The sequence below is a fragment of the Pseudomonas sp. TE3728 genome, assembly GCF_056279145.1.
In genome coordinates this window covers 5,913,764-6,028,631 of record NZ_JBWBQT010000001.1, presented here as the reverse complement: position 1 = coordinate 6,028,631, position 114,868 = coordinate 5,913,764, and the positions used below count along the sequence as shown (strand labels likewise).

The 114,868-nt window shown below is 59.6% G+C and carries 116 protein-coding genes and 1 pseudogene (2 of these 117 cut by a window edge); 26 read left to right on the top strand and 91 right to left on the bottom strand.

Going from position 1 to position 114,868, the window contains the following annotated elements:
• The 5 genes and pseudogenes from pyk to ACZ89R_RS26605 all read left to right on the top strand — a co-directional run.
• Positions 1-912 carry the 3' portion of a pyruvate kinase gene (gene pyk, locus ACZ89R_RS26625; protein ID WP_429547592.1) on the top strand. Its footprint begins 504 nt before the window's first position, so only the last 912 of its 1,416 coding nucleotides appear in the window; its start codon lies beyond the left edge, outside the window; the stop codon is at positions 910-912.
• A gap of 145 nt (positions 913-1,057) precedes the next feature.
• Positions 1,058-1,972 (top strand): urea transporter, encoded by a 915-nt coding sequence (locus tag ACZ89R_RS26620; RefSeq protein ID WP_429547593.1) that lies wholly within the window; start codon positions 1,058-1,060, stop codon positions 1,970-1,972.
• 21 nt (positions 1,973-1,993) lie between these two features.
• Positions 1,994-2,819, top strand: a pseudogene (locus tag ACZ89R_RS26615) (ion transporter).
• Positions 2,820-3,001: 182 nt separating this feature from the next.
• Positions 3,002-4,000, top strand: a complete 999-nt coding sequence (locus tag ACZ89R_RS26610; RefSeq protein ID WP_429547594.1) for a sulfate ABC transporter substrate-binding protein — start codon at positions 3,002-3,004, stop codon at positions 3,998-4,000.
• Positions 4,001-4,326: 326 nt separating this feature from the next.
• Positions 4,327-5,532 (top strand): MFS transporter, encoded by a 1,206-nt coding sequence (locus tag ACZ89R_RS26605; RefSeq protein WP_429547595.1) that lies wholly within the window; start codon positions 4,327-4,329, stop codon positions 5,530-5,532.
• Positions 5,533-5,622: 90 nt separating this feature from the next.
• Here the strand turns inward: ACZ89R_RS26605 and ACZ89R_RS26600 are convergent, their stop codons facing one another.
• The 12 genes from ACZ89R_RS26600 to ccmA all read right to left on the bottom strand — a co-directional run bounded on the left by ACZ89R_RS26600 (position 5,623) and on the right by ccmA (position 14,020).
• Positions 5,623-6,027: a type II toxin-antitoxin system HicB family antitoxin gene (locus ACZ89R_RS26600; RefSeq protein ID WP_429547596.1), complete on the bottom strand. Its 405-nt coding sequence runs from the start codon at positions 6,025-6,027 to the stop codon at positions 5,623-5,625.
• Complete coding sequence (locus ACZ89R_RS26595; RefSeq protein ID WP_427626725.1) at positions 6,027-6,239, bottom strand: type II toxin-antitoxin system HicA family toxin; 213 nt, start codon at positions 6,237-6,239, stop codon at positions 6,027-6,029. The genes ACZ89R_RS26600 and ACZ89R_RS26595 overlap by 1 nt, the downstream gene beginning before the upstream one ends.
• A gap of 415 nt (positions 6,240-6,654) precedes the next feature.
• A complete protein-coding gene (locus ACZ89R_RS26590; RefSeq protein WP_123496081.1) occupies positions 6,655-7,059 on the bottom strand; it encodes a hypothetical protein in 405 nt (134 codons plus the stop codon).
• A 14-nt stretch (positions 7,060-7,073) separates the two neighbouring features.
• On the bottom strand, positions 7,074-8,276 hold the full coding sequence (gene ccmI, locus ACZ89R_RS26585; protein ID WP_429547597.1) for a c-type cytochrome biogenesis protein CcmI: 1,203 nt from the start codon (positions 8,274-8,276) through the stop codon (positions 7,074-7,076).
• Positions 8,269-8,742 (bottom strand): cytochrome c-type biogenesis protein, encoded by a 474-nt coding sequence (locus ACZ89R_RS26580; RefSeq protein ID WP_007894247.1) that lies wholly within the window; start codon positions 8,740-8,742, stop codon positions 8,269-8,271. Before ACZ89R_RS26580 ends, ccmI begins: the two co-directional genes overlap by 8 nt.
• Positions 8,739-9,275, bottom strand: coding sequence for a DsbE family thiol:disulfide interchange protein (locus ACZ89R_RS26575; RefSeq protein WP_429547598.1), 537 nt, complete (start codon positions 9,273-9,275; stop codon positions 8,739-8,741). Before ACZ89R_RS26575 ends, ACZ89R_RS26580 begins: the two co-directional genes overlap by 4 nt.
• On the bottom strand, positions 9,272-11,260 hold the full coding sequence (locus tag ACZ89R_RS26570; protein WP_429437795.1) for a heme lyase CcmF/NrfE family subunit: 1,989 nt from the start codon (positions 11,258-11,260) through the stop codon (positions 9,272-9,274). Before ACZ89R_RS26570 ends, ACZ89R_RS26575 begins: the two co-directional genes overlap by 4 nt.
• Before the next feature lie 3 nt (positions 11,261-11,263).
• Positions 11,264-11,719: a cytochrome c maturation protein CcmE gene (gene ccmE, locus ACZ89R_RS26565; protein ID WP_429547599.1), complete on the bottom strand. Its 456-nt coding sequence runs from the start codon at positions 11,717-11,719 to the stop codon at positions 11,264-11,266.
• Positions 11,716-11,892, bottom strand: a complete 177-nt coding sequence (ccmD, locus tag ACZ89R_RS26560; protein WP_007894243.1) for a heme exporter protein CcmD — start codon at positions 11,890-11,892, stop codon at positions 11,716-11,718. Before ccmD ends, ccmE begins: the two co-directional genes overlap by 4 nt.
• Positions 11,889-12,644 (bottom strand): heme ABC transporter permease, encoded by a 756-nt coding sequence (locus ACZ89R_RS26555; protein ID WP_429547600.1) that lies wholly within the window; start codon positions 12,642-12,644, stop codon positions 11,889-11,891. The genes ccmD and ACZ89R_RS26555 overlap by 4 nt, the downstream gene beginning before the upstream one ends.
• 75 nt (positions 12,645-12,719) lie before the next feature.
• A complete protein-coding gene (gene ccmB / locus ACZ89R_RS26550) occupies positions 12,720-13,388 on the bottom strand; it encodes a heme exporter protein CcmB (protein ID WP_429547601.1) in 669 nt (222 codons plus the stop codon).
• Positions 13,385-14,020 (bottom strand): cytochrome c biogenesis heme-transporting ATPase CcmA, encoded by a 636-nt coding sequence (ccmA, locus tag ACZ89R_RS26545; RefSeq protein WP_008072658.1) that lies wholly within the window; start codon positions 14,018-14,020, stop codon positions 13,385-13,387. Before ccmA ends, ccmB begins: the two co-directional genes overlap by 4 nt.
• A 196-nt stretch (positions 14,021-14,216) precedes the next feature.
• Between ccmA and fliK the strand changes: the two genes are divergently transcribed.
• Positions 14,217-15,791, top strand: coding sequence for a flagellar hook-length control protein FliK (fliK, locus tag ACZ89R_RS26540; protein WP_429547602.1), 1,575 nt, complete (start codon positions 14,217-14,219; stop codon positions 15,789-15,791).
• Positions 15,788-16,117, top strand: a complete 330-nt coding sequence (locus ACZ89R_RS26535) for an EscU/YscU/HrcU family type III secretion system export apparatus switch protein (RefSeq protein ID WP_429547603.1) — start codon at positions 15,788-15,790, stop codon at positions 16,115-16,117. Before fliK ends, ACZ89R_RS26535 begins: the two co-directional genes overlap by 4 nt.
• A 115-nt stretch (positions 16,118-16,232) precedes the next feature.
• On the opposite strand, the gene ACZ89R_RS26530 is transcribed toward ACZ89R_RS26535, so the two are convergent.
• The 65 genes from ACZ89R_RS26530 to ACZ89R_RS26210 all read right to left on the bottom strand — a co-directional run bounded on the left by ACZ89R_RS26530 (position 16,233) and on the right by ACZ89R_RS26210 (position 86,308).
• Entirely contained in the window at positions 16,233-16,625 is a 393-nt protein-coding gene (locus ACZ89R_RS26530) for a DUF2802 domain-containing protein (protein WP_429547604.1), read from the bottom strand.
• Positions 16,626-17,111, bottom strand: a complete 486-nt coding sequence (locus tag ACZ89R_RS26525; RefSeq protein ID WP_007894224.1) for a chemotaxis protein CheW — start codon at positions 17,109-17,111, stop codon at positions 16,626-16,628.
• A gap of 88 nt (positions 17,112-17,199) precedes the next feature.
• A complete protein-coding gene (locus tag ACZ89R_RS26520; RefSeq protein WP_429547605.1) occupies positions 17,200-18,075 on the bottom strand; it encodes a CheW domain-containing protein in 876 nt (291 codons plus the stop codon).
• Between the two features lie 117 nt (positions 18,076-18,192).
• A complete protein-coding gene (locus tag ACZ89R_RS26515) occupies positions 18,193-18,981 on the bottom strand; it encodes a ParA family protein (protein ID WP_030130563.1) in 789 nt (262 codons plus the stop codon).
• A gap of 43 nt (positions 18,982-19,024) precedes the next feature.
• Complete coding sequence (gene motD / locus ACZ89R_RS26510; RefSeq protein WP_429547606.1) at positions 19,025-19,918, bottom strand: flagellar motor protein MotD; 894 nt, start codon at positions 19,916-19,918, stop codon at positions 19,025-19,027.
• Between the two features lie 12 nt (positions 19,919-19,930).
• Positions 19,931-20,671: a flagellar motor protein gene (locus ACZ89R_RS26505; RefSeq protein ID WP_008072647.1), complete on the bottom strand. Its 741-nt coding sequence runs from the start codon at positions 20,669-20,671 to the stop codon at positions 19,931-19,933.
• Entirely contained in the window at positions 20,671-21,804 is a 1,134-nt protein-coding gene (locus ACZ89R_RS26500; protein ID WP_123496059.1) for a protein-glutamate methylesterase/protein-glutamine glutaminase, read from the bottom strand. The genes ACZ89R_RS26505 and ACZ89R_RS26500 overlap by 1 nt, the downstream gene beginning before the upstream one ends.
• 49 nt (positions 21,805-21,853) lie before the next feature.
• Positions 21,854-24,094 carry a chemotaxis protein CheA gene (locus tag ACZ89R_RS26495; RefSeq protein WP_218394192.1) on the bottom strand — a complete coding sequence of 747 codons (2,241 nt, stop codon included), beginning with the start codon at positions 24,092-24,094 and terminating at the stop codon, positions 21,854-21,856.
• A gap of 71 nt (positions 24,095-24,165) precedes the next feature.
• Entirely contained in the window at positions 24,166-24,954 is a 789-nt protein-coding gene (locus tag ACZ89R_RS26490; protein WP_008072644.1) for a protein phosphatase CheZ, read from the bottom strand.
• Positions 24,955-24,984: 30 nt separating this feature from the next.
• Positions 24,985-25,356: a chemotaxis response regulator CheY gene (locus ACZ89R_RS26485; RefSeq protein ID WP_008072643.1), complete on the bottom strand. Its 372-nt coding sequence runs from the start codon at positions 25,354-25,356 to the stop codon at positions 24,985-24,987.
• A gap of 168 nt (positions 25,357-25,524) precedes the next feature.
• A complete protein-coding gene (gene fliA / locus ACZ89R_RS26480) occupies positions 25,525-26,265 on the bottom strand; it encodes an RNA polymerase sigma factor FliA (protein WP_007894214.1) in 741 nt (246 codons plus the stop codon).
• Positions 26,262-27,092, bottom strand: a complete 831-nt coding sequence (gene fleN, locus ACZ89R_RS26475) for a flagellar synthesis regulator FleN (protein WP_003222917.1) — start codon at positions 27,090-27,092, stop codon at positions 26,262-26,264. The genes fliA and fleN overlap by 4 nt, the downstream gene beginning before the upstream one ends.
• 116 nt (positions 27,093-27,208) lie before the next feature.
• Positions 27,209-28,537, bottom strand: coding sequence for a flagellar biosynthesis protein FlhF (flhF, locus tag ACZ89R_RS26470; RefSeq protein WP_429547607.1), 1,329 nt, complete (start codon positions 28,535-28,537; stop codon positions 27,209-27,211).
• Positions 28,538-28,548: 11 nt separating this feature from the next.
• Positions 28,549-30,678 (bottom strand): flagellar biosynthesis protein FlhA, encoded by a 2,130-nt coding sequence (flhA, locus tag ACZ89R_RS26465; RefSeq protein ID WP_429547608.1) that lies wholly within the window; start codon positions 30,676-30,678, stop codon positions 28,549-28,551.
• A gap of 207 nt (positions 30,679-30,885) precedes the next feature.
• Positions 30,886-32,025 carry a flagellar biosynthesis protein FlhB gene (gene flhB, locus ACZ89R_RS26460; RefSeq protein ID WP_429547609.1) on the bottom strand — a complete coding sequence of 380 codons (1,140 nt, stop codon included), beginning with the start codon at positions 32,023-32,025 and terminating at the stop codon, positions 30,886-30,888.
• Positions 32,026-32,028: 3 nt separating this feature from the next.
• On the bottom strand, positions 32,029-32,811 hold the full coding sequence (gene fliR / locus ACZ89R_RS26455) for a flagellar biosynthetic protein FliR (protein ID WP_429437838.1): 783 nt from the start codon (positions 32,809-32,811) through the stop codon (positions 32,029-32,031).
• 3 nt (positions 32,812-32,814) lie between these two features.
• Entirely contained in the window at positions 32,815-33,084 is a 270-nt protein-coding gene (gene fliQ, locus ACZ89R_RS26450; RefSeq protein WP_007948918.1) for a flagellar biosynthesis protein FliQ, read from the bottom strand.
• Entirely contained in the window at positions 33,081-33,839 is a 759-nt protein-coding gene (gene fliP / locus ACZ89R_RS26445; RefSeq protein WP_030130550.1) for a flagellar type III secretion system pore protein FliP, read from the bottom strand. The genes fliQ and fliP overlap by 4 nt, the downstream gene beginning before the upstream one ends.
• Positions 33,839-34,300, bottom strand: a complete 462-nt coding sequence (fliO, locus tag ACZ89R_RS26440) for a flagellar biosynthetic protein FliO (RefSeq protein ID WP_429547610.1) — start codon at positions 34,298-34,300, stop codon at positions 33,839-33,841. Before fliO ends, fliP begins: the two co-directional genes overlap by 1 nt.
• On the bottom strand, positions 34,301-34,759 hold the full coding sequence (gene fliN, locus ACZ89R_RS26435) for a flagellar motor switch protein FliN (RefSeq protein WP_429547611.1): 459 nt from the start codon (positions 34,757-34,759) through the stop codon (positions 34,301-34,303).
• Between the two features lie 65 nt (positions 34,760-34,824).
• Positions 34,825-35,793: a flagellar motor switch protein FliM gene (gene fliM / locus ACZ89R_RS26430; protein WP_008072629.1), complete on the bottom strand. Its 969-nt coding sequence runs from the start codon at positions 35,791-35,793 to the stop codon at positions 34,825-34,827.
• 9 nt (positions 35,794-35,802) lie between these two features.
• Complete coding sequence (gene fliL / locus ACZ89R_RS26425) at positions 35,803-36,306, bottom strand: flagellar basal body-associated protein FliL (RefSeq protein ID WP_429547612.1); 504 nt, start codon at positions 36,304-36,306, stop codon at positions 35,803-35,805.
• 209 nt (positions 36,307-36,515) lie between these two features.
• A complete protein-coding gene (locus ACZ89R_RS26420) occupies positions 36,516-37,877 on the bottom strand; it encodes a flagellar hook-length control protein FliK (protein ID WP_429547613.1) in 1,362 nt (453 codons plus the stop codon).
• 83 nt (positions 37,878-37,960) lie between these two features.
• Positions 37,961-38,329, bottom strand: coding sequence for an Hpt domain-containing protein (locus ACZ89R_RS26415; RefSeq protein ID WP_007894201.1), 369 nt, complete (start codon positions 38,327-38,329; stop codon positions 37,961-37,963).
• 31 nt (positions 38,330-38,360) lie between these two features.
• A complete protein-coding gene (locus ACZ89R_RS26410; protein ID WP_218394186.1) occupies positions 38,361-40,064 on the bottom strand; it encodes an ATP-binding SpoIIE family protein phosphatase in 1,704 nt (567 codons plus the stop codon).
• 5 nt (positions 40,065-40,069) lie between these two features.
• A complete protein-coding gene (locus ACZ89R_RS26405) occupies positions 40,070-40,375 on the bottom strand; it encodes an STAS domain-containing protein (protein WP_052966709.1) in 306 nt (101 codons plus the stop codon).
• A 183-nt stretch (positions 40,376-40,558) separates the two neighbouring features.
• Complete coding sequence (gene fliJ / locus ACZ89R_RS26400; protein WP_063342911.1) at positions 40,559-41,008, bottom strand: flagellar export protein FliJ; 450 nt, start codon at positions 41,006-41,008, stop codon at positions 40,559-40,561.
• A gap of 6 nt (positions 41,009-41,014) precedes the next feature.
• Positions 41,015-42,373: a flagellar protein export ATPase FliI gene (gene fliI, locus ACZ89R_RS26395; RefSeq protein WP_123496036.1), complete on the bottom strand. Its 1,359-nt coding sequence runs from the start codon at positions 42,371-42,373 to the stop codon at positions 41,015-41,017.
• A complete protein-coding gene (gene fliH / locus ACZ89R_RS26390; RefSeq protein WP_429547614.1) occupies positions 42,363-43,172 on the bottom strand; it encodes a flagellar assembly protein FliH in 810 nt (269 codons plus the stop codon). Before fliH ends, fliI begins: the two co-directional genes overlap by 11 nt.
• A gap of 7 nt (positions 43,173-43,179) precedes the next feature.
• A complete protein-coding gene (gene fliG / locus ACZ89R_RS26385; protein WP_007894195.1) occupies positions 43,180-44,199 on the bottom strand; it encodes a flagellar motor switch protein FliG in 1,020 nt (339 codons plus the stop codon).
• A complete protein-coding gene (fliF, locus tag ACZ89R_RS26380) occupies positions 44,192-45,979 on the bottom strand; it encodes a flagellar basal-body MS-ring/collar protein FliF (RefSeq protein WP_123496032.1) in 1,788 nt (595 codons plus the stop codon). Before fliF ends, fliG begins: the two co-directional genes overlap by 8 nt.
• A 15-nt stretch (positions 45,980-45,994) precedes the next feature.
• Positions 45,995-46,324, bottom strand: coding sequence for a flagellar hook-basal body complex protein FliE (gene fliE / locus ACZ89R_RS26375; protein ID WP_008072611.1), 330 nt, complete (start codon positions 46,322-46,324; stop codon positions 45,995-45,997).
• Between the two features lie 182 nt (positions 46,325-46,506).
• Positions 46,507-47,892, bottom strand: coding sequence for a sigma-54-dependent response regulator transcription factor FleR (fleR, locus tag ACZ89R_RS26370; RefSeq protein ID WP_429547615.1), 1,386 nt, complete (start codon positions 47,890-47,892; stop codon positions 46,507-46,509).
• Positions 47,893-47,897: 5 nt separating this feature from the next.
• The gene (locus ACZ89R_RS26365) at positions 47,898-49,103 is read right to left on the bottom strand and encodes a sensor histidine kinase (protein WP_429547944.1); all 1,206 of its coding nucleotides are present in this window, start codon (positions 49,101-49,103) and stop codon (positions 47,898-47,900) included.
• A gap of 128 nt (positions 49,104-49,231) precedes the next feature.
• Positions 49,232-50,707, bottom strand: a complete 1,476-nt coding sequence (locus ACZ89R_RS26360; RefSeq protein WP_007894189.1) for a sigma-54 dependent transcriptional regulator — start codon at positions 50,705-50,707, stop codon at positions 49,232-49,234.
• Positions 50,708-50,879: 172 nt separating this feature from the next.
• Complete coding sequence (gene fliT, locus ACZ89R_RS26355; protein WP_429547616.1) at positions 50,880-51,176, bottom strand: flagellar protein FliT; 297 nt, start codon at positions 51,174-51,176, stop codon at positions 50,880-50,882.
• A gap of 10 nt (positions 51,177-51,186) precedes the next feature.
• Positions 51,187-51,582, bottom strand: a complete 396-nt coding sequence (gene fliS, locus ACZ89R_RS26350) for a flagellar export chaperone FliS (protein WP_123496026.1) — start codon at positions 51,580-51,582, stop codon at positions 51,187-51,189.
• Positions 51,583-51,708: 126 nt separating this feature from the next.
• The gene (fliD, locus tag ACZ89R_RS26345; protein WP_429547617.1) at positions 51,709-53,139 is read right to left on the bottom strand and encodes a flagellar filament capping protein FliD; all 1,431 of its coding nucleotides are present in this window, start codon (positions 53,137-53,139) and stop codon (positions 51,709-51,711) included.
• Between the two features lie 82 nt (positions 53,140-53,221).
• Positions 53,222-53,587, bottom strand: coding sequence for a flagellar protein FlaG (locus ACZ89R_RS26340; RefSeq protein ID WP_429547618.1), 366 nt, complete (start codon positions 53,585-53,587; stop codon positions 53,222-53,224).
• Positions 53,588-53,659: 72 nt separating this feature from the next.
• On the bottom strand, positions 53,660-54,511 hold the full coding sequence (locus ACZ89R_RS26335) for a flagellin domain-containing protein (protein ID WP_429547619.1): 852 nt from the start codon (positions 54,509-54,511) through the stop codon (positions 53,660-53,662).
• 255 nt (positions 54,512-54,766) lie between these two features.
• Positions 54,767-55,036, bottom strand: a complete 270-nt coding sequence (locus ACZ89R_RS26330) for a hypothetical protein (RefSeq protein ID WP_429547620.1) — start codon at positions 55,034-55,036, stop codon at positions 54,767-54,769.
• On the bottom strand, positions 55,033-56,325 hold the full coding sequence (locus ACZ89R_RS26325; protein WP_429547621.1) for a motility associated factor glycosyltransferase family protein: 1,293 nt from the start codon (positions 56,323-56,325) through the stop codon (positions 55,033-55,035). Before ACZ89R_RS26325 ends, ACZ89R_RS26330 begins: the two co-directional genes overlap by 4 nt.
• Before the next feature lie 83 nt (positions 56,326-56,408).
• Positions 56,409-57,335, bottom strand: coding sequence for a ketoacyl-ACP synthase III (locus tag ACZ89R_RS26320; protein WP_192345706.1), 927 nt, complete (start codon positions 57,333-57,335; stop codon positions 56,409-56,411).
• A 230-nt stretch (positions 57,336-57,565) separates the two neighbouring features.
• Positions 57,566-58,618 (bottom strand): pseudaminic acid synthase, encoded by a 1,053-nt coding sequence (gene pseI, locus ACZ89R_RS26315; RefSeq protein ID WP_429547622.1) that lies wholly within the window; start codon positions 58,616-58,618, stop codon positions 57,566-57,568.
• Positions 58,615-60,117: a UDP-2,4-diacetamido-2,4,6-trideoxy-beta-L-altropyranose hydrolase gene (gene pseG, locus ACZ89R_RS26310; protein WP_429547623.1), complete on the bottom strand. Its 1,503-nt coding sequence runs from the start codon at positions 60,115-60,117 to the stop codon at positions 58,615-58,617. Before pseG ends, pseI begins: the two co-directional genes overlap by 4 nt.
• Entirely contained in the window at positions 60,114-60,809 is a 696-nt protein-coding gene (pseF, locus tag ACZ89R_RS26305; RefSeq protein WP_429547624.1) for a pseudaminic acid cytidylyltransferase, read from the bottom strand. Before pseF ends, pseG begins: the two co-directional genes overlap by 4 nt.
• Before the next feature lie 6 nt (positions 60,810-60,815).
• The gene (gene pseC, locus ACZ89R_RS26300; protein ID WP_429547625.1) at positions 60,816-61,979 is read right to left on the bottom strand and encodes a UDP-4-amino-4,6-dideoxy-N-acetyl-beta-L-altrosamine transaminase; all 1,164 of its coding nucleotides are present in this window, start codon (positions 61,977-61,979) and stop codon (positions 60,816-60,818) included.
• Positions 61,976-62,977 (bottom strand): UDP-N-acetylglucosamine 4,6-dehydratase (inverting), encoded by a 1,002-nt coding sequence (gene pseB, locus ACZ89R_RS26295; RefSeq protein ID WP_429547626.1) that lies wholly within the window; start codon positions 62,975-62,977, stop codon positions 61,976-61,978. The genes pseC and pseB overlap by 4 nt, the downstream gene beginning before the upstream one ends.
• 30 nt (positions 62,978-63,007) lie before the next feature.
• On the bottom strand, positions 63,008-65,938 hold the full coding sequence (locus ACZ89R_RS26290) for a TIGR00180 family glycosyltransferase (RefSeq protein ID WP_429547627.1): 2,931 nt from the start codon (positions 65,936-65,938) through the stop codon (positions 63,008-63,010).
• 55 nt (positions 65,939-65,993) lie between these two features.
• Entirely contained in the window at positions 65,994-66,722 is a 729-nt protein-coding gene (locus ACZ89R_RS26285; protein WP_429547628.1) for a cephalosporin hydroxylase family protein, read from the bottom strand.
• A 28-nt stretch (positions 66,723-66,750) separates the two neighbouring features.
• Positions 66,751-67,416, bottom strand: coding sequence for an acetyltransferase (locus ACZ89R_RS26280; RefSeq protein ID WP_429547629.1), 666 nt, complete (start codon positions 67,414-67,416; stop codon positions 66,751-66,753).
• Positions 67,413-68,534 carry a DegT/DnrJ/EryC1/StrS family aminotransferase gene (locus ACZ89R_RS26275; protein ID WP_429547630.1) on the bottom strand — a complete coding sequence of 374 codons (1,122 nt, stop codon included), beginning with the start codon at positions 68,532-68,534 and terminating at the stop codon, positions 67,413-67,415. Before ACZ89R_RS26275 ends, ACZ89R_RS26280 begins: the two co-directional genes overlap by 4 nt.
• Positions 68,531-69,757 carry a methyltransferase domain-containing protein gene (locus ACZ89R_RS26270; RefSeq protein WP_429547631.1) on the bottom strand — a complete coding sequence of 409 codons (1,227 nt, stop codon included), beginning with the start codon at positions 69,755-69,757 and terminating at the stop codon, positions 68,531-68,533. Before ACZ89R_RS26270 ends, ACZ89R_RS26275 begins: the two co-directional genes overlap by 4 nt.
• Entirely contained in the window at positions 69,754-70,314 is a 561-nt protein-coding gene (locus ACZ89R_RS26265) for a dTDP-4-dehydrorhamnose 3,5-epimerase family protein (protein ID WP_429547632.1), read from the bottom strand. The genes ACZ89R_RS26270 and ACZ89R_RS26265 overlap by 4 nt, the downstream gene beginning before the upstream one ends.
• Complete coding sequence (gene rfbG / locus ACZ89R_RS26260; protein WP_429547633.1) at positions 70,311-71,393, bottom strand: CDP-glucose 4,6-dehydratase; 1,083 nt, start codon at positions 71,391-71,393, stop codon at positions 70,311-70,313. Before rfbG ends, ACZ89R_RS26265 begins: the two co-directional genes overlap by 4 nt.
• A complete protein-coding gene (rfbF, locus tag ACZ89R_RS26255; RefSeq protein WP_429547634.1) occupies positions 71,375-72,148 on the bottom strand; it encodes a glucose-1-phosphate cytidylyltransferase in 774 nt (257 codons plus the stop codon). Before rfbF ends, rfbG begins: the two co-directional genes overlap by 19 nt.
• A 253-nt stretch (positions 72,149-72,401) precedes the next feature.
• On the bottom strand, positions 72,402-75,974 hold the full coding sequence (locus ACZ89R_RS26250) for a glycosyltransferase (RefSeq protein WP_429547635.1): 3,573 nt from the start codon (positions 75,972-75,974) through the stop codon (positions 72,402-72,404).
• A gap of 93 nt (positions 75,975-76,067) precedes the next feature.
• Entirely contained in the window at positions 76,068-77,633 is a 1,566-nt protein-coding gene (locus ACZ89R_RS26245; RefSeq protein ID WP_429547636.1) for a flagellar hook-associated protein 3, read from the bottom strand.
• A 13-nt stretch (positions 77,634-77,646) separates the two neighbouring features.
• The gene (flgK, locus tag ACZ89R_RS26240; protein ID WP_429547637.1) at positions 77,647-79,707 is read right to left on the bottom strand and encodes a flagellar hook-associated protein FlgK; all 2,061 of its coding nucleotides are present in this window, start codon (positions 79,705-79,707) and stop codon (positions 77,647-77,649) included.
• Between the two features lie 23 nt (positions 79,708-79,730).
• Positions 79,731-81,029, bottom strand: coding sequence for a flagellar assembly peptidoglycan hydrolase FlgJ (flgJ, locus tag ACZ89R_RS26235; protein WP_429547638.1), 1,299 nt, complete (start codon positions 81,027-81,029; stop codon positions 79,731-79,733).
• Positions 81,030-81,040: 11 nt separating this feature from the next.
• Positions 81,041-82,150, bottom strand: a complete 1,110-nt coding sequence (locus ACZ89R_RS26230; protein ID WP_008072568.1) for a flagellar basal body P-ring protein FlgI — start codon at positions 82,148-82,150, stop codon at positions 81,041-81,043.
• An 18-nt stretch (positions 82,151-82,168) separates the two neighbouring features.
• Positions 82,169-82,864 carry a flagellar basal body L-ring protein FlgH gene (gene flgH, locus ACZ89R_RS26225; RefSeq protein ID WP_052966739.1) on the bottom strand — a complete coding sequence of 232 codons (696 nt, stop codon included), beginning with the start codon at positions 82,862-82,864 and terminating at the stop codon, positions 82,169-82,171.
• 52 nt (positions 82,865-82,916) lie between these two features.
• Entirely contained in the window at positions 82,917-83,702 is a 786-nt protein-coding gene (flgG, locus tag ACZ89R_RS26220; protein WP_008011001.1) for a flagellar basal-body rod protein FlgG, read from the bottom strand.
• Between the two features lie 45 nt (positions 83,703-83,747).
• Positions 83,748-84,488, bottom strand: coding sequence for a flagellar basal body rod protein FlgF (locus tag ACZ89R_RS26215; protein ID WP_008074885.1), 741 nt, complete (start codon positions 84,486-84,488; stop codon positions 83,748-83,750).
• Positions 84,489-84,748: 260 nt separating this feature from the next.
• Positions 84,749-86,308, bottom strand: a complete 1,560-nt coding sequence (locus ACZ89R_RS26210) for a sigma-54-dependent transcriptional regulator (protein ID WP_183680050.1) — start codon at positions 86,306-86,308, stop codon at positions 84,749-84,751.
• 281 nt (positions 86,309-86,589) lie between these two features.
• Here ACZ89R_RS26210 and phhA point away from each other — a divergent pair, with 281 nt between their 5' ends.
• The 6 genes from phhA to ACZ89R_RS26180 all read left to right on the top strand — a co-directional run bounded on the left by phhA (position 86,590) and on the right by ACZ89R_RS26180 (position 90,975).
• Positions 86,590-87,375, top strand: a complete 786-nt coding sequence (phhA, locus tag ACZ89R_RS26205; protein ID WP_429547639.1) for a phenylalanine 4-monooxygenase — start codon at positions 86,590-86,592, stop codon at positions 87,373-87,375.
• Positions 87,376-87,480: 105 nt separating this feature from the next.
• Complete coding sequence (locus ACZ89R_RS26200; protein ID WP_010457024.1) at positions 87,481-87,837, top strand: 4a-hydroxytetrahydrobiopterin dehydratase; 357 nt, start codon at positions 87,481-87,483, stop codon at positions 87,835-87,837.
• Complete coding sequence (locus tag ACZ89R_RS26195) at positions 87,837-89,033, top strand: amino acid aminotransferase (protein ID WP_429547640.1); 1,197 nt, start codon at positions 87,837-87,839, stop codon at positions 89,031-89,033. Before ACZ89R_RS26200 ends, ACZ89R_RS26195 begins: the two co-directional genes overlap by 1 nt.
• Positions 89,034-89,282: 249 nt before the next feature.
• Positions 89,283-89,414, top strand: a complete 132-nt coding sequence (locus ACZ89R_RS26190; protein ID WP_256348506.1) for a hypothetical protein — start codon at positions 89,283-89,285, stop codon at positions 89,412-89,414.
• A gap of 75 nt (positions 89,415-89,489) precedes the next feature.
• Complete coding sequence (locus ACZ89R_RS26185; RefSeq protein ID WP_008074891.1) at positions 89,490-89,672, top strand: hypothetical protein; 183 nt, start codon at positions 89,490-89,492, stop codon at positions 89,670-89,672.
• A 103-nt stretch (positions 89,673-89,775) separates the two neighbouring features.
• Complete coding sequence (locus tag ACZ89R_RS26180) at positions 89,776-90,975, top strand: MFS transporter (RefSeq protein ID WP_123495980.1); 1,200 nt, start codon at positions 89,776-89,778, stop codon at positions 90,973-90,975.
• Here ACZ89R_RS26180 and arfB read toward each other — a convergent pair.
• Both arfB and ACZ89R_RS26170 read right to left on the bottom strand, forming a co-directional pair.
• Positions 90,972-91,385, bottom strand: coding sequence for an alternative ribosome rescue aminoacyl-tRNA hydrolase ArfB (gene arfB / locus ACZ89R_RS26175; protein ID WP_008074893.1), 414 nt, complete (start codon positions 91,383-91,385; stop codon positions 90,972-90,974). The two genes, ACZ89R_RS26180 and arfB, sit on opposite strands and share 4 nt — an antisense overlap.
• A gap of 228 nt (positions 91,386-91,613) precedes the next feature.
• Complete coding sequence (locus ACZ89R_RS26170) at positions 91,614-93,035, bottom strand: amino acid permease (RefSeq protein ID WP_429547641.1); 1,422 nt, start codon at positions 93,033-93,035, stop codon at positions 91,614-91,616.
• 931 nt (positions 93,036-93,966) lie between these two features.
• Between ACZ89R_RS26170 and ACZ89R_RS26165 the strand changes: the two genes are divergently transcribed.
• Positions 93,967-94,104 (top strand): hypothetical protein, encoded by a 138-nt coding sequence (locus ACZ89R_RS26165; RefSeq protein ID WP_007938535.1) that lies wholly within the window; start codon positions 93,967-93,969, stop codon positions 94,102-94,104.
• 67 nt (positions 94,105-94,171) lie between these two features.
• A complete protein-coding gene (locus ACZ89R_RS26160) occupies positions 94,172-95,137 on the top strand; it encodes a M29 family metallopeptidase (protein ID WP_123495976.1) in 966 nt (321 codons plus the stop codon).
• A 233-nt stretch (positions 95,138-95,370) separates the two neighbouring features.
• On the opposite strand, the gene rluB is transcribed toward ACZ89R_RS26160, so the two are convergent.
• The 5 genes from rluB to ACZ89R_RS26135 all read right to left on the bottom strand — a co-directional run bounded on the left by rluB (position 95,371) and on the right by ACZ89R_RS26135 (position 100,248).
• Entirely contained in the window at positions 95,371-96,636 is a 1,266-nt protein-coding gene (gene rluB / locus ACZ89R_RS26155) for a 23S rRNA pseudouridine(2605) synthase RluB (protein WP_008074896.1), read from the bottom strand.
• A 300-nt stretch (positions 96,637-96,936) separates the two neighbouring features.
• Positions 96,937-97,911, bottom strand: coding sequence for an SMC-Scp complex subunit ScpB (gene scpB / locus ACZ89R_RS26150; protein WP_429547642.1), 975 nt, complete (start codon positions 97,909-97,911; stop codon positions 96,937-96,939).
• An 11-nt stretch (positions 97,912-97,922) separates the two neighbouring features.
• Entirely contained in the window at positions 97,923-98,681 is a 759-nt protein-coding gene (locus ACZ89R_RS26145; RefSeq protein WP_253548957.1) for a segregation and condensation protein A, read from the bottom strand.
• A gap of 60 nt (positions 98,682-98,741) precedes the next feature.
• On the bottom strand, positions 98,742-99,371 hold the full coding sequence (locus ACZ89R_RS26140; RefSeq protein ID WP_123495970.1) for an L-threonylcarbamoyladenylate synthase: 630 nt from the start codon (positions 99,369-99,371) through the stop codon (positions 98,742-98,744).
• A gap of 13 nt (positions 99,372-99,384) precedes the next feature.
• Entirely contained in the window at positions 99,385-100,248 is an 864-nt protein-coding gene (locus ACZ89R_RS26135; RefSeq protein WP_429547643.1) for a PHP domain-containing protein, read from the bottom strand.
• Between the two features lie 87 nt (positions 100,249-100,335).
• On the opposite strand from ACZ89R_RS26135, the gene ACZ89R_RS26130 reads away from it, so the two are divergent.
• The 6 genes from ACZ89R_RS26130 to ACZ89R_RS26105 all read left to right on the top strand — a co-directional run bounded on the left by ACZ89R_RS26130 (position 100,336) and on the right by ACZ89R_RS26105 (position 104,675).
• Positions 100,336-100,932, top strand: a complete 597-nt coding sequence (locus tag ACZ89R_RS26130; protein WP_123495966.1) for a septation protein A — start codon at positions 100,336-100,338, stop codon at positions 100,930-100,932.
• Between the two features lies 1 nt (position 100,933).
• Positions 100,934-101,233, top strand: coding sequence for a YciI family protein (locus ACZ89R_RS26125; RefSeq protein WP_008074905.1), 300 nt, complete (start codon positions 100,934-100,936; stop codon positions 101,231-101,233).
• A 110-nt stretch (positions 101,234-101,343) separates the two neighbouring features.
• The gene (locus ACZ89R_RS26120; protein WP_429377547.1) at positions 101,344-101,754 is read left to right on the top strand and encodes an SH3 domain-containing protein; all 411 of its coding nucleotides are present in this window, start codon (positions 101,344-101,346) and stop codon (positions 101,752-101,754) included.
• A 7-nt stretch (positions 101,755-101,761) separates the two neighbouring features.
• A complete protein-coding gene (locus ACZ89R_RS26115) occupies positions 101,762-102,439 on the top strand; it encodes a response regulator transcription factor (protein ID WP_008010984.1) in 678 nt (225 codons plus the stop codon).
• 271 nt (positions 102,440-102,710) lie between these two features.
• Entirely contained in the window at positions 102,711-103,160 is a 450-nt protein-coding gene (locus tag ACZ89R_RS26110) for a Spy/CpxP family protein refolding chaperone (RefSeq protein ID WP_429547644.1), read from the top strand.
• A gap of 174 nt (positions 103,161-103,334) precedes the next feature.
• Entirely contained in the window at positions 103,335-104,675 is a 1,341-nt protein-coding gene (locus ACZ89R_RS26105) for a sensor histidine kinase (protein ID WP_429547645.1), read from the top strand.
• 124 nt (positions 104,676-104,799) lie between these two features.
• Here ACZ89R_RS26105 and ACZ89R_RS26100 read toward each other — a convergent pair whose 3' ends face one another.
• On the bottom strand, positions 104,800-105,366 hold the full coding sequence (locus ACZ89R_RS26100; RefSeq protein WP_429547646.1) for an NAD(P)H nitroreductase: 567 nt from the start codon (positions 105,364-105,366) through the stop codon (positions 104,800-104,802).
• Positions 105,367-105,489: 123 nt separating this feature from the next.
• Between ACZ89R_RS26100 and ACZ89R_RS26095 the strand changes: the two genes are divergently transcribed.
• Positions 105,490-106,944 carry a TrkH family potassium uptake protein gene (locus ACZ89R_RS26095; RefSeq protein WP_429547647.1) on the top strand — a complete coding sequence of 485 codons (1,455 nt, stop codon included), beginning with the start codon at positions 105,490-105,492 and terminating at the stop codon, positions 106,942-106,944.
• Here the strand turns inward: ACZ89R_RS26095 and ACZ89R_RS26090 are convergent.
• A complete protein-coding gene (locus ACZ89R_RS26090; protein ID WP_429547648.1) occupies positions 106,901-107,962 on the bottom strand; it encodes an AraC family transcriptional regulator in 1,062 nt (353 codons plus the stop codon). The two genes, ACZ89R_RS26095 and ACZ89R_RS26090, sit on opposite strands and share 44 nt — an antisense overlap.
• 159 nt (positions 107,963-108,121) lie before the next feature.
• Between ACZ89R_RS26090 and ACZ89R_RS26085 the strand changes: the two genes are divergently transcribed.
• A complete protein-coding gene (locus ACZ89R_RS26085; protein WP_429547649.1) occupies positions 108,122-108,433 on the top strand; it encodes an Mpo1-like protein in 312 nt (103 codons plus the stop codon).
• Positions 108,434-108,524: 91 nt separating this feature from the next.
• Complete coding sequence (locus tag ACZ89R_RS26080) at positions 108,525-109,115, top strand: HD domain-containing protein (RefSeq protein WP_429547650.1); 591 nt, start codon at positions 108,525-108,527, stop codon at positions 109,113-109,115.
• A 96-nt stretch (positions 109,116-109,211) separates the two neighbouring features.
• Here ACZ89R_RS26080 and ACZ89R_RS26075 read toward each other — a convergent pair whose 3' ends face one another.
• Positions 109,212-110,027, bottom strand: a complete 816-nt coding sequence (locus ACZ89R_RS26075) for a UDP-2,3-diacylglucosamine diphosphatase (RefSeq protein WP_429547651.1) — start codon at positions 110,025-110,027, stop codon at positions 109,212-109,214.
• Positions 110,028-110,163: 136 nt separating this feature from the next.
• Here ACZ89R_RS26075 and ACZ89R_RS26070 point away from each other — a divergent pair, with 136 nt between their 5' ends.
• Positions 110,164-110,922, top strand: coding sequence for a helix-turn-helix transcriptional regulator (locus ACZ89R_RS26070; RefSeq protein ID WP_429547652.1), 759 nt, complete (start codon positions 110,164-110,166; stop codon positions 110,920-110,922).
• Between the two features lie 96 nt (positions 110,923-111,018).
• Complete coding sequence (locus ACZ89R_RS26065; protein ID WP_429547653.1) at positions 111,019-111,912, top strand: DMT family transporter; 894 nt, start codon at positions 111,019-111,021, stop codon at positions 111,910-111,912.
• On the opposite strand, the gene ACZ89R_RS26060 is transcribed toward ACZ89R_RS26065, so the two are convergent.
• The 4 genes from ACZ89R_RS26060 to recQ form a co-directional block, all read right to left on the bottom strand.
• The gene (locus ACZ89R_RS26060) at positions 111,906-112,193 is read right to left on the bottom strand and encodes an Rdx family protein (protein WP_192345668.1); all 288 of its coding nucleotides are present in this window, start codon (positions 112,191-112,193) and stop codon (positions 111,906-111,908) included. The genes ACZ89R_RS26065 and ACZ89R_RS26060 overlap by 7 nt on opposite strands.
• A gap of 150 nt (positions 112,194-112,343) precedes the next feature.
• The gene (locus ACZ89R_RS26055) at positions 112,344-114,179 is read right to left on the bottom strand and encodes a motility hub landmark protein FimV (RefSeq protein ID WP_429547654.1); all 1,836 of its coding nucleotides are present in this window, start codon (positions 114,177-114,179) and stop codon (positions 112,344-112,346) included.
• Positions 114,180-114,307: 128 nt separating this feature from the next.
• Positions 114,308-114,742, bottom strand: a complete 435-nt coding sequence (locus ACZ89R_RS26050) for a MarR family transcriptional regulator (protein WP_008074924.1) — start codon at positions 114,740-114,742, stop codon at positions 114,308-114,310.
• Between the two features lie 121 nt (positions 114,743-114,863).
• On the bottom strand, positions 114,864-114,868 hold the end of the coding sequence (gene recQ / locus ACZ89R_RS26045) for a DNA helicase RecQ (RefSeq protein ID WP_218394144.1). The gene runs 2,122 nt beyond the window's last position; only the last 5 of its 2,127 coding nucleotides appear in the window; its start codon lies off the right edge, out of view; the stop codon is at positions 114,864-114,866.

The following is a 114,868-nucleotide window of genomic DNA, read 5'->3' as shown; positions in this document are numbered from 1 at the left end:
AGCCCGCTGACCGCCAAGGATCGTCGCGACTTGAGCTTCGGTCTGGAGCTGGGGGTGGACTGGGTCGCGCTGTCGTTCGTGCAACGCCCGGAAGACATCCGCGAAGCCCGCGCACTGATCGGCGACAAGGCGTTTTTGATGGCGAAAATCGAGAAGCCATCGGCCGTGACTCAATTGCGGGAAATCGCCGAATTGAGCGATGCGATCATGGTCGCTCGCGGTGACCTGGGCGTGGAAGTGCCGGCCGAAAGCGTGCCGCAGATTCAGAAAAACATCATCAGCACCTGCCGCCAACTCGGTAAACCAGTGGTGGTGGCAACGCAGATGCTGGAGTCGATGCGCTTCTCCCCGGCCCCGACTCGCGCTGAAGTCACTGACGTCGCCAACGCGGTGGCCGAAGGCGCGGACGCGGTGATGCTGTCGGCGGAAACCGCGTCCGGCGAGTATCCGCTGGAAGCTGTGCAGATGATGAGCAAGATCATCCGTCAGGTGGAAAACGGCCCGGACTATCAGACCCAACTGGACGTGAGCCGACCGAAAGCCGAGGCCACGGTGTCCGACGCGATCAGCTGCGCGATCCGCCGCATCAGCAACGTGCTGCCGGTGGCGGTGCTGGTGAATTACAGCGAGTCCGGCACCTCAAGCCTGCGTGCAGCGCGGGAGCGGCCGACGGTGCCGATCCTCAACCTGACGCCGAATTTGCAAACCGCGCGGCGTTTGACGGTAGCGTGGGGCGTGCACTCGGTGGTCAATGATCGGCTGCGCCAGGTGGATGAAGTGTGCTCGACAGCGTTGGAGATTGCCCAGGCACAGGGGATGGCTCAGCGGGGGGATACGTTGTTGATCACGGCGGGAGTGCCGTTCGGACAGCCGGGGTCGACCAATTCGTTGCGCATTGAGACGTTGATTTAGCGCCTGTAACGGCCCCATCGCGAGCAGGCTCGCTCCCACAGTTGATTTGTGTGTTCACAAATTTGGCGACTGAACAGAGATTCAGTGTGGGAGCGAGCCTGCTCGCGATGCAGGCGACACGGTTCCTCTGACACACAGACCTAAAATGCCTGCCCACCACTTCAACACCCAATGCCCCGACTGGGCCACTGCCCTGCTCAATGGCTTCAGCCAGATCTTTCTCCAGCGCCATCCGCTGTGCGGTCTGCTGTGTCTGTTGGCGATTCTGTTCAGCGCTCCGGCCCTGCTCGGCGGTGCGTTGCTGGGAGGGGTTGCCGGGTTGCTCACCGCGCAACGTCGCGGTTACACCAAGGTTGATCGTCAGGCCGGGCTGTTCAGTTACAACGGTATTCTGCTCGGTCTGCTACTGAGCCTTTATTTCCCGTGGTCAGCGTTATTGCCGCCGCTGATCATTGCCGCTGGCGGCCTGAGTGCGATGCTCACCCAGCAATGGCTCAAGCATTCGCGCGCTCATGATTGCCTTCCCGCCTACACCGCGCCCTTCGTCGGGATAAGCTGGTTGCTGCTGTCGTTTGCCGCTCCCCAGCAACCCGCGCCGCTGATCGAAATGACCACATTCAACTTGCTCGCCGCGTCATTGAAAGGGCTCGGTCAGGTGCTGTTTCTTGATCATCCGCTGGCCGGTGCTCTGATTGCCATGGGTTTGCTGATCGCTGACCATCGTGCCTTCCTGTGGGCGCTGCTCGGCTCCGCTGCCGGCCTCGGTTTCGCCCTTCTGCATCACGAAACATCAACCGCGCTGCTGGGTTTGAGCGGCTACAACGCCGTGCTTGCCGCCCTCGCCTTCAGCCAAAATCGTCGCCAGCCTTGGCTGCCATTGTTGGGAATCCTGCTGGCGGTGTTGCTCACGCCGGGGTTCGTCGCACTGGGGCTGGCAACGCTGACGGCACCCTTCATCCTCGCCTGCTGGCTGATTCGCGCAGGCATTCGGGTGTTGCGTCAGGCCGCCATGGACAGCGCGCCTTGCGCTACCGGGGAGAATCGACCTAGGCTTCGCTGATTCTTGGTTCAGGCGTTTTCCATGGACAGCAATAAAAACTGGCGTGAAGACCTTTACGTCATCATTTTCCAATCCGATACCCCGGCCGGTCGCCGCTTCGACAGCATTCTGTTGTTGATCATCCTGGCGAGCCTGGTGATCGTGATTCTGGACAGTATCGACAGCGTTCATCAGAACTACGCCGACATACTGGCGTACATCGAATGGGGCTTCACCATCGTTTTCGCCATAGAATACGGTCTGCGCCTGTACTGCTCGCCCAAGCCGCTGCGCTATGCGTTCAGCTTCTATGGGCTGGTGGACTTGCTGGCGATCGTGCCCGGCATTCTTGCGCTGTATTACAGCGATGCGCAGTACCTGCTGATTATCCGGATCATTCGGATGCTGCGGATTTTCCGCGTGCTCAAGCTCAGCCCGTATCTGAAGCAAGCCAACTATTTGATGACGGCGTTGCGCGGCAGCAAGCAGAAGATCGTGGTGTTTCTGCTCAGCGTCAGCACCCTGGTGACAGTGTTCGGCACGCTGATGTACGTGATCGAAGGCCCGGAACACGGCTTCACCAGCATCCCCAAAGGCATCTATTGGGCCATCGTCACACTGACCACCGTGGGCTTTGGCGATATCCGTGCCCAGGACGCCATTGGGTCAGGTGGTTTCGTCGCTCGTGATGATCACCGGTTACTCTATCATCGCCGTGCCCACAGGGATCTTTACCGCGGAATTGGCCAACGCCATGCGCGGCGAACAATTGCAACACGATTGCCCGACCTGCCAAAAAAACAGCCACGAACACGGCGCCGCATTTTGCTCCCGTTGCGGCAATGCGCTGTTCAAGAAACTGGAATAAGCAAAGTGCTTTTTAATCTTTAAAGGACTATGCGAGCCCGGCTATAGTCGCTGCCTTTGATAACTGACAAATAACCTGTAGGAGCTGCCGCAGGCTGCGATCTTTTGATCTTGCTCTTGAAAATCAAGATCAAAAGATCGCAGCCTGCGGCAGCTCCTACATAACTGAACAAGGAATGCGCAGTGAAAAAACTCTTTGGCGCCTCACTTCTGGCCGCTGGCCTGGTCTTGGGCAGCGTGGCTCAGGCTGCACCGACCCTGCTTAATGTTTCCTACGACGTGATGCGAGATTTCTACAAGGACTACAACGCTGCCTTCCAGAAACACTGGCAAGCCGAGCACAACGAAAACATCACACTGCAGATGTCCTTCGGCGGTTCCAGCAAACAGGCGCGTTCAGTGATCGATGGCCTGCCGGCGGACGTCATCACCATGAACATGGCCACCGACATCAACGCCCTGGCGGACAACGGCAAACTGGTCCCGGACAACTGGGTCACGCGCCTGCCAAACAACAGCGCGCCATTCACCTCGGCCACCGTGTTTATCGTGCGCAAAGGCAACCCGAAAGCATTGAAAGACTGGCCCGACCTGCTCAAGGACGGTGTGCAAGTGATCGTCCCCAACCCGAAAACCTCGGGCAACGGCCGCTATACCTACCTCTCGGCCTGGGGCTATGTGCTAAAGAACGGCGGTGATGAGGGCAAGGCAAAGGACTTCGTTGGCAAGCTGTTCAAACAGGCACCGGTGCTGGATACCGGCGGCCGTGCGGCCACGACTACCTTCATGACCAACCAGATCGGCGACGTGCTGGTGACCTTCGAAAACGAAGCGGAAATGATTGCGCGTGAATTTGGTCGTGATCAGTTTGAAGTGATTTACCCAAGTGTTTCCGCTGAAGCGGAACCGCCGGTGTCCGTGGTCGACAAAGTGGTCGAGAAAAAAGGCACTCGCGCTGCTGCCGAGGAATATTTGAAGTACCTGTGGTCGCCGGAAGGTCAAGAAATTGCGGCGGCCAACTACCTGCGTCCGCGTGATCCGGCGGTATTGGCCAAGTACACCGATCGCTTCCCGAAGGTTGATTTCCTTTCGGTGGAGAAGACCTTTGGTGACTGGCGCACTGTGCAGAAGACCCACTTCAATGATGGTGGGGTTTTTGATCAGATTTACAGCGGTCAGTAATTCCTGAGCCCAATGAAAAGGCGACCTTCCCGGGTCGCCTTTTTTGTAGGAGCTGCCGAAGGCTGCGATCTTTTGACCTTGATCTGAAAATCAAAATCAAAAGATCGCAGCCTTCGGCAGCTCCTACGGGAGATTGGGTAATGCTGTTACATCAGAGGCGTTACGCCGTCCTTGCCCGCCGCAATCGAGCATGCAATCGGTTCAAATAAACGGCCTCTCTCAATCATTCTTCAGAGGCATGATTACTATCACCCTGTTCCCTCTTCCGCCGCTCCAGCCAGCCGATTAGCCTCTGCGCACTTCTTCTTGTTCAACGAGACCCGTTTATGAATCCAACGTCTCAGGTGTCCCTCGGTACCGCGACAATGACCCGAGGCATGGTGCTGCTCTTCGCCTTCTGCTGCGGCGCCATCGTGGCCAACATCTACTACGCCCAGCCGATCATCGGCCTGATCGCGCCGGACATCGGCCTGACCGACACCATGGCCAGCCTGATCGTTTCGCTGACGCAGATTGGTTATGCGCTGGGTCTGTTCTTCCTGGTGCCGTTGGGTGATCTGCTGGAAAACCGCCGCTTGATGATCATCACCACCGTGGTGGCGATTGCCAGTCTGTTGGGCGCGGCATTCACCGATCAGCCGAACGTGTTTCTGCTCATCTCGTTGCTGGTGGGGTTCAGCTCAGTGTCGGTACAGATCCTGATTCCACTGGCCGCCCATCTGGCGCCGGAAGAATCGCGCGGCCGCGTGGTCGGCGGCATCATGGGTGGTTTGCTGCTGGGGATTCTGCTGGTTCGACCAGTGTCCAGCGTAATAGCCGACCACTTCGGCTGGCGTGCGATGTTCATCATCGCTGCGGTATTGATGGCGGCCATCAGCATTGTGCTGGCCCTGACCATCCCCAAGCGCCAGCCTGATCACAACGCTTCTTATGGCCAGTTGTTGGGTTCGCTCTGGACGCTGTTGCGTCAGCAGCCGGTGTTGCGTCAGCGCGCATTTTACCAAGCCTGCATGTTCGCCACATTCAGCCTGTTCTGGACTGCGGTGCCGCTGGAGCTGTCGCGCAATCATGGCTTGTCGCAAACCCAGATCGCGATCTTCGCCCTGGTCGGCGCCATCGGCGCGATTGCCGCCCCCATCGCCGGTCGACTGGCGGATGCCGGCCATACCCGCATCGCCTCGCTGCTGGCCCTGCTGTTCGCCAGCCTGAGCTTCCTGCCCGCCTTCATCCACCCGGTCTACAGCGTTATCGGCCTGGCGGTGACGGGGGTGGTGCTGGATTTCTGCGTGCAAATGAACATGGTCCTCGGCCAGCGAGCGGTCTATACCCTCGACGCTAAAAGCCGCGGCCGTCTGAATGCGCTGTACATGACCAGCATCTTCATCGGCGGCGCGTTTGGTTCTTCGATGGCCAGCGCCGTGTATGAGCATGGCGGCTGGTTGTGGATCGTGATTGTGGGTAGTGCGTTTCCGCTGTTGGCGTTGTTGCGGTTTTTGAGCGTTTCGCAGAGGCGTTCGTTGGCAACGGCTTAGGACGCTAAAAGCTTCGCGGGCAAGCCTCGCCCCTACATTTAGGGGTAATGGTATGAGGCTTGCCCGCGAAGGCGATTCGGTTGATACCCCTCAATGCCGAACCAGCTTCTCCATCGCCGCATCCGCGAGAAAGGAGGAGCGGCTTTTGACATTGTGCTCTCGCACATAGCGGTCAATGCGCTGGATCACGTAGCCAGGCAGCGTCACGTTGACCTTCTCGGTCTTGCCCAGATACGGCGAGATGTCGAGTTCCAGCATCCCCCACCCCATGTCGGCAAATTCCGGATTCACGCGGTGCGCAGCCGCTGAGGTCGGCATCGGAATTGACTCCCCGTTTGCCGTGATCTCCTGCAGCATGATGTGGGCAATTTCGACCGCCGCGTTGTAAGCCTCTTCAAACGTATCCCCGGCCGTTACGGCACCAGGAATATCGGGGATCTGAATACCGATGGCGGTGTTCTCGTCGCCCCACTCGATACAGATTGGGTATTGCATTATGGATCTCCTGCCAAACTGGCTCCCGGGCAATAAAGCCCGGCTCGCCTCCTGATGCTTTTGACCGTCCCGACCGGCAAATCCTTCTTCGGATGAGGGACGGGTATCGTGTAAGGGTTGTAACGGTGAGTGAAGATGTGATGACTGCCGGTGACCCGGTCCAGTGTCCAGCCCGCCTCTATCAGTTCCTTGATCAATAACCTGCTCTGCACCACCCGCCTCCTTGCTCCGGCCCAACAAAAAATAACCCTAGAGTTACTTTTACTCAAGCACAAAAACCCGGATCACGACGCTCGGTTGTTTTACAGGGTGTTGATTCGATCGGACCTACGTCGAGGATGCTCTCTCTCTTCAGGCTGAAAAGCGCTTCTCGCCGAGCAAGCAGAAGCGTTAAGGACAGGATACGAGTGAGGCACTCCCCTTTTGCCGCTGTATATGACGCATGTGTTTTGTACCCGCCCCCTGAACTACACAATCAAGATCAAAAGATCGCAGGCTTCGCCAGCTCCTACCTTTGCGTACACACGCCGTTCATCGTCGTACGCGATCCTGTAGGAGCTGGCGAAGCCTGCGATCTTTTCAGCCCCTCAAAAAGCAAAACGGCGATCCTCAGATCGCCGTTTCCATTCACTGCCCGAATTTTCTGCCTAACCCACCCGGCACGCCATGGATGTCCGTTTCTTCCCATGGCCCGTTGGGGCTGATCGAGCGACTCCAGCCGTTGTTCCAGCGGTAGTAGGTGCGCTGGCGGTAGAAGGTGTTGGTCTGATCATCGAGAACGTAAACGCCGAGTTTCGCGTCCCAATGGCTATTACCCCCTGGTGGGGGGGCAAAGCTGGCGGAAGTGCGTGGAATCGGCTTGGACGGTTTGACCGGGATGCTCGGTTTGCTCGGTGTCGTCGTTGGAGGCGGTTTGGTGCTTGGTCCCGAAGGCGGGATTGGCGGCAGCCGTGTGGGCTCGGGCTGCTGGACCGCACAGGCGCTTAACCCCAAAACCATACTGAGGAGAGTGATACGAGCGATGGCGGTCATGGTGGTGCTTCCTGTTATTTATCCGGGCTGTCGATGATCAGTTTTTGTTGCGCGGTGGTGCTGGTGGGCAAGGGTTGGCTGCGACCGATCCATTCGCCGGCAGTCGGTTGGCCAGCGCGGGAGATGCGCGCAACCAGTTGGACTTCAGGGAAGTTCGACAGTTTCAACTGCGGCATCATGGCGTCGGCATCACCCAGTTCAACGGTTGCCGGCAAGTCGGCGACAGTCAGACGCTTGGCGGCCAGCGGTGCGGGCGGGCCGGAGATGGCGCGGGCGAAGATGAACACGCTGTCACCCGGTTGGACTTTGGCTTTGAGCTCTGGCGAAAGTTCGACTTGCACTTTGAGCAGCGCTGCAGCTTTAACCGCAGGCGCTTGGGCAACCTTGCCACCGCTGGCTTCCAGCTTCTCGGCGGCCCGAGTAATGCCGCCTTGCAGAGCGACGCGGGATTTATCATCCGGCGGCAGTTGCGCCAGCAGGCGGTTCCAGTAGTCGATGGCGTCCTGATAACGCTCGCCTTCAAAGGCCGCGATGCCCAGCAGACCGAGGCTGGTGACTTCTTTCGGATCAGCTTTCAGCGCTTCGTCGGTCAGGGCCTGGACCTTGTCCGACCACTTCTTGCCATCGGCGAAATATTGCGCCTGGGCCCACTGCCCGAGCAGTTCCGGCTGCCGCCCGGCCAGAGTCACTGTGCGCTCGAAGATCTTCGCCGCATCGCCCGGACGGTCCTGAGCCATGTAGGTGCGGCCGAGGAAGTACAGGCCCTCGGCCGAATCCGGTTGGGCGGCGACCGCACGCTCCAGGCGACGGGTCATCTCTTCCATCGACTGCGGTGCCTGAGCGAATTCGCGGGTCAGCTCGACCTTGTCGCTGGCGCCGAAATGCAGGTACAGCCCAAGGCCCAACACCGGCACCAGAATCGCCGCCAGCAATGGCAACGGCTTGCCCAGACGCGACACGCGCGGCGCCTCGAGGCCTTCGGTGTCGGCGAGCAGTTCACGGGCAGCTTCGGCGCGGCCGGTGTCCATTTGTTCGGCGTTAAGCACGCCCTCTTCCTGCTGAGTCTGCAACTCAGCCACGCGCTCCTGATAAAGCGCGACGTTCAGTGCCGTGCGGTCCTCTTCCAGCTGAGCGCGACGACCGCGCAGAACGGGGATCAGCAGAAAACTCAGGGCAACCAGGAGCAGCAGGCCTGCAGCGAGCCAGAAATCAATCATTCTTGGTTTTATCCAACAGGTGGTCGAGGCGCTCGCGCTCCTCGGCAGAAAGCGTGTCCGGGCTGTCAGTGCGTTGCACGCGACGACGGCGGACGATCACGGCGATGATCACAAAACCGCCCAGCAGCAGGCCGGCGGGGCCGAACCAGAGCAGTGCGGTTTTGGCGTTGAGGGCAGGTTTGTAACGGACGAAATCACCGTAGCGGTCGACCATGAAATCGATGATTTGCTGATTGTCCTTGCCCTCGCCGAGCATGCGAAAAATCTCTTTGCGCAGGTCGGCAGCGATTGGGGCATTGGAATCGGCGATGTCCTGATTCTGGCACTTGGGGCAACGCAGCTCTTTGGTCAGCTCGCGAAAACGCTCACGATCGCCTTCTTTGGCGAACTCGTAGGTGTCGATGGCCGCGTGGGCCACACCGGCCATGCTCAAACCCAGCACGGCGGCTGCAATCCAGCGCTTCATGGCTTGGCCTCGTCGACCAGCGCCTGATACTTGGCCGCCAGTTTTTCGCGCCAGACTTGTTCGTCGATCACGCCGACGAATTTGTCGCGGATGATGCCCTTGGCGTCGATGAAGAAGGTTTCCGGAGCGCCGTATACGCCGAGGTTCAGGCCCAGGGTGCCGGCATCGTCACGGATATCCAATTGATACGGGTTGTGGAATTCGGCCAGCCATTTCAAGGCATCAGCGTTGACGTCCTTGTAGTTGACGCCGTAGATCACCACGCCTTGCTGCGCCAATTTGTTCAGCACCGGGTGCTCGACCCGGCAGGAAATGCACCAGGTGCCCCAAACGTTGACCAGTGCCGGTTTACCCAGAAGATCGGCTTTGGTCAGGGTTCTGTCACCCTGCACCGAGGGCAGCGAAAACTCCGGGAACGGTTTGTTGATCATCGCCGAAGGCAGCTCGGCCGGGTTCAGGTACAGACCCCGATACAGAAAAACAGCAACCACCAGAAAAATCGCCAGTGGCAACAGCATCAACCAACGTCTCATGCGGTGGCTCCCGTCATGCCAAGTGCTTCACGCACGCGGCTTTTCACCTTGACCCGATAACGGCGATCCAGCGCCGCCAGCAAACCGCCGAAACCTGTGAGCAACCCGCCGAACCAGATCCAGCGCACGAACGGTTTGACGTGTACCCGAACCGCCCAGGCGCCCTCGCCCAGCGGCTCGCCCAGCGCAACGTAAAGGTCACGGGTAAAACCTGCGTCGATCCCGGCTTCGGTCATCACCGAGTTCTGCACGGTGTAGAGGCGTTTTTCCGGGTGCAGCACACTGATGACCTTGCCATCGCGGATCACCCGCACGGTGCCTTTGTCGGAGGTAAAATTCGGCCCTTCGAAGTGCTTGGCGCCTTCGAACACAAACTGATAACCGGCCAGGCTCATGGACTCACCCGGCGCCAGGCGCAGATCGCGCTCGGCACTGTTCTGGCTCGACAACACGACACCCAGCGCGCATACGGCAATGCCCAAATGCGCGATCTGCATGCCCCAATAGCTGCGGGTAAGGGTCGGCAGACCTTTGATCAAACCCTTGTGACGCGTTTTGTCGAAGATATCCCGCACACCGGCCAGCAACACCCAGGCAGCCAGCATGAACGTCGCCAGCACCGCCCAGTTGAAATCGCCGTAAGCGACACCCGCCACCACGGCCAGCGCAGCGCTGCCGAGCAACACCGGGGTCAACATGCTTATCAGCCATTTGACCGGCGTGTCTTTCCAGCGCACCAGCATGCCGACCGCCATCACCACCATCAGTATTGCCATCAACGGAATGAACAGCGCGTTGAAGTACGGCGGGCCGACCGACAGTTTGGCGCCGGTCATTGCGTCGAGAATCAGCGGATACAAGGTGCCCAGCAGGATCATCGACGCGGCCACCACCAGCACCAGGTTATTGCCCAGCAGCAGGGTTTCCCGGGACCAGAGGTTGAAGCCGACGTGGCTCTTGACCACTGGGGCGCGCAGGGCAAACAGCGTCAGCGAACCACCGACCACGAACAGCAGGAAGATCAGGATGAACACACCGCGCTCAGGATCGGAGGCAAAGGCGTGAACCGACGTCAGCACGCCGGAACGTACCAGGAAAGTCCCGAGCAAACTCAATGAGAACGCGGCGATCGCCAGCAACACGGTCCAGCTCTTGAACACGCCACGTTTTTCCGTGACCGCCAATGAGTGAATCAGCGCCGTGCCCACCAGCCATGGCATGAAGGATGCGTTCTCCACCGGGTCCCAGAACCACCAGCCGCCCCAGCCGAGTTCGTAATAGGCCCACCAGGAGCCCAACGTAATACCGATACCGAGGAAGGCCCAGGCCACGATCGTCCACGGACGGGACCAGCGCGCCCACGCCGCATCAAGACGACCGCCCAGCAGTGCGGCGATAGCGAAAGCGAAAGCCACGGAGAAACCGACGTAACCCATGTACAACATCGGTGGGTGAACAATCAGGCCGATGTCTTGCAGCAAGGGATTGAGGTCGCGCCCATCCGTCGGCATCTGCGGCAGGATGCGTTTGAACGGGTTGGAGGTCATGATCAGAAACAGCAGAAAACCGGTGCTGATCATGCCCATCACGGCCAATACGCGAGCCAGCATCACTTGCGGCAACTGCCGGGAGAACACCGACACCGCGAAGGTCCAACCGCCGAGGATCAATGCCCACAGCAGCAACGAACCTTCATGAGCGCCCCAGACCGCGCTGAATTTGTAGTACCACGGCAAGGCGCTGTTGGAGTTGCTGGCTACATAAGCGACGGAGAAGTCGTCCGCCATGAACGCGTAAGTCAGGCAACCGAAAGCGAACAGCAAAAACGCGAACTGCCCCCATGCTGCGGGCTGAGCCAGGCTCATCCACAGACGGTCGCCACGCCAGGCACCGAGCAACGGCACCACGGCTTGAACCAGCGCGAAACACAGCGCCAGGATCATGGCCAAGTGGCCGAGTTCGGGGATAAAGATGCCGGAAGTCATCGATCAACCCTCCTTCGCGGGTGTTGGGGCGGATTGACCACTGTCTTTCAGCGCCTTGGTCACTTCCGGCGGCATGTACTTCTCGTCGTGCTTGGCCAGCACTTCATCAGCCACCACCACGCCGTCAGCGTTGAGCTTGCCGAGGGCGACGATGCCCTGCCCTTCGCGGAACAGGTCCGGCAAGATGCCGCGGTAGCTGATGGTCACGGACTTGTTGAAGTCGGTGACGATGAATTTCACGTCCAGGGAATCGCCGGAACGTTGTAGCGAACCTTTCTCGACCATGCCGCCCGCGCGGATGCGTGTGTCTTGCGGCGCTTCGCCGTTGGCGATCTGGGTCGGGGTGTAAAACAGATTGATGTTCTGCTGAAGGGCGCTCAGGGCCAGGCCGACGGCAGCGCCGACACCGACCAGGATCGCGAGAATGATGATAAGACGCCTTTTACGCAGCGGATTCACTTGCCGTTCTCCCGGCGCAGACGACGCGCCTCTTGTTGCAGATACCGCTTGCGGGCCAGGATCGGCGCCGCCACGTTGAGGGCCAGCACCGCCAGGCTTATGCCATAGGCTGACCAGACATACAGGCCGTGATGGCCCATGGCGAGAAAGTCGCCGAATGAAGCGAAACTCATCGAACGGCCTCCAGACTGTGCTGCACTTCGGTTTTCACCCAGCTCGCCCGGGCTTCGCGCTTGAGCACTTCAAGGCGCATGCGCAGCAACAGCACCGCGCCGAAGAAACAGTAGAAACCCAGCGCCGACAGTAGCAGCGGCAGCCACATCTCGGCGGGCATCGCCGGTTTTTCGGTGAGGGTGAAGGTCGCGCCCTGGTGCAGGGTGTTCCACCACTCCACCGAATATTTGATGATCGGGATGTTGATCACGCCAACGATCGCCAGCACCGCGCAGGCCTTGGCCGCACTGTCACGATTGCTGATGGCGTTGCCCAACGCAATAAGACCGAAGTACAGAAACAGCAGAATAAGCATGGACGTAAGTCGCGCATCCCAAACCCACCACGAACCCCAGGTCGGTTTGCCCCAGATCGCGCCGGTGACCAGCGCCACGGCAGTCATCCAGGCACCGATCGGCGCGGCGCATTGCAGGGCGACGTCGGCCAGCTTCATCTTCCACACCAGCCCGACGATGCCGCACACGGCCAGCATCACGTAGATGGACTGCGCCAGCATGGCGGCGGGAACGTGGATGTAAATGATGCGAAAGCTGTTGCCTTGCTGATAGTCCGGCGGCGCGAAGGCCAGCCCCCAAACCACGCCGATGCTGATCAGCAGCAACGCCGCGACGCTCAGCCATGGCAGCAGTTTGCCACTGATGCCGTAAAACCATTTGGGCGAGCCGAGCTTATGAAACCAGGTCCAGTTCATTGCTGTTTCCATCACGGGTGCTCTTCGCTTTGAAGAGCCAAGGGTCTTTACTGATCAAAATTTGACCAGACCTCATTATTCGCCGACGCTGATCTTCAGGCCAGCAGCTATTGCAAAAGGTGTCAGGGTTATCGCCAGGGTGGTCAGGCTACCAAGCCACAAGAGATAACCGGTCGCCGGCATGCCCTGCAATGCCGCCTGCAAGGCGCCACTGCCGAGAATCAACACCGGGATGTACAGCGGCAGAATCAGCAGCGCCAATAACAGGCCACCGCGCTTCAATCCTACCGTCAACGCCGCGCCCACCGCACCGAGCAGGCTCAGCACCGGTGTACCGAGCAATAAAGAAAGCAGCAACACCGGCAGACAGGCGGCAGGCAAACCAAGCATTAATGCCAGCAAGGGTGCGAGCAAAACCAGCGCCAGGCCGGAAAACGCCCAGTGTGCCAGCACCTTGGCCAAAACCAGAATAGGCAGGGGGTGCGGCGAAAGGACCCACTGCTCAAGCGATCCGTCTTCGAAATCACTGCGAAAGAGCCCGTCCAGCGAGAGCAAGACCGATAAAAGCGCTGCCACCCAGACCAGCCCCGGGGACAAGGTTTGCAACAATTGAGGCCCCGCGCCGACCGCCAACGGGAACAAAGAGACGACGATGGCGAAGAACACCAGCGGATTCGCCAATTCGGCAGGACGGCGGAACAGCAAACGTGCCTCGCGGGCGACCAACAGGCCGAAAACACTCATACGGCCCAGTTCCCCAAATCAATGTCACGATAGCCGGCAGGCATTCGGGTCAGCGTGTGGTGAGTGGTCAGCACCACCATGCCACCTCGCTCGCAGTGCGCTGCCAGGTGTTCTTCGAGTTGCGCCACGCCTTGTTTGTCGAGCGCGGTAAACGGCTCATCGAGGATCCAAAGCGGCGGGCTGTCCAGATACAACCGTGCCAACGCGACGCGACGTTGCTGACCGGCAGACAGGGTATGGCAAGGAACATCCTCGAAACCGCGCAGCCCCACCGCCGTCAGCGCCTGCCAGATCGCCTCATGGGAGGCCGGTTGATGCAAGGCGCAGAGCCAACTGAGGTTTTCCTCGGGGGTCAGCAGGTCCTTGATGCCGGCGGCATGGCCGATCCACAACAGGTTGCGCGCCAGTTCGCTGCGCTGTTCATTCAGTGGCAAGCCGTTGAGCAGCACCTGCCCGGCAGTCGGATGCATCAAGCCGCAAAGCAGACGTAAAAGACTGGTCTTGCCGCTGCCGTTGGGGCCGCTGATCTGTACCATTTCGCCACTGGCCAGTCTCAATTCGAGATTTTCGAAGAGCAGCCGAAGGTCTCGCTCACAGGCAAGGGCAACGGTTTGCAGAACAGGACTGGTCAAGAGATCACGGGCCTTTTGCGGTTCAAGTCGGCGGCAGGGCGGCCGCTAAAGAGATGCAGCATAGATGCATTGGCGGCTTGTTCTAGAGAGCCAGGTCAAACAAATGCAATGTTTTCGCCACTCCCCGAAGACGGGCGGCATTATACATGCCATGCCCTACTCTAAAGAGTGCATTTTCCTCAGGTTGTGACCGCGTATGACAGGCGAAATGAACATCCTCCCGCTGCCGCCGACCACGCCCGCGACTTCGCGGCCGCTGGTGGTGAGTGGTGATCTACTCAAGCTGCTGACGCCGATGGAGGGCCTGATCTCCGTTGGGCAAACCGCCAAGGCTGAAGTGCTGTCGCTCAAGCAGACGGATCAGACCTTTCAACTGTTGCTCAAGGTCACCCTCGACAGCGGCCGCCAGACCACGGTCCAGGCCACCAGCACTCAGCCGTTGCCCCAAGGCACCAGCCTGGCGATTACCCAGCCATCGGCGGGCAACCTGGCGGTCACGGTGCAACAGGCCATCGCCTCCAGCGTTGCGACGCTCACCCGCATCGACACGACGCAACTGCCGGTCGGCACCTTGCTGCAAGGCAAAGTATTGACCTCTCAGGTCATGCCGCAGGTGCCGGGTCAGCCGACGGTGTTTCGCTCGATGGTGAGCCTGCTCAATACCGCGCTGAGTGGCAGCACGCTGAGCATCGACAGCCCGACGCCACTGCGCATCGGTACCTTGCTGAGCGCCTTGGTGCAGGACACCCAGACCCTGAAGTTCGTCCCGTTGAGCAGCCGTCAGGAACAGTTGGCGGTGACGCAGCAATTGGTCAGCCAGCAAAGTCGCCAGGGCTCTTTGGATGGCTTGCTCAAAGTCCTGCAAAACCTGCCTCCATCGGATCAGACCTCCAGCGCCCTGCGCGCCGCCGTAGACAAATTGCTCGCCGGCCTGCCGGACGTTCAGCAATTGAGTACACCAAAAGGCCTGGCCCAGGCGTTGGCCAACAGCGGTCTGTTCCTTGAAGCGAAACTGCTGACGGGGCAAAACCCGACGCTGGCGCCAGACATGAAGGGCGACCTGCTCAAGCTGATCGCGCAACTGACGCCGGGCCTGCCGGCCAATACCAATCTCAACGCGATCATCGCCGCCAATACACTGGCACAAGCGCTGCCCAGCTTCGTGCGAAGCGCCTTGGGAATGCTTGGGCAAGTCAGCGCCAAACCGTCGCCGACCAGTTTCCCGCTCCCCGAGCGCCTGCTGCAAAGTCAGGATGGTGAAGGCGATCTGGAACATTTGCTGCGCCTGGCGGCGGCGGCCGTCTCGCGCCTGCAAAGCCATCAACTGTCGAGCCTGGAACAGACCGGCCTCACCGACGACGGTCGGCTGCTCAGCACCTGGCAACTGGAAATCCCCATGCGCAACCTGCAGGACATCGTGCCATTGCAGGTCAAATTCCAGCGCGAAGAAGCACCGGAGAAAGAACAACCGCACGAACGCCGCGACGAACACGAACCCAAACAACAATTGTGGCGAGTCGATCTGGCATTCGACATGGAACCGCTGGGGCCATTGCAGATTCAGGCGCAGCTGATCAAAGGCAGCCTCTCCAGTCAGCTATGGGCCGAACGGCCGTACACCGCCAGCCTGATCGAAAGCAATCTGGCCGGGCTGCGCGAACGCCTGCTGGCGTCAGGCCTGAACGTCGGCGATCTGGATTGTCACCTCGGCACACCGCCGCAAGGCCCTCAAACCCGTCTTGAACAACGCTGGGTCGACGAAACCGCATGAACGAATCCGCCACACCGCGCCAGGCCATCGCCCTCAAATACGACGGCACCCACGCCCCTACCCTCACGGCCAAAGGTGACGAGGAACTGGCCGAAGCCATTCTGAAGATTGCCCGGGATTACGAAGTACCGATCTACGAAAACGCCGAGCTGGTGAGATTGCTGGCGCGGATGGAATTGGGGGAGAGTATTCCGCAGGAGTTGTACCGCACGATTGCCGAGATCATTGCGTTTGCGTGGAATTTGAAGGGTAAGTTTCCGCAGGGGCATGATCCGCATGCGCCGATGGTAGAGAAGGACATTACCGAGCACGGGGATGATTATTGAATCTTTGTTGAATGCAAAAAGATCGCAGCCTCGTTGCACTCGACAGCTCCTACATTGGGATGGTGTACACCCTGTAGGAGCTGTCGAGTGCAACGAGGCTGCGATCTTTTGATCTTCAGCTCCTGTGCAACTTACTCATCAACTCCGCCTCAGCCTGAGTCAACCCACAGGACTGCGTCAGCTCACTGACGCTCGCGCCCATCCCCACCAAGCGCGCTGCCTGAGCGAATGAAAGGCTCGACGGATCACGCTGCTCCAGCTGCGCCAGTTTGTCCGGCAACGGCCCGACGACGGCGCGCAGTTCGTGCAGGTCTTCACCCATGCGCACGTTGCCGTTCTGGTAGTCGTCGACGCGTTTGGCCAGGTCCTTGATGCGCTGATCGCGCAGCGCATCGCCCTCGGCCTGTTGCACGGCGATCTGCCGCTGAGCGCGGATGTACGCCAGGAACATCGCCAGCGTGCCTGCCCATAAAAGGAACAGGACAATGACAGCCACCTCAAGAATCAATCAGATACTCTCCAGTTCCGACCATTCTTCTTCGCTCATCATCTTGTCCAGCTCGACCAGGATCAGCAGTTCGTTGTTCTTGTTGCACACGCCTTGAATGAACTTGGCGGACTCTTCGTTACCGACGTTCGGCGCGGTCTCGATTTCCGACTGACGCAGGTAAACCACTTCAGCCACGCTGTCGACCATGATCCCGACCACTTGCTTGTCGGCTTCGATGATGACGATACGGGTGTTGTCGCTGATCTCGGCATTCATCAGGCCGAAGCGCTGACGGGTGTCGATCACGGTGACCACGTTACCGCGCAGGTTGATGATGCCCAGCACGTAGCTCGGAGCACCCGGGACCGGGGCGATTTCGGTGTAGCGCAGGACTTCCTGAACGCGCATCACGTTGATGCCGTAGGTTTCGTTGTCCAGTTTGAAGGTTACCCATTGCAGGATCGGATCTTCAGAACCTTTTGCATTCGTCGCTTGATTACTCATACCCTGACCCCTCGAAAAACCGCTTCTGGCGGTGTGTGTTCTGTAGGCAGCATTCAACAATGCCGTCGCATACTTGTTATGTCGGCAGCTATGTCGGTTTGTGTAGCGGCTTGCTGCCGCTCATGTGCTTTGCCCCGCCGCTGGCGATCAACTCGGCCAGGGCGGAAACGTCCAGCAGCGCACACATGTGCTCAATCACTGTGCCGGCGAGCCATGGCCGCTGACCTCGGTGACTTCTCCATTTGATTTCGTTCGGGTCCAGACGCAAAGAGCGGCTGACCTGATGCACCGCCAGCCCCCACTCGTAGCCCTGAACCGAAATAACGTATTGCAGGCCCTGGCGGAAATCATCGCGATAACGATCCGGCATGACCCAGCGCGCGGTATCCAGTACTTTCAGGTTGCCGGCCTGACTCGGCAGGATCCCGAGGAACCATTCCGGCTGGCCGAACAACGGTGTCAGCTCATGACCGGCCAAGGAATAAATCGAGCCCAGGCACACCAGCGGCACCGCCAGGGTCAACCCGGCGACGTCGAACAACAGGCACTCGAACGGCTCGGCAGCCCATACCGGACGACCGTCGGTTTCCACCGGTGGCGGCGTGTTGCTGGGCGGCAGATGAACTTCAACCAACGGCGGCACCAACGCTTGCAGCAGGGGTGCAATCGTCGACACGGGCGCCAGAATCGGTGCCGGCGCTTCGATCACGGCCACCGCTGCTTTCACCACTGACGCAACGATGGGTGCAACGGCCACGGCCGGTTTCTGCGCATCACGGGCCTGCTCTTCAAGCACGGCAGCCTGGAACTCATCCAGCGCGGCCTCAACCTCGATAACCTCGACAACCTCGGGCAGCGCCTCGACTTCTGGCAACAACTCTTCGGTCGCGTCTTGCAGCAAGCTGTCCAGATAGGACTGGAGGGCCAGTTGCGGACGCGAGGTGATTTTCACCGGACGAGTCATGCGCGCACCATCGTAGGAGCTGCCGAAGGCTGCGATCTTTTGGCGGATTCGAAGGTGTCACAAAGCAAGATCAAAAGATCGCAGCCTGCGGCAGCTCCTACAGGGATTGAGTTCATCTCACGCCACCTGCGGAACAAGTTGTGCCGCCAGCAAATGCTTGAGCAGTGCACGGTAAGCGAGAACGCCACGGCTCTTGCCGTCGAATTGCGAAGGCGTCAGCCCTGCCCGGCTCGCGTCACGCAAGCGGGTGTCGATCGGAATGTAGCCTTGCCAGATTTCTTCCGGGTATTTGTCGCGCAGCACGCGAAGGGTGCCGAGGGACGCCTGGGTGCGACGGTCGAACAGGGTCGGCACGATGCTGAACGGCAGCGCCTGTTTGCGCGAGCGGTTGATCATCGCCAGGGTGTTGACCATGCGTTCCAGGCCTTTGACCGCCAAGTGTTCGGTCTGCACCGGAATCACCAACTGCTGGCTGGCCGCCAAGGCATTGACCATCAGCACACCGAGCAACGGCGGGCTGTCGATCACCGCATAATCGAAGTCCTGCCACAACTGCGCCAGGCTCTTGGCGATCACCAGGCCCAAACCACTCTGGCCCGGCGACTGGCGCTCAAGGGTTGCCAGCGCGGTGCTCGATGGCAACAGGGAAATGCGTTCGTCACTGGTGGGCATCAGCAACTGACCGGGCAAGCCTTGCGGCACACTGCCCTTATGCAGAAACAAGTCGTAGCTGCTGTGTTCCAGGCTGTCGGGGTCGTAACCGAAGTAGCTGGTCATGGAGCCGTGGGGGTCGAGATCGACCACAACCACGCGCTTGCCCGCCTCAGCCAGCAAACCGGCTAAAGCGATGGAGGAAGTGGTTTTACCGACACCACCCTTTTGATTGGCGACTGCCCAGACTCTCATTCGGATTGTTCCTCCCGGTCGAAAAGGTCGACCGAGAAATAGCTCAACGTATTAATGCGGGTGACGGAGAATTGACGGCGCTCTCTCGTCCCGGCGACTTGACCGGAGCTGGTGCAGTTTGTGTGCCAGCCCGCTTCAACGCGGCATCCGGTTGTGCATGAGCCGTTCCGGTACCCGTGAGGCTGCGGCGCACATCGAGATTTCGTGAAACCACCAACACCACCCGACGGTTGCGCGCCCGGCCTTCGGCGGTGGCGTTATTGGCCACCGGCTGGAACTCGCCATAACCCACCGACGCCAGACGACCGGGGTTCACACCCTGCATCGCCAGCATGCGCACGATGCTCGCCGAACGGGCCGAGGACAGCTCCCAGTTGGTCGGGTATTGCGCGGTGCGAATCGGCTGATCGTCGGTAAAGCCTTCGACGTGGATCGGGTTGTCGAACGGCCTCAGGATCGCGGCGACCTTATCGATAATGTTGAAGGCGATGTCACTGGGCATGGCATCGCCGCTGCCGAACAACAGGCTGGAATTGAGCTCGATCTCGACCCACAACTCATTGCCGCGCACGGTCATCTGGTTGGAACTGATCAAGTCGCCGAACGCCGCGCTGATGTCATCGGCAATGCTTTTGAGCGGATCGTTGGCAGCCTGGGCGATACCAGCGTCGACCTGTTCGCTGTCCTTGACCAGCGGCTTGGCCGGGGTCACGGTCTTCGGTCGCTCGTCACCAATAGGGATCGGCTTGAGGGCGCGATCAGAGTCGGTAAACACCCCGATCAACGCCTCGGAAATGACCTTGTACTTGCCTTCATTGATCGAAGAAATCGAGTACATCACCACAAAGAAAGCGAACAGCAACGTAATGAAGTCGGCGTAGGAAACGAGCCAGCGTTCATGGTTTACGTGTTCTTCAGGTTGCCGACGACGAGCCATGAGGTTATTCCCTTAATCCATGAAGCCCTGAAGCTTCAACTCAATAGAGCGAGGGTTTTCACCTTCGGCGATCGACAGAATCCCTTCCAGCAACATCTCGCGATAACGCGACTGCCGCAACGCGATGGACTTGAGCTTGGCGGCAACCGGCAGCAATATCAGGTTGGCACTGGCCACGCCATAGATGGTGGCGACAAAGGCAACAGCAATGCCGCTGCCCAACTGCGATGGATCGGCCAGGTTGCCCATGACATGGATCAGGCCCATTACCGCACCGATGATGCCGATGGTCGGCGCGTAGCCGCCCATGCTTTCAAAGACTTTGGCGGCTTCGATGTCGCGGCTTTCCTGGGTGTAGAAATCCACTTCCAGAATGCTGCGAATCGCTTCCGGCTCGGCGCCGTCCACCAGCAGTTGCAGACCTTTGCGCGAGTAGCTGTCGGGTTCGGCGTCGGCCACCCCTTCCAGACCGAGCAAACCTTCCTTGCGGGCAGTCAGGCTCCAGTTCACGACGCGATCGATGCCGCCAGCCAGGTCCACACGCGGTGGAAACAGAATCCAGGCGAGAATCTGCATGGCGCGCTTGAAGGCGCTCATCGGCGATTGCAGCAGCGCTGCGCCAACGGTCCCACCGAGTACGATCAACGCTGCCGGGCCGTTGGCCAGCGCGCCGAGGTGACCGCCTTCAAGGTAGTTGCCGCCAATGATGGCGACGAACGCCATGATGATCCCGATAAGGCTGAGTACATCCATCAGAGACACGCCTCGACCAGGTGACGGCCGATATCGTCCAGGCTGTACACCGCGTCCGCGAGTTCGGCTTTGACGATCGCCATGGGCATGCCGTAGATCACGCAGCTGGCTTCGTCCTGAGCCCAGATCGCACTGCCGCCCTGCTTGAGCAGACGCGCGCCTTCGCGACCGTCGGCGCCCATGCCGGTGAGTACCACCGCCAGAACTTTGTCGCCGTAGGATTTGGCCGCGGAGCCGAAGGTGATGTCCACGCACGGTTTGTAGTTCAGACGCTCGTCGCCCGGCAGGATTTTCACTGCGCCGCGGCCGTCGATCATCATCTGCTTGCCACCCGGCGCCAGCAGCGCCAGGCCCGGACGCAGGATGTCGCCATCCTCGGCTTCCTTGACGCTGATGCGGCACAGCTTGTCCAGACGCTCGGCGAAGGCCTTGGTGAAGGCTGCCGGCATGTGCTGGATCAACACGATCGGGGCCGGGAAGTTGGCCGGCAACTGCGTCAGTACCCGTTGCAGGGCAACCGGGCCACCGGTGGAGGTGCCGATGGCGACCAATTTGTAGGCTTTGCGTTTCGGCGCTGGAGACGACGGCGTCGCTGCATGGCTGCGAGCCGGAATCGGTGCCGGGGCCGGACGCGCAGGCGCACTGCTGCTGCCGTAGCTGCTGACGCTCGAAGGCGCAGGCGTCGGGGCTGGTGCGGCCACTGGAGCCGGGGCACTGTAGGCGCTGACACGACGGTTACTGCGCGAGATGCTGAGAATTTTCTCGCACAGCAGTTGCTTGACCTTCTCCGGGTTACGCGAGATGTCTTCGAAATTCTTCGGCAGGAAATCCACCGCGCCAGCGTCCAGCGCATCGAGGGTGACCCGCGCGCCTTCGTGAGTCAGCGAGGAGAACATCAACACCGGGGTCGGGCAGCGCTGCATGATGTGCCGCACTGCCGTGATGCCATCCATCATCGGCATCTCGTAGTCCATGGTGATCACGTCCGGCTTGAGCGCCAGCGCCTGATCGATCGCCTCTTTGCCGTTGGTCGCCGTACCGACGACCTGGATATTGGAATCCGCTGAAAGAATTTCCGAGACGCGGCGGCGGAAAAACCCCGAATCGTCCACCACCAGGACTTTGACTGCCATAAACACTCCGTTAGACGGGGCGAGGCTCAGTCGCCCCGCTCCCCCAGAATCAAATACGCCGTGCGGCGTAACGCTTGAGCATGCTCGGAACATCGAGAATCAGCGCAATGCGGCCGTCACCGGTGATGGTGGCGCCGGACATGCCCGGGGTTCCCTGGAGCATTTTGCCCAATGGCTTGATGACCACTTCTTCCTGGCCCACCAGTTGATCGACGACGAAGCCGATCCGCTGAGTGCCCACCGAAAGGATCACCACATGGCCTTCGCGCTGCTCTTCATGAGCGGCGGAGCTGACCAGCCAGCGCTTGAGGTAGAACAGCGGCAGCGCCTTGTCCCGCACGATCACCACTTCCTGGCCGTCCACCACGTTGGTGCGCGACAGGTCAAGGTGGAAGATCTCGTTGACGTTCACCAGCGGGAACGCGAACGCTTGGTTGCCGAGCATGACCATCAGCGTCGGCATGATCGCCAGGGTCAACGGGACCTTGATGACGATCTTCGAGCCCTTGCCCTTGGTCGAGTAGATATTGATGGTGCCGTTGAGCTGGGCAATCTTGGTTTTCACCACGTCCATGCCCACGCCACGCCCGGAAACGTCGGAAATCTCGGTCTTGGTCGAGAACCCCGGCGCGAAGATCAGGTTGAAGCAATCGGTTTCGCTGAGACGGTCCGCCGCATCCTTGTCCATCAGGCCTTTCTTCACGGCGATACCGCGCAGAACATCGGCGTCCATGCCTTTGCCATCATCGGAGATGGACAGCAGGATGTGGTCGCCTTCCTGTTCAGCGGACAGAATCACCTTGCCGCTGCGAGGCTTGCCCATCGCTTCGCGCTCAGCCGGCTCTTCAATACCGTGGTCGACCGAGTTGCGCACCAAGTGGACCAGCGGGTCGGCCAGGGCCTCGACGAGGTTCTTGTCGAGGTCGGTTTCTTCGCCGACCAGCTCCAGGTTGATCTCTTTCTTGAGCTGGCGAGCCAGGTCTCGAACCAGACGCGGGAAACGCCCGAAGACTTTCTTGATCGGCTGCATCCGGGTCTTCATGACCGCGGTTTGCAGGTCGGCCGTGACCACGTCAAGGTTCGACACGGCCTTGGACATGGCTTCGTCGCCGCTGTTGAGGCCCAGGCGGACCAGGCGGTTACGCACCAGTACCAGCTCGCCGACCATGTTCATGATCTCGTCGAGACGCGCGGTATCGACCCGCACGGTGGTCTCGGCTTCGCTGGCCGGTTTTTCCGGTGGCGGAGCGGCAGGGGCACGAGCAGGTGCCGGTGCAGCAGCGGCGGCCGGTTTCGGCGCTTCGGCTTTTGGCTCGGGCGCTTTGGCCACAGGTTTCGCAACCGGTGCTGGCGCCTTGGCGACAGGAGCAGAAACCACTGCGCCAGTGCCAACCTCGGTGAACTTGCCTTTGCCATGCAATTCGTCGAGCAGTGATTCGAACTCGTGATCGGAGATCAGATCGTCGCCGGCCGCTTTAGCGGTTGGCGCAGCCGGGGCCGGAGCCGAAGCAATCGCCGACTCCAATGCATCGACCGCAAAGTTGCCTTTGCCGTGCAACTGGTCGAGCAGTGCTTCGAACTCGTCGTCGGTGATGTCGGAGCTGTCGCCTGGCGCTTTCGGGGCCGCCGGTGCGGCGGGCGCCGCGACCACTGCATCGGGGGCGAACTGGCCTTTACCGTGCAATTGATCGAGCAACGACTCGAACTCGGCATCGGTGATTTCGTCGCTGGCCGAGGCATCGCTGGTCGGCACTGGCGCAGCCGCTGGAGCCTCGGCTTGAGCCTTGACGGCATTCAGCGAGTCCAGCAGTTGTTCGAATTCGTTATCCGTGATGTCGCCCGACTCTTCAGCGGCAGGTTCTTCCACCACCTCGGCGACCGGTGCCGACTCATCGGCGGTTTGCGGCTCGGCCAAACGGGCCAACGCTGCAAGCAACTCAGGCGTGGCAGCCGTGATCGGGCTGCGTTCGCGGACTTCGCTGAACATGCCGTTCACCGCGTCCAGTGCCTCGAGAACCACGTCCATCAGTTCCGAGTCGACGCGTCGTTCACCCTTGCGCAGGATGTCGAACACGTTCTCGGCGATGTGACAGCACTCCACCAGCTCGTTGAGCTGGAGGAAGCCGGCGCCCCCTTTTACAGTGTGAAAACCGCGAAAAATTGCATTGAGCAAATCCGCATCATCCGGTCGGCTTTCAAGCTCGACCAGCTGTTCGGACAGTTGCTCTAGAATCTCGCCGGCCTCAACCAGGAAATCCTGAAGGATCTCTTCATCGGCGCCGAAGCTCATTAAGGGGGGTGCTCCTAAAGGTCTAAAAACCTAAAAAACCTAAAATGCTAAAACTCTAGAATGCTAAAACTCTAAAATCCTAGGCTGGATAACAAATCGTCCACATCGTCCTGACCGGACACAACGTCTTCTCTTTTATCGGCATGAATCTGCGGACCTTCACCCTGAGAGAGATGTTTTTGCGGATCTTTTTCAGCCAGCATCGCTTCACGGTCATGTTCGATACCCGCAAAGCGGTCGACCTGACTGGCCATGAGCACGAGCTTGAGCAGGTTGCTTTCAACTTCGGTGACCAACTGGGTCACGCGCTTGATCACCTGACCGGTGAGGTCCTGGTAATCCTGGGCCAGCAGAATGTCGTTGAGGTTGCTCGACACGACGCGGTTGTCTTCACTGCTGCGGGTCAGGAAACCGTCGACCCGCCGGGCCAGTTCACGGAACTCTTCAGCCCCGACTTCGCGACGCATGAACCGTCCCCAATCCGTGCTCAGCGCCTGAGCTTCGTCGCTCAGGCTGTTGATCAGCGGCGTGGCGTTTTCCACCAGGTCCATGGTGCGGTTGGCTGCGGCCTCGGTCAGCTTGACCACATACCCCAGGCGCTCGGTGGCATCCGTGATCTGAGACACTTCCTCGGCTTGCGGCATGTGCGGGTCAATCTGGAAATTGACGATCGCGCTATGCAGCTCGCGGGTGAGCTTGCCCACTTCCTGATACAGGCCGCGGTCACGGGTCTGGTTGAGCTCATGGATCAGTTGCACAGCGTCGCCGAACCTGCCTTTTTCAAGGCTTTCGACCAGTTCGACCGCGTGTTTTTTCAGGGTCGACTCAAAATCGCCCTGTGAAGATTCGTTATGCTCCATAGCTCCCCCGTGACGGACTGGCTTTGCACATCAACCGATGCGTTCGAAGATCTTTTCAATCTTGTCTTTCAACGCTTGAGCCGTGAATGGCTTGACCACATAGCCGTTCACACCCGCCTGAGCGGCTTCGATGATTTGCTCGCGCTTGGCTTCGGCCGTGACCATCAACACCGGCAGGTGTTTGAGTTTTTCATCGGCACGCACGTGGCGCAGCAGATCAATACCGGTCATGCCGGGCATGTTCCAGTCCGTTACCAGAAAGTCGATGCTCCCGCTGTTGAGGACCGGAATCGCGGTAATACCGTCATCCGCCTCGACCGTGTTGGTGAACCCAAGGTCACGCAACAGGTTTTTTATGATCCGCCGCATCGTTGAGAAGTCATCAACGATGAGGATTTTCATATTCTTGTCCAATTCGACCTCCAAGCAGTCTTAAAACGCGCGCAGCACCTGAACGCGCCGTTCAATCAATTCGGCGTAACACTCAACAGTTGCATGGATTACAACGGGCCGTGGCCGATGCAGCAAAATGCCGTACCCACCTCGTTCGCAGTGTCTCCACACTGCCTGTCAGCGCGCTCGCCACTCCCCCAAACGCCCCCGCAAACGGGCCGCGCACTGGCTGTGTAACTGGCTGACCCGCGATTCGCTGACCCCCAGGACCTCACCGATTTCCTTGAGATTCAACTCTTCGTCGTAGTACAGCGCCAACACCAGTCGCTCACGCTCCGGCAAATTGGCAATCGCGTCCGCCAGCGCCGCCTGGAAGCGTTCATCTTCCAGATCGCGCGACGGCTCGAGATGAGCACTGGCGCCATCCTCGTGCAGCCCTTCGTGTTCGCCGTCCTGCAACAGATCGTCGAAACTGAATAACCGGCTACCGAGGGTGTCGTTCAAAATCCCGTAATAATCGTCGAGACTCAATTGGAGTTCGGCCGCAACTTCGTGATCTTTAGCGTCACGGCCGGTTTTAGCTTCAATCGAGCGAATTGCGTCGCTGACCATACGGGTATTGCGGTGAACCGAACGTGGCGCCCAGTCCCCCTTGCGCACTTCATCGAGCATCGCGCCGCGGATTCGAATGCCCGCGTACGTCTCGAAGCTCGCGCCTTTGCTGGCGTCGTATTTGGTTGATACTTCAAGCAGGCCGATCATCCCGGCCTGGATCAGGTCTTCGACCTGGACACTGGCCGGCAGACGCGCCAGCAAGTGGTAGGCAATGCGTTTGACCAGTGGCGCGTAACGCTCGATCAGCTCGTACTGCGCGTCACGTGCCGACTTCTTGTAGAGGTTGTAACCACTGGCTGTCATAGGACGGGTCCTGCGGTCTGTTGCACGAGGCGCTCGACGAAAAACTCCAGGTGCCCACGCGGGTTGGCCGGCAGTGGCCAGGTATCGACCTTCTGCGCAATGGCCTTGAACGCCAGGGCGCACTTGGAACGCGGGAAGGCTTCGTAGACAGCACGCTGCTTCTGCACGGCCTTGCGCACGCTTTCGTCGTAAGGCACGGCACCAACGTATTGTAAGGCGACGTCGAGGAAACGATCCGTGACCTTGGTCAACTTGGCGAACAGATTGCGGCCTTCCTGCGGGCTCTGCGCCATGTTGGCCAGGACGCGGAAGCGGTTCATGCCATAGTCGCGATTCAACAATTTGATCAGCGCGTAGGCGTCGGTAATCGAGGTCGGCTCATCGCACACCACCAGCAGCACTTCCTGGGCAGCACGAACGAAACTGACTACCGAGTCACCAATGCCCGCAGCGGTGTCGATCACCAATACGTCGAGGTTGTCGCCAATGTCGCTGAAGGCCTGGATCAGGCCGGCATGCTGGGCCGGGCTCAAATGAACCATGCTCTGGGTGCCGGACGCCGCCGGGACGATGCGTATGCCGCCGGGTCCTTGCAACAGCACGTCGCGCAGCTCACAGCGGCCTTCGATCACGTCGGCCAGCGTGCGTTTGGGTGTCAGTCCCAGCAGGACGTCGACGTTCGCCAGTCCCAGATCGGCATCCAGCAGCATGACGCGCCGGCCGAGCTCAGCTAGAGCCAGGGACAAGTTCACTGACACGTTAGTCTTCCCGACGCCACCTTTGCCGCCGGTCACCGCGATCACCTGTACGGGATGCATGCTGCCCATGTTATTTCTTTACCTTGTCTTACTTAGACGGAGGCCACATTACTGGCTGCGCGTTCACCAACTGAACAATGCATGGCAGACCATCGATGTAGGTACAAAAACTGTTCATTAGTACCTCAGCCAACCTGCTTGGTCGGGCTGTGGTAAATATCAGCGAACATGTCAGCCATGGCTTCTTCGCTGGGTTCTTCCTGCATTTGCACGCTAACGGCACGGCTGACCAACTGATGACGACGCGGCAGATGCAAATCATCCGGAATCCGCGGGCCATCGGTCAGGTAAGCCACCGGCAGTTCATGACTGATGGCCAGGCTCAACACCTCGCCCAAGCTTGCCGTTTCATCCAGTTTAGTCAGGATGCAGCCGGCAAGGCCGCAACGTTTGTAACTGTGATAAGCGGCGGTTAGAACCTGTTTCTGGCTAGTGGTTGCCAAGACCAGATAATTTTTTGATTTGATGCCCCGTCCGGCCAGGCTTTCGAGCTGCATGCGCAGTGCTGGATCGCTGGCTTGCAGGCCGGCGGTATCGATCAGCACTACGCGTTTGCGCAGCAAAGGCTCCAGCGCCTGCACCAGCGATTGGCCCGGGTCGACGTGGGTGACCGACACGTTGAGGATGCGGCCCAGGGTCTTGAGCTGTTCCTGAGCGCCGATGCGATAGCTGTCCATGCTCACCAGCGCGATGTTTTGCGCGCCGTACTTGAGCACATAACGCGCTGCGAGCTTGGCCAGCGTGGTGGTCTTGCCCATGCCTGCCGGGCCAACCATGGCAATCACACCACCCTCTTCCAATGGCTCGACTTCCGGAGTGGCGATCATCCGCGCCAGGTGCGCGAGCAACATGCGCCAGGCCTGACGGGGTTCATCAATATCGGTAATCAGTGCCAGCAGATCGCGCGACAACGGGCCGGACAGACCGATGCGTTGCAGGCGACGCCAGAGGTTGGCCTGGGCCGGACGGCTGCCTTGCAGCTGATTCCAGGCCAGCGAGCCGAGTTGCACTTCCATCAGTTCACGCAAGCTGTTGAGCTCGAAACGCATCGAATCGAAGGCTCGCGGGTCAACTCCACCGGAGGCTGGCGCGGGGGCTGGTGCAGCACGACGAGGTTCAGCGTAAGTCGGTTCGATCAGCGGCTCGGCGGCGGTCAGCGGCAGGCCGGCGAACAATTGGCGATTGGTGCTGTTGTCGCTCTCGCCATCGCCACGCAGGCTCAATTCGGCCTGGGCGGTCACGATCCGCGACTGGGTCTTGCGCAGCTCGTCCTCGAGCTCCATGTTCGGAACACGCGGGGCCAGCGCCGACAATTTGTAATCCAGGGCAGCCGTCAGCTCGACACCGCCGGCAATCCGGCGATTGCCAATGATGGCGGCATCAGCGCCCAGCTCATCACGAACCAGTTTCATGGCCTGACGCATATCGGCGGCGAAAAAACGCTTAACTTGCATAAACCACTACCTCAGCCGTTGGGCCCTACTGTCGCAACGATGGTCACTTGCTTGTTGTCAGGGATTTCCTGGTAAGCCAACACATGCAAACCCGGGACTGCCAGTCGGCCGAATCGCGAGAGCATCGCGCGAACCGGACCGGCCACCAGCAGAATCACCGGTTGACCTTGCATTTCCTGACGCTGCGCCGCTTCGATCAACGAACGTTGCAGTTTCTCTGCCATGCTTGGCTCCAGCAGAACGCCCTCTTCCGAGCCTTGTCCTGCCTTCTGAAGACTATTGAGCAATATTTGTTCCAACCTTGGCTCCAAGGTGATCACAGGCAGCTCCGACTCAGTGCCTACAATGCTTTGCACGATTGCACGGGATACGCCGACGCGCACCGCGGCCACCAAAGCGGCAGTATCTTGACTCTTGGCGGCGTTGTTCGCGATGGCTTCGGCGATGCTGCGAATGTCCCGTACCGGCACCTGTTCGGCCAGCAATGCTTGCAAGACCTTGAGCAGCTGCGACAGCGAAACCACCCCCGGCACCAACTCCTCAGCCAGTTTCGGTGAGCTCTTGGCCAGCAATTGCATGAGTTGCTGGACTTCTTCGTGGCCGATCAGCTCGCTGGAGTGCTTGTACAAAATCTGGTTCAAGTGGGTTGCCACGACTGTACTGGCATCGACCACGGTGTAGCCGAGGGATTGCGCCTGGGCACGCTGGCTGATTTCGATCCAGACCGCCTCCAGACCAAAAGCCGGATCTTTGGCGGTAATGCCGTTGAGCGTGCCGTAGACCTGCCCCGGGTTGATCGCCAGTTCGCGGTCCGGGTAAATCTCGGCCTCGGCCAGGATCACGCCCATCAGGGTCAGGCGGTAGGCGCTTGGCGCCAGGTCGAGGTTGTCGCGGATGTGTACGGTCGGCATCAGGAAACCCAGGTCCTGGGAGAGCTTTTTACGCACACCCTTGATCCGTGCCAGCAACTGACCACCCTGGTTGCGATCCACCAGCGGGATCAGGCGGTAGCCGACTTCCAGGCCGATCATGTCGATCGGGGTCACGTCATCCCAGCCAAGCTCTTTGGTTTCCTGAGCGCGGGCCGGCGACGGCAACAGTTCCTGCTGACGCTTGACCTCTTGCAGAGCCTGAACCTTGACCGTGTTCTGCTTCTTCCAGAACAGGTACGCGCCGCCGGCTGCCAAGGCTGCCATGCTGAGAAAGGAGAAGTGCGGCATGCCTGGCACCAGGCCCATCACCGCCATCAAGCCAGCGGCCACTGCCAAGGCTTTCGGCGAGGCGAACATCTGACGATTGATCTGCTTGCCCATGTCTTCCGAGCCGGAAGCCCGGGTCACCATGATCGCAGCGGCAGTCGACAACAGCAGTGATGGCAATTGCGCCACCAAACCGTCACCGATGGTCAACAAGGCATACACCCGACCGGCATCGCCAAAGGTCATGCCGTGCTGGAAGATACCGACCGCCATGCCGCCGATCAGGTTGATGAACAGAATCAGCAGGCCGGCGATGGCGTCACCGCGCACGAACTTGCTGGCACCGTCCATGGAACCGTAGAACTCGGCTTCCTGGGCCACTTCCATCCGGCGCAGTTTCGCCTGGTTCTGATCGATCAGGCCGGCGTTCAAGTCGGCATCGATGGCCATCTGTTTGCCGGGCATCGCATCTAGGGTGAAACGCGCGCTCACCTCGGAAATCCGTCCGGCACCCTTGGTCACCACGACGAAGTTGATGATCATCAAAATCGCGAAGACCACGATACCAACCACGTAGTTGCCGCCGATCACCACCTCACCGAAGGCCTGAATCACCTTACCGGCGGCGGCATGGCCATCCTGACCGTGGAGCATTACCACCCGTGTCGAGGCCACGTTCAACGCCAGTCGCAGCAACGTCGCCACCAGCAGAATGGTCGGGAACACCGCAAAATCCAGCGGTCGCAAGGCGTACACGCAGACCAGCAATACGACAATGGACAAGGCAATGTTGAAGGTGAAAAACACGTCCAGCAGGAACGGCGGCACTGGCAACATCATCATGGCCAGCATGACCAGCAGCAACAGCGGCACGCCCAGATTGCCCCGACTGAGGTCGGCAACGTTTGTGCGTGCAGTGCTGATTAACTGAGAGCGATCCACCGGTTTTCCCCGTTCCTTTAAAGCAAATCTTTGACGCCTGAAGCAGGCGCAGGGCGGCTATTGCAAGAAGCCTTCCAACTTTTGCCGGGGTTTGGAATAGAGGTGTTTTCAAGATCGCAGCCTCGTTGCACTCGACAGCTCCTACAGGGCGCAAGCAGGAGCTGCGTAGGAGCTGTCGAGTGCAACGAGGCTGCGATCTTTCCGCGTTTAAGAATCCCGCCGCAAATCCGGTGGAATCGGCAAATCATCCTGGAGCGGATCCGGACGCTTGCCCTTGCCGGCGCGGTACTGGCGAATCTGGTAGACGTAGGCCAGTACCTGGGCGACCGCCAGATACAGCCCACCGGGAATTTCCTGCTCCAGCTCGGTGGAGTAGTAGATCGAACGCGCCAGCGCCGGCGATTCGAGCAGCAGCACATTGTTGGCCACGGCGATTTCGCGGATTTTCAAGGCAAGGAAATCGCTACCCTTGGCCAACAGCACCGGCGCATTGCCTTTGTCCGGGTCGTACTTGAGCGCCACGGCATAGTGAGTCGGGTTGGTGATGACCACATCAGCCTCGGGAATGGCCGCCATCATCCGCCGTTGCGACATCTCGCGCTGCAACTGGCGAATGCGCTGCTTGACCTCCGGTTTACCTTCCTGATCCTTGTGCTCGTCGCGCACTTCCTGCTTGGTCATCAGCAGCTTCTTGTGGCTTTCCCAGAGCTGCACCGGCACGTCGACCGCAGCGATGATGATCAGCCCGCAAGCCATCCACAAGGTGCTCCAGCCGACCAATTGCAGGCTGTGAATGATTGCCATGTCCAATGGCTCGTGGGCGATGCGCAACAGATCATCGATGTCCGACGACAGGACCGCCAACGCCACGAACAAGACGATGAAAAACTTCGCCAGAGCCTTGAGCAGCTCAACCAAAGCCTTGGCCGAGAACATCCGTTTCAGGCCCGCGCCGGGGTTCATGCGACTGAACTTGGGCGCCATGGAGCCGGCCGCGAACAGCCAGCCACCGAGAGAGATCGGGCCGATCAACGCAGCCAACAGCAAAGTGATCATCACCGGCTGAATCGCCAACAGGGCAATCTGTCCCGAGCGCAGCAAGAAGGTACCCATGTTGCGCTGATCCAGAATCACTTCCCGCGACAGCGTGAAGTTCATCCGCATCAGCTCCATCATGTCCTGCGCCAATGCACCACCGAAAATCAGCAGCGCACCGGCGCCGGCGAGCATGACCGCCAAGGTATTGAGCTCCTTGGAGCGCGCAATTTCGCCCTTCTCACGGGAGTCCTTTTTACGTTTCTCCGTGGGGTCTTCTGTTTTGTCCTGACCGCTTTCGCTCTCAGCCATGACTCAGCGCGCCCGTGCCAGTTCGCGTAACAACTGCAAAGCCTCGGCGGCCAGCGGTTGATACTGATTGAGAATGTCCGCCAGGCCGACCCAGACAATGAACAGCCCGAGCACCAGCGTCAGCGGGAAGCCGATCGAGAAGATATTCAGCTGCGGCGCCGCACGGGTCATCACGCCAAACGCAATGTTGACCACCAGCAACGCCGTGATCGCAGGCAACACCAGTAACAGCGCCGCACCGAGCACCCAGCCGAGTTTGCCGGCCAATTCCCAGAAATGATGGACCATCAAGCCGCCGCCGACCGGCAGCGTGGTGAAGCTTTCGGTGAGCACTTCGAATACCACCAGATGGCCGTTCATTGACAGGAACAGCAGGGTCACCAGCATGGTGAAAAACTGCCCGATCACCGCCACCGACACACCGTTCGTAGGGTCGACCATCGAGGCGAAGCCCATGCCCATCTGGATCGCGACAATTTGCCCGGCAACCACGAAAGCCTGGAAGAACAGTTGCAAGGAGAATCCCAGTACCGCACCAATGATGATCTGCTCGGCAATCAACAGCAGCGCGCTCAGATCGAGAGCATTGACCGGCGGCATCGGCGGCAGGCCGGGCGCGATCACCAAGGTGATCGCCAGGGCGAAATACAGGCGCACGCGAATGGGCACCAGCGTCGTGCCGAAAATCGGCATGACCATCAGCAGCGAACCGATGCGAAACAACGGCAACATGAACGTTGCCACCCAGGTGCTGATCTGGGTATCGGTCAACTGCAGCAGCGACATGGTTTAGCCGATGACCTGAGGAATACTGCCGTACAGCTGCAGGATGTATTCCATGAAAGTCTGCACCAGCCACGGACCGGCAACGATCAGCGTCACCAGCATCACCAGCAGGCGCGGCAGGAAGCTCAGGGTCTGTTCGTTGATCTGGGTGGCGGCCTGGAACATCGCCACCAACAAACCCACCAGCAAGCTGGGAATCACCAGCACGGCGACCATCATGGTGGTCAGCCACAGCGCTTCACGAAAGATGTCTACGGCCACTTCCGGCGTCATGGTGAAACGCCGCCAAAGCTGCTGGCCAAGGTACCGATGATCAACGCCCAGCCATCCACCAGCACAAACAACATGATTTTGAACGGCAGGGAAATGATCAGTGGCGAGAGCATCATCATACCCATCGCCATCAACACGCTAGCCACTACAAGATCGATGATCAGGAACGGGATGAAGATCATGAAGCCGATCTGGAACGCGGTTTTCAGCTCAGAGGTCACGAACGCCGGCACCAGAATCGTCAGTGGCGCCTGATCAGGCGAAGCAATGTCAGTGCGCTTGGACAAGCGCATGAACAGTTCCAGATCGCTGCTGCGAGTCTGGGCCAGCATGAAGTCCTTGATCGGCACCTGGGCCTTGGTCACGGCATCCTGAGCGGTGAGTTTCTCCGCCAGATACGGCTGCAAGGCATCCTGATTCACCCGATCGAACACCGGCGCCATGATGAACATGGTGAGGAACAACGCCATGCCGGTGAGGATCTGGTTCGACGGTGTCTGCTGCAAGCCCAGGGCCTGCCGCAGGATCGAGAACACGATGATGATCCGGGTGAAACTGGTCATCAGCATGACGAACGCCGGGATGAAGCTCAGCGCAGTCATGATCAGCAGAATTTGCAGGCTGACCGAGTATTCCTGAGCGCCTTCGGCGTTAGTGCCCAAGGTGATTGCCGGGATCGACAACGGATCGGCGGCGAACGCCAGCGGCGCGGCCAGCATCAGGGCCAGCGTCAAGACGATGCGTAACGCACCCATTACTTCTTATCCTTCTGATCCTTGCCGAGCATTTTCAGCAGATGCTGGGCAAATTCCGGCGTGGCTTTCTCGGCATTGTCCGACACTTGCACCGGCTCCTTGAGCACGTGCAATGCGGTGATGTTGCCGGGACTCAGACCGAGCAGAATCTGTTCGTTGCCGACCTGCACCAGCATCAAACGGTCACGGGGACCCAGCGCGCGCGAACCGATCAGCTCGATCACCTGCCCCTTGCCGGCCGGCCCGGCCTGCTGGACCCGGCGCAGCAGCCAGGCGAGGAAGAAGATCAACCCCAGCACCAGCACCAAGCCGAATACCAATTGCGTCAATTGCCCCGCCACACCGCTGCTGACGGCCGGCGTGGCAACCGCTGTCGCAGCTGTCGTTACAGGCTCGGCCGCCAACGCGCTGAACGGCAAGGCCAGCGCTAACCCCAGCACAAAACCCAGAACCTTTTTCACTCAGCGCAGCTTCTTGATGCGTTCGCTTGGGCTGATCACGTCGGTCAGGCGGATGCCGAACTTTTCGTTGACCACCACCACTTCACCGTGGGCGATGAGCGTGCCGTTGACCAGCACGTCCAGCGGCTCGCCGGCCAGACGGTCAAGCTCGATCACCGAACCCTGGTTGAGTTGCAGCAAGTTGCGGATGTTGATATCGGTGCTGCCGACTTCCATGGAAATCGACACCGGAATATCGAGGATCACGTCCAGGTTCGGACCGTCCAGCGTCACCGGATCGTTGTTCCTCGGCACGCTGCCAAACTCTTCCATCGGCAGACGGTTGGACGGCGAACCGGCGGCGTCGGTGGCCAGCAAGGCATCGATATCGTCCTGCCCGGCGTCACCGGTTTCTTCCAGGGCCGCAGCCCACTCATCAGCCAGTGCCTGGTCGTCCTGGGCGTTCATATCGTCGTTCATCATTTGTCCTCGGCGGGCACCTGCTCAATCAAGAGCAGTCAATTAAAGGGGGGGTGGAGCGCCGGTCAGCGGCGCTCGATCGGCTCGATCACTTGCAACGCGAGGTTGCCCTTGTGCGAGCCCATCTTGACCTTGAAGGCCGGTACGCCGTTGGCGCGCATGATCATTTCTTCCGGCATCTCGACCGGAATAATGTCCCCGGGCTGCATGTGCAGGATGTCGCGAAGGCGCAGCTGACGGCGGGCCACGGTGGCACCGATCGGTACATCGACGTCCAGCACGTCCTGGCGCAAGGCATTGATCCAGCGTTCGTCCTGATCGTCGAGGTCCGACTGGAAGCCGGCGTCGAGCATTTCGCGCACCGGCTCGATCATCGAGTACGGCATGGTCACGTGCAGGTCGCCGCCACCACCATCGAGTTCGATGTGGAACGTCGACACCACGACCGCTTCGCTCGGGCCGACGATGTTGGCCATGGCCGGGTTCACTTCCGAGTTGATGTACTCGAAGTTCACTTCCATGATCGCCTGCCAGGCTTCCTTCAAATCGACGAAGGCCTGTTCCAGCACCATGCGCACCACACGCAGTTCAGTAGGGGTGAATTCACGCCCTTCGATCTTCGCGTGACGGCCATCGCCGCCGAAGAAGTTGTCCACCAGCTTGAACACCAGTTTGGCGTCGAGGATGAACAATGCGGTGCCGCGCAGCGGTTTGATCTTGACCAGATTGAGGCTGGTCGGCACGTACAGCGAGTGCACGTATTCGCCGAACTTCATCACCTGCACGCCACCGACGGCAACGTCCGCCGAGCGGCGCAGCATGTTGAACATGCTGATGCGGGTGTAGCGGGCGAAACGCTCGTTGATCATTTCCAGGGTCGGCATGCGTCCACGGACGATGCGATCCTGGCTGGTCAGGTCGTAGCTTTTGACACTGCCGGGTTCGGCAGCGTTATCGGTCTGTACCAGACCATCGTCGACGCCATGCAACAGCGCATCGATCTCATCCTGGGACAGCAGGTCCTGCACGGCCATGTCGTGTTCCTACTGCAGTACGAAATTAGTGAAAAGCAACTGTTCGATCACCACTTTGCCAAGCTCTTTCTGCGCCACTTCCTGGACGCTGGCCGTGGCCTTCTGACGCAAGATTTCCTGGCCGACCGGGGTCGCCAGCGCGGCGAAATCCTGACCGGAAAACAGCATGACCAGGTTATTGCGAATCACCGGCATGTGGACTTTGAGCGCTTCCAGATCGGCCTGATTGCGGCCCTGCAGGGTGATGCTCACCTGCATGTAGCGTTGGCGGCCGTTCTGGTTGTAGTTGGCCACGAACGCCGGCGCCATGGGCTCGAAGATCGCTGGCTGCTTGCCGATCACCGCCGTTTCAGCCGCGGGGGCAGGCTTTGTCTGGGCGCTGTGCATGAAGAACCAGGTCGCCCCCACGGACAAGCCGATCGCCAGCAACAGGGCCACGACGATCACAATGATCAGCTTGATTTTGCCTTTGGTTGCGGGGTCTTTCACGGGTGCTGCGTCGCTCTTAGCCATGCCAATAATCCGTCACTATTCGGGTTTTCACAGTCGCACGGCAAGGCAAGAGCAAGTGTTATGCCAGAAGTGTCGGAGGCAAAATGGATGGCGGCGGGCAGGCACCTGAAATCAAAAGATCGCAGCCTTCGGCAGCTCCTACAGTTGGATGGTGTATACCCTGTAGGAGCTGCCGAAGGCTGCGATCTTTTGAGGGGCGCCCTAATTTATCAGGCGTAATAATCGACCGCGCTGGAGCCAATCACGCTGGTGGTGTTGGCGGCCACCTCGGCGACAGTTGCGGGAAGCTCTTCATCGACAGAATCGAGGCGACCACCATTGGCGTTGGCACGCCCACCCTGCCCCTGTTGAGCCTGCTCCTGACCCTGCCCCTGCCAGCCACGGGACTGATCGGAAACATTGACGTCGACCTGGCCCATGCCCTGCTGCGCGAACATGTCACGCAGGCGATGCATTTGCCCGTCGAGCGCTTCACGAACGCTTGGATGGGCACTCATGAAGGTCACCTGGGTCTGCTGATCCGGAACCATGTTCACCCGAATATCCAGGCGCCCCAGCTCGGCCGGCTGCAACTGAATGTCGGCCGCCTTGAGATTGGCGCTGGACAGGTACATGACCCGGTTGACCACCTCTTCGGTCCAACCGCTCTGATGCATGGCGATTGGCTGGTTTACCGGTAATGCATTGGCAGTCTTCGGCGTTGCCGCCTGGGTCAATGCCGCCAGACGGTTGGAGAAATCATCGACACGGGTATCGCTGCTGGCGGACTTGAGATCCTTGAGGCCGTCATCGATCAGGCCACTGAAAGCCTTCTCGCCGCCCTGGCTGGCGCTGTCCTGATCGGCTTGCACATTGAGCATGCCCGCCATGCCCGTGGCAAAGTTCTGTGCCGAAGTTGGCTCGCCGTCGACTTGAGCCGAGGTCGGTGCCGCCTTGGGCTGGGCCTGGCTGGCGGGCGAAACGTGCCCGCCCTGCTCCATGGCCATGCGCACGGCTGGCAGCGCATCGAGAGGATCGGCTTCGGGATCGAAATCCGGATCGATGGTTGCAACAGTCTGTGCCGCAGCCGCAGTAACGACGGCAGCGACAGGTGCCTCAACTTGTGATTGCGCAGTGGCCACAACTGTTGGCGTTTCCGGCACTGGAGCTGGCAACACCGGCGGCACCACCAACGCAGGATCGAGGGCCGGATCGACAGGCGCGGTATCGGCCACCGGCGTCGACGCCTCGGCCGTATCCGACGCGTCATCGCTGGCCGTCTTGTCGTCAGCCTGCGCCGGTTTATCGGCGGGCAAGGATTTGCCGCTATCGGCAATCGTCGGTTCCGGGGCGGCAGACTTGTCGTTACTCACGTCCTTTTTGCCGACGCTGTCCGAGACTTTGTCGCGCGCGGGTTTAGCCGAGCCGTCCGCCATGGCGGAGGGTTTATTCTGCGCCTGATTGGCATAGACCTGAGCGAAGCTGGAGGCCTTGTCCCCGGGCTCGGCCGTCAGCGCCGGTGCATTGGCGGACGCGGCTTGAGCCTTGGCCGTCGTGGCGGCCTGAAGAAGGATGTTTGGGGTAACGGGCATAAAACGGTCTCCGCTGCACTGGGATCGTAGGTACAGTTGAGTAAGTTATTAGCAAGGGTCGAGCCAGCTTTGTTCGCTGGCTGCTAAAAACGCCGGACGGATGCTGGTTCAGCCAGGGAACGCTGGCGTTCCGCTTCGTAGAGCGGTCGGACAATAGCGAATTCGCCGTCAATGTCATCAATGAGCCGTTCAATGCCAACAAGACTCTTTTCTTTGGCACGCTGCTCCAGCTCACCGCACAGTTTGGCCAGATAACTGGCGCCCATGTTGCTGCTGCTACCTTTGAAACTATGGGCAGCATTCATAAGCTGCGCGGCGTCCTCGGCCTTTCGCAGGACGCGTAAACGCTCTTCGGAATCGGCGAGAAAGGTATCGAGCAATTCTGGATACCCGTCCTCCATAACTTCCTGCAACGCGCTCAGCACGTCGCGGTCCAGATGTGTGTCGTCCACTTGTTCACTCCTTGATCAAGAATGCCTGGCATTATGCCAGAGCCTCCCAGAAAAACTCCACGCGAGCACTTCTTCCATTATCGGACCAGGTCGCATGATCGCTCAACTGGCGGATCAAATTGACCCCACGTCCTGACAGACGGACGTCATCGACGGGACGCGCCATGACCCGCGCCACATCGAAGCCTTTGCCACTGTCTTCGACCCGGACCACCAGGCAACCGCCCTCGCCTTTTGGCGTCACCTGCAAATGCACCCGCACATAGCCATCGCGCAACTCGTCCAGGCGTGCATTGCGCTGCTGATAATAACGCGCAAAACCTGCCGCATCGCGTTTCAAACTCGAATCCAGGCCCAACACGCCATGCTCCAGAGCATTGGAATAAAGCTCTGCCAGCACACTGTAGAGTGCGCCACTCTGAGCCCGCAGACCATGCACCTCAAGCAGCAACTGCAACAAGTACGGCAGAGGATTGAAGCGCTTGAGGGTGGCGGCGCGGAACTCGAAACTCACCGACCAGTCCAGCGGGCACGACTGGCCGCTGTCGGAATACACCGGTGCCGGAGGGCTCAGTTGCGCGGCCTCCAGCAGACGGACCTCGACCATGCTCACGTCATCACGAGCCTCGCCACGAAAATCCCGCAGTGCCTGCTCGATCTCTTCGAACAGTGCATCGGGCTGACGATTGGTTGCAAACACTTGCTCCAGCCGCTCTACGCCAAACAACTGCTCATTGGCATCACAGGTATCGATCACCCCATCGGACAGCAGGAACACCCGATCGCCGACGGCCATCGGGAACACCTCGGTGCGATCATCGAAGGTTTGCGAGCTCAGTACGCCCAGCGGCAAGTGCCGTGCCGTCAGCGCCGTGCGTTCGCCACTGGCGATACTGTGCAGGTAACCGTCCGGCATTCCGCCGTTCCAGACCTCCACCGACCCTCGCTGAAAGCTCAGGCACAGCAGCGCCGCACAGCAGAACATGTCCACCGGCAGAATACGTTTGAGCTTGGCGTTCATCTCGCGCAGGGTTTCGGACAAACCGTAACCCTTGGCCGTCATGCCATAGAAGACTTCGGCCAACGGCATGGCACCGACAGCGGCCGGCAAACCATGGCCGGTAAAATCACCGAGCAGCACATGCATGTCGCCAGCCGGAGTGAACGCGGCCAGCAACAGATCGCCATTGAACAGCGCATAGGGCGATTGCAGGTAACGGATGTTCGGGGCATTCAGGCAACCGGAGTGGGCGACCTTGTCGAACACGGCTTTGGCTACCCGTTGTTCGTTGAGCAGGTAATCGTGGTGCCTGGCGATCAGGTCGCGCTGCTCCAGCACCGTGGCTTGCAAACGTCGCAAGCGGTCCATCGCCTTGACCTTGGCCGCGAGGATCACCTGGTTGTAAGGCTTTGCCAGAAAATCGTCGCCCCCGGCCTCCAGACAACGGGCCAGGGCTTCGCTTTCGGTCAGCGACGTCAAAAAGATGATCGGCACCAGGGTTTCGCCGGCCAGCGCCTTGATCTGCTGCGCCGCCTCGAAACCGTCCATCACCGGCATCATGGCGTCCATCAGCACCAGGTGCGGTCGTTGCGAGCGAAATACTTCGACCGCTTCGGCGCCATTGGCAGCCGTCAACACTTCATGGCCCTGACGCCGGACGATCGTCGACAGCAGCATGCGATCGGCCGCGCTGTCTTCGGCGATCAGAATCGTCAGCGGTTCGAGCGACTGCATGACGGTCAACTGATGTCGAACAGTTTGTCGAAATTGGAGATGGCGAGGATTTTCTTCACATCGGAACTGCTGTTGACGACGCGAATATCGGAGTTGTCGCCACCGGCGTGATCACGCAGCAAGAGCAGCATGCCCAGCGCAGAGCTGTCGAGATAAGTGGCTTTCTTGAGGTCCACCACAATGGATTCGGGTTTACTGTTGAGTCGCTCGTAGGACTCGCGAAACTCCTGATGCCGACCGAAATCGAATCGCCCCTCGATCGAAATCGTCAGCTTTTTCCCATCTTGAGATACTTCTGTAACGACTGACATTTCACGGCTTCCTTGTCATTGGCGAACGAACGTACGTGTACAAGGTTTAGCACCTGACGGTGGTAGGAGCAAGGCAGGAAATCAGAATCAAAAGATCGCAGCCTTCGGCAACTCCTACATTGACCGCATGCAAACCCGATCCTGTAGGCGCTGCCGAAGGCTGCGATCCTTTAAAACCGACACTCAATACGGATCCTGACGCGGCAACCGCTGGGACAGCTCATCGAGCAGTTTCTGCTCGCGCTTGTCTTCCAGTTGCCGCGCTTCATCCCTGTAGCGCTGAACCAGTTTGCGCAAGCCTTCGACCCGGGCAAACGCCTGCTGCCAGGCTTCCCGGGATTTGTTCAGGTTATTTTGGTGCCAGTTCAGGCTCTGACGCTGCTGGTCGATGGCCGTGCCCAATTGCGCGAGAAAACCCTGATAACCCAGCAACCATTGGCCCGACACGCCGCTACTGCCGCGCACGATCCATTGTTCCTGGTATTCGAGGCGGAAGTTTTCCAGGTCGGCGAGCTTGCTTTCCGCCAGGCGAACCTGGCCCTGAAAGTGCCCCAGGCGCAGGACAGCGGTCTTTTCGGCCTTTTCAGCCATTTCCACCACAGGCGCCAGGCGTGCTGCGCGGCTCGAGGCCATGACGGGTTAACCGCCCGGCGCTGGCGCAAAGATCGAAGCGAGATGGTTCTCGCTGGCGCCCATGCTGATGTTGTCGTTCAAGCCCTGGCGCAGGTACATGGTCATGGCCGGTTGCAGACTGATCGCGGTATCGGTTTCCCGATCACCGCCAGACACATAGGCGCCGACACTGATCAAGTCGCGGCTCTGCTGATAGCGCGACCAGTATTGCTTGAACGTCTGCGCGTGGTTCATGTGCTTGATGCCCACCACCGACGGCATGACCCGGCTGATGGAGGCTTCGATATCGATGGCCGGGTAATGCCCTTCCTCGGCCAGACGCCGGGACAGCACGATGTGTCCGTCGAGCACACCCCGCGCCGAGTCGGCGATCGGGTCTTGCTGATCGTCGCCTTCGGACAATACCGTGTAGAACGCGGTGATCGAACCGCCGCCCTTTTCAGCGTTACCGGCACGCTCCACCAGTTTCGGCAACTTGGCGAACACTGACGGCGGATAGCCTTTGGTCGCTGGAGGTTCGCCGATGGCCAGGGCGATTTCCCGCTGGGCCTGGGCGAAACGGGTCAGGGAATCCATGAGCAACAGGACATTCTTACCCTTGTCGCGGAAGTACTCAGCGATCCGCGTGCAGTACATGGCCGCGCGCAGACGCATCAGCGGCGCATCGTCCGCTGGCGACGCCACCACCACCGAACGCTTGAGCCCTTCTTCACCGAGGATGTGCTCGATGAACTCTTTAACTTCTCGACCCCGCTCACCGATCAGCCCGACGACGATGATGTCGGCCTCGGTGAAGCGGGTCATCATGCCCAGCAGCACACTCTTGCCCACGCCAGTACCGGCGAACAGCCCGAGCCGCTGACCGCGACCCACCGTCAACAAACCGTTGATGCAGCGAATGCCCACGTCCAGCGGTTCGCTGATGGGTTCGCGCTTGAGCGGGTTGATGGTTGGGCCGTCCATCGGCACCCAATCTTCAGCCTTCATCCCGCCCTTGCCATCCAGTGCGCGACCGGCGCCATCGAGCACCCGCCCGAGCATGCTCATGCCCATGGGCAAGCGACCGGTATCAGCCAGGGGAACCACACGGGCACCGGGGGCGATGCCGGCGACGCTGCCGACCGGCATCAGAAAAACTTTGCTGCCTGAGAAACCCATGACCTCGGCTTCAACCTGCACCGGGTGATAGCTGTCATCGTTGATGACCATGCAGCGGCTGCCCATGGCGGCGCGCAAGCCTTCGGCCTCGAGGGTCAGGCCGACCATGCGCAGCAGGCGACCTTCGAGGATCGGCGCACTGGCAAGCTCCGTGGCCTCGGCGTAGCTGCCGAGGCGCTTGGCGAAGCTGGTGCGATCAAGGCGCATCGGGATGGTCCAGTGTCGGCTCGACCGGTGTAACCGCAGGTTTTTCGTCGATTGGCAGTTCCAGGCTCAGGTCCGGCGCGGCCGGGTGCAGCGCCTGATCGTGCAATTGATCGAACAGCTTGGCCATGACCTGGGTAACACGGGTTTCGATGGTGGCGTCGATGCGGCTGTGTTCGGTCTCGACCCGGCAGCCGCCCGGCAACAAGGACTCGTCCTCGACAATGCGCCAGGTTTCTTCATGGCGCTCGCGCAGGGCTTTGACCTGTTCGAAATCCTGCGGGTTGACGTAAAGCCGCACATTGCCCACGCCCAGCGGCAAGAGCTTGAGCGCTTCGCGCATGACGTGTTCGATCTGCGTCGAGTCGATGGCCAGTTCGCGCTGAATCACTTGTCTGGTGATGTGCTGCACGAGGTCGACCAGCGACTTTTCGATCTGCGTGTCCTGCTCGGCAATCGGCTCGAACAGGTTAGCCATCAGCTGTTCCAGGCCAGCGATCTTGGCCGTCAGGGCCACTTCGGCTTCCTGACGGACCTTGAGCGTGGTGCTGTGGAAACCTTCTTTTTCGCCAACGGCGAAGCCTTCGTTGTAGGCCTCCTGGCGAATGCTCTCGAGCTCTTCGAGGGTCAGTGGCTGGACTTCTTCCAGCGGCACTTCTTCCATTTCCGGCGGTTCGGGTTCCGGTTCCGGCTCGGGTTCCGGCACAAACGGGTCGAAGCTGGGCAACGACCAGATGTCGAAACCACCGACGTCCTTGGCACGGATCAGGTCGGTATTGGACTCATCATGTTTGGACGACATAGTGACCTTAGATCATCTCTTCGCCGCCCTTCCCGCCGAGAACGATTTCTCCGGCTTCGGCCATACGGCGGGCAATGGTGAGGATTTCTTTCTGCGCGGTTTCCACGTCGCTGACGCGCACCGGGCCTTTGGCCTCGAGGTCGTCGCGCAACAGTTCGGCCGCCCGTTTGGACATGTTCTTGAAGATCTTCTCCTTGACGCCTTCGTCCGAGCCCTTGAGGGCCAGCACCAGGACGTCCGAGGACACTTCGCGCAACAGCGCCTGAATGCCGCGGTCGTCGACATCGGACAGGTTGTTGAACACGAACATGAGGTCTTCGATCTGACCGGACAGGTCTTCGTCGACTTCGCGGATCGAGTCCATCAGCTGACCTTCGATCGAGCTGTCGAGGAAGTTCATGATGTCGGCCGCACGCTTGATGCCACCCAGGGTGGTGCGCGAGGCATTCGAGTTGCCGGAGAACTGCTTCTCGAGAATCTGGTTGAGTTCTTTCAGGGCTGCCGGTTGCACAGTGTTCAACGAAGACACCCGCAGGATGATGTCCAACCGGACCTTGTGGTCGAAGTTGCCCAGCACTTCACCGGCCTGATCCGGGTCGAGGTAGGCGACCACGATTGCCTGGATCTGCGGGTGCTCGTAACGGATCACGTCGGCGACGGCGCGCGGCTCCATCCACTTCAGACTGTCGAGACCACTGGTGTTGCCGCCCAGCAGGATCCGGTCGATCAGGCCGTTGGCCTTGTCTTCGCCCAGTGCCTGAGTGAGCATTTTGCGCACGTAGTCATCGGAGCCGACACCCAGGCTGGTCTGGTCGCCGACGATGTCGACGAACTCGCTCATCACCTGTTCGACCTGCTCACGGTGCACGTTGCCCATCTGGGCCATCGCCACGCCCACACGCTGGACCTCTTTGGGCCCCATGTGGCGCAGCACTTGCGCAGCATCGGTGGAACCGAGGGACAGCAGCAGAATCGCGGCTTTGTCGACCTTGGTCAGTTTGGCGGCAACGGCTCGGTTATCACTCATCTGCGTTAATCCACTCTTTCACGACCTGGGCCACGCGACCCGGATCTTCTGCCACCAGACTCTTGATTGCGTTCAACTGTGCGTCATAGCCTTCGCTCGGGCTCGGCAGCAGGATGCTGGTCGGGCCACCAAGGCTGACGCGGTCGTTGGACAGTTCGCCGTCCAGGCCGCCCATGCCACCGAGCTCCACGTCGCTGCCCAGGCCTGCAAGTTGCTTGTCTTTGCCGCCACCGGTGATGTTGTTGAGCACCGGACGCAGCACACCGAACACCAGCACCAGGATGAACAACACACCCAGCACTTGCTTGACGATGTCCCAGAACCACGGCTGGGAATAGAACGGAATCTCGGCAATCACTTCACCGCGCTCGGCGGAGAACGGCATGTTGATCACACTGACGCTGTCGCCACGGCTGGCGTCGAAACCGACCGCGTCCTGTACCAGACGCGTGAAGCGCGCCAATTCATCGGCGCTCCACGGCGCACGTGTCGTTTCGCCGTTGGCCGCGTTGACCTTGACCTGATCATCCACCACCACCGACACCGACAGGCGATTCAAACGGCCCTGCTGCTGTTTGGTGTGACTGATGGAACGGTCGAGTTCGAAGTTCTTGGTGGATTGTTGACGCTTGTCCGCCGGGTACGGCGCCAGCATCGGCTGGCCGGTGGCCGGGTCCATGATTTGCTGACCGTTGGCATCGAGCAATGGCTGGCCTGGTTGCACCATCCCGGCCGACGCGGTGGCGCCACCGGTGGTTTGCGGCGCCGAGGCTGGCGATGGAGGCTGGTTGCTCAGGGCACCCGGCACACCTTGCGGGCCATTGCTGGCGGTGCGTTGTTCGTTGACCGATTGCTCACTGCGCAACGCCGGCTGATCCGGGTTGAATTGCTCGGAAGTCGACTCGACGGCGCTGAAATCCACATCGGCCGACACTTCGGCTTTATAGCGATCATTGCCCAACACCGGTTGCAGGATGTTGTGTACACGCTGGGTCAGCATGCTTTCCATGCGACGGCTGTAATCGAATTGCTTGCCGGCCATGGTCAGTTCGGAGTTTTCCGCCTGATCCGACAGCAGGTTGCCCTTCTGATCGACCACTGTGATCTGGGACTTGCTCAGTTCAGGAACGCTGGTTGCAACCAGATTGATGATAGCGACGACCTGACCCGGCTCCAGCGAGCGACCGGAATAGAGTTCAACCAGAACCGAAGCGCTGGGCTTACGCTCGTCACGCACGAACACCGAACTTTTCGGAATCGCCAGGTGCACGCGGGCACCCTTGACGTTGTTCAGGCTGGAAATGGTCCGGGCCAGTTCGCCTTCGAGGCCGCGACGATAACGGGTCGCTTCCATGAACTGACTGGTGCCCAGCCCTTGTTCCTTGTCGAGGATCTCAAAACCGATGTTGCCGTCGCTGGGAGTGACACCAGCGCCCGCGAGCTTGAGCCGCGCACGGGACAGGTCATCGGCCTTGACCAGCAAGGCACCGGAGTTCGGTTCAACGGTATAGGGGATGTCGGCTGCGGCCAGGGTTTCCATGACCTGCTTGGCGTCCATACCGGCAAGGCTGCCGTACAGAGGCCGGTAGTCTGGCTGCTGGGACCACAACACCACGGCAAAACCAATCGCCACGCTCGCGGCCAGGCCGACCAACAGGCCCACCTGACGCAACATGGTCATCTCGGAGAGGTTTTCCAGGAAGGACAACCCGAACAGCGGCGGTTTGCCGTCTATTGGAGTGGCCTTGGCCGGAACATTATCGGCGATTGCTTCTGCCATGACTCAATCTCGTCCTTAAACCGGCATCTGCATGATGTCTTGGTATGCCTGAACCAGCTTGTTACGCACTTGGGTCAACGCTTGAAAAGACACGCTGGCCTTCTGCGAGGAAATCATCACGTCCGTCAGGTCGACGCCGCTTTTACCGATCTCGAAAGCACTGGCCAACTGATTGGACGCTTGCTGGGTGTCGTTCACTTTATTGACGGCCTGACCGAGCATGTCGGAAAAGCTGCTGCCACCCAATTCAGGGACTGCGGCAGTCGATTTCGGCGCAGACATGGCATCCATTTGCATGGAGCGCATATCCAGCATCAACCGATTGAATTCAATACCTTGGCTCATGGTTTCTCTCTTTGACGAAGCTACGTCTCTGGCTACCCGCAATTTTTTGACACTCACTCGGCGGGTAGTGAGGTGTTAGCAACAAGGGTGCCAGCTCGGTGATCGCTCTAAACAAAAGCTCTTCCTTGGCTCTCGAGCCCCAACACAATCCGTAGCAGCTGCCGAGCTGCTACAAAGCAATATCAGGTGGCGAACAAGTAGCCTTCCACATCCATTCCGGCGTCACGCATTTGCGCCAGCTTGTAGCGCAAGGTGCGCGGGCTGATGCCCAGTCGCTCAGCGGCTTCTTTGCGACGGCCACGCTCGGAACGCAAAGTGTCGATGATCATCTGAAACTCACGGCGCCGCAGGTCATCGCCGAGGGCGCCCGCCGACTCAGCTTCGACGTCCACCGTACGTGTGGGGGTCGACGCCAATGGCGGCAACGGCGCACACGCCACAGGCCCGGTCAGGCAGAAATCCTGCGGCTGGATCAAACCGCCCTGCTGCAGAATCAAGGCTCGCTGGATCGCGTTATCCAGCTCACGCACGTTGCCCGGCCACGGATAAGCGATCAGGCAAACTTGCGCCTCGGGCGAGAGCTTCGCCGCGGCATGCTTCATTTTATTGACGTGTTTGGCCAGCAGTCGCTCGGCGAGCGGCAGGATATCGGCGGTGCGCTCGCGCAGCGGACGCCAGGCCAGCGGGAACACTGACAGGCGATAGTAAAGGTCTTCACGAAAACGCCCCGCCGTCACTTCGGCGGCAAGGTCACGGTTGGTGGTAGCCACCACTCGAATGTCCAGCGTGATCGGCTTGCGTGCGCCGACTCGCTCGACTTCACGCTCTTGCAATACACGCAGTAATTTGGCTTGAAGGCCTAGGGGCATTTCGGAGATTTCATCGAGCAAGATCGTCCCGCCATCGGCCTGCTCGAATTTGCCGGCCTGCGCCGCAATGGCGCCCGTGAACGAGCCTTTTTCGTGACCGAACAAGGTGGCTTCAAGCATGTTGTCCGGGATCGCTGCGCAGTTGATCGCAATGAATGGCTGACTGGCGCGGTGAGAGTGCTGATGGATATAACGCGCCAGCACTTCCTTGCCGGTCCCGGACTCACCGGAGATCAATACCGTGGAGTCGCTGCGTGCCACCCGCGCCGCCAGTTCCAGCAATTGCGCGCTGGCCGGCTCGAATGCCACTGGCCCTTCACTCTCGGTCACGCCCAGATTGCCCAGTGCGTGCCGCGCCACCAGGTCGAGCAAGGCTTTGGGCTCGAATGGCTTGACCAGATAATCCGCCGCGCCCTGACGCATGGCGTCGACTGCGCGTTCGACCGCACCGTGAGCGGTCATCAGTAATACAGGCAGTTGCGGCTGACGAGCCCGCAGCAATCCAAGCAGTTGATGACCATCCATGCCCGGCATGTTGACGTCGCTGAGCACCAGGTTAAATGCCTCGGCGCCGACCGCAGCCAGCGCCTCTTCCGCCGAGCCGACCGCCATATAATCGTGCCCGGCAAGCAGCAGCGTATCGGCCAATGCTTCCCGTAGCGCGCGGTCATCCTCGACCAGTAAAACCTTGATGGCCATGTCCTTCACTTCGCTCCCTGAGCGCTGGGTTGTTCACCAGAAAAAAGCGGCAAGATCACCTGCGCGCAGGTGCCGCGACCCGGCCGCGAGCGCAACTGCAATTCTCCCTGATGGGCACGGGCGACTGCCTTGACCACGGTCAGGCCCAGGCCGGTGCCGGTGGTTTTAGTGGTGAAAAACGGTTCACCCAAACGCGCCAGTACCTTCGTGTCGATACCGCTGCCGCTGTCGCTGACGCACAAGCGCAGGTTGTTGCCGCGGGTATACAGGTGAACCTTTAAACGAACGTCGCCGGCGCTGGCCTGGATGGCATTCTCGATCAGGTTGAGGATCGCCCCGACCAAGGTGTCGCGATTACACAGCAACTCACCGGCATGACTGTCGCACTGCCAGCGAATCGGCAAGTCCTGAACGTGAGTCAGCGCTGCCGCTTGCAGCGACTGCATCAGCATCTTGGGGCTCACGCGATCGGTCAGCGGCAGCTCGCCGCGGGCGAACACCAGCATGTCGCGAACCTGGTGTTCGAGCTCATGCAGACGCTCTTTCAGGCGCCCGGCAAAACGTTGCTGGGTCTCGACCGGCAACTCCTGCTCAGTCAAATGACTGGCGTAGAGCAACGCAGCGGACAACGGCGTGCGAATCTGATGAGCCAACGAGGCGACCATACGCCCCAGAGACGACAGGCGTTCGTGGCGAGCCAGTTGATCTTGCAGATGACGGGTTTCAGTCAGGTCGTTGAGCAGCACCAACTGACCGGGCTCGGCGTCCAGCGAACGCGTGGCGATCGATAGACGTCGACCGTCCTTAAGGGATATTTCGTGACCGTCGTCCTCGCGCGGTGCAAAGCATCGAGCAATCACATGACGCCACAGCTCGCCTTCCAGAGGCAGCCCGAGCAGTTCACTCGCGGCGGGATTTGCTTCGCGCACGATGCCTTGGGCGTCGATGACGATGACACCGCCGGGCAACAGATCGAGGAGATTTTGCAGGCGATTAGCCAGACGTTCTTTTTCCGCCAGCTCCTGCATGCGCTGAGCGCTGACCACCGCCAGCTCGCCCTTGAGCTCGGTGACCCGGGCTTCGAGCATGCTGTAGGAATCGGTCAATTGGCTCGACATCTGGCTGAACAGCGCAAATGCCTGCTCAAGGCCAAGCCGGCTTGCCTGCTCTACGGACGACGGTTGCCCCGAAGCATCAAGGGCAGGAGACATCTGGGCGGCTTGGGGCATCGGGCTCTCTCACGTGGTTGACCGTCAGTTAAACGGAACGTTGCGAGGGATGTAGCAATACCCGTGCCTAAAAAAAACTACCTATAAATGAAGGAGTTGAAAAACAGGCGTCAATCATCCGCCTGTTCATCACCGTCACGACGACTCATGCCGTACTTGCGCATCTTCTCCACCAGCGTGGTACGACGAATCCGCAGCCGTTCTGCCGCCCGCGCCACGATGCCATTGGCATCATCCAGCGCTTGCTGGATCAGCCCTTGTTCCAGACCACCGAGGTAATCCTTCAAGTCCAGGCCTTCCGGTGGCAGCAAGGCATTGGCGGTGAAGTCCGGGGTATGACCGTTAATGGCCACCCGCTCTTCAAGATCGCTGCGCAGGCTGTCGACCAGTTGCTCGTCTTCGTCATCGACGTAGCGGAATTTCTTCGGCAACTCGACCACGCCGATCACCCCGTACGGGTGCATGATCGCCATGCGCTCCACCAGGTTGGCAAGCTCGCGAACGTTGCCCGGCCAGCCATGACGACACAGCGACATGATCGCCGCCGAATTGAAACGGATCGAACCGCGCTTCTCGTGCTCCATGCGCGAGATCAACTCGTTCATCAGCAGCGGAATGTCTTCGACGCGTTCGCGCAATGGCGCCATCTCGATCGGGAACACGTTCAAGCGATAGTAGAGGTCTTCGCGGAAAGTGCCGATCTCGATCATGCTTTCGAGGTTCTTGTGGGTCGCCGCAATGATCCGCACATCGACGCTTTGGGTCTTGTTGCTGCCCACGCGCTCAAAGGTGCGCTCCTGCAAGACGCGCAGCAGCTTGACCTGCATCGGCAACGGCATATCGCCGATTTCGTCGAGGAACAAGGTACCGCCGTTGGCCAGCTCGAAACGCCCGGCACGACTGGTGATCGCTCCGGTGAAGGCACCCTTCTCATGGCCGAACAATTCGCTTTCGAGCAACTCGGCCGGAATAGCACCGCAGTTGACCGGCACGAACGGCGCATCACGACGCTTGGAGTGGTAGTGCAGGTTGCGCGCGACCACTTCCTTGCCGGTCCCGGACTCGCCGAGGATCAGCACGCTGGCATCAGTATCGGCCACTTGCTGCATCATCTGACGGACGTGTTGAATCGCCCGGCTGGTGCCGACGAGGCTACGGAAAAGATTGGGTTCACGGTGACGACCGCGCTCACGCGCCTGGTCATACATCTCGCGATAGACCTGTGCACGGTGCAGCGAGTCGAGCAATTTGCTGTAGCTGGGTGGCATTTCGAGCGTCGAAAGCACTCGACGACGCTGGTCTTCCGGCAAGTCAATGGAAGAATTATCGCCCATTAACAAAACTGGAAGGAACTCATCCCAGGTTGAGAGTGTCTTTAACAGGCCCAAAAGTGCACCAGGAGCATTTACCGTCCCGATGAGGACACAGATTACTTCACGACTTGATGACAAAGAGCCGACAGCCTGCTGCCAGTCATGGCTGCCACAGGGTAAATTTTCTTCGCCAAGAAAATTTAAAATCACCGCCAAATCGCGGCGGCGGACGCTATCGTCATCAATCAGCAGAATTTTGGTTTCACGCCACATGCAATAGCAACTTCCCTAGTCAACTCAATGCCCAAAATGAGGGGCAAGCTAGACGCTTGCAGACACGTTATGCCTGTAGACGCCTGAAATCTGGAACCAGCCACTAGTTAAGTCAAAAAACCGTGCACAGTCAAATTTATGGCGCACTATGTTTGGATTAACTGAGGGTTAACTACCCAAACAGATGGTAAACCTTTGCCGCGCTCTGCGCTTGGTGGATCTGCGACATCTCGTCGACTATCGCTTGGCGCTCCCCCGTCGCCGCCTCCAGAAGCTGTTTATACACCCCCAGCAACTCCTCAAGGTTGTCGCGCAACGCGTCCTCGTCCACCGAAGCTTCACTCAAGACGTCTTCCATGCAGGAACGGCAAGCCAGGTCCAATTCACCAATGGCTTCCCAGTTGCGCTCGGCCAATGCGCCGACGAGGGCATCGCGGGTTTGTTCGATTCGCTGCAAGACAAGACTCATGGTGATCTCCTTAAAACTGCGGACCCGGCGCGGCAATGGCATCCCAACCGTCTTTGACCGTGCGAAGCAGGTCGGCGACTTCGTCGAGAATTTTTGGATCGGTCTTGAGATTGGCTTCAGCCAGGCGCTTCATCATGTAGGTGTAGAGGTTATCCAGCTCAGTCACCGAATCGGCCTGATTTTCCAGATCCAGACCTTCACGCAGACCACCGATGATGCCGATGGCCTTGCCGATCAGAACGCCTTTGTTCGGGATATCCTTACGCTCCATCGCCCCTTTGGCCTGGGCGATACGATCCAGGCCGCCTTCCATCAGCATCTGCACCAGACGATGCGGGCTGGCTTCGGAAGTTTGCGCCTGAGCGCCAATCTTCTGGTATTGGCGAAGGGCTAACATTGGATTCATGTTGTACCTCATCAGAAATCTGTGGTCCGTATAACCAGTGTATCGACGACGCGTCAAAAAACTTTAGATTCAAAAACAAAAAGCCCGGAGCGTGAAAACGCTGCCGGGCTTTTGGCACTATGAGTGTTACGAGTTCTTCTGCTGCGCGGTCATCGCTTCGAACATCGACGTGATGTTACTGGCGGTAGCTTTCAATTTGCCGACCAGAGTATCCATATCGTTGTACTTTTTAGTCAGTACCGCAGTCAGGGTTTCGATTCGGCGATCCAGGGCCGCCTGGTCATTGCTCAGGCGCTTCTTGGTCACATCAAGTGCCTTGGAGCGCGCATCCAGAATCGAGTCGACGCTTTTCCCGTTGACCAGTTTCGACTCAGTAAATGGCTTGATCACATTATTCATGCGCTCAATCAGACCGTTGGTTCCGGTAAACAGCGTCTGAACCTCACCACCCAGCTTCTTGTCGTTCATGGCGGCAGTGAATTTCGTCGAATCGAAATCCAGAGCACCCGTCTTCTGGTTGGTAGTAATCCCCAACTGCGAGAGCACAGTCAGCTTATCCCCGGCACCCGTCTGGGACAGTGGTCCGCGCAAGGCATCGAGAATCGAACGTGGCAGTGGGTCACCGGTCAGCGCCGCTGGAACAGTCAGCTTGCCATCGTCATCCAGGGACGGCTTGGTCAAAGAAGTCACAGCATTGGCGACGGCGTTGTACGCGTCGACGAATTTCTGGATCGAAGCCTTCAGACCGTCGTTGTTGGACGCCACGTTGACCGTTGACTTGCCGACCGTCAGCAGGTTCAGCGTCAACCCCGAAATCGACTTGTCGACCGTATTGGACGAACTGGTCAGCGACAGCCCGTCGACGGTGAATGCAGCATCCTGTGCCAGGCTGCCGATAGCACCCGAAGAAGTGGCAGTCGGTGGGGCGGCCATAGTGGTTGTTCCATCGATTTCCAGACCGGCGATGCCGCTGGCGGAAATGTCGGAACCTGCGCCCGTAGTGGTGGACCCCAGAACCAGTCGCGAGCCGAAACTGTCGGTCACGATGTTGGCGCTCAAGCCACTGGACTGATATTGGGTGTTGATCGAGTCACGAACCGTTTGCAGCGTCGCACCTGCACCCACGGTGACCGGGTAGCTTTTGCCATTTTGGGTGATGGTCAGCGTACCCGTCGGGATTGCACTGCTTGTACCGCCGGCAAACGCTGCGCTGGCAACTTTCGACGAAGTCGCAAGCTTGGTGACCTCCACTACATAGCTACCGGAAACAGCCGCGTTGCTGGACGTGGCGGTCAGTACTTTGACATCGGAGGACGTTGCCGCAAAACCGGTGAACTGAGGGCTTGTGGTGCTGCCCAGGTCAGAGAGGGTTTTCTGGAACGTCGCCAGCAGCGACTTCAAGGTACCAATCCCGGAAATACTCGCCGTATTGGTGGTGGTCCCACGGTCGATCTGACCTTGCTTGGCCGCTTTGTCTGCGTTCACCAAGGCCTTGACGATAGCACCGGTATCAAGGCCGGAACCTAAACCCGTGCCCGGTAGAATTGGACTTGCCATGTGGAACTCCCTTCAGTGTGTCGCCGGCCTTTTGACCACTACAACGCCCAAAAGAACATAGCAACAAAATTCGTGCCAGTTGTCAGGCCTTAGCGCTAAACAACAGGCTGCTTGCATCATTCAAACTATTGGCCAGTTTCAGGACTTCTTCGTTGGGGATCTGACGGATCACCTCACCGGATTCACTGGCAATGACTTTGACGATCACTTTGCCCGATGGCTCATCGATCGAGAATTCCAGGTTGCGCTTGACCGACTGAACGAATTTTTCAATTTCCTGAACAGCCATCTTCAGTTTGTCCTGCTCGGTCTGTTCGCCCTTACTTTCTTCCTTGACGACAGCTACTGGAGCAACTACCGCTCGAGGCTTCTCCGCCGGCTTGTCGGCAACAGTCGTCGCCTGCTTGGCCGCAGGATAAGACAAGTTCAGCTTGACGCTCATATCCATGTCCATCACCTCTTAAAGTAAAAAGCGAGAGAGCGCGACAAGCGCACTCCCCCGCTAAAACTCATCCAACTATTACTGAAGCAGTTTCAGTACAGCGGATGGCAGTTGGTTGGCCTGAGCCAGAATTGCGGTGGAAGCTTGTTGCAGAGTTTGCTGCTTGGTCAGCTGAGCAGTTTCGGCAGCGAAGTCAGTATCTTGTACACGACCCAGTGCAGCACTGGCGTTTTCGTTGATGTTCTGCAGGTTGGAGATGGTGCTGGTCAGACGGTTTTGTGCAGCACCGAGGTCAGCACGGCTGGAGTTGATCGTGGCCAGAGCGGCATCGATTTTGGTCAGCGCGTTGTTCATCGAAGCTTCAGCGGTAGCCGAGCTGTTACCAGTGATCTGAACGGTAGCCGAGTCAACGCTCAAGGTCACTGCGTCGAAACCGCTGGCCAGGGTCAGGGTGATCTGGTTGGTAGCACCGGTGTTGGAACCAACCTGGAAGGTCATGGTGCCAGCGGTGCCGTCGATCAGGTTCTTGCCGTTCAGGTTGGTCGACTTGGCAATACGAGTCAGTTCGTCCGACATCGAAGCGAATTCTTTGTTCAGAGCAGTACGGTCAGCAGTGCCGTTCGAGTCGTTTCGCGATTGAACAGCCAGTTCACGCATACGCTGCAGAATGTTGGTCGATTCTTGCATTGCGCCTTCAGCAGTCTGAGCGATCGAAATACCGTCGTTGGCGTTTTTGATAGCCATGGTCTGACCACGGATCTGCGAAGTCATACGGGTAGCGATTTGCAGGCCGGCGGCGTCGTCTTTAGCGCTGTTGATTTTCAAGCCGGAAGACAGGCGACTCATCGAAGTCGACAGAGAGTCGGAAGCGCGGTTCAGGTTTTTCTGAACGTTCAACGATGTGACGTTGGTGTTTACTGTTAAAGCCATGACGAATTCCTCGTTGGTTGGGTACTGCGGCTTCCGGCCCTGGCAACCGCCGGGTATGGCCTAGAGAACCTTCGTAATAGTTATCGTCGAAATCGCAACTTGCTTTAGGGGATTTTCAAAAAAAATTGCCATCACGTTGCCACCCCCCGTGATTCAAGGGTTTGCCAGCATCAGGGCAGCGAAAAAAAATGACGTCAGGGAAATGCCGGTGACGGACTGGCGAGAACTCGCCTGCACCGGCAGAAGAGAAATTGTTTAAATGGACAGACTGTCGCGCAGGAACTGGACCAGCTCGTATTCCAGGTAGTCCGCCAGCGCCAGCCAGTTCTGCGTCGCCTGACATTCGAGCAGCCGGCTGAGCAAGAGAACCCATTGCTGCCGAATAGTCTGCGGTAACACATCGAAAGACGGCTGCACCGCTCCGATCAATTCGATCATCGCCAGTCCTGCTTCTACATCACGCCCCAAACGGAATAATGCGGCGCAGTGCTGTGAGTCGACGACAAAAGATTCAAGCCCGCTCATGACGCCAACTCCGGATGAAAAGCCGTCCCGGCGATCATCGCCCCTGCCCGACTGCTGTTATAGAAGCGCACCTGAGGATGGCCAGCGATAAAACGTTCCAGTTCACACAGGTAGCTGCGGAAGTTGAGCTGGGTCTTGATGCGCTGACCGTGACCATCCAGCACCCAGTGTTTGGCTGCTCCCAGTTGCGGGCCCAAGTCGCCATCGTTCCAGCCAGCATGAGTCTTGTCGTTGGGGAAGGCAAAGTCGGCACCGAACAGGGTGATCTGCACCGCCCCCATCTTCACCGCCAGGTCCACCGCCGGATGAATCACGCTACCGCCTACATACAACTCGCCCTTGGGCCATTGCTGGCGCATCTGCTGATAGATCGGGCTGGCGGAGTAACCGGCGTACCGTGGCCCTTGCCAGGCGACCAGCACCTGAGGGTCGACCATGGGCATGTACGCCAGGGTGATGTCGACCGTGCCTTCAGGTGGCAGATGCCGGCCCGAGATGCGCTGGTCGATGCTGACCACCACATCGGGACGGATCCCGTGATCAAGCAGTGGTCGATAGGCCGTATCGACACAGATAAACAATGGTCGCTCGTCCTGACTGCGAATCGCGCGCAAGACCTCGAAATGCTGTTCAAGGCTAGGGCCCGTGGCAATGACGAACACCTCCTGCCCGTTGCGCGAACCGAACAACTCGGTCACATCGCGGTCGGTTTGCACAAGCTCCAGACTAGCCTGCAAGCGCTCCACGACATCCGGGGCCTGAGGATCGAACTCACGGTTATTGAAGCTCAGGTGAGTTTCGCTGATCAAGCGATCACGGATCTTTGCATTGAAGTCATCGGTCAGCACCAGCTCGGACGGCAACGCGAAGAACGGCAGCTGGATTTCCGCCAGATCGCCGGCATACAACAGCTCGACTCGCGGATCGCTGAGCCACTGCTGCTGATCGAGCAATTGCAGCACCAACGCAAACACCGCGCCGTTGAGGATGTGTACGTACAACCGCTCAACCCCGACGCGCTCCAGCAACTCCAGTTGCAGGTCGCCAAGACCAGTGCCGTAGACATGCACCACCGAACTGTCGGTGGGCAGGCTGTCGGCCTGAAGCCTGGCCTCGCGATTGCGGTCATGGCGACTGGTCAACTGAATGCCGTTGATGCTCAACGTCGAGCCCAGGCCTTCGACCAGATCGGCCTGCAACAGGCTCGCGTCTTCAACCAGCAAACGCGCAGACAGCAGCGGCCAGCGGCGCTGTATGACCTCGACGTTGCGCTCAAAGAACTCGCTCATGGAGCCTCGCTTTTCATTCGGGCAAAAAAATAGCGTTCAAGGTTACACCTTGAACGCTTTTTTTGTGCCTGGCTTTTAGAAGCTCAAGGACGATAGATGATCGCAGACCCCCAGGACAAACCAACACCGAAACCGCTGAGCGCCACGCGCTTCCACTTGGAATCGAGCACGTGTTTTTCCAGCAGCAACGGAATGCTCGACGACACGGTATTACCGGTTTCGACCATATCCTTGATGAACTTCTCAGGCTCGCCCTCGAAGCGTCGCGCCACCGCGTCGACAATCGCCGCGCTGCCCTGGTGAATGCAGAAGGCATCGATATCGTCAGCCGTCAGGCCCGAGTCGCCGAGCAGCTCATGCAAATGCGCGGGCACTTTGAGCAGCGCGAAGTTGAAGACCTGACGGCCGTTCATGAAGAACACACCGTCGGAAACCTTCAGGTGCGGTGCGCCGGAACCGTCGGTGCCGAACTTGGCCTTGCCCAGCTGCCACGGGGCATCTTCGCCCATCCAGGTAGCGGTGGCGGCATCGCCGAAGAGCATGGTGGTGTTGCGGTCTTCCGGGTCGACGATCTTCGAGTACGGATCGGCGGTCACCAGCAAGCCATTCTTCAGGCCCGCAGCTTCCATGAAGCCCTTGATGGCGTAGATGCCGTAGACGTAACCCGAGCAGCCCAGGGAAATATCGAACGCCGCCACGGTCGTTGGCAGGCCCAGTTTGTCCTGAACGATGGCGGCGGTGTGCGGCAAGCCTTCTTCATCGCCGTTCTGGGTCACGACGATCAGCACGTCGATAGCTTCACGCTTCAAATCGGGATTGTTGGCGAACAGCGCGTTGACTGCTTCGACACACAGGTCCGAAGTTTCTTGCCCCGCATCTTTGCGCGGCAGGAAGGCCGAACCGATTTTACCCAGGATGAATTCTTCATCCTTTTCGAATTTTGCACCTTGTGCGTAATTGTCCACGCCGGCTACAGGAACGTAGCTCGCAATGCTCTTTATGCCAATCATTACGGCTTCCCAATAATAAACAGCCCAATACCACCGCTCGCAAGGAATCGAGGGGCGCCGACAAACAACGAATAAACGTCGCCCTCAAGGGGGTGACAGCGGGAAGAATAAAAGGCCATCACTGGGCTAAAAACAGTCCAGGCGCCATCTCCCCTTTTCATACAATACAGTGAAGATGCGCGTTATGACTCGCAGGTCACGCTATTTTGCCGAATCAGCCGCACAAGCGGTTATTCAACCAACGACCAATCCAGCGGTGTTCCGCGCTTGATGGGCTCGCGCGCACGGCGGCCCAGAAGGGTTTCAGCGTGTTTGGGAGCCAGCCCCAGGCCAGGCCGGATGGCCCGCAGATTGGCGACGGTGAAAGGCTCACCGGCGGCCATGTCCCGAGTGACGTATAGCGAACGTCGGTATACCAGAGATTTGCGCTCGGCCTCGGTCACACCGTAATGCACCTGGCCCATAGCCTGCCAGGCGCGTTCGGTTTCGATCACCAGGCTGGCGAGTTCAGCCGGTTCCAGCGAGAAACTGGCGTCCACGCCACCGGCGGCACGGTCGAGGGTGAAGTGTTTTTCCACCACCGTCGCCCCCAGCGCTACCGCGGCGACGGACACTCCAACGCCCATCGAATGATCGGACAAACCGACTTCACAGCCAAACAACTCCCGCAGATGAGGGATGGTGCGCACGTTGCTATTGGCGGGCGTCGCCGGGTACGTGCTGGTGCACTTGAGCAACACCAGGTCCTTGCAACCGGCCTCACGGGCGGCACGCACGGTTTCGTCGAGCTCGGCGATGCTGGCCATGCCAGTGGAGATGATCAGCGGCTTGCCGGTGGCAGCGACTCGCCGGATCAACGGCAGGTCGGTGTTCTCGAAACTGGCGATCTTGTAGGCCGGCACGTCCAGGCTTTCGAGGAAGTCCACCGCGCTGTCATCGAACGGTGTGGAGAACGCCAGCATGCCCAATTCCTTGGCCCGGGCGAAAATCGGCGCGTGCCATTCCCACGGCGTATGGGCCTTCTCGTACAGCGCGTACAGCGAAGAACCGGCCCACAGGCTGTTGGGATCCTTGATGAAGAACTCGCCTTCAGACAGATCCAGGGTCATGGTCTCGGCGGTATAGGTTTGCAGCTTCAAGGCATGCGCGCCGGCCTTGGCCGCGGCTTCGACGATTTGCAGCGCCACATCCAGCGACTGATTATGGTTGCCGCTCATCTCGGCAATGATGAACGGCGGCGCATCGGCACCGATCAAGCGGTTGCCGATCTTGAAACTGGTCATTGTTTTGGATCCTTCAATACACGCGTGAACGCGCAAGCACTCTGAGTGAAACCTGCCTCGCGGAAAACTTTCAGCGACGCTGAATTGGCCGGCAGCACTTGAGCGGTGATGGCTTCCAGTCGCGGCCAATGAGCGGTGACGAAGGCTTCGCCCCGCGCCAGCAGCGCCCTGCCCCAGCCCAGGCCAAATCGGCCTTCGAACAGATAAATCGAGACTTCGGCGCGAGCATCGTCGAGGTCATAGCGCAGCACACCGACCGGGCCATCATCCGCTTCGGCGATCAACAGCAACCGCCGCGGATTGCTCAGGCTCGCGGCCAGCCAGGCCTGATGCCGTTGCCAGTCAATGACGTGCGTGTCCAGCGACCAGCGCCGAACCGCTTCGGCATTGCGCCCATCGAACAACAATTGCGCATCATCCTGAGTGGCCTGACGAATCTGCAATACCGCCCCCGCCAGCGCTGCCGCCACCCGCTGCGCCCCACGGCCATCGACCAACTGCCGCGAGCGTTCGGCCAGACTTTGACGAATCTCCTGATTGCCCACGACAAAACCGATGGTCTGATGCAACTGCTCGACGCTGACCCGGTCGCGATTGCCCAGGAACACATGAGCACCCGAGGTCGCCATCACCTCGCCGTTGGCCTGCTGATTATTCGAAACCGCAATGCAGATCGTCGGCAGCCCCATGGCCGCCCGCTCCCAGCTGGTACCGCCACCGGCACCGATGAACAGGTCGGCCTCGGTCATCAGCTGGTAGAAATCGCTGACAAAATGGTGCAGGCGCCAGTTCGGACGATAATCCACCAGACTCTGCATCTGCTCCCAGGCCGGGTTGTCGGCACCTGCCACGAAATCAACTTCCAGCTCATGGAAGTCCGCCAATGCCAGCATCGCGTGATGGGTCTGCATGGCCGCGTCGAAGCCGCCGAAGTTCACTAGCACGCGCCTGGCTCGAGGTTTGATCTCGATCGCAGGGCAACAGAACTCATCGCGCAGCAAGGCAAACCGTGGGCCGAGTAACGTCTGGCAATCGGGCGTCAACAGTGAGGCATAAGCCTCTGGTGTGCCCGACAGATTTTGATTGAGCAGCAGATCGACGCTGTATTTCCGAGTGGCCAAATCGTCCACCGCCGCGATTCGTGGAGCCCAGCGGCGCGCGGCGGTCTGCCAATGGTGATCGAGACCGTAGTGGTCAGCGATGATCCAGTCGAAAGCCGGATGACTGTCCAAGACTTGCCCCAGCGCTGCAATGTCTGCCTGCCAGGGCAGCATCGACTCGATGGCCTGCTGTGGGTCTTCATCGCGATAGCGCTCCGGCAGCGCGAAGGTCTCGAAACCCTCGGCCCGCAGACTGTCCAGTCGATGCCCGGGCAACAGACGACAGGCGAAGGAAACGTGTGTGCCCTGCTTGCGCAATACCCTGGCCAGGGTCAGGCAGCGGGCAACGTGGCCACTGCCAATGGTCGGCGACGCATCGGCGCGGATCAGTACTCTCATTGCAGCTCACCTCCCGCCCTCAAGGCGATGTAGAGGTATTCGGCGCGTTTCCAGTCTTCGAGGGTGTCGATGTCCTGCACCAGATGCCGCGGCAGAATCACCGGCAGGCTCGCCGGCGAGAACAGCACATCGCCACGCAACCAGGCTTCGCTACGCCCCCAATAGAACTGGCCGGCATCCTGAAAAGCTTCGGGCAAGTCCTGGGAACGGGTCTCGCGAAACTCGGGGTAGAGCGAGGTCAAGGCGCCCTGCTCGTCGAGGGTCAAGGCCCGTTGTACCGGGAAGCCAAAACCGGCAACTGAAAACGCAAAGGATTTGTCCGGGTGCCGCTCCAGCAACTCATGCCCCTGACGCAGATAACGCGCCTGCAACAACGGCGCCGTCGCGTAGACGCAGCAGGCATAGTCGAACGCTGGCAATTGCTGCAAGGCATGTACGATCACCGCTGCAGTCCCGCTGAAATCATCAGCCAGCGTTGCGGGCCGCATGAACGGCACTTGAGCCCCGTGGGCCCGTGCGACCTCGGCGATTTCTTCATCGTCGGTGCTGACGATCACCTGGTCGAACAGGTTCGACGCCAGCGCCGTGCGAATCGAACGGACGATCATCGGCACGCCGTCGAACGGCTTGAGGTTCTTGCGCGGGATTCGCTTGCTGCCACCACGGGCCGGGATGATCGCAACACAACTCAAGAGTCTCTACTCCTCAAAGATCAGTCGTCGCAGTTGCTCGACCACATAGTCCTGTTGTTCATCGCTCAGCAGAGGAAACAGCGGCAGGCTGATGGCCTCGGCGTAATAACGTTCGGCCTGGGGGAAATCACCCTCGGCAAAACCCAGGTCGCGATAGTACGGCTGCAAGTGCAGCGGAATATAGTGCAGGTTCACCCCGACCCCGGCCGCCCGCAAGCCTTCGAACACCTGTCGATGACTGAGGTTGATCCGCTCCGTCTGCAAGCGCACCACGTACAGATGCCACGCCGATTCGGCCTCGGGCTGCGCGCTGGGCAAGGTCAGCGGCAAGTACGCCAGCAACCGCTCATAACGCGCCGCCAGTTCACGCCGACGTTCGATGAAACCATCGAGCTTGTTCAGCTGCGACAGACCGAGGGCCGCTTGCAGGTCGGTGATGCGGTAATTAAAGCCCAGTTCCACTTGCTGGTAGTACCAGGGGCCGTGGCTGGGTTCGGTCATCTGCGCAGGGTCGCGGGTCATGCCGTGGCTGCGCAGGCGCTGCAAGCGCTCGGCCAGTTCCGGGCGGTTGGTCAGCACCATGCCGCCTTCGGCGCTGGTGATGATCTTCACCGGGTGGAAACTGAACACCGTCATCGCCGCGAAATCGCCGCACCCTACCGGACGCCCGGCATAAGACGCCCCGACCGCGTGGGAAGCATCCTCGATCACGGTGAAACCATAGCGCTCGGCCAATTCAGCGATCATGCGCATATCGCAGCTCTGCCCGGAGAACGCCACCGCCACCAACACTTTCGGTAGTTTGCCGTCGCGCTCGGCGATTTCAAGCTTCGACGCCAAGGTGTGGGCGTCGAGGTTCCAGGTCAGCGGGTCGATGTCGACAAAATCGACCTCGGCGCCGCAGTAGCGACCGCAATTGGCCGAGGCCAAAAAGGTGTTCGGCGTGGTCCACAAGCGATCGCCCGGCCCGAGGCCGGCGGCGAGACAGGCAATGTGCAACGCCGCCGTGGCATTGCACACCGCCACAGCGAAATCGGCCTGGCAACGCTCGGCCATGGCCTGTTCGAAACGCTCGATGGTCGGCCCCTGCGTCAGCCAGTCGGACTGCAACACGGCAACCACCGCGTCAATATCTTCCTGATCCAGGCTTTGCCGACCGTAGGGAATCATGCCGACAGCTCCGCGTGCAGGTCGGCGATCTGGCCGACCGACAGGAAGTGAGGATTGGTGTCGGAGCGGTACTCGAAATCTTCGCTCACCGGCCGGCCCTGCTCGCCCAGTTTGTCGACGGCAAAATCCACGTCGACGCTGGTGAAACGAATCGATGGCTGAATGGTGTAGTGATCATCGAACTCCAGGGTCATGCGCGCGTCGTCCGGCGGCACCATCAGTTCATGGAGCTTTTCCCCCGGACGGATGCCGACGTTTTTGTGCGGCAAATGTTCAGCCATGCCCCGCGCCAGATCGACGATACGAATCGATGGGATCTTCGGCACAAACACTTCACCGCCGTGCATGCGGGCGAAGCTGTCGAGCACAAACTTCACACCGTGATCGAGGGTGATCCAGAAACGCGTCATGCGCTCATCGGTGATCGGCAGCTCTTTGGCACCCTCGGCAATCAGTTTGCTGAAGAACGGCACCACCGAACCCCGCGAGCCAGCCACGTTGCCGTAGCGCACCACGGCAAAACGGGTCTGCTGTTCACCGGCAATATTGTTCGCAGCAACGAACAACTTGTCCGATAGCAACTTGGTCGCACCGTACAGGTTGATCGGGCTGGCCGCCTTGTCGGTAGACAGTGCGACGACTTTTTTGACGCCGTTGTCGATGGCAGCGGCGATGATGTTTTCCGCACCGTTGACGTTGGTACGAATGCATTCGGTGGGGTTGTATTCCGCCGCTGGCACTTGCTTCAAGGCTGCGGCATGCACCACGTAATCGATGCCGCGCATGGCCTGACGCAAACGCTCGGCATCGCGCACATCACCAATGAAGTAACGCATGCAAGGCGCGTTGAACGTCTGCTGCATCTCATACTGCTTGAGCTCATCGCGGGAGAACACCACCACCCGCTTGGGCTGGTACTGCTCCAGCAAACGGCGGATGAAGTTGCGCCCGAACGAGCCGGTGCCGCCAGAGATGAAAATCGATTTACCGTTGAACATGCCTTGAGTCCTTTTACCTGTCAGCCAGGCTTATGCGAGCAACTGCGCCCAGTTCACGCTAGTCGGTTCGCCGAGAGTAAAGCCCTTGCCGGTCAAGGCCAGGTTCTGGTTGTAGGCCGAGTCGTGTTCGAAGCGGGCCTGCCACTTGTCGCGCAGAGCGGCGCGTGCTTGAGGCGCATCGGGCAGCAGGCCCGGGTGCAGTAATTGTGCTTGTGGCGTCCAGACAGTCAGATAACCGGCATCGGCGACTTTCAGGCACAGGTCGATATCGCCAAAAGCTTCGTCGAAATGTTCCTCGTCCAGACCGCCCACCGATTCGAACACGTCCTTGCGAACCATCAGACAAGCACCGGATATTGCCGAATAGTTCTGCTCGACCTGATGGCCGTTCATGTAGCCCTTGGCGTCCTTACGTTCATCGACAAAGACCGAGCCGATCTCGCCATTCAAACCCAGGACCAGACCGGCCTGGGTGGTGACGCCACGGATGTCCATCAGTTTGGCGCCGACGATGCCGACTTCCGGACGCTGGGCCTGATTGAGCATGGCGTCGAGCCAATTGGCATTGAACACCTGTGCTTCGGCCGACAGCAGCACCAGATACTCGCCTTTGGCGTCAGCGCCGGCAACGTTATACAACGCCGAGTGACTCAGGCGCTGGCCCGTACGCAACACGCGAATCCGATCACCCTTGCCTTCCAGGCTGCTCAGCCATTGAACCAGATCCGGCGATTGGCTGTGGTTGTCGACAATCAGCACTTCGTGGCGCTGGTAGCGCGTGCGTTGCAGCACGCTGACCAATGCACGTTGCAAGTGTTCCAGGTTGTCCTGGCTCTGGAGAATGATCGACACCATCGGCCGCTGAGCGTGCTGATAGTCGATCTGCCAGGTCTGCGGCAGCATCGAGCTGACCTGACCGCGATACCCTCGATTGGCCAAGTGGCGAGTCAAAACCTGACGTTCCTGAGCATTTTCTTCAGTGACCGGCGCATTGCAGATCAGCAAGGGTTCGGCCAGATGCGCCAGCCCTGCCAGGCCACCGTCCTCGATCAGGCGCAGCAACAGATCGAATTCCAGGGCCTGGGGGTGCTCGGTCGAGAAACCTTTGGCCTGAGCTAATACATCACGGTGGATCAGCCAGTGCCGCGCCATCAGCGATGGCACGGTTTGCAGCAGATCGAGGTTGACCCCGGGACGGAATACATCCGTCAGAGCACCGTTGGCCTGACGCTGAATTTCGTCCATGGCTACCGCACGCACACCCTGAGCGCCGATCAGCTCCAGGCTGGCGCGCAGCAACCCACTCGGGGTCAACTGGTCACCAGCCTCGGCCAGCAGTAACCAGTCGACCGAAGATTGAGCGACGATCTGGTTGATGCGTTCCACGTAGTTGCTGGAGCTGACTTTAACGAAGTGCACGGTGTCGCGCACGGACGTGGTTGCCGGCAAGTCACCGGTAGTGAAGACCACCACTTTGAAGGCTTTGCAGTGGCCGTTGACCAGGCTATCGAAGGTCGCCTGCAACTTGAACATGTCGGCGTCCAGATCCAGCAGCAGAATGCCGAATTGCGGGCCGCCATTGTGCCTGGCCAAATGCCTGGAAATAGCTGAAAGCTGATCAGCATCAGGATTGCGCGCTTCGAGCCAGTCGAGCAAACGCCCGGATGGCATGCTCCGAAGCAGTGTGCGTTCATCCTGTCTCGGAACCGAAGCCAGACGCTCGGCCCATGCTTGAAGCTTGAGCCTCTCGTCCTGTTCCTCGCTGCCTTCGAGTGACTCGATCAAGCACTTGACCACCGACAGGTTGAACCGGTTAAGACTCAAGGCCTCCCACAGGCGAGCACGAATGGTGCGGTCATTGTCGTTAGGCTGAATTCGCATCAGCTCCTGTTGCTTGAGCAGGATGCCTTCGAGTTCCTGCAATTGCACACGGCCGGCCGGCATGGCGTGCAACAGAAATTCGAATTCGGTCAGCAGGTCGAACATCGTTTTGTTGTAGAACGGCATTTCGACGAATTGCTCGGGGCCGAACGAACGAACCGGCTCGCGCCCCGCCTCGACCCAAACCGAACGGACGATCATGGTGCCTTTGAGCGAGCGACCTTCGATCAGGCAGTCAGCCATGGCGGCAAAACTGTCCAGAGCGATCTGTTTGATCTGCGCCGGATCCCTGTCGCCGAATTGCGTCGGGATTGAAGCAAGGAATTGCGCAAACTGATCACGGTCGGCGACAGTTTTCGCATCTTTATACGTCAGCACAGTCAACACGTTGGTGTTGTGGTCCGAACCGCCGAAGTTCGCCTCACGCACAGCAAACGGGATTGGCAGAATCCGCGCCTTGGCACACGCCAGCAGGTAGAACGCGTGGCCGATTTCCTGCCACTCGAAACTGGTATTGGGGGGCAGTTGCCTGTACCACTGTTGCAGGAGGTCAGTGCGGGTCACCGCATAGAACGGCGGCAGGAACTGGCCCATGAAGTCCATGACCCGATCTTCAGGCTGCTGTGAGTTGTAATCCTCTTGCACCTTTTGGTCGCGGCGGTAGTAGTTCACTTCGGTGGCGCGGGCCACATACATCATTCCGTACCCATGGCACATGCCATAATCGGGATTGGCATACAAAAACTCCACCGATGCGATCAACGCGTCATGAATCAGGAAGTCATCATCGGCCGCAAACACCATGTACGGCGTGGTGATCTGTTCAACACCGAATACCAGTTTGGACTGGATGCCCCAATAGCCGTACTGTGGCAAATGCCGATAGTCGATGGTGTCCGCAATCATCGCCGCGCCATCCAACGCAACGGCCGACGAATCAAGGACCAGAATTCTGCAAGGCAACGTGCTGTAGAACTGCAATGCCCTGCGCAAAAACGCCGGACGATTGTGTGTAAGCAACACCAGAGTGAACAGTTCACTCAAGGGCAACGTGTTTTCAGAACCATAAATGCCTTGCATATCCTTCCCCACCATAAAACTAATGCCTGATGAACACTTGAAATGAAGATGTCGCTTAACGTACCCGGCGCAGGTAGCCATCCGGCGCGACGGTGATCAGCAGTTTGCTGTGAATCGCCTGATCGATTTCGAAATCCCGGTTTTCTTTCAGGTAGGCCCAAACGGCAGTTTTCGGGTTGTCACCCTTGCCCCATGGCCGGTCCGGGAAGGCATCTTCAGGCATGTCTTCGACTACCGTGTCCATGACCACGCAGTAGCTGCCGACCGAAACCATCGGCGCATACAGACGCAACTCTTCCAGCACATGTTCATGCGTGTGATTGGAATCCAGCACCACCAGCACTTTTTTGCCTTGAATGCGTTCGCGCACCTGGTCGACGATCGCGGAGTCGATGCTCGACCCCTGGATCATCCGGATTCGCTTGCTCATCGGATGGGCTTCGATTGCTTCGCGGTTGTGCTGGCGGATATCGATATCGACACCCAGTACTTCGCCATGGCCGATCAACTCCAGCATCGAAGCGTAAAACACCAACGACCCGCCGTGGGCAATACCGGTTTCCACGATCACATCCGGGCGCAAGTCCCAGATAATTTCCTGCATGGCGACCATATCCTGAGGGAATTGAATGATCGGTCGACCCATCCAGCTGAAGTTGTAGGTGTATTTGTGCCTGGCCGTGGTGCCGACCCAGCCCAAGGACTCGGCCTGCAGCGCCTTGTCTTGCTTCAGACCTTCAATGTTGCCTTGTACTTCTTCACGAAACTGCTCATGGGGATTCATTGCAACTCTCCAAAAATAGGGAAACGGCTTACTTCAATACCCTACCGTCGGGGTAAGGCACCGCGTTGGTCTTGATGATCCTGGCGGGATTGCCCACCACGACCGAATAATCCGGAACATCTTTGGTGACGACGGCACCAGCACCGATGGTGACCCAGCGACCGATGCGCAGGCGCGGCAGGATAGTGGCGTTGGTACCGATAAACGTCCCGTCGCCAATTTCCACGCAACCGGCGATACACACGCCAGGCGCCATGAAGACTGAGTGGCCGATCTGTCCCTCGTGCCCCACTACACTGCCGGCACTGATGCTGGTGTTGTCACCCAGTGTCACTTCGGCCTGTATGAGTACGCCTTCCTGCAGATAACTGCCCTGTCCCATACGAATCATGGTCAGGTCGATACCCGGATGGACGAATTGGCCCAAGGTTGCGCCGGCCTCGACCAGTTGGCAGGTGGTCTCGTAACGCAGCCGGGTACTGCCGGTGATCAGGTTCACAAACTGTGCCTCTGGCCCTTTGAGTTCGCTCACCCTGTCCGAGCCGCCAATCACCGGCACTCCATAAAACAGGGTGCCCTGCTTGCTCGGGTCATTGTCCAGAAACGCGAACTCGACATTCGGCGTGCTGCGCTTCACCGCTTGGAGCATGCGCACCGCTTCGGGGTTGGCCGCGCCCAGCAAATAGATCTTCACAATAGTTGCCTTTGTACAAGCAGAGAGCGCACGACATCGACCACTCGTTGCTGATCGATATCGGTCATGTCGTGGTAACTAGGGAGGTTAAATGCGCGTTCCGGCAAAGCGAAAGCCACCGGCGTGTCGACAGCGTGTTCGATGAACATAGGCAACGACGACAACGGCCAGAAGAACACCCGGGCGTCGATGTCGGCAGCCTGGAAGGCGGCGATCAACTCGTCGCGGTGAATCCCGGTCTCGGCGGCGAATACCACAGTCGGCATCCAGTAGCCGTTGCGCGAGTGCGCTGGTTCAGGGTTCAGGGAAACTCCTGGCAGCAACGCCAGGGCACGCGCGTAATTGGCGAAAATCTCGCGCTTGCGACTGATCAGCTCATCGATACGCTCGACCTGGGCGCAACCGACGGCAGCCTGCAGGTTGCTCATCTTGTATTTGTAGCCAATGAATTCCGGCCAGAATTGTTTTGTGCTTCCAGCGACCCGCCCATGGTTGGACAAGGTCAGGACTCGCTCGTACAAGGCTTTGTTCGAGGTGACGAAAATCCCGCCCTCTCCCGTGGTCATCGTCTTGGTTCCGTGAAACGAAAACGCACCGAATGTGCCTAGAGAACCGGCAGCCTTGCCGCGCCACTGCGAGCCGATTGCTTCAGCTGCGTCTTCGATCACCGGGATATTGTGTTCGCGACCGATCGCCAGCAAGGCGTCCATGTCACACAGGTTGCCGTAAAGGTGCACCGCGAGAATGGCTTTGGTTCGCGGAGTAATTGCACCCCGGACCTGTTCCGGGTCCAGGCACCAGCTATCTGCCAGGACGTCGACAAATACCGGCGTGGCGCCCAGGTAGGTAATGGGAGCCGCCGACGCGATCCAGTTAGTGTTCCCCAGGATCACCTCATCGCCAGCACCGATGTCCAACGCCGCCATCCCCATGTGCAACGCACCGGTACAGCTGGAGGTCGCGATGGCATACGCGGCGCCAAGATGCTCAGCGAAACCCTGCTCAAAACGTGTCAGGTATTCGTAGCAACGGGCGCCCCAACCGTTCTGAACAGCGTCCAGGGCATACCGGGCTTCCAGTTCGCCAACGCTCGGCTTGGTGTAATGAATTCTGCTCATTGAATGCTCAACTCCGGAACAGCGACTACAAACCGTGCTCCCCACGATTTGACCGAGGCGAATTGTTGGGTGATTTCGCTCAGCAGGTTCCATGGCAACACCAGGATGTAATCCGGCTTTTCCAGATCGATCTGCGCCGGCGAAACGATCGGAATGCGACTGCCCGGCAAGTACTTGCCCTGTTTGTGCGGGTTGGCGTCGGCCACCCAGGCCAGCAGGTCCGGTTTGACCCCGGCGTAGTTGAGCAAGGTGTTGCCCTTGGCCGCCGCGCCATAACCGACCACGCGCTTGCCGTCGGCCTTGGCCTGCAACAAGAAGCGCAGCAGGCCATGCTTGATGAGTTCGGCCGCGGGCGCCAGGGTGGCGTAGTACTCGGTGGTTTTCACACCCGCATCAAGCTCAGCCTGCAACTGCTCGCGCACCGTCGATTGCACGGCGCGGCGTTCGCCGTCCTTATGCTGGACGAAGACGCGCAACGAGCCGCCATGGGTGGTCAGTTGGCTGACGTCGAACACTTCCAGGCCATTGCGCTCGCACAGCGTCTGCACGGTGGTCAGGGACAGGTAGGAATAGTGCTCGTGATACAGCGTGTCGAACTGCTGCCCGGCCATCAGCGTCAGCAGTTGCGGAAACTCGAACGTCGCCACGCCTGTCGGTTTGAGCAAGGTGGCGAAACCACCGAGGAAATCATTGATGTCCGGCACATGGGCGAGCACGTTGTTGGCAGCCATCAGGTCAGCGGCCCAGCCTTCATTTTTCAGCTGCGCAGCGGTGTCTCGACCGAAAAACAGTTCACGAATCTGCAGGCCTTTTTCCCGCGCCGCCTGCGCGGTGCTGCGGGTTGGCTCAACGCCCAGACAAGGGATGCCGCGCCCCGCCACGTACTGCAACAGATAACCGTCATTGGCGGCGATTTCCACCACGCGGCTGTCAGCGGTCAGGCCAAAGCGCTCTACCATTTCAGCCACATAACGCTCGGCGTGGGCCAGCCAGGTGCTGGAGAACGAGCTGAAATACGCATACTCGGCATCAAACAGACTGTCGGCGCGGGTGTAATCCTCGGTCTGCACCAGCCAGCACTGCTGACACACCGCGACCTTCAGCGGCACCCATTGCTCGGCTTGTTCCAGGCGATCCGCATGCACGTAGGCATTGGACGGCGGCGAGGTGCCGAGATCGATCAGCGGCAGGCTCAGCGGTGCAGCGCAACCACGGCAGTTCATAGACGCACTCCAGCGAAGTGTTCATCGAGCAAGGGATGGCTGGAGTCCCTGGCCGACAGATTATTGACAGGCAACGGCCAGGCAATCGCCAGCCGTGGATCGTTCACCGACAACCCACCCTCATGCGCAGGCGTGTAATCGGCGCTGTGCAGATAGAGCAATTCGGCGTCATCGGTGAGGGTCTGGAAACCATGGGCGAACCCGGCCGGGATCAGCAGGCTGCGACCGTCCCCGGCCTTCAGGTGCTCGGCGTGCCAGTGCAGGAAGGTCTCGGAGTCGGGCCGCAAATCCACCGCGACATCCCAGACCTCGCCGCGCAGGCAGGTAATCAATTTGGCTTCCGGTGCATTGGAATTCTGATAATGCAGGCCGCGCACACTGCCTCGCTCTCGAGTGCAGGAGTGGTTGATCTGGCGGATATGAAACGGCTGTCCGAAAGCGCTCAGGCTGCCTTCGCAAAACAGCCGGGCGAAATGCCCGCGATCATCTTCGAAACGTTTGTGCTGGACACTGAACAGACCGGCCAGCGGCAAGGCTTTCAACAGGAATTCGCTCACAGCGCGCCTCGGTACAGGTTCAACTGGTTCAGGGTGACTTCCCGCATGTCATCGCCGTTCTGCCACGCCAGGTGCCAGTCGAGGGTCTGGGTCAGGCACTGTTGCAACGACCAGCGCGGTTGCCAGGCCAACCGTTGACGGGCGCGGCTGCTGTCCAGGCGCAGCAGACCGGCCTCATGCAAATCACTCGGTTCGATGCGCAAGCCGCGCGCTTGCGGCCAGCGGCTGGCGAGCAACTCGACCACTTCACCAACGCTGCACATGTCCGCCTCGCTCGGGCCAAAGTTCCAGGCACCGGCAAACGCCGGGCCTTGCTCGTAGAGGCCGGCGGCCAGTTGCAGGTAGCCAGCCAATGGTTCCAATGCGTGCTGCCATGGGCGCACGGCTTGCGGGTAGCGCAGGGTCACCGGCTCATCCGCCGACCAGGCTTTGAGTACATCGGGAATCAGGCGCTCAGGCGCAAAGTCGCCACCGCCCAACACGTTGCCGGCACGCGCGGTGGCCAACGCCAAGCCATGCTCGGCGTACTTATCGGCCGGGAAAAACGATGCGGCGTAAGACTGCGCCAACAATTCGCAGCAAGCCTTGCTGCTGCTGTAAGGATCATGGCCGCCAAGGGCTTCGTCCTCGCGGTACGGCCACAGCCATTCCTTGTTGGCGTAGACCTTGTCAGTGGTCACCAGCACGCAGGCGCGCACGCCGCCGACCTGACGGATCGCTTCAAGCAGATTGAGCGTACCCATGACGTTGCTGGAATAGGTGCCGAGCGGATCGCGATAGCCTTCGCGCACCAGCGGTTGGGCCGCCAGGTGCAGGACGATTTCCGGCTGCACGTCGGCGATCAGCTCCAGCAAGGCGCCGAGGTCACGCAGGTCGCCGCGCTGATCGTTGATGCCCTCGTGCACGCGGGCCAGTTCGAACAGGCTCGGCTCGGTGGACGGATCAAGCGAAAACCCGCTGACCTCGGCACCGAGGCTTTGCAGCCACAACGTCAACCAGCTGCCTTTGAAACCGGTGTGGCCGGTCAGCAGAACGCGTTTGCCGCGCCAGAATTGCGAGCTCAGTCCCATTGCTTCCATGGGGCCTCCCCGCTCTGCCACAGCGCTTCGAGGTGGTTCTTGTCGCGCAGGGTGTCCATTGGCTGCCAGAAACCGTCGTGCTGGAACGCCATGAGCTCACCGCGTTCAGCAAGACCATCAAGCGGGCCGGACTCCCACGACGTGTCATCCCCTTCGATCAACGGCAACACCGCGGGTGACAGGACAAAGAATCCGCCATTGATCCATCCACCATCTCCACGGGGTTTTTCGGTGAAACCGAGGACCCTGTCGCCATCGCGATTCAGTGCGCCGTATCGACCTGGCGGTTGCACCGCCGTGACCGTCGCCAGCTTGCCGTGTTTAAGATGGAAATCCACAAGCGCACCGATATTCAGGTCCGACACACCGTCACCGTAGGTGAAGCAAAAGGCCTGTTCGTCTTCGATGTAACGTCGAGCCCGCCGCAAACGGCCGCCGGTCATGGTTTCTTCCCCGGTGTCGATCAACGTGACGCGCCATGGCTCACTGTAGTTCTGATGTACGTCCATGCGGTTGTTGCACATGTCGAAGGTGACGTCGGAGGTGTGCAGAAAATAGTTGGCGAAGAAGTCCTTGATCGCATAGCCCTTGTAGCCAAGGCAGATCACGAAATCATGAATCCCATGGGCAGAGTACTGTTTCATGATGTGCCAAAGAATTGGCTTGCCGCCGATCTCGATCATCGGCTTGGGCTTGAGGTGCGACTCTTCGCTGATGCGCGTACCGAGACCACCCGCCAGAATTACTGCCTTCATCGCTGTCCTCTTGCTCTTCGCGCGGCGCGGCAGCCCCCGCAGGGGTCGGCGAGCCGTCATGCACATCATTTACCCGCAGCCATTGGGCCGGTCATCCCCTCGGGGGTGAAGGTTTTATGGCGATATACGGGGCGACTTGCAGGAAGTGAGCCAATTGCGCAGGACAAAAAAGATCGCAGCCTTCGCCAGTCAACACATTCCTGTGAAGCTGTCGAAGGCTGCGATTATTGATTCTTAGAAGGTAATAACAGAATCAGTCCGGCAACCAGCCCCATAACCAGTGATTAAGATTGTCTGCGCGCAGCATGAAATCCCGATGCACCGCTTCACGCAATTCATCGCCCATGCGGTAGCTGGCATCAGGGTCAGCCAGGTGCATGCGGATCGCCTGCAGCCATTCGTCCGTGCTGTTGCTATAGACCTTGGTACACGGCAAGTGGCCGCGGTAGGCCTCGGTGTCGGTGCAGATCACCGGGTACCCGCAGGCGCCGTATTCCAGCAGGCGCAGGTTGCTTTTGCAGTCGTTGAAGATATGGAATTCCAGCGGTGCCAGCGCCAGGTCAAGGTTCAGGCTGGCCAGTTTGAATGGGTAGCTCTGCAAACCGATGGTGGAGTGAAACTCGTGAACATACGGACGCAAGGCGTCAGGGCACATGCCGAAGAACACCCACTCGACTTCGTCCGCCAGTTCGCGCACAACCTCGGCAATGATCTCCAGGTCACCGGTGTGGCTGGTGCCGCCCCCCCAGCCGACTCGCGGCTTGCTGGAGGTGCGACGGTGACTGGTCAGTGTCGCCCAAGGGTCCGGCGATAGCATGTTCGGCACTACGCGGATCTCGCTGTGCATACTCGACAAGGCATCGGCCAGCGGCTGAGTGGTGACCACTACGCGATCGCACAGGCCAATGCCTTCGCGCAACAGCTGCTCGGTATTGACCGGTTTGTTGCGGGCGTGGGTGTTTTTCTTCGGCGCACTGACGATGTAGTCGTCGAGTTCGAAAATTCGTAGCGCGCTGGAATACTTTTTTATCCGCAGAATGTCACCCGCGGCGCCTTCGCTGTAACGCCCTTGCAGAATGATCGTGTCGGGTGACAGACGCTCGATCTCCACGGTCGACGGCGACTCATAGGCCACCCGCGCGATCACCCGACCGGCTGCTTCGAGTTCGACCAGCGGCGCGGTTACCCGGTAATGGCCAACGGCGGTGCTGTTAACCGGCAGACCGAGAATCAACGGCAAGGCACGGGTACAAAACGGATTCCAGTTATTGCGCAGTGACGGCTCCAGACTGAAGCTGGAAATCCCGAGGCTCAGCGCCGGGCTGTAGGCCGGATCCTTGGCAATCTTCGGCAGCCATTTGCGATAAAAATCCTCCTGTTCACGCTCGCGCAGCGCCAGTATCGAAGGCTGTGCCGGCGACACATCTTGCGGCACCCACACCACGCTGGCGTAAGGCGTCCAGACCACCAGGTAGCCATCCTTGGTCGCCCGCAAACACAAGTCGACGTCGCTGAGGCCTTGGGTGAAAGTCACCTCATCGAACTGCTCGAGTTCATCGAATACTTGCTTGCGCACCATCAGGCAGTGATTGCTCACCGCACTCCAGTTCTGGGTCACGTGTAAACGCTGCATGTAGCCGCGAGAACCGGCCGCTTCGCCATAAAATGGCGAACCGACAGGTCCGGCAAGACCAAGAATCAACCCGGCACTGACGATCGAGCCCTCGGGGCTGAGGATGCGGGCACCGACCACACCCACTTCGGGGCGCTGGGCGTGATTGAGCAATTCGTCCAGCCAGTCGCTGTCGCAGATTACCGTCTGCGCACTGAGCAGCAGCAAGTACTCGCCATGCGCCAGGCTCGCGGCAAAGTTACGGATCGCCGCGTCGTTGGCGTCACCTGCATAACGCAATACTCGCAGCATTGCGGCACCCAACTGCGCCATCGCCTCCAGCCAGTCGAGCATCGCCGGGTCGTCCGTACCGCTGTCGACGATCAGGATTTCGTATTGGCTATAGGCCGTGCGCTCGATCAGGCCTTCGATGCATCGCTGCAACGCGTACAGCGAATCGCCGGTCTGGATGATGATCGACACCTGCGGTCGCACCCCATGGAGGTAGTCGATGCGGTTGATCAGCGGCAACGCTTCCTGCCGGATCGCGTGCGCCACGCCAATACGATCCAGGTGCGCACTGACCATGCCGGCGTTGCTCTCGATCACTTCGGGCAATGACAGCCAGGCGGCGAAAGACTGAGTCGACTCTACCTGGATTTCGGCGATGTGCTCGATGGTTTGCGGCCCGGACTCTTCCACCAGACGCCATAACAAATCATGCGGCGCCAGCTCACCGTGAGCCGGATCGAAACCGCCCAGCGCCATGAAGCACTGCCGCTCGAAGGCCAGGGTTCGGCCGACGTAGGGATAGGCGCGCATCAGATCGAGGTTGAAATCGGGTTTGAACACTGGATCGATCGACTCGTCATCGACCAGCGCACCTTCGTCACTGTAGGCACAGAGAATACCCGCAGAACCGGCAATACGCTCCGCCAGAATCAACAGCGCCGATTCACGCAAGACATCGCCGGCACGCAGCAGATAAAACCAGTGGGCGCCTTCCAGTTGTGGAACCACGGCGTTGAGCTGTTGCAGCCAGTCAGATTGAAACGACAACTGCACGACGCGATCATCGGCGGCGCAGCATGCATCGGAGAGCACCACCACCGCTTGCGACGCGTAAAGCTGACGACTGATGCTTTGCAATGTAGTGTTCAGCGCAGCGCTATCGGCGCCGCTGTCGATCACGATCGGCACGATCTGCGGACGGTACGCCCAACTGTCGAGACGCTGTGGCATGAGCCGCTGCTCGACATCGGAGAACCTGCGAATCGCCAGCCATTCGCGATAGAAATCGGCGTAGCTTTCGCTCTCCCCGCCCACCCGGCCATTCACCACCGTGTTGCGGTTGCCCAGAATACGCACCACACACAACTCTTCCCAGGCGTGGGGCTGGTGGTTGATTTTAGTCAGTTCGATGTAGCGCACCCAACCCGATGCCGGTGCCGATTCACCGCTGCGCACCGCCAGCATCTGCGAAAGCCAGCTCCACTCCACGGCTGCGGCCCTGACCATTTCAGGGGATTTGCTCAGGCGCTCCGGGTACAGACGTTCAGTGCTCAACACAGTGCTCAGCGACACCAGATTGCCGCGACGCATCAAGCACACGAACAAGGCGAAATCGAGCATGGCGACGAAACCGGCACCTTCCTGAATCAGCGCCGGCAACAGCTCCAGTACATCGGCGCGGCGCATCAGGGTCGAACTGAAATTGCCGAGGAAATTCTTTGGCGTGCCTTCAAAGATCGCCAGCATGTCATCGCCCTTGAGCAAGGCGTCGTTCGGTGAGAACCGGCAGTTGTCGACCCGTGGCGGCAAGATGAAATTGCCGGCGTCGCTGAGCATCCGCAGGGCAAACACCACGTTCACGTCCGCGTGGTCAATCAACACCTGCGCCTGCAAGGCAATGCTCGGTGAAAACAGACGATCGTCGTCACACAGCACTTTGATGAACTCGCCCCGGGCTTGCTCGACACAACGCGATACGTTTTTCTGCAAACCCAGACGCTGCGGATTGCGCAAGTAACGAATCGGGTGAGCCGGCTCGACGAAGGTCTCGACAATGTCGCGGATTTCGTCGCTGGACGAATCGTCGCAGATGACGATCTCGATGTGCTCATAGGTCTGGGCGAGCGCGCTTTCCAGTGCCTGACTGAAGAAGCGCGGGTTGAAGGCTGGGATGACGATGCTGACGAGGGGGCGTTGATTCACGGCGGAAACTCTCGAGCGGCGGGCCTCTACCCTTTCAGGCAGAGGCCCCGGAACCGCTTAAAAAAGACGGTTGACTGCTCGGCAGGCGCAGGCTCAGACCTTGTTGAACAGGCCCAGCTGAGCAATCTTGCTGAAGGCCAATTGCGAGGCTTGCAACATGGTTTGTTGCAAGGTCAGACGGGTCATCACTTCAGCCGGATCGGAATCGCGGATCGATGATTGGGTCTGGGCATTGGCCAGTTTCAGACTCTGGTTGGTATCGCTCTGGGTATCCAGGGCAGCACCGCGACCACCGACCGAGCTCAAGGCACTGGACAGCTGATCGGTGCCGCTGGCCAGGTTGGCAATACCTGAAGCCAGTGATGCTTGCAGCTTCTGAGTAGCGATCGGGTCACCGTTGGTTGGCGTATTCAGCGCGGTTTTCAACTGGTTCACGGTGTCCAGAATGTTCTGGGTTTCATGGGTGTTGACCGCGATGCTGAACTGATCGTTGGCTGCCGGCGTACCGGTCAGGGTGAAGCTCACACCCGAGGCGGTGGCGACGCTGCCGGCCATGGTTCCGGTCGATACCGGCTTGCTGCTGGCCGTCAATGGCGCTGCGTACAGTTCGAAGGCGGTGGCACTGGTGAACTTCAGGATCGCCGATCCGCTAGGGAAACTGGCGTGGTAAGCCACCGGATTGGTGATGCTGCTGGCAGTGATCTGCGCCGTCGAAGGGTTGCCCGGGCTGCCGGTTGCGCTGAAGGTATCCGGCTTGGCCGCCAGGGTGAAGGTGTGGCCGGGCAGCACAGTCGCCGCCGTATCACCAGCACTCAGGTTGATGTTCAGGGTCAACTCGACGCCACGAAAAGTGACGGCCTGGCCCACCTTGCTGGCAGGATCGAACGCGCCGCCCTGGCTGGCTTCGGCGGTCACGTCATTGCCCTGCGAATCAGTGATTTTCAGCTGGGTGCCGCTAACGAAGTCCACGGTGTATGGCTCACCACTGCGGAATTTGGCGTTGTAGGTGACGTCCGACGAAACCTGGCCGTTGGACAAGGTCACGCGGCCGTCATCCACGACTGGCGCAGTCCGGGTAACCTCGCTGCGGCTGGTGTTGATCGCCTGCTGGAACGCGTCCCAACCGGTGCTGTTGGTGGCCATCGACATGGTGTCGCCGATTGCCAGGTCAAGCGTCACCTGGTCACCGTTGTAGCTGTAAGTGCCGTCGTTATTACGCGTGAACGGCACCGTGTCGCCCTTGGAGCCGGCGAAGATGTATTTGCCATTCTCGTCCTTGCTGTTCATCAAGCTAAGCAACTGCTCTTCGATCTGCCCCAACTCCGATGCGTTGGCCTGACGGTCGGCGTCGGTGTAACCGGCATTGCCGGCGCCGACGGCCAGTTCCCTGGCGCGCTGCAATACGTTGCCGATGCTGCTCATCACCGCTTCGGTGGTACCAAGGGTCCCCTTGATGGTCGTGGCGTTAGCCTCGTACTGGTCGAGCATCGAAGCCTGCTGACCCAATTGCAGCAAGCGCGAGGCACCCACCGGATCGTCGGCAGCGGTATTGATGCGAACCAGGCTGCTGGCCTCTTCGCTGCTCTTGACCACGTTGGAAAAATTCTTCTGATAGTTGGCAGCAGAGGACTCGTAAAACTGGGCGGTAGAAATGCGCATGGGCTACGACTCCTTAAAGACTGTTGATCAGTGTGCTGAAGATTTCCTGCGCAGCCTTGATGATCTGCGAAGAGGCGGTGTAGTACTGCTGATACTTGACCAGGTTGCCGGTTTCCTCATCGAGGTCGACACCGGACAACGAGTCACGAGCGCCCTTGGCGTTGGCCAGGATCGCTTCGGTGGCAGCGCTGTCGAGTTTGCCCTGGGCAGCCTTGGCGCCTACACCCTCAACCAATTTGCCGTAGGCGTCGGTCAGGGAAATGCCTTTACTGGCTGAACCGGTATCCACGGTCTGCTTGGTCTGCAGGCCGGCCAGTGTTGTGCCGTTGCGGTTGTCCAGCGTGCCTGGCTGGCTGAGCGAGACATTGATCGCGGTGCCGTTACCTGGCGAACCGGCCACGGTCATGTCAAACGACACAGTGCGTTGCACGATTGGCGGTCCCGGATCATTGATCGCGGCACCACTGGCGTCGACCAGTGGAATGGTCAGGCTCAGCGTATTGTTCTGGCCCGGCACAATGGTGCCTGTGCTGAGCGAGTTGCCTTGGGCATCGAGCATTTGGTAAGTCTGGGTCGTACCCCCGGCCGCACCAAATACGATTTTGACCGGCGTCGACGTCTTCAGACCGTTCTGGATCGTGGTGGTGGTCGCCGTGTCGTAGATATCGAACTTCGTGGTCAGGGTCGGTTGACCGCTGGCCGGAATCGTCAATGTGCCGCTGCCGCCCGCAGCAATGGCCGCGCCCAACGGGGCCGCAATGGCCAGACGCTTGGAGTCGGTCATCTCGGTCTTGATGGTGGTCGCCGCGTTGCGGGTTGGGGTGATCTTGAAGGTGTCGCCGGCGGCTGCGGTACCACCGGTGAGCTTCATCGAGAAACCATCGATCACTGGCGGCGGCGTGGTCAGCGTGCTGAATGCGCCCATGGCGGTGCCTTCAGGCAGGCGCTGCACGGTGTAGTTCGTGGCGCTGGTGAAGATGACCTTGTAATCGTTGATGGTCAGCTTGCCGCTGTCCTCGATGCTCACCTCGAAGTTGCCTGAGCCGGCGCTGTTGCCGACCGTGGCGACGCTGCGCTGAGCCATTTGCGCGGCACTGTTGATGCTGTTGAACAGGTTCGAACCGAAGTCACCGTTCTTGTCGATGCCCTGGGCCTGGATGGTATTCATCTGATCGGCGACGACCAGCGCCACACGCCCCAGCTCGTTCATGGCCGGGTCCAGCACGGTGCTGCGATAGCGCAGCAAGCCGCCCATTTCACCACCGGTCATCACCGAAGTGATGTCGATGGTGCTCGAACCACGATTGAGCTGAATGGCCGAGCGCGAAGGGTCGTCTTTGCTCGGCACCACTTCCAGTTTGCTGGCGGTGCTGCCCATGACCAGCGGCTGACCGCTGCCCAGGTAAATGTCGAGGTTACCGTCACGCTCCATCACCTGTGCACCGGTGAAAGTGGACAATTGACGTACGGTCTCGTTGCGCGCATCGAGCAAGTCGTTGGGCTGGCCGCCGGCTTTGGAAACTTCGGAAATCTTCTGGTTCAGCTGGGCCACGGTGGCGGCCAATTTATTGACCTGATCGGCCATGTCCGCCAGGTTGCCGTTGACGTTGGCGTTCTGCTGCGTCAACTGGCTGGAGATCGAGTTGAACCGGTTGCTCAGGGCTTGCGCATCGCTGAGCAGCAATTGGCGGGAAGCATCGTCGCCCGGCTTGGCGTTGACGTTCTGTACCGAGGCGAAGAACTTGGTCAAGGCGCCATTGAGGCCGGTGCCGCTGTCCGAGAGCAACTTATCGAGCGGGCTGATCTGCCCGGCGTAGGCAGCCGAGTCGCTGTTAAGCGAAGTGGTGGTCTGCAGTTGCGCATCGAGGTAGCTGTTGTACACCCGACGCACATCGGCCAGGGTCGTACCGGTGCCGATGTAGACATTGCCGAACTGATTCGAAGCCTTGGTGCCCTGCACGGTTTGCTGGCGTGAGTACCCGGCGGTGTCGGCGTTGGCAATGTTATTGCCGGTAGTCATCAGCGCGGATTGGCCAGCGGCCAGACCCGACATCCCGATATTGAGCAAACTCATGGTTCAGACCTTATGCCTTATGCCTATAAAGGCGTAGTGGAAGCGCCCGCCGCAGCGTAGTTTTGGTAACTCGTCATCTGCTTGGCTATCTGCGAAATCTTGCTTGCGTAATCCGGGTCGGTTGCATACCCGGCTTTTTGCAACTCGCGTACAAACTGTTCTGGGTTATCGGCCGACTTCAGCACATCTTGATAGCGATTATTGCTTTGCAGCAGCGTTACAAGGTCATGGAAGCTGTCTTTGTAAGAGGCGTAGGAACGGAACTCGGCCGTCTCCTTGACCATCTCGCCATTTCTGAATTCGCTGGTGATCGCCCGCGCCGAATCGCCCTTCCAATTACTGCTGGCCTTGATGCCGAACAGGTTGTGGCTGCTGCTGCCATCCTGGGCGCGCATGACCGATTTGCCCCAACCGGTTTCCAGGGCAGCCTGAGCCACCAGGTAACGTGGATCGACACCGATACGGTCGGCAGCTTCTTTGGCCATCGGCAGCATGGTATTGACGAATTCGTCGGCGGAACTGAAGGCTTTCTTCGCCGGCGCCAGGGGTATTTGGGCCATGGCACGACCGTAGATCTGCAGGCGCCCGCTGGGTGTCGTATCCGTTTGCGAAGCCAGCCAATCACCGTTGTACAGGGAACCGGAACCAGTCTTGGTGCTCTGCGGCACCTGGATACTGTTCTGTGCCGTTGTGGCGGTTGTTGCAGCGCTCGATGCCGACGGCACCAGCCCGGCGAGCAAACGATCAGCCAGTTTCGGTGGCAGTGCCAGACGCCGCTGATTGATCAGTGCCATGTCATGGCGATGAGCACCCTCGCCCGCGCTTGCCGGCGTCTTCACTGAGCGCGAAGCCCACAACGGGCGCTCGCCATTGAGACGCGACAGCGGCCCGTTGGTGGCGACCGTACCGGCGGCAATCGGTGTTTCCACGGCGGCTTTCGCCGCAGCTTGCTTGGCGGCAGACGCTGCCGCGGCCTCACCCGGCGCCATCGGCTTGTTCTTCGACATCTGACGCATCAGCACGTCCGCCAGGCCAATACCGCCGCCTTCGCGGGACATGGAAACGGCCAACTGCTGGTCGTACATTTCCTGGTATTGCTTGGCTGCCGGTGTGTTGAGCGGGTTGTCCTGGCCCAACGCTTCGGTGGCCGAACGCATCGACTTGAGCATTTCACCAAGGAACAGCGACTCGAATTCCTGCGCCACTTTGCGCATGTTCGCATCGCTGTTCTTGTCGCCGACCTTGAGCTGGTTCAGGCGGTTCAGGTCCGAGTAGGAACCCGAATCGCTGCTGCTGACCAGACCGCTTTTGCGCATATCCATGGTCGCCGTCCTCAGATCACAATCAGGTCGGCTTGCAACGCGCCGGCCTGCTTCAGCGCTTCGAGGATCGCCATCAAGTCACCCGGTGCCGCGCCGACCTGGTTCACCGCACGGACGATTTCGTCGAGGGTGGTGCCCGGGCCGAATTTGAACATTGGCTTGGCTTCTTGCTGAGCGTTGACCCGCGAGCGCGGCACAACCGCCGTCTGCCCGTTGGACAGAGGGCCGGGCTGGCTAACGATCGGGTCTTCGGTGATGGTCACGGTCAGGCTGCCGTGGGTCACGGCGGCCGGGGAAACCTTGACGTTCTGGCCGATCACGATGGTGCCGGTACGCGAGTTGATGATGACTTTCGCCACCGCCTGACCCGGGTCGACTTCGAGGTTTTCGAGGATCGACAAATAGTCGACCCGCTGGCTCGGATCGAGTGGCGCAGTCACGCGGATCGAACCACCGTCGATGGCCTGAGCGACGCCAGGGCCAAGCATGTTGTTGATCTTGTCGACGATGCGCTTGGCGGTAGTGAAGTCCGAACGGTTGAGGTTCAGGGTCAGGCTGTTGCCCTGATTGAAACCGCTTGGTACGGCACGCTCGACCGACGCACCGCCAGGGATGCGACCGGCCGACGGAACGTTGACGGTGATCTTCGAACCGTCACGCCCTTCGGCATCGAAACCGCCAACCACCAGGTTGCCCTGAGCGACGGCGTAGACGTTGCCGTCGATACCTTTGAGCGGCGTCAGCAACAACGTACCGCCACGCAGGCTCTTGGAGTTACCGATGGACGCAACGGTGATATCTATCTGTTGACCGGGCTTGGCGAACGCCGGCAGATCAGCACTGATCGACACCGCCGCGACGTTCTTCAATTGCACGTTGCCCGAACCTGCCGGCACCTTGATGCCGAACTGCGAAAGCATGTTGTTGAAGGTCTGCAGGGTGAACGGGGTCTGGGTCGTCTGATCGCCGGTGCCGTTAAGCCCGACCACCAGGCCGTAGCCGATCAATTGGTTGGAACGCACACCGGAAATACTGGCGATGTCCTTCAGCCGCTCGGCTTGAGCGTCGAAGGCTGCGGACATCAGGAGCGCAGCCACCATCAGGTGTTTGAAGTTCAACATGCTCACCAGAGAAGCCACCTAGAAAGGGAACAGCGGGCTGAGGAAGAAACGGTCGAACCAGCCTGGCTGACTCGCATCGGCAAACGCACCGGTGCCCGAATAGGTGATGCGTGCATCGGCGACGCGGGTCGACGACACGGTGTTGTCGGTGGCGATGTCATCGGCGCGAACGAGGCCGGCAATCCGCACCAGCTCATCACCGGTGTTCAGGGTCAGCCACTTCTCGCCGCGCACGGCGATGATGCCGTTGGGCAACACGTCGGCGACGGTCACGGTGATCGAACCGGTCAGGCTGTTGCTCTGGCCGGACTTGCTGTCGCCCTTGGTGGCGCGGTCACCTTCATAACCGACGTCCAGGCTCAGGCTACCGCTGCCCACTGGATCACTGGTGCTCAGGCCGCCCCCAAAAAACGAGCTCAGGCCGATGTCGGTCTTGCTGTTCTTGTCGATCTGCGAGTTGGCGTTCTTGCTCGCCTGGGTGCGCTCGTTCAGGGTGATGGTGATGATGTCACCGACCCGGAACGCCTTGCGGTCGCTGTACAGGTTCTGTTCGAAACCGGCCTGGTAGATCGAGCCATTATTGGCGGCAGCCGGCAGCGGCGTGCGCGGCAACACCGGGGCGTAGTAAGGGTCATTGGGCTTGGGCGGCGGGGCAACGCAGCCCGCGAGCACGACGACCCCACTCAGTGCCAGAACAGATACAAAGCGATTCATGACCCTACCTCACGGTATTGCAGGCGACCTCATGGCCGCCTCATAGACTTGATTACAGATTCTGCGTTACGAACGAGAGCATCTGGTCGGCGGTGGAGATCACCTTGGAGTTCATCTCGTAGGCGCGCTGAGTGGTGATCATGTTGACCATCTCTTCAACGGTGCTGACGTTGGACGTCTCCAGGGTGTTCTGCAGCGTGGTGCCGAAACCGGCGAGGCCCGGGGTGCCGACTTGCGGCGCGCCACTGGCAGCGGTTTCCAGGAACAGGTTGTTACCCACCGCTTGCAGACCGGCCGGGTTGATGAAGTCGGCGGTTTGCAGGTTGCCGATCACCTGGGAAGCCGGGTTGCCGGCGACGGTGATGGACACGGTGCCGTCACGGCCGACGGTGAAAGTCTGGGCGTCGTTCGGAATGACAATGGCCGGCTCCAGGGCGAAACCGCTGGCGTTGACGATCTGGCCGTTGGAATCCAGGTGGAACGTACCGTCACGGGTGTAGGACGTGGTGCCGTCCGGCTGCAGGATCTGGAAGAAACCGCGACCGTCGATGGCCATGTCCAACGGTTGCTCGGTGGTTTGCAGGCTGCCGGCGGTGAAGTTTTTCTGGGTGCCGACGATGCGCACACCGGTACCCACTTGCAGACCCGACGGCAATTCGCTGTCCTGGGTCGACTGGGCGCCTGGCTGGCGTTTGATCTGATACAGCAAGTCCTGGAACTCGGCGCGGTCACGTTTGAAACCCGTGGTCGATACGTTCGCCAGGTTGTTGGAAATGGTGGTGAGGTTGGTGTCCTGGGCGGACAGACCTGTTTTGGCAACCCATAGAGCCGGAAGCATTCGATTCTCCTCGTGCGCCTGTTTTACGGCGCGACGTTCTGATAATTAGCTGATCTGCAAGACCCGAGCCATGGCCTGGTCATCGTCTTTGGCGGTGTTCATCATCTTGATGTGCAGCTCGAACTGCTTGGCCAGCGCCAGTACCGAAGTCATTTCTTCCACGGCATTGACGTTGCTCGACTCAAGGAACCCGGACACCAGTTTGACGTTGGCATCGGCCTGCGCCGGCTTGCCGTCCTTGGTGTGGATCGAACCGTCCAGGCCTTTGGTCATGTTCTTGAAGTCCGGGTTGACCAGTTTGATGCGGTCGACTTCGGCCATCACGCGAGGGCCTTCGCCCATCGCACGGATGCTGATGGTGCCGTCTTCGCCGACTTCGATTTGCTGCTCGGGCGGCACGGCAATCGGCCCGCCATTGCCTACCACCGGCATACCGTTGCCGGCACGCAGCACGCCCAGGGCGTCAACGTTCAAGCTGCCGGTGCGCACGTAGCTTTCACCGCCATCGGGGTTCTGCACGGCGATCCAGCCGTTGCCCTGCACCGCGACATCGAGGTCGCGACCGGTTTCTACCAGCGAGCCAGGGGAGAAGTCGGTGGCCGGACGTTCGCTCATGGCAAACGCACGCGCCGGAAAGCTGTCACCAAACACCGGCATCGAACGGGCCTGTTCCAGGTCCTTCTGAAAACCGTTGGTAGAGATGTTCGCCAGGTTGTTGGCATGAGCCTTCTGCGCCAGTGCATTCTGGCTGGCGCCGGTCATTGCCACATAAAGGTACTTGTCCACACTCTTTCCTCTGCATGCCGGACGTTTGCCGCCCACCGCTGTACTGCTGAGCCATAAGCAATTTGCAGACCAACTTTTTTCTGGCGGCGCAGGGCCCGGCAAACAAAGGACTTGAGGGATTCAGAGGGGATTGGGGGAATGTGCCGAAGACGAAAAACCGGCGGTGTTATGCCGCTTCGCGGCAACAGATCAAAAGATCGCAGCCTTCGGCAGTGCCCACAGGCACGTAGGAGCTGCCGAAGGCTGCGATCTTTTGATCTTCAATTGCTATCCTTGCCAACCTCATACTCACGCAACTTATTGGCAATGGTGGTATGCGACACCCCCAACCGCTTGCCCAGTTGCCGACTGCTCGGATGCTCGGAATACAAGCGCTCCAGCACCGCTTTCTCAAAGCGCCCGACAATCTCGTCCAAGCCCCCCTCAAGCGAAAAATCGCCGAGGGGCTGACGCACACCGTAATCCGGCAGGCGAATGTGCTCGGCTTTGACGGTGCCGCCATCGCACAGGGAAACTGCCTGGAACAGTACGTTCTCCAACTGCCGCACGTTACCCGGCCAGTGATAATGACTAAGCCGTTCCATGGCCGCTGGCGCCAGTTTCGGCAACGGGCAACCGATCTGCCGACTGGCCTGATCGAGGAAGTGCTCCACCAGCGGCGCCAGTCCGTCGAGGCATTCGCGCAGCGGCGGGATGTGCAGCGAGAGCACGTTCAAACGGTGGTACAAATCCTGGCGAAACTCACCGCGAGCGCACAGCTCGGACAAGTCCACTTGCGTTGCGCAGATCACCCGCACATCCAGATAGACCTCTTCATCGCTGCCGACACGACGGAAGCAACCGTCCTGCAGAAAGCGCAGCAATTTCACCTGCAAGCGCGGGCTCATTTCGCCGACGCCGTCGAGAAACAACGTACCGCCCGCCGTCAGCTCCAACAGCCCGAGCTTGCCTTCGGCCCGCGCGCCTTCGAAGGCACCGGGACCGTAGCCGAACAGTTCGGTCTCGGCCATGGACTCTGGCAGACCGGCACAGTTGAGCGCCATCAACGGTGATTGCCCACGCGGGCTCGCCAAGTGACAGGCCCGCGCCAACAACTCTTTGCCGGTGCCGGTTTCGCCTTCTATCAATAGCGGCGCGTCCAGCGGGGCCATGCGCCGCGCTTCGCGTACCACCGCCGCCATCACTTTCGAGCTTTGGAAAATGCTGTCGAAGCCACGCAATTCCTGCTTGCGCACGTTATAGATGCGCTCGCCCACCCGGTCCGCCCGGTGCAACGTCAACACCGCACCGGCCATGGCCTCGCTTTCGTCATGCTCCGATTGCAGCGGCGCGATGTCGGCGAGAAACACGTCGCCCTTGACCTTGACCCGCAAGCCGTTGATCCGTGACTTGTTGGCGCGCACCAGTTCCGGCAAATCAAAATCCTCGGCGTACCGCGACAGCGGTATCCCCGGCACCTCGTCCACCCGCACCCCGAGCAACTGCGCCGCCGCACGGTTGGCCGCGACGATGGAGCCGCCCATGTCGATCGACAGCACCGGAAACTCCAAGGCACCAAGCAAGGCATTGAGTTCCATATGCCGACGCTCGCTGGGCATCAGCCCTACGCGTTTGACGCCGAATACCCCGCCAATCGCCTCAAACTTCGGACGCAACGCCTGAAACTGAATGTTGATCAGGTTCGGGCAGTGCAGGTAGATCGCATTGCCGTGCTCACCGCCCACTTCGCCGCGAGCGACGTTGATCCCGTACTCGACCAGCAGGTTGAGAATGTCGCGCAGGATACCGATGCGGTTCTGGCAGTGAACTTTGATACGCATATAAAGGCCCGTAACAGCGGTGATCGAGGCCCGGCGCAGGAAATTTTCTGCGTAGGCACCAAGTTAGTCGTCAAGATTATGTGACACCCGTGCGCCATTTCAAACCCGCAAATATCAATACTTGCGCCATAGCGACCAATCCGTAACGAATACTTTACGAAAAGCCGGCATTTTTCCAACTCTCACCGCGGATCACCTGCTGCAACACTGCACGCCTTGGGGTATTTCTAGGTCTATAGCTGTACACACAACAAGAACGTATCCCCTAGCAGGAGAGCAGCATGAAGCAGACGCAATACGTGGCTCGTGAGCCCGATGCGCAAGGTTTTATCGACTACCCCGCCGAAGAACACGCGGTGTGGAACACGCTGATCACTCGCCAACTGAAAGTGGTCGAGGGCCGTGCGTGCCAGGAATACCTGGACGGTATCGAAAAACTCGGTCTGCCCCACGACCGCATTCCGCAACTCGGTGAAATCAACAAGGTCCTCGGTGAAACCACCGGTTGGCAGGTTGCCCGAGTCCCCGCACTGATTCCCTTCCAGACCTTTTTCGAATTGCTGGCGAACAAGCAGTTCCCGGTGGCGACGTTTATTCGTACCCGCGAAGAGCTGGATTACCTGCAAGAACCGGACATTTTCCACGAGATCTTTGGCCACTGTCCGCTGCTGACCAATCCCTGGTTCGCCGAATTCACCCACACCTACGGCAAACTTGGCCTACAGGCTTCCAAGGAAGAACGCGTGTATCTGGCGCGCCTGTACTGGATGACCATCGAGTTCGGCCTGGTCGACACGCCACAAGGCCTGCGCATCTATGGCGGCGGCATTCTGTCCTCGCCGAAAGAAACCGTTTACTGCTTGTCGAACGAGCCTGAGCATCAGGCCTTCGACCCGCTTGAATGCATGCGCACGCCGTACCGCATCGACATTCTGCAACCGCTGTACTTTGTCCTGCCGAACCTCAAGCGCCTGTTCGATCTGGCCCACGAAGACATCATGGGCATGATCAAGCAAGGTATGCAGTTGGGGTTGCGCGCGCCGAAATTTCCGCCAAAAGCCGCGTGACCCGCGTCTTTTGGCATCAAGTGAGTCTGTTACGGATCGCCGCTTTGCTTTAGCGTGGTCCCACTGACGACCGTTTTTCAAAACACTCGATTTCAGGAACACATCATGTCCACATTAAACCAAGCCCATTGCGAAGCCTGCCGCGCCGACGCCCCTCAGGTCAGCGACGAAGAATTGCCGATCCTGATCAAGCAGATCCCTGACTGGAACATCGAAGTTCGCGACAGCGTGATGCAGCTGGAAAAAGTTTTCCTGTTCAAGAACTTCAAACACGCGCTGGCGTTCACCAACGCCGTCGGTGAAATTTCCGAGGCCGAAGGTCACCACCCAGGCCTGCTGACCGAGTGGGGCAAAGTCACCGTGACCTGGTGGAGCCACTCCATCAAAGGCCTGCACCGCAACGATTTCATCATGGCCGCGCGCACTGACGAAGTGGCGAAGAACGCCGAGGGCCGCAAATAATGCATTTCGACGCCATCGGCCGAGTGCCCGGCGACCCGATTCTCGGCCTGATGGAGGCCTATGCGCTGGACCCCAACCCGCGCAAATTCGACCTTGGCGTGGGTGTCTACAAAGACGCCCAGGGCCAAACGCCAATCCCCGAAGCGGTGAAGCTCGCCGAGCAACACCTGGTGGATCGTCAATCCACCAAAACCTACATCGGCGGCCACGGCAATGTAGCGTTCGGCAAAGTCATCAACGAGTTGGTGCTTGGTGCGGATTCGGCGTTGATCGCCGAACAACGGGCCGGCGCCACTCAAACGCCGGGCGGCACTGGCGCATTGCGTTTGAGCGCTGACTTCATCGCACAATGCTTGCCGGGCCGTGGCGTGTGGTTGAGCAACCCGACCTGGCCGATCCACGAAACCATTTTCGCGGCGGCCGGGGTAAAGGTCAGTCATTACCCGTACGTGGGCAGCGATAACCGTCTCGATGTGGAAGCGATGCTGGCGGTGCTCAATCAAGCACCCAAGGGCGATGTGGTGCTGCTGCACGCCTGCTGCCACAACCCGACCGGTTTCGATCTGTCCCATGACGATTGGCGTCGGGTGCTGGACGTGGTGCGCAGTCGCGATTTGCTACCTCTGATCGACTTCGCCTATCAGGGTTTCGGCGACGGCCTGGAGCAAGATGCCTGGTCAACGCGGCTGTTCGCCGCCGAGCTGCCGGAAGTGCTGATCACCAGTTCCTGCTCGAAGAACTTCGGCCTGTACCGCGACCGCACCGGCGCACTGATTGTCTGTGCGAAAACCGCCGACAAGCTGGTGGATATCCGCAGCCAACTGGCCAACATCGCCCGTAACCTGTGGTCGACGCCACCGGATCATGGCGCCGCCGTGGTCGCGACCATCCTCGGCGATCCAGAGCTGAAAAGCCGCTGGGCCGACGAAGTGGAAGCTATGCGTTTGCGTATCGCCCAGTTGCGCAGCGGTCTGGTCGAAGCACTTGAACCCCATGGCTTGCGTGAGCGATTTGCGCACATCGGTGTGCAACGCGGGATGTTTTCCTACACCGGTTTGTCGCCGGAGCAGGTCAAGCAACTGCGTGAACGCCACAGCGTTTACATGGTCAGCTCAGGCCGGGCTAACGTCGCGGGAATTGATGCGACGCGCTTGGACTTGTTAGCCGAAGCCATCGCTGAGGTCTGCCGCCCTTAAAAGATCGCAGCCTTCGGCAGCTCCTACAGGATGTACGCAATCCAATGTAGGAGCTGCCGGAGGCTGCGATCTTTTGATCTTGATCTCCAGGCTGCGCCAGCGCCTACACAGACCTGTCTAGACAATCCCATCCGTCGCAACAAATGGATATAAAAGTCTATTTGTCATTTCTCCTGCTGTATCCTGCGCAGGCTTTTTTAAAAGCGCGGATCTACCAGATCTATCAACAGACTTAGCGAGGAGCGCGACATGCACGAGATCCCTAATCTCCCCTTCCCAAGCCTGCACGAAACTGAGCAGACAACCACGCAACAAGCCGGCGCCCAACAGCCCGAGATGAAAGAAGCACCTGAACGCCGCCAGGCCGACAGCGAAGACTGATACACCTGCAATGCCAGACCGTGTGGAAAGCGCTAACATGCGCTTTCCACACCGCCTGAACCGCGAGCCCGCACCATGAGCGATGATTTCACTGAAGCCCAGGCCAGCGTCCTGATCGGCACCGCCGAGAAGATGATCGAGATCTGGAACCGCCTTTCCCCCGAGAAACAAGCCGCGTTGCTGGCCCGCTTCGGCAGCGAAGAAAACGCCCTGGCCGCTCTGGTCACGACGCAACTGGTTGCCCCCGCCAAAACCTGACTCACCCCGCCTGGCAAATAGTTTTACTTTTTCACGCCCCGCGAGCGTCCACGCCGCTATCATAAGCAGCCTATCTATCCTGCTGCCCCGTGGACCTTTACCCATGTCAGAAACCCAGCGCCCCATGGCGGTCACGCTGCAAGTCGTTTCCATCGTCCTGTTTACGTTCATCGGTTACCTGAATATCGGCATTCCCCTGGCTGTATTGCCGGGCTACGTCCACAGCGATCTAGGTTTCGGCGCCGTGATCGCCGGGCTGGTGATCAGCGTGCAATACCTGGCCACCCTGCTCAGCCGCCCTTACGCCGGACGCATCATCGATAACAAGGGCAGCAAACTGGCGGTGATGTACGGCCTCGCTGGCTGTGGTTTGAGCGGTGTGTTCATGTTGATTTCGGCCTGGACGCAAAGCCTGCCGACGTTAAGCCTGATCAGCCTGTTGATCGGCCGACTGGTGCTCGGCAGCGCGGAAAGCCTGGTGGGTTCCGGGTCGATCGGCTGGGGCATCGGCCGGGTCGGCGCGGCGAATACCGCCAAAGTCATCTCCTGGAACGGCATCGCCAGTTACGGCGCGCTGGCGGTCGGCGCGCCGCTGGGGGTGCTGCTGGTGAGTCAGTTGGGTTTGTGGAGCATGGGCGTGAGCATCGTGCTGTTGGCCGTTCTGGGTCTGGCGCTGGCCTGGCCAAAAACCGCCGCACCGATCGTTGTCGGCGAACGCCTTCCGTTCATGCACGTGCTGGGGCGGGTGTTTCCTCACGGTTGCGGTCTGGCCTTGGGTTCCATCGGCTTTGGCACCATCGCTACATTCATCACCCTGTATTACGCCACTCAGCACTGGTCCAACGCGGTGCTGTGCCTGAGCCTGTTCGGCGCGAGTTTTATCGGTGCGCGATTGTTGTTCGGTAATCTGATCAACCGCCTCGGCGGCTTTCGCGTGGCGATTGCCTGCTTGTCGGTGGAAACCCTCGGACTGTTGCTGCTGTGGCTGGCACCCGATGCCCATTGGGCACTGGCCGGGGCGGCGCTGAGTGGTTTCGGTTTTTCACTGGTGTTCCCGGCCTTGGGCGTGGAAGCGGTCAACCTGGTGCCCGCCTCCAGCCGTGGCGCGGCAGTCGGGGCGTATTCGTTGTTCATCGATTTGTCGCTGGGGATCACCGGACCGCTGGCGGGTGCGATTGCGGCTGGATTCGGGTTCGCCTCAATCTTCCTGTTTGCCGCGTTGGCCGCTTTGAGCGGATTGATACTAAGCGTTTACTTGTACCGGCAGGCGCCAAAGTATCGTGAAGAAAGAGAAGCGCGTTAAAAGTCGACCTTTCCACGCCCAGCCTTGATGCTGCCGCGCTTGGTCTTGGATTCGAGCCGACGCTTCTTCGAACCGAGAGTCGGTTTGGTCGGGCGGCGTTTCTTTTCCACTTTGGTGGCGCTGAGGATCAACTCGGTCAGGCGCTCCAGCGCATCGGCGCGGTTCTGTTCCTGCGTGCGGTATTGCTGGGCCTTGATGATCAACACGCCGTCGCTGGTGATGCGACTGTCACGCAACGCCAGCAGCCGTTCCTTGTAGAACTCGGGCAAGGACGAGGCCGGAATGTCGAAGCGCAGGTGCACCGCGCTGGAGACCTTGTTGACGTTCTGCCCACCGGCGCCCTGGGCGCGAATGGCCGTCAACTCGATCTCGGCATCCGGCAGATGCACGTTGTTGGAAATCACCAGCATGGAAAAAGGTCCGGTATCAGGGCGTTCAGGATACCGCGAATCAGAGATCCGGCACGCCGAAGATCAACTGTGGGAGCGAGCCTGCTCGCGAAAGCGGTGTGTCAGACAACATCGATATTGAATGTGCTGACCCCATCGCGAGCAGGCTCGCTCCCACAGGGTTTTGTATCAACCCTGAAAACAAAAAACCCGGCACATGGCCGGGTTTGTTGTTTCTGCGCTTTGCACTTACTTGGCAGCGGAACCTGCGGCCAGCAACGCCTGCTGCGCACTGCGCTTGTTCTTGATGCCGTAGCAGATCCACATGAAGATGACCCACACCGGAATCGCATACACCGAGATCTGGATGCCCGGGATCAGCAGCATCACGCCAAGGATGAATACCACGAACGCCAGGCAGATGTAGTTGCCGTACGGGTACCACAGGGCCTTGAACAGCGGCGTCTGCCTGGTCTTGTTCATGTGCTGACGGAACTTGAAGTGCGAGAAGCTGATCATCGCCCAGTTGATCACCAGCGTGGCCACCACCAACGACATCAACAGTTCCAGCGCATGTTGCGGCACCAGGTAGTTCAGCAGCACCGCGACCAGAGTCACGGCGGCCGACGCCAGAATCGAACGCACCGGTACGCCACGCTTGTCGATCTTCGACAAGGCCTTCGGCGCATCGCCCTGCTCGGCCATGCCAAGCAGCATACGGCTGTTGCAGTAGGTGCCGCTGTTGTACACCGACAGCGCCGCGGTCAGTACCACGAAGTTGAGGATGTGCGCGGCGGTGTCGCTGCCCAGCATCGAGAACACTTGCACGAACGGGCTGCCGCTGTAGGCATCGCCGGACGCGTTCAGCGTCGTCAGCAGGCTGTCCCAAGGCGTCAGCGACAACAGAACCACCAATGCACCGATGTAGAAAATCAGGATCCGGTAGATCACCTGGTTGATCGCTTTCGGGATCACGGTTTTCGGTTTATCGGCTTCGGCGGCGGTGAAACCGAGCATTTCCAGGCCGCCGAAGGAGAACATGATGATCGCCATGGCCATCACCAGACCGCTAACGCCGTTCGGGAAGAAGCCGCCGTGTTCCCACAGGTTGGTTACAGAGGCTTGTGGGCCGCCGTCACCGCTGACCAGCAGGTAGCTGCCGAGCGCAATCATACCGACGATGGCCACGACCTTGATGATCGCAAACCAGAACTCGGCCTCACCAAAAACTTTGACGTTGGCCAGGTTGATCAGGTTGATCAACACGAAGAAACCGGCTGCCGAGACCCAGGTCGGGATATCCGGCGCCCAGTAATGGATGTATTTGCCGACCGCGGTCAGCTCGGACATGCCCACCAGGATGTACAGGATCCAGCAGTTCCAGCCCGACAGGAAGCCGGCAAAACCGCCCCAGTATTTGTGGGCGAAGTGGCTGAAGGAACCGGCGACTGGCTCTTCGACGATCATTTCGCCGAGTTGGCGCATGATCATGAAAGCGATGAAGCCGCAGATGGCGTAGCCGAGAATCATCGACGGGCCAGCGGATTTGAGCACGCCGGCCGAGCCAAGGAACAACCCGGTACCGATCGCGCCACCGAGGGCGATCAGTTGAATATGGCGATTTTTCAGGCCGCGTTTCAGCTCGCCTGAATGCGAGTTTTGTCCACTCATGAAAAGGGTCTCACGCAAGGTTTGATGATGTTCAGTAGACGTTGCTGCTCGGTTGCGATTTCAAGCAGCGCCGATCAAACCCCAGCGCAGGCACCAGGAGTTCAGCGTTTTTACGACAGTCATGCGTCACCTGTTTGTTTTTATCTGTGACGAAATCGAACCCGACACGCTCGTGACGCGGCGGAGTGAACAAGGCGGATAGCCTTGAGGTTTGCGCTGTTGCACAGAGGGTCACAGTTAAAACGCGGCGCATTGTACACCTGTAACCCCCTGCTGCCAGACACCGCTGGATCAGCGCGTCGGTTGCCGGGATTGCCTGTGTCCGCCTCGAGGGTCTCGGGCGACTGCAAAAATTGAGTCAGACCTTTGCAGGTCATCGATAAGGGCAGCGGAAAAATCGCCCTTGGGGGAGAGATGGAGATGAGTCACGGCGTACATTGCGCCTCCTTCTTGTTATGCACCTGCACGACAGGCATGGGGCGCATCTCATCCTTCATACGCTGCTGAAACAAGCGCGCCAGAGCCCTTGAAGACCACGAACTCGCCGACTGACGGAAGGTTTTCCTTACAGACCTTTCCCTCGCGGCATTCCACGGGGTTTGAGAGCGCTTTTCGTAAGGTTTTATTGACAAGGCGTAACGTAAATTTTCCAAATCAGATCCATAAGCCCATTGACTGTAAATTGACGATAGGAAGCTTCCTAAGTAAATACCCGACTTAGTTTTCTGTTTTTTATTAAGAAAATTGGATTTCGAAAAACGGAATAAATAGTTCAAATGAAAATTGTTTAATTATTTTTTTGCATTCCAAAACCCTGTGAACTAGGTTTTCAGCGACTTGCCGAACTGCATCGTCCGGCACGTTGACGCGCTCTTCAACGAGTGAAAAGCACGCCGCTGTTCTTACCTAAAAGTCATCTAGGAGATTCACCATGCAAGCACTGGACAAAGACTTGGACACTGAACTGCAACTGGACGATTGGTTTGAAGCACCGACCCACGAAGCCGCCGTCGAAATGATGCAAGCCGACGCGGTTGTTCCGTTCGGCACGGCGATGTGGCCTCTGTAAGACATCCCGGCAGGCACGATCCGGCCGGTCGTGCCTGCCACTTTCTCGGTTTGTCAGGGAGGACTACATGGATAAGCAACGCGCCATCTCGCATTTCCTTTACTACCTCGAACATCACCCTGCCATTGCCGGTATCAATCCGGCGAAGGTCTTGCTCGGCCATACCGCTGATTACGAGGCGCACACCTGCGCCATCGCCGAACAGGCCGGTAACAGCCCACGGTTCAGCTTCAGCGCGATGCGTCTGGACCTCGAACCCACCGAGTTGCTGGCCCAGGCAATTACCGACAGCGATCTGTACATTTTTTTCTACGACTCTTCCACCCTACCCAACCCGCGTCCCGACGGCCCGGAGTTTGTCCGCGCGCTGCAGGGCGTAATGGCGCAGAACTGGAAGAAGTCATTGCTGTTCAAGGATTACGGCGATTACTTCTACGACACCTTCAGTGTCACCCCGCAGCGAATTGCCGGGTTGAACAGCCACTTGATCCAGCGCATGTCCCACGCCACCACCCTGAGCTTCAAAGATGATCATGGGTCGTGGTTCGAAACACCCTTGAGCAGTATCAAGAAGTGGACCGACATCAACGGTATCGGCAACTTCGATCTGGCGCCCGGCGAGATCGCTACTCATAGCGAGGCCATTAATGGCCGGGTGAAGTTTATGGGAACTTTCCTCAGTACGATTCCGTTTGCCCGCAAGTACGGCGTATTGGCGTCACCGCTGGAGTTGTGGATCGAGAACTCGACCATCAGCAAAATCGCCACCGATGTGCCGGGGCTGGAACATGACTTCAACAAGTACCTGGACGCCAATCCGTCCAATCGGCGAATCGAGGAATTGGGGATCGGCACCAACGAAGGCGTGAAAGATTTGTATGCGCGCAATGCCGGGTTCGAGGAGCGCCATTGCGGCTTGCACCTTGGGCTGGGCGGTGGCGCCAAGGGTAGCCATCATTTGGACCTGATCTTCTCCAGTGGCGTGTTGGCCCTGGATGATGACCCGCTGTTTGATCGGCGGTTTGTGTTCTGAACAACACCTGACCCTGTGGCGAGGGAGCTTGCTCCCGCTCGGCTGCGCAGCAGCCGCAAAACCTGCCGATGCGGTTTACCAGTCATAACGAGGTGAATGGTTCTGGGGCCGCTTCGCGACCCAGCGGGAGCAAGCTCCCTCGCCACAGGTTCACCTGCTTTCTGAAAACCGGTTTACCAGACCAAAAAAAACGCCATCCCGAGGGATGGCGTTTTTCATGCAGCGCTCACCGATTACTCAGGCTTGCGACGACCGAAGCCCGGACGCTGGCCGGAACCGGCTGGTGCGCCGCGGCGTTTGCCCGATGGCGCGTCACGGTCGACCAGGACGATGCCTGGACGTTTCTTCGGCGCCGGCTTGGCCGGGCGCTTGGTGTCGGCCGGGCGGTCTGCCACGGGCGTACCACGACCGGCAGGCGCACCGCGATCGCTGCGACCACCGGACGGCGCGCCACGGCCTTCGCCACGCTCAGTGCGACCGTTGGCCGGACGCGGCGTGCGTGGGCCGCGCTCGCCGTCCTGACGTGGTGCTGGCTTGCGGGCCGGGCGTTCGCCTTCGATCTGTGGCTCGCGGGATTCGCGCGGGCTGGCAGCGGTCGAACCCGCGGCTGGACGCAGGGTTCGCACGCGTTCGGTCTTGCCCACCGGACGGGACGATTTGCGCTGCATACGCTCAAGCTTGTCTTTGCTCTTGGCGTTCATTTGCGGCATCGCCACCGGGGTCAGGCCGACTTCAGCACTGAGAATGTCGACTTCGTACTGGCTCATTTCGCGCCAGCGGCCCATCGGCAGGTCGGAGTTGAGGAACACCGGACCGAAACGCACGCGCTTCAGGCGGCTGACCACCAGGCCCTGGGATTCCCACAGACGACGGACTTCGCGGTTACGACCTTCCATCACCACGCAGTGGTACCAGTGGTTGAAACCTTCGCCACCCGGAGCCTGTTTGATGTCGGTGAACTTGGCCGGACCGTCTTCGAGCACCACGCCTGCCTTCAGGCGTTCAATCATCTCGTCGTCGACTTCGCCACGTACACGTACCGCGTATTCACGGTCCATTTCGTAGGAGGGGTGCATCAGGCGGTTGGCCAATTCACCGTCGGTGGTGAACATCAGCAAACCGGTGGTGTTGATGTCCAGACGACCGATGTTGATCCAGCGACCTTCTTTCGGGCGCGGCATCTTGTCGAACACGGTCGGACGACCTTCAGGGTCGTTACGGGTGCAGATTTCACCGTCGGGTTTGTTGTACATGATCACGCGACGTACCGACTCGGCGGCTTCTTCGCGCTTGATCACCCGGCCATCGATGGTGATGGCGTCATGCAGGTCGACGCGCTGGCCGAGGGTGGCATCTTTGCCATTGACCTTGATGCGGCCGTGGCTGATCCAGGCTTCTACGTCACGGCGCGAGCCGACGCCGATACGGGCGAGGACTTTCTGCAGCTTTTCGCCTGCTGGGCCGATTTCCTGGTCGTCTTTCTGGTCGTTGATACTCATCTGGGCACCTCCCGGTGTGGTCTGTTCAGGCTTGTGCCTGAAGATGTGAAAGCTGGTCGTTTGACGAAGATCGCCAAAGGGCCGCGAATCATACGCTCATGGAGACGTTCGCGCATCAGAGACTAGCTGATCGACCGTCGGTTATTTGCTTTTGCGCCAAACGGTGGTGCCGAGTTTAATCAACCGGAGAACACGGAACCCTTGTGGGAGCGAGCCTGCTCGCGATGATGGCAGTACATTCAGCATCAAAGTGACTGATAGACCGCTATCGCGAGCAGGCTCGCTCCCACAGGATTCGGGTCAGTCGTCGAATTGGCGGCGTTCGTTTTCGATCGCTTCGGCGAGGGCCTTGGCTTCGGCTTCTTCGTCGCTCAGTTCGGGCTCGGGTTTCGGCTGTTCGAGCGCGGCGACGGCGGCCAGGAGCTTTTCGCGAGCCTCGGCGACACCAAGAATGTCGTCTTCCTGCTCTGGTTCTACTTCGGCGTCAGCCTCGACCTGAGGTTCAACTTCGGTTTCAGGCTCGGGTTGAACCGACTCTCCTTCCGTCTCGGTCACCATCCCATCGCGCAGCAAATCGTCGAAGTCGGTCTTGAGCCCCTCTTCCATGGTGTCCAGTTCCAGCAACAGAGTGTGGAAACTGGTTTCTTCCTTGGGTTCTTCCGGCTCGGCGCTGGCATCAGCCAATTCCTGCAGGCTGGCAGGCACGGGCGCGTCGTCAAAATCGAGCACAGGATCGGGTTCAAGTTCGCGCAGTTCGGCGAGCGGCGGCAGGTCGTCGAGATTCTTCAGGTTGAAGTGATCGAGAAACGCCTTGGTGGTGGCGAACATCGCCGGTTTGCCGGGTACGTCGCGGTAACCGACGATGCGGATCCACTCACGCTCCAGCAGGGTTTTCACGATGTGGCTGTTGACGGCCACGCCGCGCACGTCTTCGATCTCGCCCCGGGTGATCGGCTGGCGATAGGCGATCAGGGCCATGGTTTCGAGCATGGCACGGGAATAGCGTTGCGGCCGCTCTTCCCACAAACGTCCTACCCACGGCGCGAACTTTTCGCGGATCTGCAGGCGATACCCGGAGGCGACTTCCTTCAACTCGAAAGCACGACCATCGCAGGATTTGGCCAGAATCGTCAGCGCTTTCTTGAACACAGGGGGCTCGGGCCGCTCGCCTTCTTCGAAGAGTTCGAACAGGCGTTCAAGCGATTGCGGTTTTCCCGAGGCCAACAGAAAGGCTTCAAGCAGTGGCGCCAGCTCGCGGGGTTCAGTCAGGTTCATGATTCAACTCGTTATTCGGCTCGGGCCCGGACATGGATCGCCGCGAACGGCTCATTCTGCACCAGCTCGACCAAGGATTCCTTGACCAGTTCGAGGATCGCCATAAAGGTCACCACCACCCCCAGGCGCCCTTCTTCAGCGGTGAACAGCTCGACAAAGGGCACAAAACCGCCGCCCTTGAGCCGTTCCAGTACATCGCTCATGCGCTCGCGAGTGGACAGCGCTTCACGGCTGACCTGGTGGCTTTCGAACATGTCACCACGGCGCAAGACCTCGGCCATGGACATCAGCAACTCTTCCAGGCTCACATCCGGCAACAGTTTGCGCGCCCGGGCTTCCGGGGCGTCGAGCTTGGGCACCACCACGTCGCGGCCGACGCGGCTCAAGCCATCAATGCCTTCGGCTGCAGCCTTGAAGCGCTCGTATTCCTGCAAGCGGCGAATCAGCTCGGCGCGAGGATCGTCCTCTTCGTCTTCGATCGTCTCGGCACGGGGTAACAGCATCCGCGACTTGATCTCGGCGAGCATCGCGGCCATCACCAGGTACTCGGCGGCCAGCTCCAGGCGCACCGACTGCATCAACTCGACATAGCCCATGTACTGCCGGGTGATTTCCGCCACCGGGATGTCGAGGATGTTGATGTTCTGTTTGCGGATCAGGTACAGTAGCAAGTCGAGCGGGCCTTCGAAGGCCTCAAGAAAGACCTCGAGCGCATCCGGCGGGATGTACAAGTCCAGCGGCATTTCCATGACCGCCTGGCCATAGACCATGGCGAAAGGCAGTTCTTGCTGGGCGCCGGCCTGGCTGTCGACGGGTTCTACTGCAGACATCTAGGCCTCGGCCATGAAAGGCGCAGGGTCGCCGCAACCGACGCGGATGATTTCCGGTTCGCCGTCGGCGAGGCTGATCACGGTGGACGCCTTGATCCCGCCGAAACCGCCGTCGATGATCAGGTCCACCTGATGCTCAAGCAACTGGCGCATTTCGTAAGGATCGCTCAACGGGTCGGTGTCGCCGGGCATGATCAGGGTCACGCTCATCAGCGGCTCGCCGAGTTCTTCCAGCAATGCCAGGGCAATCGGATGGCTTGGCACACGCAGGCCGATGGTGCGTTTTTTCGGGTGCAACAACAGCCGCGGGACTTCGCGGGTGGCGTTGAGAATGAAGGTGTAAGGGCCAGGCAAGTGAGCCTTGAGCACACGGAAGGTGCCGGTGTCGATCTTGGCAAACAGCCCCAACTGCGACAGGTCGCTGCAAATCAGCGCGAAGTTGTGCTTCTCATCCAGCTGACGTAGCCGACGCACACGCTCCACGGCGTTTTTGTCGCCGATCTGGCAACCAATGGCGTAGGAAGAGTCTGTGGGATAAATCACCACCCCGCCGTTGCGGATGATCTCGACAGCCTGTTTGATCAGGCGCGCTTGCGGGTTTTCCGGATGAATCTGGAAAAATTGACTCACATTCTCTACCTGTTCAGACGACGGCAATAATTGGGTCATGTTTGAATCGACACCACAGTGGTGGCAGATCCTCCGGAACCGGGCGGTATTCACCGATCTCGGACCAGCCTCCAGGGCCATGAAAATCACTGCCGGCGCTGACCAGCAGACCAAACTCGCGGGCTAGAATCGCCAAACTGCCCACCTGCTCGGCGGGTTGATGGCCATTGACCACTTCTATCGCGTGGCCCCCTGCTTGAATATAGTCGGCAATCAGGCGACGACGCTTGCTGCGAGTGAAATCGTAGTGCCAGGGATGCGCCAGGCTGACCCAGGCACCCGCGGCGCGCAGGGTTGCGACGGTGTCCTCCAGGGTCGGCCAGTGTTGTTTGACGTCGCCCAGTTTGCCGGCGCCCAGCCATTTGCGGAACGCTTCGGCGCGATCCTTGACGAAACCTTCACGCACCATCCAGTCGGCGAAGTGCGGACGGGCCGGCGCGTTACCGCTGTCGCCCAGTTCCTGTTGAATGGCCCGAGCGCCGTCGAGCGCCCCCGGCATGCCTTTCAACGCCAACTTGCGGCTTATTTCTTCGGACCGTAACCAGCGACCATCGTGCAATGTTGCGATGGCCTCGACCAACGGCGGCGCCTTGACGTCGAAACCATAGCCCAAAACGTGAATGGTCGCCCCGCCCCAGGTGCAGGACAATTCGACGCCATTGACCAGTTGCATCCCCAGTGCCGTCGCGGCGCTACGGGCCTCGTCGAGGCCCTCAAGGGTGTCGTGATCGGTCAAGGCCAGGACTCGCACGCCTTTCTCGAACGCACGCGCAACCAGTACCGCAGGCGCGAGGGCGCCGTCGGAAGCCGTGCTATGGCAGTGCAAATCAACATTCACAGGACTGTGTAACCTCAAATCAGCTGACGCTATCGCGCGTCAATATGTTTGTTATTATGCCGCCACATCCTGCTTCTGGCTGCCACTGTGAAACAATTCATCGACTTCATCCCGCTTCTGCTGTTTTTCATCGTCTTCAAAATCGATCCACGGGTCGTCGATATTGGCGGTTATCAACTGTCTGTCGGTGGTATTTACAGCGCCACCGCCGTGCTGATCATCAGCTCCCTGGTGGTTTACGGCACGCTGTTCATCAAGCAGCGCAAGCTGGAGAAGAGCCAGTGGCTGACCCTCATCGCCTGCCTGGTCTTCGGTAGCCTGACCCTGGCGTTCCACAGCGAGACGTTCCTGAAATGGAAAGCCCCGGTGGTCAACTGGCTGTTCGCCCTCGGGTTCATCGGCAGCCACTTCATCGGTGACCAACTGCTGATCAAACGCATCATGGGCCACGCACTGACCCTGCCAGAGCCGGTCTGGACCCGTCTGAACATCGCCTGGATCGGGTTTTTCCTGTTTTGCGGCGCCGCCAACCTGTTTGTTGCGTTCACCTTCCAGAGCTACTGGGTCGACTTCAAAGTCTTCGGCAGCCTGGGCATGACGTTGCTGTTCCTGGTCGCCCAGGGCATTTACCTGTCCCGCCACCTGCACGACGCCGATACCACCACGCCAAAAACCGAGGACTGACATGCTTTACGCAATCATTGCCACAGACGTCGCCAACTCCCTGCAAGCCCGCCTGGCCGCACGGCCTGCGCACCTTGAGCGCCTGCAAGTGCTTAAAGGCGAAGGTCGTATCGTACTGGCCGGCCCGCACCCGGCCGTCGACAGCAATGATCCGGGCGCGGCGGGTTTCACCGGCAGCCTGATCGTTGCCGAATTCGATTCCTTGAGCGCAGCCCAAGCCTGGGCCGACGCCGATCCGTACATCGCCGCAGGCGTCTACGCCAACGTTTTGGTCAAGCCGTTCAAGCAAGTCCTGCCATAAAGCCCTCCCGCGCGATGAACCTTGTCGGTTCATCGCGCGTTCAATCGCTCATTATTCTCGTTTACCGGCCGACAACCTGCCCAATACTCGTATTGGAATCAGGAGTTGCGATGCGCAAAGGTCCGTTGTGTCTGATGTTGGTGACGTTGTCGATCATGGCGCCCGCCCACGGTGAAGAAAGCGCCGATGTTGGCAATTCCACGCCGCTGTCCTTGAGTGCCGGCAGCCAGATCACCGAGTTGCAGCAGCGCTTGAAGGCAAGCGAGCAGCAACGAGAAGCACTGAGCAAACAATTGCAAAATACCGATGGCGAACGCGAAAGCGCTCAGTTGAGCCGGTTGCGCCAAGAGAATCAGCGCCTGAAGCTGCAACTCAAGGAAATCCAGGCCAGCCCGCTGCCACGTCTGCTGACAGATCAGCAACAGTGGTTCGTGATCGGGGCCGGGGTAGCGCTATTGGCGCTGCTCTGCGGTATCTTCGCCAGTGGTGCACGTAGAAAACGTCGGCAATGGCTAAATTGAGTGAGTCATGAGCGAGCTGTTATTAATTGATGATGACCAGGAGCTGTGTGAGCTCCTGAGTAGTTGGCTGAGCCAGGAAGGCTTTCAGGTCCGCGCCTGCCACGATGGCCAGAGCGCGCGCCGGGCGTTGGCCGAAACGTCCCCGGCGGCCGTGGTGCTGGACGTGATGCTGCCAGACGGCAGTGGCCTGGAACTGCTCAAGCAACTGCGCAGCGACCATCCGGATTTGCCAGTGCTGATGCTGTCGGCCCGTGGTGAACCGCTGGACCGCATTCTCGGCCTGGAACTCGGTGCCGATGATTATCTGGCCAAACCGTGCGACCCACGAGAGCTGACAGCCCGTCTGCGCGCAGTGTTGCGCCGCAGTCATCCGACGGCAGTTTCCAGCCAGCTCGAATTGGGTGACTTGTGCTTCAGCCCGGTGCGTGGCGTGGTCAGCATCGATGAACAGGAATTCACCCTCACCGTCTCCGAAAGCCGTCTGCTCGAAGCCCTGCTCAAGCAGCCCGGCGAACCACTGGATAAACAGGAACTGGCACAAATCGCCCTCGGTCGCAAACTGACCCTGTACGACCGCAGCCTGGACATGCACGTGAGCAACCTGCGCAAAAAAATCGGCCCGCACCCCGACGGTCGCCCACGCATCGTGGCCCTGCGCAGTCGCGGTTACTACTACAGCCTCTGAATCCAAGCACGACCTGCGATCCCCTGTAGGAGCTGCCGCAGGCTGCGATCTTTTGATCTTGATCTTGATCTTGATCTTGGCCGGTAAAGCAAAATCAAAAGATCGCAGCCTTCGGCAGCTCCTACGTCGCACCGTGGTACATCGTGGAATTGTCAGGAAGGTAGAAAATCGTCTTTACCCAAGCTTTACGCTCCGCTGACCGCCGCTGACCTTGATCTGCGTAATCTGCACACATCCGGAACGTACCGGGAACGAGACAAGGAGATACACCATGCGCAAGACTCTTATCGCTCTGATGTTTGCTGCCGCCCTGCCGACCGTTGCCATGGCCATGCCTGAAGGCGCAGGTCCCATGGGTGACCACATGGACGGCTCACGCCACGGCGGTCAGATGCACGGCATGCACGGTAAAGGCCCTTACAGCCAACTGGACCTGAGCCGCGAACAGCGCGAGCAAATCCGCAAGATCATGGGCGAGCAGATGCATGAGCGTCAGCAACTGGTCGACAAGTACCTGGAAAAACTCTCGCCAGCCGATCAGAAAGCCCTGAAAGACGAGATGGTGGCCAAGCACAAGAAAGCCGAAGCCGACGTTCGCGCACTGCTGAAACCGGATCAACAGAAGCAATTCGACGAGATCCAGAAGAAAAAGGCTGAGCGTCGCGCTGAATGGGCCGAGTTCAAGGCCTGGAAAGCGCAGCAAGCGCAAAAAGCGCAATAATGCGCTAACCCCGGACCCGACGGCTAACCCGTTGGGTCTGTTGCCACTCAGTCTAATGTGGGAGCGGGCTTGCTCGCGAAGGCGGTGTGTCAGGTAAAGCATTTGCTGACTGACACACCGCCTTCGCGAGCAAGCCCGCTCCCACAAGGATTTGTGCTTGTTTGAGGATTTTCTGTGCGCTCATTGTTCTGGCGTATTCTAGCCAGCTTCTGGCTGGCCATCGCTCTGGTTGCAGGGCTTTCCATTCTGCTCGGGCACATGCTCAACCAGGACGCGTGGATTCTCAGTCGCCACCCGGGCCTCAACACCTTGGCCGAACAGTGGACGCAAACCTACGAAAGCCAGGGAGAAGAAGCCGCCCAGGACATTCTGGAACAGCGCAAGCGTCAGTATCACATCAACGTTCAAGTGCTCAACGAGGCAGGTGACCCGGTGGTACGCGGTACCTTTCCACGGCGGGCGGCGGCCTTCGAAGCACGACAGAACAACGATGATCGACGCCTGCCATGGCGGCGTCTGACCGATGAATACACCAGCGCCAAGACAGGCGACACCTATCTGCTGATCTATCGCGTCCCGCACCCGGAACTGGACGCCTGGCACCGCGAAAGCCTGCTCTGGCCGTTGAGTGCACTGGGCATCGCACTGGTGGTGTTGACTCTGTTCAGCTTGCTGGTGACCTTTTCCATCACGCGACCACTGAGCCGTTTACGAAGCGCCGTGCATGACCTGGGGCAGACAACGTATCAACAAAACAGCCTGGCGAAACTGGCCAACCGCCGCGATGAATTCGGTGTGCTGGCCAACGACTTCAATCGCATGGGCGCACGCCTGCAAAGCCTGATCGGCAGCCAGCGGCAATTACTGCGGGACGTGTCTCACGAGTTGCGTTCACCTCTGGCCCGACTGCGCATTGCCTTGGCGCTGGCCGAGCGGGCCAACCCTGAGGAGCGGGAAAAACTCTGGCCACGCCTGACCCGTGAATGCGATCGACTGGAAGCGTTGATCAGCGAAATCCTGGTACTGGCACGCGTCGATGCCGACAACGCCAGTGCCGAAGAAGTCGATCTAAACGCGCTGCTCACTACCCTGCAAAAAGACGCTCAGTTGGGCTCGCCCGAGCAGAACGTGCACCTTGAGGTCGAGCCACAACTGAACCTCAAAGGCTGGCCGACCATGATCGAGCGTGCCGTGGACAACCTGCTACGCAATGCCCAGCGCTTTAACCCGGTCGGGCAACCGATTGAAATGCAGGCGTCTCGCCAGGGCGACAGGATTGTCGTCAGCGTGCGCGATCACGGTCCCGGCGTAGAAACCGAGCATTTGAATCAGCTGGCTGAACCGTTCTATCGGGCACCGGGGCAAACAGCGGCCGGGCATGGCCTCGGGCTGGCCATTGCGCGTCGTGCGGCGGAGCGCCATGGCGGCAGTCTGGTGCTGGCCAATCATCCGGAGGGCGGGTTTGTTGCCAGTCTGGAATTGCCGTTGGTGCCGGGGGCTTTGGTGCAGCCATAAGTGCAGTGGTGATGCAAAAAGATCGCAGCCTCGTTTCACTCGACAGCTCCTACACAGCTCCTACAGATGTACATATATCCCTGTAGGAGCTGTCGAGTGAAACGAGGCTGCGATCTTTTGATCTTCAGGCCTTACCGGGCCAGGCGCTAACAAACTCGGTCAAATCAACTTTCTCCGCCACCCGCGGTTCTTTCTGCGGCGTGCCCAGGTAAAGAAACGCAATCACCTCTTCCCCTTCCGCCAATCCCAAACCTTTGGCCACATGCGCCGAATAAGCCAACTCACCGGTGCGCCACACCGCGCCAATGCCTTGCGCATAAGCGGCCAGCAAAATCCCGTGAGCCGCACAACCGGCCGCCAACAGTTGCTCGGACTTGGGATACTTGGCGTGGTCCTGCAATCGGGCAATCACCACAACCACCAGCGGCGCACGCAGCGGGCCGTTGCGCGCCTTGTCCAGCAAGGCTTCGGACACATCACTGTCTTGCAGCTTCGCCGCCTCGGCCAGCAACTCGCCCATCTGCTCGCGCGCCGTGCCTTCGACTGTCAGGAAGCGCCACGGCTGCAAGTGGCCATGGTCTGGCGCGCGCATCGCGGCGGCAAACAGCACTTCGCGCTGCTCGGCAGTGGGTGCCGGATCGAGCAGTCGTGGGACGGAAACACGGTTGAGCAAAGCGTCGAGAGCCTGCATCGGCCACCTCCTGTAGAAAATGTTTGGCTATTCTAGCGTCAACTGTCGCGACGGCGTCGGTTTACATGCCCTGCCCCGCAGGTAGAATGGCGCCCTTCCCTACTATCAGCCCGAGCGGACTTCATGGCGTTGCCGACCTTACGGATCATTGGTTTCATCATCGGCATCTTCCTGATCACGCTGGCCATCGCCATGGTTGTACCCATGGCCACCCTGGTGATCTTCGAACGCACCAGCGACCTGCCGTCGTTCCTCTGGGCGAGCATGATCACCTTTGTCGCCGGCCTGGCCCTGGTGATACCCGGGCGCCCCGAGCACATCCATCTGCGTCCGCGAGACATGTACCTGCTGACCGTCAGTAGCTGGCTGGTGGTATGCATCTTCGCCGCCCTGCCGTTCCTGCTGACCCAGCACATCAGCTACACCGACTCATTCTTCGAAAGCATGTCCGGCATTACCGCCACTGGAGCGACGGTGCTCAACGGCCTGGACAACATGTCCCCCGGCATCCTGATGTGGCGTTCATTGCTGCACTGGATTGGTGGCATCGGTTTTATCGGCATGGCGGTAGCGATTCTGCCCTTGTTGCGCATCGGTGGCATGCGGCTGTTTCAGACCGAGTCGTCGGACCGTTCCGAAAAAGTCATGCCCCGTTCGCACATGGTTGCGCGTTTGATCGTTGCGGCCTACGTCGGCATCACCATTTTCGGCAGCCTGGCGTTCTGGTGGGCCGGGATGAGTCCGTTCGATGCGATCAACCACGCGATGTCGGCGATTTCCACCGGTGGTTTCTCGACCTCCGACCAGTCTTTGGCCAAGTGGCCGGAGCCTGCTGTACATTGGGTCGCGATCGTCATCATGATTCTCGGTGCCCTGCCGTTCACCCTGTATGTCGCCACGTTACGCGGTAACCGTCGGGCACTGATCAAGGATGAACAGGTTCAAGGGCTGCTCGGTATGTTGCTGGTGACCTGGCTGGTGCTCGGCACCTGGTACTGGTGGACTACCCAGCTGCATTGGCTGGAAGCCTTGCGGCATGTGGCGCTGAACGTGACGTCGGTGGTGACCACCACCGGTTTTGCACTGGGGGATTACAGCCTCTGGGGCAACTTCTCACTGATGCTGTTCTTTTATCTGGGGTTTGTTGGCGGCTGCTCGGGTTCGACCGCTGGCGGGATCAAGATTTTTCGCTTCCAGGTTGCCTACATTCTGCTCAAGGCCAACCTTAACCAGTTGATTCACCCGCGCGCGGTGATCAAGCAGAAATACAACGGCCACCGTCTCGACGAAGAGATCGTGCGCTCGATCCTGACCTTTTCGTTCTTCTTCGCCATCACCATTTGTGTCATCGCACTGCTGCTGTCGCTACTGGGCGTGGACTGGATGACCGCACTGACCGGCGCGGCCGCCACGGTGTCTGGCGTAGGCCCGGGGCTTGGCGAAACGATTGGCCCGGCGGGTAACTTCGCCAGCCTGCCGGATGCAGCGAAGTGGATTCTCTCGTTCGGTATGCTGCTGGGCCGGCTGGAGATCATTACCGTGTTTGTCCTGTGCATCCCGGCGTTCTGGCGTCACTAATCCGCATGGGCGCTTCCATCAGCCGCGTCCGGTATTCGCCGGGCGTGGAATCGAACCAGCGTCGGAAGGCGCGGAAGAAGTTGCTCGGATCGGCAAACCCCAGCAGGTAGGCAATTTCCAGCAGGGTCATGTTCGGTTGCGCCAGGTATTGCTCGGCCAGTTCACGTCGGGTGTCATCCAGCAAGGTCTGAAAACTCGTGCCCTCTTCCTGCAAGCGCCGCTGCAAGGTGCGTTGCGACAAGTGCAGCGTCTGGGCCACCGTATCACGCTTGGGTTCACCCTGGGGCAGCAGACGACATAACACCTGCCGTGCCTTGTGGGTCACGCGGCTCTCGGAAAACCGCGCCAGGTACTCGCCGGCAAACCGGTCGTGCAGCCGCGCCATGGCCTCGTTGGCGGTGGGTAGCGGTGCCTCCATGTCGGCGCGCTCGAAGATCAAGGCGTCATAAGGCGCGTTGAACATCAACGGGGCATGAAAGGCTTGTTTATAAGGTTCAAGATCAACAGGGTTAGCGCCTTGCAGCAAGACCTTGCGCGGCTGCAGCGTACGGCCGGTCAGCCAGCCGCAAAGTGCCAGGGCGCAGGCCATTGATGCTTCGGCACTCTGTCGGGTCGGCGGCAGGTGGTCGCCATGGACCGTCAGAATCAGCGCATACCCCTCATCCAGCAATCGGAAACTCAGGTCAGCACTTTCGGCGATGATTCGCTGATAACGCACCAGACGTTGAAAGCCTTCAGCCAGGGTCTGGCTGGACATCAACGCATAACCGGCGACATGGAACGAGGCCGGTCGCACCACCTTCCCCATGTTCAGGCCGATCGCCGGGTTGCCGGACAGCTCGACCGCGCGCTGCCAGAGCCGCGTCATGGAATCTTGCGGGAAGCGCGCATCCGGGTCATCCAGTGCCGCATAGTCGAGCCCTAGCTGCTTGAACAGAACCCGGCAATCCAGGCCGTCCATTTCCAGTGCTTTGACAATCCCCATCGCCCAGCTTGCAGAAGTCGTTCGTTCGCTCATGGCGGTTTACTACGTAATGGCCGCATGCCACGACCCAATACCCAAGGATACTAAAGTGGCGCCTATTGTCACTGGCTGATACCAATGATCACTCTAGACTTAAATAAGCTATCCGCAGAACAACTTGTCGGGTGCACAGCCACCACAGAGATTGCAGTCGTGGAAAACATCAAGCGCTTCAATAGCTTCGCTGAGTTTTACCCGTATTACCTCAGCGAACATCGCAACAGCACCTGTCGACGATTGCACTTTGTCGGCACCTCTCTGGTTATTTTCATTCTGGCGCTGACCATCGGCAACAGCGCCTGGTGGATGTTGCTGGCCCTGCCGCTGGCCGGTTATAGCTTTGCCTGGGTCGGGCATTTCTACTTCGAGAGGAATCGCCCTGCCACCTTCCAGCATCCTCTTTACAGCCTGCTCGGCGATTTCGTCATGTACCGCGACATGATTCTGGGTCGCGTGCCGTTCTAGGGCCACAAAAGCGTCTTGTGTAGCCAATGCAGCGTTGGATCCAAGTCCTACACTCAACACATCCCTTTCGATCAGAACAAGAGGATAGACGATGAATGCCCATGCCCGTTTTACCCATATGCAGGACGGCACACAGGAAGACTGGGCGATCATCGCCGCAGATTTCAGCGCCTATGCCCGGCAATTGCCCAAACGGATCGTGGCGCACCTGAAGTTACTGGAGGGGGATTTCGGCGGTTTCCCGGTGGATCGTCTGACCCACTCCCTGCAAACCGCCACCCGCGCCTGGCGCGATGGTCGCGACGAAGAATATGTGGTCTGCGCCCTGCTCCATGACATCGGCGACACGCTGGGCTCCTACAATCACCCGGACATCGCCGCGGCGATCCTCAAGCCGTTCGTCAACGCCGAGAACCTGTGGATGGTAGAAAAACACGGGATCTTCCAGGGTTATTACTTCTTTCATCACTTGGGCATGGATCGGCATTTGCGCGAGCAATTCAGCGGTCATCCGCAGTATCAGGCGACCATCGAATTTTGCGCCCGGTACGATGCGGCGGCGTTTGATCCAGCGTACGACACGCTGCCGCTGAGCTTCTTCGAGCCGATGGTGGAACGGCTGTTTGCGCAGCCGAAGAATTCGATTTACAAGGCGGCGATGGAAGAACATTCGCCGGCCTAAGATCAAAAGATCGCAGCCTTCGGCAGCTCCTACAAGGAAACGCGAACCCCTGTAGGAGCTGCCGAAGGCTGCGATCTTTTGATTTTGCTTTGTCTTTTATACCGGCTCGGCGACCTTCACCGCCTTCAACTCAGCCTCCCGCGCCTGGGCATCGGCCAACCGATACAGCTCGATCGAGCCATCCCAATGCTCGATCAGTGCCGTGCACGACTCCACCCAATCCCCACAATTGAGGTAATCCACCTCGCCGACCTTGCGAATCTCGGCATGGTGAATGTGCCCGCACACCACACCGTGCAACTCGCGTTTGACGCATTCGTGGGCGATGGCTTCTTCAAAATCGCTGATGAAGCTGACGGCTGTCTTGACCTTGTGCTTGAGGTACGCCGACAACGACCAGTAGCCGTAGCCATAACGGGCACGCCAATGGTTGAGCCAGCGGTTGAGCGTCAGGGTGAATTCGTAGGCCGAGTCGCCGAGAAACGCCAACCAGCGATGGTAACGGGTGATCACGTCGAACTGGTCGCCGTGAATCACCAGCAGATGACGGCCATCGGCGGTCACATGCACGGCTTCGTCCACCAGCTGGATATTGCCCAGCATCAGCTTCGAATAACGGCGCAGGAATTCGTCATGGTTGCCGGTGACGTAGATCACTTCTGTGCCGCGCTTGCTCATGGTCAGCAGGCGACGAATCACATTGGTATGCGCTTGCGGCCAATACATGCCGCTGCGCAGCTTCCAGCCATCGATGATGTCGCCGACCAGGTAGACCTTGTCCGCGTGGTAGCCCTTGAGAAATTGCGACAGGTGTTCGGCCTGGCAGTCCCGGGTGCCCAAATGCACATCGGAAATCCACAAGGTCCGCACACGTTGCTTACGGCTGGGTTTGGCGAGCTCGGCGCTGGTCATGGGCAACCCTCAGAACAAGTTTTGGCAAGCTTGCGCCGGTCGGGTGAATTGCCCATGACAGTGGCAAGTCAGTCTTGTGACAGCGCGAGTCGGGCCGCACCCGGTGTAGACTGGCGACCTGCACAGGAGACCTGCGATGAGACCGATCCTCACGCTACGCCAGTACACCCACGACCTGATCGTCCACAGCCACGACCACGCGCAACTGGTGTTCGGGCTGTCGGGCGCGCTGGACTTCGAGGTCGAAGGGCGTGGTAGTCAGGTGGTGCAGCAGAGTTTCGTGGTGGTGCCGTCGGGGGCGCATCATGCCTGTGACAGCGCCCATGGCAGTCGTTGCCTGGTACTGGATGTGCCGAGCGACCAGTGGGTTTCGCAGTCCCTTGGCGATCACGCCGAAGCCAGTCGCCGCTTGCTCGACAATGCCGGGCGCCTGTCGCTGGACGCCGGGCAAAGCCAACTGGTGAGTTGGCTGGCAGGCAGTCAGATCAAAGATCCGCTGATTGCGCAGCAAGGCGCGGTGCTGTTGCTGGCCAGCCTGAACAACGCCAAACCCGACAGTGTGGGCGGTCGGCGCCTGCCCTATGCGGCGCTGAATGCGCACATCGATCAATACGCGGCCTATCCACTGCAAGTCGCCGATCTGGCGCGCATTGCCGGGCTGTCCAGTGCGCGGTTGCATGCGCGGTTCGTGGCGGAATGCGGGCAAACGCCGATGGACTACATTCGCAGTCGTCGGCTGCACATTGCCGTGGGCCTGTTGCGCGATTCAGCGCTGCCCATTGGCGAGATCGCCTGTCGGGTCGGCTACAGCTCGCAGAGTGCGTTCGCCGCGGCAATGCTGCGTGAGTTCGGAGCCTCGCCCGGTAAATTGCGCCGCGAGGCTGGCGACAAATGACGCGAGTCTGGCGACAGACATAACCGGCCCGGCACGATTCAATTACAGGGGCCGATGGTTGTCGGCTGGATTCGATACGCTTTATCAAGGAATGCAATGACTCCCCGTACCGCCCTTGGCGCTCTGCATATCGGTGCACTGATGTTCGGCCTGACCGGTGTATTCGGCAAACTCGCCGCCGCTTCGCCGGCCATCATCGTGTTCGGCCGTGCCGCGTTTGCTGTCCTCGCCCTGGCGTTTTTCGCACGGTTCGCAAGCGGTACCCGTTGGCAGAAACTCGACGCCGTGGACCTGCGTCGACTGCTGCTCAGTGGCTTGCTGCTGACCGGACACTGGGTGAGTTTCTTTATCGCGGTGAAGGTCGCCGGGGTGGCAATCGCGACACTGGGGTTTGCCAGTTTCCCGGCATTTACCGTGATCCTCGAAGGGCTGATCTTCCGCGAGCGCATCCGCGCCAATGAAATCCTGCTGGTGGTGCTGGTCAGCATCGGATTGGTGCTGGTCACACCGGATTTCGATCTGGCCAGCGGCGCCACCACTGGCCTGTTGTGGGCGGTGGCTTCCGGCTTGTTGTTCGCCCTGCTGTCCCTGACCAACCGCGCCAGCTCCGGACGAATTCCGCCGGTGCAGGCTGCACTGTGTCAGAACGTAGTGGTAGCGATCTGTCTGCTGCCGGTGGCGGTACCGCAGTTGAGCGAAGTGCGCGCCATCGACTGGTTGTGGATCGGGCTGCTCGGGGTGTTCTGCACCGGCGTCGCCCACAGCCTGTTCGTCGCCAGCCTGGCGGTGATCAAAGCCCGGACCGCGTCAGTGGTGTTTGCTCTGGAGCCGGTTTACGGCATCACCCTGGCCTGGTTGTTGTTCGATGAAAATCCGACCCTGCGCATGTTGATTGGCGGCGCGCTGATCATCGTGGCCATCGTGGCTTCCAGCCGATTGTCCGGCAGTTCTAGCAAGAACGCCGCGGCGGTAGAAGCCGCGTCTCACTGAGGGCGGTCGTTGTGGCCCAGGTCGCGGTCCGGATCGATCTGATCGCGAACCCGCTGCTTGAGCACCTTGGCCTCGGGAAAACCACCGTCGGCCTTGCGCTCCCAGAGCTGCACATCGTCACAGAAAATGTGAAAAACCCCGCCGGTGCCGGGCACCAGAGATACTTTGCCCAGATCGTCGCCGAAGGTACTGAGCAGTTCCTGGGCCAGCCAGGCAGCGCGCAACAGCCATTGGCATTGCGTGCAATAGGTGATGACGATTTCCGGTTTGCGTGCGGTCATGATTGGCAAAACTCCTGGGCCTAGGGGCGTCGCCATGATAAACCGCATAACCGAAAAGATCGCAGCCTCGTTGCACTCGACAGCTCCTACAGGGATATGTGTACATCTGTAGGAGCTGTCGAGTGCAACGAGGCTGCGATCTTTTGATCTTCAGCGAATACCGGCCAACAGCGTCCGGGCCGTTTCCTTGAGCGGTTCGTCACCTTCCTTGAGTAACTCGTTAAGCAGCTCGATGGCGCTGTCCAGATCGCCGTCGTCGATGCAGGTCTGGGCCTGTTCGAGTTTGCCCGCGCTGCTCGGCCCGGCCGGTTCAAGATCCATCAACTCAGCACTCAGCGGCTCAAGCTCCAGCGGCTGGCCGGGGTCGCTGAACTCGTTGAGAAAGGTCTCGTCCAGCGATTGAGCGTCTGGTTCGGCGATCCATTCAAGCTCGGGCTCGTCCAGCGTCGGCTCCTCGGGCATTTCGAAAACATCGGGCAACACGTGCAGGTTCGAGGTGAACCCGGGCTCGTCTGCCTGCGCTGGCTCATTCGAGGGTTTGGCGCTGGATGATGAGTTTTCGAAGGGGCTGATCAGGTCCCAGTTCGAATCCATCGACAGGTCATCGAGGTTCAACTGGAATTCATCGCTCGGTGCCGTTTCAGGGATTGCAGGGGTGGGAGGAACCACTGCCACGGCGGCGATCACCGGTGCGGCGCTGATCAGTTTCGGATGGCGGGCGCGGATGTCCTGAAGTTGCTGTGCATCGAACCCGGCGTCTCGCAGGCTGCTTTCCTGTGCATCATAAGCTTGCACGTCGCCCTGTTTACCAAGGACCTCCAACAGCTGCACGGCCAGATCGGTGCGCTGGGGTTCCCTGGCCAACGCGTCTCGCAACAAACCGGCCGCCTCGGACAAACGGCCATACGCCAGATAGATACCCACCCCTTCCAGCACGTCGCCTGCGGGAGTCTCTTCGACCGATCCGGCTAGCGGTTGCGGCTGGGACGCCGGCCTGATCGGTTCTTCCGTGCGGTGGGGCACCGGTTCATGACGCAACGGCTGCACAGGTAACGGCTCGGCCTGGACCTGAGCCTGAGCCTGAGCCTGAGCCTGAGCCTGAGCCTGCTGTCGTTGGCGGCGAATGTAGACAGCGAGCGATAGCAATACCACCAGAGCCAGCAACCCGATGATCAGCAGCCACGGAGTCGGTTCAGATTCCTCTTCTACAACGGGCGCAGGTGCCGTCACCTGGGGCACGACCGGCTCTACCGGTGCCTGTTTGACTTCCGCCAATTGGGTTTGCAGCTCGATCACCTGCTTTTTCTGCCCGGCGATCTGCTCGTCCTGAGCCTGAAGCTTGGCATTGAGTTCATCGATGGTCTTTTGCAACTGTTGGTTCTGCAGCACGCTGGCGGCCAGCTGTTCGGCAACAGCATCATTCCCAGGCACGGCAGCTGGTTTATCGATATCAGGCTTGGGCGTCGCCGCCTTCGCAGCAGGTGGCGGTGCAACAGCCGGTTCGACGGACGGGAACGCGGAAGACTGAGGGCGCGGCGCGGGGTCGTCGTTGACGGGAACAATTCCCGGTGACCCCGGAGGATCGATCAGCACTGTGTACTCACGCAGCAAACGCCCGTTGGGCTGATTGAGCTGCACCAGAAAATTCAGGAAGGGTTCATTGACCGGTTTGCTGGAGGTTACGCGGATCAGGCTGCGGTTGCCCCGCAGGATCGGTGTGAACTTCAGGTCGTTGAGGAAGAACACCCGCTCAACACCGGCGCGGCTGAACTCGTCCGCCGTCGCCAGGCTGACCGATAGCTCGCCCTCCGCCAGGCCGCCAGCGTCCACCAAAGCAATGTCGGCATTGAACGGCTGATTCAACGCCGAATGCTGGGTGATCTCACCCAACCCGAGCGCAGGGGCCAATGCCGAGTAAGTGACAGCACCACCGACCAGCAGCAGCCTGGTGCAACACCGCAATACAACGAGCCAACTCTCGAGCATGAGCATCCCTTAGATAACCTGAACCAACCTGTACGTATTCGCACATCCGGTACGAACACGATATTGCCTAGTAGTTCTTTATAGTCTGCCCAACGGGGTATCTCAAAAGTCTGGCGCGTGGTTATGCCTCAAGATTTTTCCAGGTTACCCAGGATGTGCCCGTGGACTCGCATGCAGACTTTCAAATCCGCCTCATCAACGCCTTCGAACAGTTCGTGGCGCAATTGAGTGGCAATGGTTTCAATTTGTTCGATCAAGGGCCGGGCCGGGGCACAGAGGACGATTTTTTTTGCCCGACGATCTTCCAGCACGGATTGGCGTTGCACCAGGCCCTGACTTTCAAGGCTGTCGAGCAGTCGGGCCAGAGTGGGCCCTTCGACGCCGACGCTTTGCGCCAGTTCGCGTTGGGTGGGGGCAGTCTCGAAACGTGCCAAATGCAGTAGCACCAGCCAGCGCGCCTGGGACAGACCCAGGCCAGCCAATCGGCGGTCCAGTTCGGCACGCCAGCCCCGAGACATCTGGGCCAGTTGCATGCCAAAGCGGTGTTGATCGGTTAACGGCATAAAACACTCATGGTTAGACTGAAAATAGAGAAAAGCTAATTATTAGTCAGCTAAGCATGACCTTTGGCTATAGGCAAGGCTTGCTCCTGTACTGAATCGTTACATCTATGCCGCAGGTCATTCAGA

Coding starts and splice junctions, on each gene's coding strand:
- ACZ89R_RS26620 (WP_429547593.1), top strand. CDS start 1,058: ATGCCTGCCCACCACTTCAACACCCAATGCCCCGACTGGGCCACTGCC.
- ACZ89R_RS26605 (WP_429547595.1), top strand. CDS start 4,327: ATGAATCCAACGTCTCAGGTGTCCCTCGGTACCGCGACAATGACCCGA.
- ACZ89R_RS26600 (WP_429547596.1), bottom strand. CDS start 6,027: ATGCAATACCCAATCTGTATCGAGTGGGGCGACGAGAACACCGCCATC.
- ACZ89R_RS26590 (WP_123496081.1), bottom strand. CDS start 7,059: ATGACCGCCATCGCTCGTATCACTCTCCTCAGTATGGTTTTGGGGTTA.
- ccmI (WP_429547597.1), bottom strand. CDS start 8,276: ATGATTGATTTCTGGCTCGCTGCAGGCCTGCTGCTCCTGGTTGCCCTG.
- ACZ89R_RS26580 (WP_007894247.1), bottom strand. CDS start 8,742: ATGAAGCGCTGGATTGCAGCCGCCGTGCTGGGTTTGAGCATGGCCGGT.
- ACZ89R_RS26575 (WP_429547598.1), bottom strand. CDS start 9,275: ATGAGACGTTGGTTGATGCTGTTGCCACTGGCGATTTTTCTGGTGGTT.
- ACZ89R_RS26570 (WP_429437795.1), bottom strand. CDS start 11,260: ATGACTTCCGGCATCTTTATCCCCGAACTCGGCCACTTGGCCATGATC.
- ccmD (WP_007894243.1), bottom strand. CDS start 11,892: ATGAGTTTCGCTTCATTCGGCGACTTTCTCGCCATGGGCCATCACGGC.
- ACZ89R_RS26555 (WP_429547600.1), bottom strand. CDS start 12,644: ATGAACTGGACCTGGTTTCATAAGCTCGGCTCGCCCAAATGGTTTTAC.
- ccmB (WP_429547601.1), bottom strand. CDS start 13,388: ATGAGTGTTTTCGGCCTGTTGGTCGCCCGCGAGGCACGTTTGCTGTTC.
- fliK (WP_429547602.1), top strand. CDS start 14,217: ATGACAGGCGAAATGAACATCCTCCCGCTGCCGCCGACCACGCCCGCG.
- ACZ89R_RS26535 (WP_429547603.1), top strand. CDS start 15,788: ATGAACGAATCCGCCACACCGCGCCAGGCCATCGCCCTCAAATACGAC.
- ACZ89R_RS26525 (WP_007894224.1), bottom strand. CDS start 17,111: ATGAGTAATCAAGCGACGAATGCAAAAGGTTCTGAAGATCCGATCCTG.
- ACZ89R_RS26520 (WP_429547605.1), bottom strand. CDS start 18,075: ATGACTCGTCCGGTGAAAATCACCTCGCGTCCGCAACTGGCCCTCCAG.
- ACZ89R_RS26515 (WP_030130563.1), bottom strand. CDS start 18,981: ATGAGAGTCTGGGCAGTCGCCAATCAAAAGGGTGGTGTCGGTAAAACC.
- motD (WP_429547606.1), bottom strand. CDS start 19,918: ATGGCTCGTCGTCGGCAACCTGAAGAACACGTAAACCATGAACGCTGG.
- ACZ89R_RS26505 (WP_008072647.1), bottom strand. CDS start 20,671: ATGGATGTACTCAGCCTTATCGGGATCATCATGGCGTTCGTCGCCATC.
- ACZ89R_RS26500 (WP_123496059.1), bottom strand. CDS start 21,804: ATGGCAGTCAAAGTCCTGGTGGTGGACGATTCGGGGTTTTTCCGCCGC.
- ACZ89R_RS26495 (WP_218394192.1), bottom strand. CDS start 24,094: ATGAGCTTCGGCGCCGATGAAGAGATCCTTCAGGATTTCCTGGTTGAG.
- ACZ89R_RS26490 (WP_008072644.1), bottom strand. CDS start 24,954: ATGGAGCATAACGAATCTTCACAGGGCGATTTTGAGTCGACCCTGAAA.
- ACZ89R_RS26485 (WP_008072643.1), bottom strand. CDS start 25,356: ATGAAAATCCTCATCGTTGATGACTTCTCAACGATGCGGCGGATCATA.
- fliA (WP_007894214.1), bottom strand. CDS start 26,265: ATGACAGCCAGTGGTTACAACCTCTACAAGAAGTCGGCACGTGACGCG.
- fleN (WP_003222917.1), bottom strand. CDS start 27,092: ATGGGCAGCATGCATCCCGTACAGGTGATCGCGGTGACCGGCGGCAAA.
- flhF (WP_429547607.1), bottom strand. CDS start 28,537: ATGCAAGTTAAGCGTTTTTTCGCCGCCGATATGCGTCAGGCCATGAAA.
- flhB (WP_429547609.1), bottom strand. CDS start 32,025: ATGGCTGAGAGCGAAAGCGGTCAGGACAAAACAGAAGACCCCACGGAG.
- fliR (WP_429437838.1), bottom strand. CDS start 32,811: ATGTCGCTGCTGCAGTTGACCGATACCCAGATCAGCACCTGGGTGGCA.
- fliQ (WP_007948918.1), bottom strand. CDS start 33,084: ATGACGCCGGAAGTGGCCGTAGACATCTTTCGTGAAGCGCTGTGGCTG.
- fliP (WP_030130550.1), bottom strand. CDS start 33,839: ATGGGTGCGTTACGCATCGTCTTGACGCTGGCCCTGATGCTGGCCGCG.
- fliN (WP_429547611.1), bottom strand. CDS start 34,759: ATGAACGACGATATGAACGCCCAGGACGACCAGGCACTGGCTGATGAG.
- fliM (WP_008072629.1), bottom strand. CDS start 35,793: ATGGCCGTGCAGGACCTGCTGTCCCAGGATGAGATCGATGCGCTGTTG.
- fliL (WP_429547612.1), bottom strand. CDS start 36,306: ATGGCTAAGAGCGACGCAGCACCCGTGAAAGACCCCGCAACCAAAGGC.
- ACZ89R_RS26420 (WP_429547613.1), bottom strand. CDS start 37,877: ATGCCCGTTACCCCAAACATCCTTCTTCAGGCCGCCACGACGGCCAAG.
- ACZ89R_RS26410 (WP_218394186.1), bottom strand. CDS start 40,064: ATGCAGTCGCTCGAACCGCTGACGATTCTGATCGCCGAAGACAGCGCG.
- ACZ89R_RS26405 (WP_052966709.1), bottom strand. CDS start 40,375: ATGTCAGTCGTTACAGAAGTATCTCAAGATGGGAAAAAGCTGACGATT.
- fliJ (WP_063342911.1), bottom strand. CDS start 41,008: ATGGCCTCGAGCCGCGCAGCACGCCTGGCGCCTGTGGTGGAAATGGCT.
- fliI (WP_123496036.1), bottom strand. CDS start 42,373: ATGCGCCTTGATCGCACCAGCTTCGCCAAGCGCCTCGGCAGCTACGCC.
- fliH (WP_429547614.1), bottom strand. CDS start 43,172: ATGTCGTCCAAACATGATGAGTCCAATACCGACCTGATCCGTGCCAAG.
- fliG (WP_007894195.1), bottom strand. CDS start 44,199: ATGAGTGATAACCGAGCCGTTGCCGCCAAACTGACCAAGGTCGACAAA.
- fliF (WP_123496032.1), bottom strand. CDS start 45,979: ATGGCAGAAGCAATCGCCGATAATGTTCCGGCCAAGGCCACTCCAATA.
- fliE (WP_008072611.1), bottom strand. CDS start 46,324: ATGAGCCAAGGTATTGAATTCAATCGGTTGATGCTGGATATGCGCTCC.
- fleR (WP_429547615.1), bottom strand. CDS start 47,892: ATGGCCATCAAGGTTTTACTGGTCGAGGATGACCGCGCGCTACGGGAA.
- ACZ89R_RS26365 (WP_429547944.1), bottom strand. CDS start 49,103: ATGTCTCCTGCCCTTGATGCTTCGGGGCAACCGTCGTCCGTAGAGCAG.
- ACZ89R_RS26360 (WP_007894189.1), bottom strand. CDS start 50,707: ATGTGGCGTGAAACCAAAATTCTGCTGATTGATGACGATAGCGTCCGC.
- fliT (WP_429547616.1), bottom strand. CDS start 51,176: ATGAGTCTTGTCTTGCAGCGAATCGAACAAACCCGCGATGCCCTCGTC.
- fliS (WP_123496026.1), bottom strand. CDS start 51,582: ATGAATCCAATGTTAGCCCTTCGCCAATACCAGAAGATTGGCGCTCAG.
- fliD (WP_429547617.1), bottom strand. CDS start 53,139: ATGGCAAGTCCAATTCTACCGGGCACGGGTTTAGGTTCCGGCCTTGAT.
- ACZ89R_RS26340 (WP_429547618.1), bottom strand. CDS start 53,587: ATGGATATGAGCGTCAAGCTGAACTTGTCTTATCCTGCGGCCAAGCAG.
- ACZ89R_RS26335 (WP_429547619.1), bottom strand. CDS start 54,511: ATGGCTTTAACAGTAAACACCAACGTCACATCGTTGAACGTTCAGAAA.
- ACZ89R_RS26330 (WP_429547620.1), bottom strand. CDS start 55,036: ATGAGCGGGCTTGAATCTTTTGTCGTCGACTCACAGCACTGCGCCGCA.
- ACZ89R_RS26325 (WP_429547621.1), bottom strand. CDS start 56,325: ATGAGCGAGTTCTTTGAGCGCAACGTCGAGGTCATACAGCGCCGCTGG.
- ACZ89R_RS26320 (WP_192345706.1), bottom strand. CDS start 57,335: ATGATTGGCATAAAGAGCATTGCGAGCTACGTTCCTGTAGCCGGCGTG.
- pseI (WP_429547622.1), bottom strand. CDS start 58,618: ATGACCAGTTTCAAGATCGGCAACCGCTTGATCGGTGCCGATGCGCCG.
- pseG (WP_429547623.1), bottom strand. CDS start 60,117: ATGAGAGTACTGATCCGCGCCGATGCGTCGCCGACCATTGGCAGTGGC.
- pseC (WP_429547625.1), bottom strand. CDS start 61,979: ATGATTCCCTACGGTCGGCAAAGCCTGGATCAGGAAGATATTGACGCG.
- pseB (WP_429547626.1), bottom strand. CDS start 62,977: ATGTTCAACGGTAAATCGATTTTCATCTCTGGCGGCACCGGCTCGTTC.
- ACZ89R_RS26290 (WP_429547627.1), bottom strand. CDS start 65,938: ATGCAAGGCATTTATGGTTCTGAAAACACGTTGCCCTTGAGTGAACTG.
- ACZ89R_RS26285 (WP_429547628.1), bottom strand. CDS start 66,722: ATGAATCCCCATGAGCAGTTTCGTGAAGAAGTACAAGGCAACATTGAA.
- ACZ89R_RS26275 (WP_429547630.1), bottom strand. CDS start 68,534: ATGAGCAGAATTCATTACACCAAGCCGAGCGTTGGCGAACTGGAAGCC.
- ACZ89R_RS26270 (WP_429547631.1), bottom strand. CDS start 69,757: ATGAACTGCCGTGGTTGCGCTGCACCGCTGAGCCTGCCGCTGATCGAT.
- rfbG (WP_429547633.1), bottom strand. CDS start 71,393: ATGGAAGCAATGGGACTGAGCTCGCAATTCTGGCGCGGCAAACGCGTT.
- rfbF (WP_429547634.1), bottom strand. CDS start 72,148: ATGAAGGCAGTAATTCTGGCGGGTGGTCTCGGTACGCGCATCAGCGAA.
- ACZ89R_RS26245 (WP_429547636.1), bottom strand. CDS start 77,633: ATGCGCATTTCTACCGCCCAGTTTTACGAGTCCTCTGCTGCCAACTAT.
- flgK (WP_429547637.1), bottom strand. CDS start 79,707: ATGAGTTTGCTCAATATCGGGATGTCGGGTCTGGCCGCTGGCCAATCC.
- flgJ (WP_429547638.1), bottom strand. CDS start 81,029: ATGGATATGCGCAAAAGCGGTCTGGTCAGCAGCAGCGATTCGGGTTCC.
- ACZ89R_RS26230 (WP_008072568.1), bottom strand. CDS start 82,150: ATGTTGAACTTCAAACACCTGATGGTGGCTGCGCTCCTGATGTCCGCA.
- flgH (WP_052966739.1), bottom strand. CDS start 82,864: ATGAATCGCTTTGTATCTGTTCTGGCACTGAGTGGGGTCGTCGTGCTC.
- flgG (WP_008011001.1), bottom strand. CDS start 83,702: ATGCTTCCGGCTCTATGGGTTGCCAAAACAGGTCTGTCCGCCCAGGAC.
- ACZ89R_RS26210 (WP_183680050.1), bottom strand. CDS start 86,308: ATGCGTATCAAAGTTCACTGCCAGAACCGCATCGGTATCCTGCGCGAC.
- phhA (WP_429547639.1), top strand. CDS start 86,590: ATGAAGCAGACGCAATACGTGGCTCGTGAGCCCGATGCGCAAGGTTTT.
- ACZ89R_RS26200 (WP_010457024.1), top strand. CDS start 87,481: ATGTCCACATTAAACCAAGCCCATTGCGAAGCCTGCCGCGCCGACGCC.
- ACZ89R_RS26195 (WP_429547640.1), top strand. CDS start 87,837: ATGCATTTCGACGCCATCGGCCGAGTGCCCGGCGACCCGATTCTCGGC.
- ACZ89R_RS26190 (WP_256348506.1), top strand. CDS start 89,283: ATGCACGAGATCCCTAATCTCCCCTTCCCAAGCCTGCACGAAACTGAG.
- ACZ89R_RS26185 (WP_008074891.1), top strand. CDS start 89,490: ATGAGCGATGATTTCACTGAAGCCCAGGCCAGCGTCCTGATCGGCACC.
- ACZ89R_RS26180 (WP_123495980.1), top strand. CDS start 89,776: ATGTCAGAAACCCAGCGCCCCATGGCGGTCACGCTGCAAGTCGTTTCC.
- arfB (WP_008074893.1), bottom strand. CDS start 91,385: ATGCTGGTGATTTCCAACAACGTGCATCTGCCGGATGCCGAGATCGAG.
- ACZ89R_RS26170 (WP_429547641.1), bottom strand. CDS start 93,035: ATGAGTGGACAAAACTCGCATTCAGGCGAGCTGAAACGCGGCCTGAAA.
- ACZ89R_RS26165 (WP_007938535.1), top strand. CDS start 93,967: ATGCAAGCACTGGACAAAGACTTGGACACTGAACTGCAACTGGACGAT.
- ACZ89R_RS26160 (WP_123495976.1), top strand. CDS start 94,172: ATGGATAAGCAACGCGCCATCTCGCATTTCCTTTACTACCTCGAACAT.
- rluB (WP_008074896.1), bottom strand. CDS start 96,636: ATGAGTATCAACGACCAGAAAGACGACCAGGAAATCGGCCCAGCAGGC.
- scpB (WP_429547642.1), bottom strand. CDS start 97,911: ATGAACCTGACTGAACCCCGCGAGCTGGCGCCACTGCTTGAAGCCTTT.
- ACZ89R_RS26145 (WP_253548957.1), bottom strand. CDS start 98,681: ATGGTCTATGGCCAGGCGGTCATGGAAATGCCGCTGGACTTGTACATC.
- ACZ89R_RS26125 (WP_008074905.1), top strand. CDS start 100,934: ATGCTTTACGCAATCATTGCCACAGACGTCGCCAACTCCCTGCAAGCC.
- ACZ89R_RS26120 (WP_429377547.1), top strand. CDS start 101,344: ATGCGCAAAGGTCCGTTGTGTCTGATGTTGGTGACGTTGTCGATCATG.
- ACZ89R_RS26115 (WP_008010984.1), top strand. CDS start 101,762: ATGAGCGAGCTGTTATTAATTGATGATGACCAGGAGCTGTGTGAGCTC.
- ACZ89R_RS26110 (WP_429547644.1), top strand. CDS start 102,711: ATGCGCAAGACTCTTATCGCTCTGATGTTTGCTGCCGCCCTGCCGACC.
- ACZ89R_RS26100 (WP_429547646.1), bottom strand. CDS start 105,366: ATGCAGGCTCTCGACGCTTTGCTCAACCGTGTTTCCGTCCCACGACTG.
- ACZ89R_RS26095 (WP_429547647.1), top strand. CDS start 105,490: ATGGCGTTGCCGACCTTACGGATCATTGGTTTCATCATCGGCATCTTC.
- ACZ89R_RS26090 (WP_429547648.1), bottom strand. CDS start 107,962: ATGAGCGAACGAACGACTTCTGCAAGCTGGGCGATGGGGATTGTCAAA.
- ACZ89R_RS26080 (WP_429547650.1), top strand. CDS start 108,525: ATGAATGCCCATGCCCGTTTTACCCATATGCAGGACGGCACACAGGAA.
- ACZ89R_RS26075 (WP_429547651.1), bottom strand. CDS start 110,027: ATGACCAGCGCCGAGCTCGCCAAACCCAGCCGTAAGCAACGTGTGCGG.
- ACZ89R_RS26070 (WP_429547652.1), top strand. CDS start 110,164: ATGAGACCGATCCTCACGCTACGCCAGTACACCCACGACCTGATCGTC.
- ACZ89R_RS26065 (WP_429547653.1), top strand. CDS start 111,019: ATGACTCCCCGTACCGCCCTTGGCGCTCTGCATATCGGTGCACTGATG.
- ACZ89R_RS26060 (WP_192345668.1), bottom strand. CDS start 112,193: ATGACCGCACGCAAACCGGAAATCGTCATCACCTATTGCACGCAATGC.
- ACZ89R_RS26055 (WP_429547654.1), bottom strand. CDS start 114,179: ATGCTCGAGAGTTGGCTCGTTGTATTGCGGTGTTGCACCAGGCTGCTG.
- ACZ89R_RS26050 (WP_008074924.1), bottom strand. CDS start 114,742: ATGCCGTTAACCGATCAACACCGCTTTGGCATGCAACTGGCCCAGATG.